Source organism: Streptomyces catenulae, assembly GCF_000718015.1.
Lineage (GTDB): Bacteria > Actinomycetota > Actinomycetes > Streptomycetales > Streptomycetaceae > Streptomyces > Streptomyces catenulae.
The window spans coordinates 1-115343 of sequence record NZ_JODY01000007.1; the positions used below are offsets into that span (position 1 = coordinate 1).

At 73.0% G+C, this 115343-nt stretch carries 94 protein-coding genes, 1 tRNA gene and 1 pseudogene (1 of these 96 running past the window's edge); 23 read left to right on the top strand and 73 right to left on the bottom strand.

Features of this window, described 5'->3' with window-relative positions:
- Nucleotides 1–41 precede the first annotated feature (41 nt).
- Nucleotides 42–632 carry a dephospho-CoA kinase gene (gene coaE / locus IF23_RS0108670; protein WP_030281576.1) on the bottom strand — a complete coding sequence of 197 codons (591 nt, stop codon included), beginning with the start codon at nucleotides 630–632 and terminating at the stop codon, nucleotides 42–44.
- Nucleotides 633–749: 117 nt separating this feature from the next.
- Nucleotides 750–1697: a proteasome assembly chaperone family protein gene (locus IF23_RS0108675; protein ID WP_078653873.1), complete on the bottom strand. Its 948-nt coding sequence runs from the start codon at nucleotides 1695–1697 to the stop codon at nucleotides 750–752.
- Nucleotides 1698–2137: 440 nt separating this feature from the next.
- On the opposite strand from IF23_RS0108675, the gene IF23_RS0108680 reads away from it, so the two are divergent.
- Nucleotides 2138–3127, top strand: a complete 990-nt coding sequence (locus tag IF23_RS0108680; RefSeq protein WP_030281580.1) for a right-handed parallel beta-helix repeat-containing protein — start codon at nucleotides 2138–2140, stop codon at nucleotides 3125–3127.
- Nucleotides 3128–3287: 160 nt separating this feature from the next.
- On the opposite strand, the gene rpsA is transcribed toward IF23_RS0108680, so the two are convergent.
- Nucleotides 3288–4802 (bottom strand): 30S ribosomal protein S1, encoded by a 1515-nt coding sequence (gene rpsA / locus IF23_RS0108685; protein ID WP_030281582.1) that lies wholly within the window; start codon nucleotides 4800–4802, stop codon nucleotides 3288–3290.
- A gap of 371 nt (nucleotides 4803–5173) precedes the next feature.
- Here rpsA and IF23_RS0108690 point away from each other — a divergent pair, with 371 nt between their 5' ends.
- Both IF23_RS0108690 and hrpB read left to right on the top strand, forming a co-directional pair.
- Nucleotides 5174–6001 (top strand): class I SAM-dependent methyltransferase, encoded by an 828-nt coding sequence (locus tag IF23_RS0108690; RefSeq protein WP_030281584.1) that lies wholly within the window; start codon nucleotides 5174–5176, stop codon nucleotides 5999–6001.
- 57 nt (nucleotides 6002–6058) lie between these two features.
- Nucleotides 6059–8623: an ATP-dependent helicase HrpB gene (hrpB, locus tag IF23_RS0108695; RefSeq protein ID WP_030281586.1), complete on the top strand. Its 2565-nt coding sequence runs from the start codon at nucleotides 6059–6061 to the stop codon at nucleotides 8621–8623.
- Between the two features lie 129 nt (nucleotides 8624–8752).
- Here hrpB and pgfA read toward each other — a convergent pair whose 3' ends face one another.
- The 4 genes from pgfA to polA all read right to left on the bottom strand — a co-directional run bounded on the left by pgfA (nucleotide 8753) and on the right by polA (nucleotide 15255).
- Nucleotides 8753–9748, bottom strand: a complete 996-nt coding sequence (gene pgfA / locus IF23_RS0108700; protein ID WP_030281588.1) for a cell envelope lipid trafficking protein PgfA — start codon at nucleotides 9746–9748, stop codon at nucleotides 8753–8755.
- A gap of 44 nt (nucleotides 9749–9792) precedes the next feature.
- On the bottom strand, nucleotides 9793–9927 hold the full coding sequence (locus IF23_RS33445; RefSeq protein WP_107126897.1) for an SPW_0924 family protein: 135 nt from the start codon (nucleotides 9925–9927) through the stop codon (nucleotides 9793–9795).
- Nucleotides 9928–10056: 129 nt separating this feature from the next.
- On the bottom strand, nucleotides 10057–11964 hold the full coding sequence (locus IF23_RS33925) for a lytic transglycosylase (RefSeq protein WP_030281590.1): 1908 nt from the start codon (nucleotides 11962–11964) through the stop codon (nucleotides 10057–10059).
- A gap of 552 nt (nucleotides 11965–12516) precedes the next feature.
- Nucleotides 12517–15255 (bottom strand): DNA polymerase I, encoded by a 2739-nt coding sequence (gene polA, locus IF23_RS0108715; protein ID WP_030281592.1) that lies wholly within the window; start codon nucleotides 15253–15255, stop codon nucleotides 12517–12519.
- Nucleotides 15256–15549: 294 nt separating this feature from the next.
- On the opposite strand from polA, the gene IF23_RS0108720 reads away from it, so the two are divergent.
- Both IF23_RS0108720 and IF23_RS0108725 read left to right on the top strand, forming a co-directional pair.
- Entirely contained in the window at nucleotides 15550–17865 is a 2316-nt protein-coding gene (locus IF23_RS0108720; protein WP_051739434.1) for an FdhF/YdeP family oxidoreductase, read from the top strand.
- 83 nt (nucleotides 17866–17948) lie between these two features.
- Entirely contained in the window at nucleotides 17949–18422 is a 474-nt protein-coding gene (locus IF23_RS0108725; protein WP_030281594.1) for a PaaI family thioesterase, read from the top strand.
- 103 nt (nucleotides 18423–18525) lie between these two features.
- On the opposite strand, the gene IF23_RS0108730 is transcribed toward IF23_RS0108725, so the two are convergent.
- Nucleotides 18526–19194, bottom strand: a complete 669-nt coding sequence (locus IF23_RS0108730) for an ANTAR domain-containing response regulator (RefSeq protein ID WP_030281595.1) — start codon at nucleotides 19192–19194, stop codon at nucleotides 18526–18528.
- Between the two features lie 95 nt (nucleotides 19195–19289).
- On the opposite strand from IF23_RS0108730, the gene IF23_RS0108735 reads away from it, so the two are divergent.
- Nucleotides 19290–19364 (top strand) — tRNA-Leu (locus tag IF23_RS0108735).
- Between the two features lie 255 nt (nucleotides 19365–19619).
- Here IF23_RS0108735 and pyk read toward each other — a convergent pair.
- The 4 genes from pyk to pepN form a co-directional block, all read right to left on the bottom strand.
- Nucleotides 19620–21056, bottom strand: coding sequence for a pyruvate kinase (pyk, locus tag IF23_RS0108740; protein WP_030281596.1), 1437 nt, complete (start codon nucleotides 21054–21056; stop codon nucleotides 19620–19622).
- A gap of 154 nt (nucleotides 21057–21210) precedes the next feature.
- Nucleotides 21211–22623 (bottom strand): lysine N(6)-hydroxylase/L-ornithine N(5)-oxygenase family protein, encoded by a 1413-nt coding sequence (locus IF23_RS0108745; protein ID WP_051739435.1) that lies wholly within the window; start codon nucleotides 22621–22623, stop codon nucleotides 21211–21213.
- Nucleotides 22623–24233, bottom strand: coding sequence for a pyridoxal phosphate-dependent decarboxylase family protein (locus tag IF23_RS0108750; RefSeq protein ID WP_030281598.1), 1611 nt, complete (start codon nucleotides 24231–24233; stop codon nucleotides 22623–22625). Before IF23_RS0108750 ends, IF23_RS0108745 begins: the two co-directional genes overlap by 1 nt.
- Before the next feature lie 270 nt (nucleotides 24234–24503).
- The gene (gene pepN, locus IF23_RS0108755) at nucleotides 24504–27089 is read right to left on the bottom strand and encodes an aminopeptidase N (RefSeq protein ID WP_030281600.1); all 2586 of its coding nucleotides are present in this window, start codon (nucleotides 27087–27089) and stop codon (nucleotides 24504–24506) included.
- Between the two features lie 184 nt (nucleotides 27090–27273).
- On the opposite strand from pepN, the gene IF23_RS0108760 reads away from it, so the two are divergent.
- Nucleotides 27274–27822, top strand: a complete 549-nt coding sequence (locus IF23_RS0108760; protein ID WP_030281602.1) for a MarR family winged helix-turn-helix transcriptional regulator — start codon at nucleotides 27274–27276, stop codon at nucleotides 27820–27822.
- A gap of 76 nt (nucleotides 27823–27898) precedes the next feature.
- Here IF23_RS0108760 and IF23_RS0108765 read toward each other — a convergent pair whose 3' ends face one another.
- From IF23_RS0108765 to IF23_RS0108820, 12 genes are all read right to left on the bottom strand, one after another.
- Complete coding sequence (locus IF23_RS0108765) at nucleotides 27899–29086, bottom strand: serine hydrolase domain-containing protein (protein ID WP_030281604.1); 1188 nt, start codon at nucleotides 29084–29086, stop codon at nucleotides 27899–27901.
- A 111-nt stretch (nucleotides 29087–29197) separates the two neighbouring features.
- A complete protein-coding gene (locus tag IF23_RS0108770; RefSeq protein ID WP_030281606.1) occupies nucleotides 29198–30241 on the bottom strand; it encodes an aromatic ring-hydroxylating oxygenase subunit alpha in 1044 nt (347 codons plus the stop codon).
- Nucleotides 30242–30244: 3 nt separating this feature from the next.
- Nucleotides 30245–30466: a recombinase-like helix-turn-helix domain-containing protein gene (locus IF23_RS0108775; protein WP_030281608.1), complete on the bottom strand. Its 222-nt coding sequence runs from the start codon at nucleotides 30464–30466 to the stop codon at nucleotides 30245–30247.
- A 23-nt stretch (nucleotides 30467–30489) separates the two neighbouring features.
- On the bottom strand, nucleotides 30490–31425 hold the full coding sequence (locus IF23_RS0108780; RefSeq protein WP_051739449.1) for a PDR/VanB family oxidoreductase: 936 nt from the start codon (nucleotides 31423–31425) through the stop codon (nucleotides 30490–30492).
- 47 nt (nucleotides 31426–31472) lie between these two features.
- Entirely contained in the window at nucleotides 31473–33119 is a 1647-nt protein-coding gene (locus IF23_RS0108785; RefSeq protein ID WP_030281611.1) for a thiamine pyrophosphate-binding protein, read from the bottom strand.
- Nucleotides 33120–33145: 26 nt separating this feature from the next.
- Nucleotides 33146–33934 carry an SDR family oxidoreductase gene (locus IF23_RS0108790; protein WP_030281612.1) on the bottom strand — a complete coding sequence of 263 codons (789 nt, stop codon included), beginning with the start codon at nucleotides 33932–33934 and terminating at the stop codon, nucleotides 33146–33148.
- Between the two features lie 65 nt (nucleotides 33935–33999).
- Nucleotides 34000–34752: an SDR family oxidoreductase gene (locus IF23_RS0108795; protein WP_030281614.1), complete on the bottom strand. Its 753-nt coding sequence runs from the start codon at nucleotides 34750–34752 to the stop codon at nucleotides 34000–34002.
- Nucleotides 34752–35273, bottom strand: a complete 522-nt coding sequence (locus tag IF23_RS0108800) for a cupin domain-containing protein (protein ID WP_030281616.1) — start codon at nucleotides 35271–35273, stop codon at nucleotides 34752–34754. Before IF23_RS0108800 ends, IF23_RS0108795 begins: the two co-directional genes overlap by 1 nt.
- Before the next feature lie 34 nt (nucleotides 35274–35307).
- Nucleotides 35308–36102, bottom strand: coding sequence for an alpha/beta fold hydrolase (locus tag IF23_RS0108805; RefSeq protein WP_030281617.1), 795 nt, complete (start codon nucleotides 36100–36102; stop codon nucleotides 35308–35310).
- Nucleotides 36099–36935, bottom strand: coding sequence for an aspartate dehydrogenase domain-containing protein (locus tag IF23_RS0108810; protein ID WP_030281619.1), 837 nt, complete (start codon nucleotides 36933–36935; stop codon nucleotides 36099–36101). Before IF23_RS0108810 ends, IF23_RS0108805 begins: the two co-directional genes overlap by 4 nt.
- Complete coding sequence (locus IF23_RS0108815; RefSeq protein WP_030281621.1) at nucleotides 36932–37858, bottom strand: VOC family protein; 927 nt, start codon at nucleotides 37856–37858, stop codon at nucleotides 36932–36934. Before IF23_RS0108815 ends, IF23_RS0108810 begins: the two co-directional genes overlap by 4 nt.
- Nucleotides 37859–37920: 62 nt before the next feature.
- The gene (locus tag IF23_RS0108820; RefSeq protein WP_051739436.1) at nucleotides 37921–39444 is read right to left on the bottom strand and encodes an aldehyde dehydrogenase family protein; all 1524 of its coding nucleotides are present in this window, start codon (nucleotides 39442–39444) and stop codon (nucleotides 37921–37923) included.
- A gap of 289 nt (nucleotides 39445–39733) precedes the next feature.
- On the opposite strand from IF23_RS0108820, the gene IF23_RS0108825 reads away from it, so the two are divergent.
- The gene (locus IF23_RS0108825) at nucleotides 39734–41152 is read left to right on the top strand and encodes an MFS transporter (protein WP_030281624.1); all 1419 of its coding nucleotides are present in this window, start codon (nucleotides 39734–39736) and stop codon (nucleotides 41150–41152) included.
- Between the two features lie 3 nt (nucleotides 41153–41155).
- Here the strand turns inward: IF23_RS0108825 and IF23_RS0108830 are convergent.
- A pseudogene (locus IF23_RS0108830) lies at nucleotides 41156–42025 on the bottom strand (helix-turn-helix domain-containing protein); the annotation flags it as partial.
- A gap of 124 nt (nucleotides 42026–42149) precedes the next feature.
- Here IF23_RS0108830 and IF23_RS0108835 point away from each other — a divergent pair.
- Entirely contained in the window at nucleotides 42150–43916 is a 1767-nt protein-coding gene (locus tag IF23_RS0108835; RefSeq protein ID WP_245654934.1) for a beta-galactosidase, read from the top strand.
- A gap of 55 nt (nucleotides 43917–43971) precedes the next feature.
- On the opposite strand, the gene IF23_RS0108840 is transcribed toward IF23_RS0108835, so the two are convergent.
- The gene (locus IF23_RS0108840; RefSeq protein WP_030281629.1) at nucleotides 43972–44706 is read right to left on the bottom strand and encodes an SDR family oxidoreductase; all 735 of its coding nucleotides are present in this window, start codon (nucleotides 44704–44706) and stop codon (nucleotides 43972–43974) included.
- A 208-nt stretch (nucleotides 44707–44914) separates the two neighbouring features.
- Here IF23_RS0108840 and IF23_RS0108845 point away from each other — a divergent pair, with 208 nt between their 5' ends.
- Entirely contained in the window at nucleotides 44915–45748 is an 834-nt protein-coding gene (locus IF23_RS0108845; RefSeq protein WP_030281631.1) for a helix-turn-helix transcriptional regulator, read from the top strand.
- 39 nt (nucleotides 45749–45787) lie between these two features.
- On the opposite strand, the gene IF23_RS0108850 is transcribed toward IF23_RS0108845, so the two are convergent.
- Both IF23_RS0108850 and IF23_RS0108855 read right to left on the bottom strand, forming a co-directional pair.
- A complete protein-coding gene (locus IF23_RS0108850; RefSeq protein ID WP_030281633.1) occupies nucleotides 45788–48871 on the bottom strand; it encodes an endo-alpha-N-acetylgalactosaminidase family protein in 3084 nt (1027 codons plus the stop codon).
- A 274-nt stretch (nucleotides 48872–49145) separates the two neighbouring features.
- Nucleotides 49146–49955 carry a S1 family peptidase gene (locus IF23_RS0108855; protein WP_030281635.1) on the bottom strand — a complete coding sequence of 270 codons (810 nt, stop codon included), beginning with the start codon at nucleotides 49953–49955 and terminating at the stop codon, nucleotides 49146–49148.
- A 338-nt stretch (nucleotides 49956–50293) separates the two neighbouring features.
- Here IF23_RS0108855 and IF23_RS0108860 point away from each other — a divergent pair, with 338 nt between their 5' ends.
- Together IF23_RS0108860 and IF23_RS0108865 are read left to right on the top strand one after the other, a co-directional pair.
- Complete coding sequence (locus IF23_RS0108860) at nucleotides 50294–50812, top strand: hypothetical protein (RefSeq protein ID WP_245654935.1); 519 nt, start codon at nucleotides 50294–50296, stop codon at nucleotides 50810–50812.
- A gap of 252 nt (nucleotides 50813–51064) precedes the next feature.
- Nucleotides 51065–51550: a PPOX class F420-dependent oxidoreductase gene (locus IF23_RS0108865; protein WP_030281638.1), complete on the top strand. Its 486-nt coding sequence runs from the start codon at nucleotides 51065–51067 to the stop codon at nucleotides 51548–51550.
- Nucleotides 51551–51715: 165 nt separating this feature from the next.
- Here the strand turns inward: IF23_RS0108865 and IF23_RS0108870 are convergent, their stop codons facing one another.
- From IF23_RS0108870 to hisI, 14 genes are all read right to left on the bottom strand, one after another.
- Nucleotides 51716–53176, bottom strand: coding sequence for a glutamate synthase subunit beta (locus tag IF23_RS0108870; protein ID WP_030281641.1), 1461 nt, complete (start codon nucleotides 53174–53176; stop codon nucleotides 51716–51718).
- Nucleotides 53169–57776, bottom strand: a complete 4608-nt coding sequence (gene gltB, locus IF23_RS0108875) for a glutamate synthase large subunit (protein ID WP_051739437.1) — start codon at nucleotides 57774–57776, stop codon at nucleotides 53169–53171. The genes IF23_RS0108870 and gltB overlap by 8 nt, the downstream gene beginning before the upstream one ends.
- Nucleotides 57777–58067: 291 nt before the next feature.
- Nucleotides 58068–58808, bottom strand: coding sequence for a VIT1/CCC1 transporter family protein (locus tag IF23_RS0108880; protein WP_030281646.1), 741 nt, complete (start codon nucleotides 58806–58808; stop codon nucleotides 58068–58070).
- 354 nt (nucleotides 58809–59162) lie between these two features.
- Complete coding sequence (gene lgt / locus IF23_RS0108885) at nucleotides 59163–60176, bottom strand: prolipoprotein diacylglyceryl transferase (RefSeq protein WP_030281648.1); 1014 nt, start codon at nucleotides 60174–60176, stop codon at nucleotides 59163–59165.
- A gap of 113 nt (nucleotides 60177–60289) precedes the next feature.
- Nucleotides 60290–61099 (bottom strand): DsbA family protein, encoded by an 810-nt coding sequence (locus tag IF23_RS0108890; RefSeq protein ID WP_030281650.1) that lies wholly within the window; start codon nucleotides 61097–61099, stop codon nucleotides 60290–60292.
- A 122-nt stretch (nucleotides 61100–61221) separates the two neighbouring features.
- Entirely contained in the window at nucleotides 61222–62049 is an 828-nt protein-coding gene (gene trpA / locus IF23_RS0108895; protein ID WP_030281651.1) for a tryptophan synthase subunit alpha, read from the bottom strand.
- The gene (trpB, locus tag IF23_RS0108900; protein ID WP_030281653.1) at nucleotides 62049–63311 is read right to left on the bottom strand and encodes a tryptophan synthase subunit beta; all 1263 of its coding nucleotides are present in this window, start codon (nucleotides 63309–63311) and stop codon (nucleotides 62049–62051) included. Before trpB ends, trpA begins: the two co-directional genes overlap by 1 nt.
- Nucleotides 63312–63660: 349 nt before the next feature.
- Nucleotides 63661–63957 carry a tryptophan biosynthesis modulator TrpM gene (gene trpM / locus IF23_RS32500; protein ID WP_078653875.1) on the bottom strand — a complete coding sequence of 99 codons (297 nt, stop codon included), beginning with the start codon at nucleotides 63955–63957 and terminating at the stop codon, nucleotides 63661–63663.
- Between the two features lie 16 nt (nucleotides 63958–63973).
- A complete protein-coding gene (gene trpC / locus IF23_RS0108910) occupies nucleotides 63974–64783 on the bottom strand; it encodes an indole-3-glycerol phosphate synthase TrpC (RefSeq protein ID WP_030281655.1) in 810 nt (269 codons plus the stop codon).
- Nucleotides 64784–64933: 150 nt separating this feature from the next.
- Nucleotides 64934–65404 carry a DUF2752 domain-containing protein gene (locus tag IF23_RS0108915; protein WP_211266138.1) on the bottom strand — a complete coding sequence of 157 codons (471 nt, stop codon included), beginning with the start codon at nucleotides 65402–65404 and terminating at the stop codon, nucleotides 64934–64936.
- Between the two features lie 125 nt (nucleotides 65405–65529).
- Nucleotides 65530–65769 carry an HGxxPAAW family protein gene (locus tag IF23_RS0108920; RefSeq protein ID WP_030281659.1) on the bottom strand — a complete coding sequence of 80 codons (240 nt, stop codon included), beginning with the start codon at nucleotides 65767–65769 and terminating at the stop codon, nucleotides 65530–65532.
- An 85-nt stretch (nucleotides 65770–65854) separates the two neighbouring features.
- Nucleotides 65855–66502: a TIGR02234 family membrane protein gene (locus IF23_RS0108925; protein ID WP_030281661.1), complete on the bottom strand. Its 648-nt coding sequence runs from the start codon at nucleotides 66500–66502 to the stop codon at nucleotides 65855–65857.
- A 76-nt stretch (nucleotides 66503–66578) separates the two neighbouring features.
- Entirely contained in the window at nucleotides 66579–68117 is a 1539-nt protein-coding gene (locus IF23_RS0108930; protein ID WP_030281662.1) for an anthranilate synthase component I, read from the bottom strand.
- Nucleotides 68118–68128: 11 nt separating this feature from the next.
- The gene (gene hisI / locus IF23_RS0108935) at nucleotides 68129–68527 is read right to left on the bottom strand and encodes a phosphoribosyl-AMP cyclohydrolase (protein ID WP_030281664.1); all 399 of its coding nucleotides are present in this window, start codon (nucleotides 68525–68527) and stop codon (nucleotides 68129–68131) included.
- A gap of 122 nt (nucleotides 68528–68649) precedes the next feature.
- On the opposite strand from hisI, the gene IF23_RS0108940 reads away from it, so the two are divergent.
- A complete protein-coding gene (locus IF23_RS0108940; RefSeq protein WP_030281666.1) occupies nucleotides 68650–69282 on the top strand; it encodes a TIGR03085 family metal-binding protein in 633 nt (210 codons plus the stop codon).
- 50 nt (nucleotides 69283–69332) lie between these two features.
- On the opposite strand, the gene hisF is transcribed toward IF23_RS0108940, so the two are convergent.
- The 8 genes from hisF to hisD are packed head-to-tail and all read right to left on the bottom strand — an operon-like array spanning nucleotide 69333 to nucleotide 75111.
- Nucleotides 69333–70100: an imidazole glycerol phosphate synthase subunit HisF gene (gene hisF, locus IF23_RS0108945; protein WP_030281668.1), complete on the bottom strand. Its 768-nt coding sequence runs from the start codon at nucleotides 70098–70100 to the stop codon at nucleotides 69333–69335.
- Nucleotides 70101–70104: 4 nt separating this feature from the next.
- The gene (locus IF23_RS0108950) at nucleotides 70105–70506 is read right to left on the bottom strand and encodes a RidA family protein (RefSeq protein ID WP_030281670.1); all 402 of its coding nucleotides are present in this window, start codon (nucleotides 70504–70506) and stop codon (nucleotides 70105–70107) included.
- Between the two features lie 23 nt (nucleotides 70507–70529).
- Nucleotides 70530–71258, bottom strand: a complete 729-nt coding sequence (gene priA / locus IF23_RS0108955; protein WP_030281672.1) for a bifunctional 1-(5-phosphoribosyl)-5-((5-phosphoribosylamino)methylideneamino)imidazole-4-carboxamide isomerase/phosphoribosylanthranilate isomerase PriA — start codon at nucleotides 71256–71258, stop codon at nucleotides 70530–70532.
- Entirely contained in the window at nucleotides 71258–71905 is a 648-nt protein-coding gene (gene hisH, locus IF23_RS0108960) for an imidazole glycerol phosphate synthase subunit HisH (protein ID WP_030281673.1), read from the bottom strand. Before hisH ends, priA begins: the two co-directional genes overlap by 1 nt.
- On the bottom strand, nucleotides 71896–72060 hold the full coding sequence (locus IF23_RS34360) for a hypothetical protein (protein ID WP_030281674.1): 165 nt from the start codon (nucleotides 72058–72060) through the stop codon (nucleotides 71896–71898). Before IF23_RS34360 ends, hisH begins: the two co-directional genes overlap by 10 nt.
- Nucleotides 72057–72650 (bottom strand): imidazoleglycerol-phosphate dehydratase HisB, encoded by a 594-nt coding sequence (hisB, locus tag IF23_RS0108970; RefSeq protein WP_030281675.1) that lies wholly within the window; start codon nucleotides 72648–72650, stop codon nucleotides 72057–72059. The genes IF23_RS34360 and hisB overlap by 4 nt, the downstream gene beginning before the upstream one ends.
- Nucleotides 72647–73792: a histidinol-phosphate transaminase gene (locus IF23_RS0108975; protein WP_030281676.1), complete on the bottom strand. Its 1146-nt coding sequence runs from the start codon at nucleotides 73790–73792 to the stop codon at nucleotides 72647–72649. The genes hisB and IF23_RS0108975 overlap by 4 nt, the downstream gene beginning before the upstream one ends.
- The gene (gene hisD, locus IF23_RS0108980) at nucleotides 73789–75111 is read right to left on the bottom strand and encodes a histidinol dehydrogenase (RefSeq protein ID WP_030281677.1); all 1323 of its coding nucleotides are present in this window, start codon (nucleotides 75109–75111) and stop codon (nucleotides 73789–73791) included. The genes IF23_RS0108975 and hisD overlap by 4 nt, the downstream gene beginning before the upstream one ends.
- 271 nt (nucleotides 75112–75382) lie before the next feature.
- On the opposite strand from hisD, the gene IF23_RS0108985 reads away from it, so the two are divergent.
- From IF23_RS0108985 to ybaK, 3 genes are all read left to right on the top strand, one after another.
- Complete coding sequence (locus IF23_RS0108985; RefSeq protein ID WP_030281678.1) at nucleotides 75383–77008, top strand: hypothetical protein; 1626 nt, start codon at nucleotides 75383–75385, stop codon at nucleotides 77006–77008.
- A 167-nt stretch (nucleotides 77009–77175) separates the two neighbouring features.
- Nucleotides 77176–77922 (top strand): LON peptidase substrate-binding domain-containing protein, encoded by a 747-nt coding sequence (locus tag IF23_RS0108990; protein WP_030281680.1) that lies wholly within the window; start codon nucleotides 77176–77178, stop codon nucleotides 77920–77922.
- 72 nt (nucleotides 77923–77994) lie between these two features.
- A complete protein-coding gene (ybaK, locus tag IF23_RS0108995) occupies nucleotides 77995–78510 on the top strand; it encodes a Cys-tRNA(Pro) deacylase (protein ID WP_030281682.1) in 516 nt (171 codons plus the stop codon).
- 165 nt (nucleotides 78511–78675) lie between these two features.
- Here ybaK and IF23_RS0109000 read toward each other — a convergent pair whose 3' ends face one another.
- From IF23_RS0109000 to IF23_RS0109015, 4 genes are all read right to left on the bottom strand, one after another.
- Nucleotides 78676–79362, bottom strand: a complete 687-nt coding sequence (locus IF23_RS0109000) for an ABC transporter permease (RefSeq protein ID WP_051739438.1) — start codon at nucleotides 79360–79362, stop codon at nucleotides 78676–78678.
- A 69-nt stretch (nucleotides 79363–79431) separates the two neighbouring features.
- On the bottom strand, nucleotides 79432–80286 hold the full coding sequence (locus tag IF23_RS0109005; RefSeq protein ID WP_030281686.1) for an ABC transporter permease: 855 nt from the start codon (nucleotides 80284–80286) through the stop codon (nucleotides 79432–79434).
- A 34-nt stretch (nucleotides 80287–80320) separates the two neighbouring features.
- Complete coding sequence (locus tag IF23_RS0109010; protein WP_051739440.1) at nucleotides 80321–81331, bottom strand: ABC transporter ATP-binding protein; 1011 nt, start codon at nucleotides 81329–81331, stop codon at nucleotides 80321–80323.
- Nucleotides 81332–81392: 61 nt separating this feature from the next.
- Nucleotides 81393–82667, bottom strand: a complete 1275-nt coding sequence (locus IF23_RS0109015; RefSeq protein WP_030281689.1) for an NYN domain-containing protein — start codon at nucleotides 82665–82667, stop codon at nucleotides 81393–81395.
- Nucleotides 82668–82939: 272 nt separating this feature from the next.
- Here IF23_RS0109015 and IF23_RS34365 point away from each other — a divergent pair, with 272 nt between their 5' ends.
- Nucleotides 82940–83113 carry a hypothetical protein gene (locus IF23_RS34365; RefSeq protein ID WP_169749990.1) on the top strand — a complete coding sequence of 58 codons (174 nt, stop codon included), beginning with the start codon at nucleotides 82940–82942 and terminating at the stop codon, nucleotides 83111–83113.
- A 95-nt stretch (nucleotides 83114–83208) separates the two neighbouring features.
- Here the strand turns inward: IF23_RS34365 and dnaE are convergent, their stop codons facing one another.
- Nucleotides 83209–86751 carry a DNA polymerase III subunit alpha gene (dnaE, locus tag IF23_RS0109025; RefSeq protein ID WP_030281691.1) on the bottom strand — a complete coding sequence of 1181 codons (3543 nt, stop codon included), beginning with the start codon at nucleotides 86749–86751 and terminating at the stop codon, nucleotides 83209–83211.
- Between the two features lie 246 nt (nucleotides 86752–86997).
- Between dnaE and IF23_RS0109030 the strand changes: the two genes are divergently transcribed.
- The 4 genes from IF23_RS0109030 to IF23_RS0109045 all read left to right on the top strand — a co-directional run bounded on the left by IF23_RS0109030 (nucleotide 86998) and on the right by IF23_RS0109045 (nucleotide 91598).
- A complete protein-coding gene (locus IF23_RS0109030) occupies nucleotides 86998–87672 on the top strand; it encodes a hypothetical protein (protein ID WP_030281693.1) in 675 nt (224 codons plus the stop codon).
- A 93-nt stretch (nucleotides 87673–87765) separates the two neighbouring features.
- Nucleotides 87766–88635, top strand: a complete 870-nt coding sequence (locus tag IF23_RS0109035; RefSeq protein WP_030281695.1) for a thioredoxin domain-containing protein — start codon at nucleotides 87766–87768, stop codon at nucleotides 88633–88635.
- 196 nt (nucleotides 88636–88831) lie between these two features.
- Nucleotides 88832–89821: a thioredoxin domain-containing protein gene (locus IF23_RS31035; protein WP_051739441.1), complete on the top strand. Its 990-nt coding sequence runs from the start codon at nucleotides 88832–88834 to the stop codon at nucleotides 89819–89821.
- A 103-nt stretch (nucleotides 89822–89924) separates the two neighbouring features.
- A complete protein-coding gene (locus IF23_RS0109045) occupies nucleotides 89925–91598 on the top strand; it encodes an alkaline phosphatase D family protein (RefSeq protein WP_030281699.1) in 1674 nt (557 codons plus the stop codon).
- Nucleotides 91599–91692: 94 nt separating this feature from the next.
- Here IF23_RS0109045 and IF23_RS0109050 read toward each other — a convergent pair whose 3' ends face one another.
- A complete protein-coding gene (locus IF23_RS0109050; protein ID WP_211266139.1) occupies nucleotides 91693–92304 on the bottom strand; it encodes a dienelactone hydrolase family protein in 612 nt (203 codons plus the stop codon).
- Nucleotides 92305–92469: 165 nt separating this feature from the next.
- Between IF23_RS0109050 and IF23_RS0109055 the strand changes: the two genes are divergently transcribed.
- A complete protein-coding gene (locus IF23_RS0109055; protein WP_078653886.1) occupies nucleotides 92470–93555 on the top strand; it encodes a mechanosensitive ion channel family protein in 1086 nt (361 codons plus the stop codon).
- A 43-nt stretch (nucleotides 93556–93598) separates the two neighbouring features.
- On the opposite strand, the gene IF23_RS0109060 is transcribed toward IF23_RS0109055, so the two are convergent.
- From IF23_RS0109060 to IF23_RS0109075, 4 genes are all read right to left on the bottom strand, one after another.
- Nucleotides 93599–95206, bottom strand: a complete 1608-nt coding sequence (locus IF23_RS0109060; protein ID WP_030281705.1) for a Na+/H+ antiporter — start codon at nucleotides 95204–95206, stop codon at nucleotides 93599–93601.
- Nucleotides 95207–95321: 115 nt separating this feature from the next.
- A complete protein-coding gene (locus IF23_RS0109065) occupies nucleotides 95322–96263 on the bottom strand; it encodes an RluA family pseudouridine synthase (RefSeq protein WP_030281707.1) in 942 nt (313 codons plus the stop codon).
- 79 nt (nucleotides 96264–96342) lie between these two features.
- Complete coding sequence (lspA, locus tag IF23_RS0109070) at nucleotides 96343–96945, bottom strand: signal peptidase II (protein WP_030281709.1); 603 nt, start codon at nucleotides 96943–96945, stop codon at nucleotides 96343–96345.
- A 251-nt stretch (nucleotides 96946–97196) separates the two neighbouring features.
- Nucleotides 97197–98015 carry a TraR/DksA family transcriptional regulator gene (locus tag IF23_RS0109075; RefSeq protein ID WP_030281711.1) on the bottom strand — a complete coding sequence of 273 codons (819 nt, stop codon included), beginning with the start codon at nucleotides 98013–98015 and terminating at the stop codon, nucleotides 97197–97199.
- 514 nt (nucleotides 98016–98529) lie between these two features.
- Here IF23_RS0109075 and ileS point away from each other — a divergent pair.
- On the top strand, nucleotides 98530–101685 hold the full coding sequence (gene ileS, locus IF23_RS0109080; protein ID WP_030281713.1) for an isoleucine--tRNA ligase: 3156 nt from the start codon (nucleotides 98530–98532) through the stop codon (nucleotides 101683–101685).
- 446 nt (nucleotides 101686–102131) lie between these two features.
- Here ileS and IF23_RS0109085 read toward each other — a convergent pair whose 3' ends face one another.
- The 13 genes from IF23_RS0109085 to IF23_RS0109145 all read right to left on the bottom strand — a co-directional run.
- On the bottom strand, nucleotides 102132–103238 hold the full coding sequence (locus IF23_RS0109085) for a DivIVA domain-containing protein (protein ID WP_030281714.1): 1107 nt from the start codon (nucleotides 103236–103238) through the stop codon (nucleotides 102132–102134).
- A gap of 49 nt (nucleotides 103239–103287) precedes the next feature.
- Nucleotides 103288–103581, bottom strand: coding sequence for a YggT family protein (locus tag IF23_RS0109090; protein ID WP_030281716.1), 294 nt, complete (start codon nucleotides 103579–103581; stop codon nucleotides 103288–103290).
- Between the two features lie 68 nt (nucleotides 103582–103649).
- Complete coding sequence (locus tag IF23_RS0109095) at nucleotides 103650–104270, bottom strand: cell division protein SepF (RefSeq protein WP_030281718.1); 621 nt, start codon at nucleotides 104268–104270, stop codon at nucleotides 103650–103652.
- Nucleotides 104271–104394: 124 nt separating this feature from the next.
- Entirely contained in the window at nucleotides 104395–105114 is a 720-nt protein-coding gene (locus IF23_RS0109100) for a YggS family pyridoxal phosphate-dependent enzyme (protein WP_030281719.1), read from the bottom strand.
- Entirely contained in the window at nucleotides 105111–105848 is a 738-nt protein-coding gene (gene pgeF / locus IF23_RS0109105; protein ID WP_030281721.1) for a peptidoglycan editing factor PgeF, read from the bottom strand. Before pgeF ends, IF23_RS0109100 begins: the two co-directional genes overlap by 4 nt.
- 13 nt (nucleotides 105849–105861) lie before the next feature.
- The gene (ftsZ, locus tag IF23_RS0109110) at nucleotides 105862–107088 is read right to left on the bottom strand and encodes a cell division protein FtsZ (RefSeq protein ID WP_030281722.1); all 1227 of its coding nucleotides are present in this window, start codon (nucleotides 107086–107088) and stop codon (nucleotides 105862–105864) included.
- A 283-nt stretch (nucleotides 107089–107371) separates the two neighbouring features.
- Nucleotides 107372–108190, bottom strand: coding sequence for a cell division protein FtsQ/DivIB (locus tag IF23_RS0109115; RefSeq protein WP_030281724.1), 819 nt, complete (start codon nucleotides 108188–108190; stop codon nucleotides 107372–107374).
- Nucleotides 108191–108211: 21 nt separating this feature from the next.
- Nucleotides 108212–109303, bottom strand: a complete 1092-nt coding sequence (gene murG / locus IF23_RS0109120) for an undecaprenyldiphospho-muramoylpentapeptide beta-N-acetylglucosaminyltransferase (protein WP_030281726.1) — start codon at nucleotides 109301–109303, stop codon at nucleotides 108212–108214.
- Between the two features lie 6 nt (nucleotides 109304–109309).
- Nucleotides 109310–110671, bottom strand: coding sequence for a putative lipid II flippase FtsW (gene ftsW / locus IF23_RS0109125; RefSeq protein ID WP_030281728.1), 1362 nt, complete (start codon nucleotides 110669–110671; stop codon nucleotides 109310–109312).
- 54 nt (nucleotides 110672–110725) lie between these two features.
- The gene (murD, locus tag IF23_RS0109130) at nucleotides 110726–112171 is read right to left on the bottom strand and encodes a UDP-N-acetylmuramoyl-L-alanine--D-glutamate ligase (RefSeq protein WP_030281731.1); all 1446 of its coding nucleotides are present in this window, start codon (nucleotides 112169–112171) and stop codon (nucleotides 110726–110728) included.
- Entirely contained in the window at nucleotides 112168–113232 is a 1065-nt protein-coding gene (gene mraY / locus IF23_RS0109135; protein ID WP_030281734.1) for a phospho-N-acetylmuramoyl-pentapeptide-transferase, read from the bottom strand. Before mraY ends, murD begins: the two co-directional genes overlap by 4 nt.
- A gap of 5 nt (nucleotides 113233–113237) precedes the next feature.
- Complete coding sequence (locus tag IF23_RS0109140; protein WP_030281735.1) at nucleotides 113238–114677, bottom strand: UDP-N-acetylmuramoyl-tripeptide--D-alanyl-D-alanine ligase; 1440 nt, start codon at nucleotides 114675–114677, stop codon at nucleotides 113238–113240.
- 62 nt (nucleotides 114678–114739) lie between these two features.
- Nucleotides 114740–115343: the 3' portion of a Mur ligase family protein gene (locus IF23_RS0109145; RefSeq protein WP_030281738.1), read on the bottom strand. The gene runs 1166 nt beyond the window's last position; 604 of the gene's 1770 nt are visible here — the last part of the coding sequence; its start codon lies beyond the right edge, outside the window — the gene reads right to left on this strand; its stop codon occupies nucleotides 114740–114742.

Genomic DNA, 115343 nt, shown 5'->3' on the forward strand with positions numbered 1-115343 from the left:
GGCGGGGGGAGGGGGACGCCCCCGGGAAGCGCCCCCACCCCTCACCCCTCACCCAACCTCTCCCAAACCCCCCGGACCTGCCGCTCCAAAGCGTCCAGCGGCCCGTCGTTGTCGATCACGACATCGGCGACGGCGAGCCGTTGTTCGCGGGTGGCCTGGGCGGACATTCGGGCCTTCGCCTCGTCCTCGGACATGCCCCGCAGGCGTACCAGCCGGTCCAACTGGGTTGCGGGGGTCGCGTCGACGACGACGACCAGGTCGTAGAGGGGGGCCAGGCCGTTCTCGGTGAGCAGCGGTACGTCGTGGATGACGACGGCGTCGGGCCCGGCCGAGGCTTCCAGTTCGGCGGAGCGGGCTCCGACGAGGGGGTGAACGATGGCGTTGAGGGCTTGCAGTTTTGCGGGGTCGGAGAAGACGATGCCGCCGAGCTTGGGGCGGTCGAGGGACCCGTCCGCCGCGAGTACGCCGTCGCCGAACTCCGCCACGACCGCCGCCAGTCCGGGCGTGCCCGGTGCGACGACTTCTCGCGCGATCTTGTCGGCGTCCACGATCACCGCACCGTAGGAGGCCAGCAGCCGCGAGACTTCGCTTTTGCCGGCGCCGATTCCGCCTGTCAGTCCGACCTTCACCATGGGCCCACGCTATACGCAGGCCCTGCCAACCCGCCCGGGACCACCCAGCTCCTCCAACCCCAGGAGCGGGGCCCGAGGCACGCAGACCAGCGCGCCCCGCCCCGTACACCCGCGGTGTCAGGCAGCCCCGCCGTCCGCCTCGCGTTCCGCCAGGAAGCGTTCGAGTTCGTTGCCGATCTCCTCGGCGGACGGCAGGTCGACCGCTTCCGCCACGAGGTTGCCGCGGGTCTCCGCGCCCGCCACCGCGTCGTACTGGTGCTCCAACCCGCTGACCAGGGCGACCAGTTCCTCGTCTCCCTCGGAGATCTGCCGTTCGATCTCTTCCTGGGTGCGGAGCGCCTCGGTGCGCAGGGAGTGCGCGGCACCGGGCAGGACCAGGCCGGTGGCGGCGGTCACGGCTTCCAGCGCCGTGAGCGCGGCGTCCGGGTAGGGCGACCGGGCGATGTAGTGCGGTACGTGCGCGGCCACACCGAGCACGTCGTGGCCCGCTTCGGCGAGCCGGAACTCGACCAGGGCTTCGGCGCTGCCGGGGACCTTCGCCTCCTCGAAGACGTCGGCGTGGCCGGGCATGAGGTCGGTGCGGTTGCCGTGCGGGGTGATGCCGACGGGGCGGGTGTGCGGGACGCCCATCGGGATGCCGTGGAAGTTGACGGAGAGTCGTACGCCGAGGCGTTCGACCATCTGCCGGACCGCGGCGGCGAACCGCTCCCATTCGACGTCGGGTTCGGGCCCGGACAGCAGCAGGAACGGCGCGCCGGTGGTGTCCTCGACGAGCCGCAGTTCGATGCGGGGCGTCTCGTAGTCCGTCCAGCGGTGGCGGTCGAAGGTCAACAGGGGGCGCCGGGCGCGGTAGTCGACGAGCCGGTCGTGGTCGAAGCGGGCGACGACGCGGTGCGGCAGGTCGTCCAGCAGCCGTTCGACGATCTGGTCGCCGGTTTCACCTGCATCGATGTAGCCGTCGAAGTGGTACAGCAGCACCAGTCCGGCGGAGTCGTCGGCGACGATGCCCTCCACCTCGGCGAGCCCGCTCGGCTCCCATTCGTACAACCCCTGGGGATCCAACACAGTGTCCGCTCCTTCGTGTGTCCGTCCGGGACAACATCCGGCCGGGGTGCCACATTCCCGGTTGTGATCGCGGGCCCGACGGCATCCGGCCAGGATTGCCCCTCCGGCTCGCCACGGCGGGCCCGCCCTTCGGAACCATCGGGCCGCAGCGCTCCGGTGCGCGGGCTTCCGGGCCCCCGGCCAGGGAAGCTACACGGTCGGCCGTGTCATGGGCGGCCCTGAGTCTCCCCTCCCCCGCGGAGACGGCGCGCCGCTCGGCCATGAGGGGCGGCGGGATGCGGCGTGTGCACCCGCACATCACCGGCTGTTCACTCTTCTGAACCGTGTCCTCGTTTATGCCCGGCAGGACCCTTGACGCTCGAACTGCGGCGCCCCTAGCTTCTCGACCACCCTCGCGATTCACATTTCCGCCCCACGTTCATATACGGAAAGGCAGATGAATGCGCACCGGACCTCTTCTCGCCGCTTCGGCCGCTCTCGCGCTGGCCGTCGGCACAGCCCTGACCGGCACCGCGGACGCCTCCCCCGCGGGTCCGCCCACCGCCTCCCCCACCCGCACGATCGACGTCTCGAACGCCTCGCAGCTCAAGTCCGCCCTGACCGAAGCGAAGCCCGGCGACACCATCCAGCTCGCCGACGGTACGTACAAAGGCAACTTCAAGACGTCGGCTGCGGGCAGTTCGGGTGCACGGATCACGCTCACCGGTTCGTCCAAGGCGATCCTCACCGCCGGTGGCGGCTACGGCCTGCATCTGAACGGGGCCTCGTACTGGACGATCAAGGGCATCACGGTCACCGGCGGGCAGAAGGGCATCATGATGGACGGCGCGGACGGCGTCGTGATCGACTCGGTGACCGTGCACGATCTGGACATGGAGGGCGTCCACTTCCGCAAGTCCAGCAAGAACGGGGTCATCAAGAACTCGACGATCCGCGACACCGGCAAGGGCGGCAGCGGAATGGGCGAGGGTGTGTACGTCGGCAGCGCGGGCGGCACGGACGACCACAGCGACCATGTGCAGATCCTCGACAACACCATCGGTCCGGGCGTCGGCGGCGAGAACGTCGACGTGAAGGAAGGTACGACGGGGACGAAGATCGTCGGCAACACCTTCGACGGCAGCGGGCTGACCGGCGCGAACTACGACGACTCCTGGGTCGACGTGAAGGGCAACGACGTCCTGGTCGAGAAGAACACCGGTCGGCACACCAGCAACAACGGCTACGAGACGCATTCGCAGGAGTCCGGCTGGGGGTGCGGCACGGTCTTCAAGGGCAACAAGTCCGACCTGAGCGGCGCCTCCGGGGAGGGCCGCTACGGCTTCAACATCACCAACTACGACGCGAAGAAGTGCCCGGTGACGATCGCGGGCGACAACACCGTGACCGGTGGGCGCGGCATCGCCAATCCGGGCATCCCGGTGGGCTGACCTGCTAGAACGATCCGCTGGCCACGGCGGCCGACCCTGACCACGACGGGGGCGGCGCAAGGCCCGGGCAACACCACCGGCCGGTCCCGGGAACGACGAAGGCCCGCCCCCGAGTGGGGGCGGGCCTTCGCCTATCGGCTAGTGCCTAGCGGGGAGCTTTTCAGCTCTGGCCGCCGGCCAGCTTCTCGCGGAGCGCGGCCAGGGCCTCGTCCGACGCCAGGGCGCCGGAGTTGTCCGCCGACTCCGAGGAGTACGAGCCGCCGCCGGCGTTGCCGCCACCGGTGTTGCCGCCACCGGCCGCCGGGGCCGCAGCGCCCTCGGCCGCAGCCTGCTCGTCGGCCTCGCGGGACTTGACGACCTGCGCCTGGTGCTGCTCGAAGCGCTGCTGGGCCTCGGCGTACTGGTTCTCCCAGGCCTCGCGCTGGGCCTCGTAGCCCTCCAGCCAGTCGTTGGTCTCGGGGTCGAAGCCCTCGGGGTAGATGTAGTTGCCCTGGTCGTCGTAGGACGCGGCCATGCCGTACAGGGTCGGGTCGAACTCGACCGCCATCGGGTCGGCGCCGAAGGACTCGTTGGCCTGCTTCAGCGACAGCGAGATCCGGCGACGCTCCAGGTCGATGTCGATGACCTTGACGAAGATCTCGTCGTTGACCTGGACGACCTGCTCCGGGATCTCCACGTGGCGCTCGGCCAGCTCGGAGATGTGGACCAGGCCCTCGATGCCCTCGTCGACGCGGACGAACGCACCGAACGGAACGAGCTTGGTGACCTTACCCGGGACGACCTGACCGATCTGGTGGGTCCGGGCGAACTGCTGCCACGGGTCTTCCTGGGTCGCCTTGAGCGACAGGGAGACGCGCTCGCGGTCCATGTCGACGTCGAGGACCTCGACCGTGACCTCCTGGCCGACCTCGACGACCTCGGAGGGGTGGTCGATGTGCTTCCAGGACAGCTCGGAGACGTGGACGAGACCGTCGACGCCGCCCAGGTCCACGAAGGCACCGAAGTTGACGATGGAGGAGACGACGCCGGAGCGCACCTGACCCTTCTGGAGGGTGGTGAGGAAGGTCTGGCGGACCTCGCTCTGGGTCTGCTCCAGCCAGGCACGGCGGGACAGGACCACGTTGTTGCGGTTCTTGTCCAGCTCGATGATCTTGGCCTCGAGCTCCTTGCCCACGTAGGGCTGGAGGTCGCGGACGCGGCGCATCTCGACCAGGGAGGCCGGGAGGAAGCCACGGAGGCCGATGTCGAGGATGAGACCACCCTTGACGACCTCGATGACGGTACCGGTGACGATCCCGTCCTCTTCCTTGATCTTCTCGATCGTGCCCCAGGCACGCTCGTACTGAGCGCGCTTCTTGGACAGGATGAGGCGGCCTTCCTTGTCCTCCTTCTGGAGAACCAGGGCCTCGATCTCGTCACCGACGGCGACGACCTCGTTGGGGTCGACGTCGTGCTTGATCGACAGCTCGCGGCTGGGGATCACGCCTTCGGTCTTGTAACCGATGTCGAGCAGGACCTCGTCCCGGTCGACCTTCACGATGACGCCGTCGACGATGTCGCCGTCGTTGAAGTACTTGATCGTCTCGTCGATCGCGGCGAGGAAGGCTTCCTCGTTACCGATGTCGTTGACCGCAACCTGCGGGGTGGTGGCGGTGGTCTCGGTGCTGCTCGTCATGTGGGAAAGGGCTCCGGTACGGACATTGAAGTCGTAGGTACTGCTACGCCGAGAGCCGTTATCGCTTCTGCACAAGCCGGACAGCGTCAAAGGCATTTCCCTGGAAGCCCCGCACAGACCGGAGCCAACCGAAACGCCTCGAAAACCGAGGGGACATACATACAGATGCGAGCGCGACCTGCTCCGTCTGAGGCGCACAAGCCCGCAGCGCAACTTGTAGCATACGGGGGCAGCCGGGCAGGGTCAATGCGCGAAGCCGCACACCCAGGGCAGAACGCCCGATTACCGGCACGCGTGATGTTCCGCGGGGCCCGGAGGGCCTCGCCGTCCCTACTGCTGCAAGTTCAGCGAAGACTACGACGACGGGCGCGATGAACCAAGAGTACGAGCCGGAGGCGACCCGACGTCATGCCTCGGCAACGGAAAGCAGCCAGGCCAGCCGCGGCTGGTGGGACCGGAACGCCGACGAGTACCAGAGCGAGCACGGCGCGTTCCTCGGGGACGACCGGTTCGTCTGGGGACCGGAGGGGCTGGACGAGGAGCGGGCCGGGCTGCTCGGTCCGGCCGAGGGGCTGAAGGGCCGGCGGATCCTGGAGATCGGGGCGGGCGCGGCGCAGTGTGCGCGCTGGCTGGCGGCGCAGGGTGCGCACCCGGTCGCCCTGGATCTCTCGCACCGGCAGTTGCAGCACGCGCTGCGCATCGGGGACGCGGCGGACGGTACGGCCGCGGGCGGTGTGGAGCTGGTGGAGGCGGACGCGGGGGCGTTGCCGTTCCGGGACGGCGCGTTCGACATGGCGTGTTCCGCGTATGGCGCGATTCCGTTCGTCGCCGATCCGGTGCGGGTGTTGCGCGAGGTGCGGCGGGTGCTGCGGCCGGGCGGGCGGTTCGTCTTCTCGGTGACGCATCCGATCCGCTGGGCGTTCCCGGACGAGCCGGGGCCCGAGGGGTTGTCGGTGGCGGCGTCGTACTTCGACCGGACGCCGTACGTGGAGCAGGACGAGAGCGGGCGCGCGGTCTACGTCGAGCACCACCGGACGGTGGGTGACCGGGTGCGGGACGTGGTCGCGGCCGGGTTCCGGCTGGTGGATCTGGTGGAGCCGGAGTGGCCGGACGAGAACACGCAGGAGTGGGGCGGCTGGTCGCCGTTGCGGGGGTACCTGATCCCGGGGACGGCGATCTTCGTGTGTGTCGCGGAGTGAGTCCGCGGCGCTGACGGGGGCGGGCCCGTCCGGGTGGCGGGGCGGCAGACTGGGCGGGTGATCCGCGATGACGTACTGAGTCTGCTGCCCGCCCGTTCCGCGCTGCCCGCGCTGCGTGAGGCCCTGGACGGGCCGGGGAGCGCGGTGCTGTGCGCGCCGCCCGGTACGGGCAAGACGACGCTGGTGCCGTTGGAGCTGGCGGGGCTCGTGGGGCATGGCCCGGAGCGGCGGGTGCTGGTGGCGGAGCCGCGGCGGATCGCGGCGCGGGCGGCGGCGCGGCGGATGGCGTGGCTGCTGGGGGAACGCGTCGGCGAGCGGGTGGGGTTCACGGTGCGCGGGGAGCGGCGGGTGGGGCCGCGTACGGCCGTGGAGGTGGTGACGACCGGGGTGCTGTTGCAGCGGTTGCAGCGGGATCCGGAGTTGGCGGGCGTCGATGTGGTGATGCTCGACGAGTGCCATGAGCGGCATCTGGACGCGGACACGGCGGCGGCGTTCCTGCTGGATGTGCGGGCGGCGCTGCGGCCGGAGCTGCGGTTGGTGGCGGCGTCGGCGACGACGGACGCGGCGGGGTGGGCGGCGCTGCTGGGTGGTGCGGAAGGGCCCGCTCCGGTGGTGACGGCGGAGGGCACCTCCCACGGGGTGGAGGTCGTGTGGGCGCCCCCGGAGCGTCCGGTGCGGCCCGCGCACGGGATGCGGGTGGATCCGGCGCTGCTGACGCATGTGGCGGGGGTGGTGCGGCGGGCGCTGCGGGAGCGGTCCGGCGATGTGCTGTGTTTTCTGCCGGGTGCCGGGGAGATCGGGCGGGTCGCGGGGCTGCTGGCCGGGGTGGACGCGGAGGTGTTGCAGGTCCACGGGCGGGCTCCGGCGGAGGTACAGGACGCGGTGCTGGCCGGTGGGGACGGGGTGCGCCGGGTGGTGCTGGCGACGTCGGTGGCGGAGTCCAGTCTGACGGTGCCGGGGGTCCGGGTGGTGGTGGACTGCGGGCTGGCGCGGGTGCCGCGGACGGATCATGCGCGGGGGCTCGGGGCGCTGGCGACGGTGCGGGCGTCGCGGGCGGCGGCCCGGCAGCGGGCCGGGCGGGCCGGGCGTGAGGCGCCGGGGGCGGTGTACCGCTGCTGGTCGGAGGGGGAGGACGGGCGGTTGCCGCGGTTCCCCGACCCGGAGATCAAGGTGGCGGAGCTGTCGGCGTTCGCGTTGCAGGTGGCGTGCTGGGGTGATCCGTCGGCGGCGGGGCTGGCGTTGCTGGACGCGCCGCCCGCGGGGGCGATGGCGGCGGCGCGGGAGGTGCTGGGCGCGGTCGGTGCGGTGGATGCGGACGGCCGGGTGACGGAGCGGGGGCGGCGGCTGGCGCGGCTGGGGGTGCCTCCGCGGTTGGCGCGGGCGTTGCTGGACGGTGCGCGGGAGGTGGGGGTGCGACCGGCGGCCGAGGTGGTGGCGTTGTTGAGCGAGGAGCCGCCGCGGTCGTACGGGGACGATCTGGCGGCCGCGTGGCGGCAGGCGCGGCGGGGCGGTGACGCGTATGCGGGGCGGTGGCGGCAGGAGGCCCGGCGGCTGGCGTCGGCGGTGACGGGGCTCGAGCCGGAGGGCGCCGGGAAGGCGGGGGCTTCCGGGCGTTCCGGTGGTGGCGGGGACGACGATGCGGTGGCCGGGTTGGTGGCGGCGTTGGCGTTTCCGGAGCGGGTGGCGCGGGCGCGGGGTGCGGGGAGTTTTCTGATGGCGTCGGGGACGCGCGCGGAGACGGCGGAGGCCGGTTCGCGGTTGCGGGAGGCGCGGTGGTTGGCGGTCGCGGTGGCGGACCGTCCGGTGGCGGCGGCGTCCGCGCGGGTGCGGTTGGCGGCGGTGATCGACGAGGCGACGGCGGTCGCGGCGGCGGGGGCGCTGTCCTCACGGGGTGAGGAGGTCCGGTGGGCGGACGGCGATGTCGTGGCGCGGGAGGTGGCGCGGCTGGGGGCGATCGAGTTGGTGGCGCGGCCGCTCAAGGCGCCGGACGCGGGGGCGGTGCGCGCGGCGGTGGCGGAGGGGCTGCGGCAGGAGGGCGTCGGGCTGTTGCGCTGGTCGGCGGGGGCGGTGGCGCTGCGGCAGCGGATGGCTTTTCTCCACGGGGAGTTGGGGGAGCAGTGGCCGGATGTGTCGGATGCGGCGTTGCTGGAGCGGGCCGGGGAGTGGCTGGGGGTGGAGCTGGGCCGGGCGCGGCGGCGGGCGGATCTGGAGCGGGTCGATGCGGGGGCGGCGCTGGGGCGGCTGCTGCCGTGGGCCTCCGGTGCCGCGGTGCGTTTCGACGAGTTGGCGCCGGAGCGGATCGAGGTGCCGAGCGGTTCGCGGGTGCGGGTCGACTACAGCGGTGCGCAGCCGGTGTTGGCGGTGAAGGTGCAGGAGATGTTCGGGCAGCAGGAGTCGCCGCGGGTGGCGGACGGGCGGGTGCCGGTCCTGGTCCATCTGCTCTCCCCCGCCGGGCGTCCGGCGGCGGTGACGGCGGATCTGGCCTCCTTCTGGCGGGACGGGTACCGGTCGGTGCGGGCGGAGCTGCGGGGCCGTTATCCGAAGCATCCGTGGCCCGAGGATCCTTCGGCGGCCGAGGCGACGCGGTACACGACGGCGCGGCTGAAGAGGGAACGGGGCTGAGGGCCAGGGGTTGTCGGAGCGGAGACGTGTGGTGGGGCGGGGCCGGGTGGTCGGTCCCGAGGTGGCACGGGTCGTCGCGGTCGGGGTCAATGCGTAGGAACTGGCGGTTCGTTCAGCTCTGTTGTCACCTTACGGTCCGCCACTGACAACGGGCCGTGCCGCGGGCGCCGGGTCGGTCGGGCGGGGGCGGCGGGCGCGGGCCTCCAGGGTGAGGCTGAGGGCGAGGAGTACGGCGCCGAGGGTGAGGAAGCCCCAGGGGAGATAGCTGGTGAGGAGCAGGACCAGGGTGCGCTGGGAGGAGACGAGGGCGACGACGGCGTCGACGTAGTCGGGGCGCATCTTGACGTGTCCGGCGAAGGCGGTGACCTTGCCGCCGCCGGGGAGGAGGTCGCCGCCGCGCAGTTCCTCCTTGTGGATCTCCTCGCCGTTGACGGGGGCGCCGGTGACGGGGTCGACCCAGAACATGCGCTTGGTGGTGTACCAGCGGGTGGTGCCCATCTTGCGGACGGAGTCCGCGGTGATGCCCTTGACCGGCAGTTTCTTGGGCAGCGGGACCTTGGTCCAGGGGATGGTCTGCTCGAAGTAGTAGACCTCCAGACCGTGGAAGGTGCGGGTGCCCCGGTAGTGGATGGGGGCGGCGGTGCGGGTCTGCGGGTCGTAGTAGGAGTAGTCGCGCTTCTCGACGAGGAACGGCCACTTGTACTCGATGCCGTCGCGGCGCACGGCGTCGCCGTCGACGCTCTCGCCGGTGGCGTGGACCGGTTCCTGGCTGTGGGCGTCGAAGATGTAGCGCTCGGGGATCTGGGAGACCATTTTGCCGTCGGGTCCGGCGACGTAGGTGAGCGCGTCCCAGACGACGACGTCGCGGTCCGCGGTCCGTTCGATGCGGTCGGCGGCGGCGACATCGCCCTTGAGGGTCTGGACGACGGTGAGCCGGGGGACCTTCTTGGCCTTCATGGTGCCGTAGTCGACGAGGGTGGCGGGCTCGGCGACGAGGACGGTGTCCTGGTACTGGCTGGGCGGGACCTTCGCGAGGCGCGGGAAGGCGTACCAGCGCAGCAGCGGGGAGAGTGCGGTGCAGAAGACCGCGGCGGCGAGGAGTATCAGGCTGGCTTTGCGGCGCATGGCGGTGCGTCCCTTCCCTTGCGGGGTGTGCGGCGTCCTCGCCGTCAGGGGTGCGCGGGGACGGTGGTCCGCAGCGGCTTGGGCGAGGTGGTGCCGTCGGGGGCGCCGATCGCCGTGACGGTGAGGACGAGGAGGAGCGCGGCGGCGAGACCGGCGGCGGCTGCGGTGAGGGCGCGCATGGGCGGCTCCCGGAGAGCTGATGCTTCGTCAGGGAGGGGGCACCGTAGCAACGGGCGGCCGAGATGAGAACACGTGGCACCGCCGCCCTGCCCGGGGCGGGCGGGACGGCGGTGGTGGCGCGGTGACGGTCAGGCGGCGGGCGCGGTGACCTTCAGTTCCAGGGTGAGGGCGGCGCCGTCGGCGGTGGTGAGGCGGAGCCGGTAGGTGCCGGGGTGGTCGGCGTCGGTGAAGATCTCCGGCAGTTTCAGCAGACCGTCGGCGTCGGTGGTGAGGTCGGTGAGGGTGCGCTCCGGGGTGTCGGTGGCCGCGCCGGTGGCCCGGGGGTCGGTGAAGGAGGGGCCGACGGTGTTCGGGACCGGGTGGTCGGCGTCGTCGGTGACCATGGTGGCGGTGACCGGGACGCCCGCGGCGGCCTTGCCCCGGAAGCCCGCCTTGATCTCGATGCGGTCGGCGGCGTAGCTGTCGCCCGCGGTGACGGTCAGTTCCTCGTCCGAGGTGCGGGTGAGGGTGTCCGCCTTGGGGGCGGGCGGCGCCTGGACGGTGGTGGTGAGGTCGACGGGCGGGACGGTGCGGCCGACGGCGGTGGCGCGGACGGTGAAGGTGCCGGTGGTCTTGCCCGCGCGCAGCGCCGGGGCGGTGGCCAGGCCGTTCTTGTCGGTGGTGACGGTGACGGTGGTGGCGTCGTCCGGGAAGCGCGTGTCGGTGGTGCCGGTGATCGCGAAGCGTACGGGGGCACCGGCGACGGGCTTGCCCGCGCCGTCCTTGGCGCGCACCTGGGGCGGGGTGGTGAAGGTGGTGCCCGTGGTGGCGGTGAGGTCCTTGTCGCCGGTCCGTTCGAGGGCGGTGAGGGGCGCGGGAGTGGTGGGCTCGGTGGGTTCGGTCGGGTCGGTGGGGGGCGGGGTGCCGCCGCCTCCGGTGCCGGTGTCGCCCTTGCCTCCGGTGCCGCCGGTGGAGCCTGTGCCACCGGTTCCGCCGGTTCCGCCGGTCGAGCCCGAGCCGCCGGTGCCGCCCGCCGTGCCGCCCGAGGAGGAGCCGCCGGTGTCCGCTCCCCCGCCCGGGCGGGTCTCCTCGTGTTCCTTGCCGGTGTTCTTGCCGGGGCTCTTCGCGCCGTCCTTCGCGGCGTCGTCCGGTGTGCGGCCGGGCTTCGCCGGTGCGCTCCCGCCGCGGGTGACGGTGCCGCCGGAGGTGCCGCCGCGGCGCTGGACGGGCAGGACGCCCGTACCGTCCGGGACCTCGTGGGTGCCCTTGCGGTAGAAGGCGTACCAGGACAGGACGGTGCGCAGATAGTCCTCGGAGTGGTTGTAGCTGAGGACGGCGCGGTCCAGATCGCGGGCGAGGGAGAGGTCGCGGTCGGCGCCGCAGAGGTAGTGACCGGCGGCGAGCGCGGCGTCGAAGATGTTGTGCGGGTCCTTCTTGCCGTCGCCGTTGCCGTCGGCGCCCCAACCGGTACCGTCCGGGCCGCCCCGGGACCAGGTCGAGGGGATGAACTGCATCGGGCCCACGGCGCGGTCGTGGGTGCGGTCGCCGTCGTAACGCCCCTGGTCCGTGTCGGTGATGAGGGCGAAGCCCTTGCCGTTGAGCTGGGGACCGAGGATGGGCCGCAGGGTGGTGCCCTCGGCGTCGACGGCGCCGCCGCGCGCCTGGCCGGATTCGACCTTGCCGATCGCGGCGAGCAGTTGCCACGGCAACCGGCAGCCGGGGTCGTCGGCGGCGACGCTCGCCTCCGCCTTCCGGTATGCGGCGAGCACGGTGGCCGGGATTCCGGCCTCGGCGGGCCCGACGGCGACCGGGGCGCCGGGCTTCTTCCGCGAACCGGCGGGCGGTACGGGGCTGTTGAGGGGCGGCAGGTCCGTGTAGTAGGGCGAGTCGCCGTCGACGGTGGAGTCGGCGGGCGGCTGCGGGGCGCGGTGTGGTGCCGCCTGTGCGCGGTCGACGGCGCCCGGCGCCTGAGAGGCCGTCAGGGCGGCCACCACCAGGGCTGCGACAGCGGCCGACCCGGCCCCTCGGCGGAGCCGTCGCCCGAACGTGGCTGCCATGCGTGCCTCCTCCTCCGCGGTGAACCGCCGCGCCGGAGCCGCCGTTGCATGCTCCGCTGCGCGCCGACGCACGCGACACTACGACACCTGGAGACGCACATCTACCGCCATCATCGGCCGAGATGGTGAACCGTATCGGTCGGGAAAGAGCACTTGTCGTTCACTTTCGGGCATGCCGCAGGCGGCCCCACCGATGCCCGAACGGGCCGGTGGCCATGCCCTGTGCCCCTCCGCGCGGTCCGGATGAATCCCCCTGCTGACACCGCGCTTAGGTGTCGCGCCTATAGAACACGACGGCGTTCACGGGCGGAGGTTCCAGATGTTCTCCGACCGTCGCCTATTTCCGCGAGAATTCACGGCTTGTCCATCGGAGTGCCCGGCAGGAGTGGACAGCGGTCGGGCGGCGGTGAACTGCCCACGGCGGAAGGGCAGATGCCACCGCGTACGGGGTCCGGCACTCTCAGGGGGGAGGCGGAACCCGAGGGGCGACGCCGCCCCGGAGGCTTCACGGAGCCGTCGGCCGCGGGAACGGTGCCCGCGGCCGACGGGCCGTCAGTGTGCGGCCGACTCCCAGTCCGCGCCGACGCCGATGGAGACGTCCAGCGGGGCGCGGAGGTCGACCGCGGCGGCCATCTCGCGGCGGAGCAGCTCCTCGACCTGCTTGCGCTCGCCGGGGGCCAACTCGACGACGATTTCGTCGTGCACCTGGAGCAGCATCCGGGACGTCAGCCCGGCCGCCCGCATCGCCTCGTCGACCTTCAGCATCGCGATCTTGACGATGTCGGCGGCGGTGCCCTGGATCGGGGCGTTGAGCGCCATCCGCTCGGCCATCTCGCGGCGCTGGCGGTTGTCGCTGTTGAGGTCGGGGAGGTAGCGGCGGCGGCCGAGGATCGTCTCGGTGTAGCCCGTGGCGCGGGCCTCCTCCACCACGCGCTGGAGGTAGTCCCGCACGCCGCCGAAGCGCTCGAAGAAGTTGTCCATCAGCTTGCGCGCCTCGTCCGGCTGGATGCCCAGCTGCTGCGAGAGGCCGAAGGCCGACAGACCGTACGCCAGCCCGTAGGACATCGCCTTGATCTTGCGGCGCATCTCCGGGTCGACCTCGCTCTTGGCGACGGAGAAGACGTGCGAGGCGACCGTGGTGTGCAGGTCCTCGCCGGAGGTGAACGCCTCGATCAGGCCCTCGTCCTCGGAGAGGTGGGCCATCACCCGCAGCTCGATCTGGCTGTAGTCGGCGGTCAGCAGGGTGTCGTACCCCTCGCCGACGACGAAGCTGCGGCGGATGGCGCGGCCCTCGTCGGTACGGACCGGGATGTTCTGGAGGTTGGGGTCGGTCGAGGAGAGACGGCCGGTGGCCGCGACGGTCTGGTTGAAGGTGGTGTGGATGCGGCCGTCCGCGGCGATGGTCTTGATCAGGCCCTCGACCGTGGCGCGCAGCTTGGACTGCTCACGGTGGCGCAGCATGATCACCGGGAGCTCGTTCTCGGTCTGGGCGGCCAGCCAGGCGAGGGCGTCGGCGTCGGTGGTGTAGCCGGTCTTGGTCTTCTTCGTCTTCGGCAGGCCCAGCTCACCGAAGAGGACCTCCTGGAGCTGCTTGGGCGAGCCGAGGTTGAACTCGTGGCCCGCCGCGGCGTGCGCCTCCTGGACGGCCTGCTGCACCGCCCCGGCGAACTGCTGCTCCATCCGCTCCAGCCAGCCGCGGTCGGCGGCGATGCCGTCGCGCTCCATACGGGCCAGCAGGGCGCTGGTGGGCAGTTCGACGTCGCGCAGCAGCTCGGCGGCGCCGACCTCCGCGAGCCGGGTCTCGAAGGCGGCGCCGAGATCCAGCACCGTACGGGCCTTGGCCATCAGCGCATCGGCCTCGGCCTCCTCGTCGGCGCCGAAGGCCAGCTGGCCGCCCGCCTCGGCGGCGGGGGCGAGATCGCGGCCGAGGTATTCGACCGAGAGGGCGTCGAGGGCGAAGGAGCGGCGGCCGGGCTTGACGAGATAGGCGGCGAGCGCGGTGTCCATGGTGACGCCGTCGATCTGCCAGCCGTGCTCGCCGAAGACCCGCATCAGGCCCTTGGCGTTGTGCATGACCTTGGGGCGGTCGGCGTCCGCGCTCCAGGCGGCGAAGGCCCGCTCGTCGGCCTCGTCGAGCTGCGTCGGGTCGAACCAGATCGCCGGGCCCTCGGCCGTGGCCAGCGCGATCTCGGCGACGCTGCCGCTGCCCAGGGACCAGACGTCGACGGTGGAGACGCCCAGCGGGCCGGTGCCGTGCTCGGCGAGCCAGGGGGCCAGCTCACCGGCGGCGGCGACGGTGCCGTCGACCTCGACACCGGCTGCCGCGGCGGCCTCCTCGACGCCCTGGTCGGCGCCAGGGTCGACGGCGTGCAGCCGGTCGCGCAGGCCCTGGTTACGGATCTCCAGGCCGTTGAGGAACACGGTCAGCTTCTCGCGGTCGTACGCCTCGCGGGCCAGCGCGCCGGGGCCGCAGGGCAGCTCCACGTCGCGGACCATCTCCGTCAGCCGACGGTTGAGCTTGACGGACTCCAGGTGGTCGCGGAAATTCTGCCCCGCCTTGCCCTTGACCTCCTCGGCCCGCTCCACCAACTCGGCGAAGGAGCCGAACTGGTTGATCCACTTCGCGGCGGTCTTCTCGCCGACGCCGGGGATGCCGGGGAGGTTGTCCGACGGGTCGCCGCGCAACGCCGCGAAGTCCGGGTACTGGGCCGGGGTGAGGCCGTACTTCTCGAACACCTTCTCCGGGGTGAAGCGCGTCAGCTCGGAGACGCCCTTGGTCGGGTAGAGGACCGTGACGTCGTCGGAGACGAGCTGGAAGGCGTCGCGGTCGCCGGTGACGATGGAGACGGCGAAGCCCTCGGCGGTGGCCTGCCGGGTGAGCGTGGCGATGACGTCGTCGGCCTCGAAGCCCTCGACGGCGAAGCGCTTGACGTGCATCGCGTCCAGCAGCTCGCCGATCAGCTCGACCTGGCCCTTGAACTCGTCGGGCGTCTTGGAGCGGTTCGCCTTGTAGTCGGGGAACTCCTCGGAGCGCCAGGTCTTGCGGGAGACGTCGAAGGCCACCGCGAAATGGGTGGGCGCCTCGTCACGCAGGGTGTTCGCGAGCATGGACGCGAAGCCGTAGATCGCGTTGGTCGGTTGCCCCGTGGCGGTGGTGAAATTCTCCACGGGCAGGGCGAAGAACGCCCGGTAGGCCATGGAGTGCCCGTCCATCAGGAGCAGGCGGGGGCGGTCGTCCCCCGCCGCTGCGGTGCCGGTCTTTTCGCTCTTCTTCGCTGCCTTTGCTGCCACGCCCCCGATCCTGCCACGCCCCACCGACAATCCCCGCCGCGACGGGTGGCGGCGGGCCGGGACCGGGCTCGCGCACGCCGTCGCGGCGCCGGGCCGGGGTGCGGCCGACGGCGACCGTCCGTAGCAGGTGACGGCCGCGGCGCGGGAGTTTTCCACAGGGCCGGGCCCCGCTCCCGCGGCCCCCGTCCACAGGCCCCTGCCCGCCCGCCGCGGTCCATGACAGGATCGGATGTGCACGGCAACGATCCGGCCCGGCCCGTGCGCCGGGTGGCACACGGCTCAAGGGAGAGCGCCATGGCAGGCAAGCCGCCCGCATCCGATCCGGTACAGGACGCGCCCGAGGTCGGCGCGCCGGAGCACTCCGCCGTCGGCATCCCGGCGATCACCAACGCGCTGCGCATCTCGCAGCAGCAGATGGGGGTGCGCCGGACGGCGCTGACGCTGCTGCGCGTCAACCAGAAGAGCGGCTTCGACTGTCCCGGCTGCGCCTGGCCCGAGGGCGAGAAGCGGCACACCGCGGAGTTCTGCGAGAACGGCGCCAAGGCGGTCGCGGAGGAGGCGACGCTGCGCCGCGTCACCCCGGAGTTCTTCGCCGCGCACCCCGTCGCGGACCTCGCCGACCGCAGCGGCTACTGGCTCGGCCAGCAGGGTCGGCTGACCCACCCCATGTATCTCGCCGAGGGCGCCGAGCACTACGAGCCGGTCTCCTGGGAGCGCGCCTTCGACATCCTGGGCGAGGAGCTGACGGCCCTCGAATCGCCCGACGAGGCGGTCTTCTACACCTCCGGCCGCACCAGCAACGAAGCCGCCTTCCTCTTCCAGCTGTTCGCCCGCGAGTTCGGCACGAACAACCTCCCCGACTGCTCCAACATGTGCCACGAGTCGTCCGGGTCGGCGCTGACCGAGACGCTGGGCGTCGGCAAGGGCAGCGTGCTGCTGGAGGACCTCTACAAGGCCGATCTGATCATCGTCGCCGGGCAGAACCCGGGGACCAACCACCCGCGGATGCTGACCGCGCTGGAGAAGGCGAAGGCCGAGGGCGCGCGGATCATCTCCGTCAACCCGCTGCCCGAGGCCGGTCTGGAGCGGTTCAAGAACCCGCAGACGCCGCGCGGTCTGGCGGGCGGCGGCACCGCGCTGACCGACCTCTTCCTCCAGGTGCGCATCGGCGGCGACCAGGCACTCTTCCGCGCCCTGTGCCGCGGCGTCCTGGAGGCCGAGGGCGCGCTGGACCAGGAGTTCATCGACGCGCACACCCACGGCTTCGAGGAGTTCGCCGCCGCCGCGCGCGCATGCGACCCGGAGGAGACGCTGCGCGCCACCGGTCTGCGCCAGGAGGAGATCGACGCGGCGCTGGAGATGGTGCTCGCCTCGCGGCGCACCATCGTGTGCTGGGCGATGGGCCTGACGCAGCACAAGCACTCGGTGCCCACCATCCGTGAGGTCGTCAACCTCCTGCTGCTCCAGGGCAACGTCGGTCGCCCCGGCGCCGGGGTGTGCCCGGTGCGCGGGCACAGCAACGTCCAGGGCGACCGCACCATGGGCATCTTCGAGCGGCCCGCGCCCGAGTTCCTCGACGCCCTGGAGAAGGAGTTCGGGTTCGCCCCGCCCCGGGAGCACGGCTACGACGTCGTCCGGGCGATCCGGGCGCTGCGCGACGGCGACGCCAAGGTGTTCTTCGCGATGGGCGGCAACTTCGTCTCCGCCACCCCCGACACCGACGTCACCGAGGCGGCGGTGCGCCGCGCCCGGCTGACGGTGCACGTCTCCACCAAGCTCAACCGCTCGCACGCGGTGACCGGCGCGCGGGCGCTGATCCTGCCGACGCTGGGCCGTACGGAGCGCGATGTGCAGGGCGGCGCCGAGCAGTTCGTGACGGTCGAGGACTCCATGGGGATGGTGCACGCCTCCCGCGGGCGGCTGGCGCCGGCCGGTCCGGAGCTGCTGTCGGAGACCGCGATCGTGGCCCGGATGGCCCGCCGGGTCCTGGGCGGGCGGAGCGGTACGCCGTGGGAGGAGTTCGCCCGCGACTACGGGACGATCCGGGACCGCATCGCCCGGGTCATCCCCGGCTTCGAGGACTTCAACGCCAAGGTCGCCCGCCCCGGCGGCTTCACGCTGCCGCACGCCCCCCGGGACAGCCGCACCTTCCCCACCACCACCGGGAAGGCCAACTTCACCGCGGCGCCCGTGGAGTATCCGCACGTCCCCGAGGGCCGGTTGCTGCTCCAGACGCTGCGCTCGCACGACCAGTACAACACCACGATCTACGGCCTCGACGACCGCTACCGCGGCATCAAGAACGGCCGCCGGGTCGTGCTGCTCCACCCCGACGACGCCCGGGAACACGGCTTCGCCGACGGCTCGTACACCGATCTGGTCGGGGAGTGGACGGACGGCACGGAGCGGCGCGCGCCCGGGTTCCGGGTGGTGTACTACCCGACCGCGCGGGGCTGCGCCGCCGCGTACTACCCCGAGACCAATGTGCTCGTCCCGCTCGACCACACCGCCGACACCAGCAACACCCCGGCGTCGAAGTCCGTGGTGATCCGGCTGGAGCGGCCGCAGGAGGGCGAGGGCGACAGCGTCGACGGGGTCGACCAGGGGTGACCCCGTGCCCGGCGGCGCCGGGGGGGGCGGGCCGGGCGGGAACATCCGGATCACCGACGAGCACGAACGAACGGAGCGAACACTTGGGCACGGAGCAGACCACCACGTTTCCGCAGGAGGTCCTCGACCGGTGGGCGGGGCTCGGCCTCGACCTCCCGGCGCTCTTCTCCGCCGGGCACCTCGGCAGCCGGATGGGCGTGCAGGTCCTGGAGGCGGGTCCGGAGCGGGTCGTCGGCACCATGCCGGTCGAGGGCAACACCCAGCCGTACGGGCTGCTGCACGGCGGCGCGTCCGCGGTGCTGACGGAGACGCTGGGCTCGGTCGGGGCGATGCTGCACGGCGGCCCGTCGAAGCTGGCCGTCGGCGTGGACCTGAACTGCACCCACCACCGCGGTGTCCGCGCGGGGCTGGTCACCGGCGTCGCCACCCCGGTGCACCGGGGCCGCTCCACCGCCACGTACGAGGTCGTGATCAGCGACGAGGCGGGCAAGCGGGTCTGCACCGCGCGGCTGACCTGCATGCTCCGGGACGCGCCCGCGGACGCCTACCGCGGCTGAGCCCGCGGGCGGCGCCGGTCCGCCGTCCGCGCCCCGGCGCCGGATACGCGGGTGGCCCCGTACCGGCGCGCGGTACGGGGCCACCCGGGGCGGACCGGCCGGGCTACTGCCCCGGCTGGTCCTTCTGGTCCTTCTGCTTCTTCTCCTCGGCGTCCTCGATGACCGCCTCGGCGACCTGCTGCATCGAGAGCCTGCGATCCATCGACGTCTTCTGGATCCAGCGGAACGCGGCCGGTTCGGTCAGCCCGTACTGCGTCTGCAGGATGCTCTTCGCGCGGTCGACCAGCTTGCGGGTCTCCAGCCGCTGGGTGAGGTCGGCGACCTCCTTCTCCAGCGTCTTCAGCTCGGTGAAGCGGCTGACGGCCATCTCGATGGCCGGGACGACGTCGCTCTTGGAGAACGGCTTGACGAGGTACGCCATCGCGCCCGCGTCCCGGGCGCGCTCCACCAGCTCGCGCTGGGAGAAGGCGGTCAGCATCAGGACGGGGGCGATGCTCTCCCCGGCGATGCGCTCGGCGGCGGAGATACCGTCCAGGATCGGCATCTTCACATCGAGGATGACCAGATCGGGGCGGTGCTCACGGGCCAGTTCGACGGCTTTCTGCCCGTCACCGGCCTCGCCGACGACGGTGTAGCCCTCCTCCTCCAGCATCTCTTTGAGGTCGAGACGGATGAGGGCCTCGTCCTCGGCGATCACGACGCGCGTGGTCAGCGGGGGGACGTGCGACCGGTCGTCATCGGCGGCGGGCTGCTCGGGCTCGGCGGCGCTCACGGGTCTCCTCGTTCAGGCAGGTGGTGCCCCTTTAGCCTACCCAGCTCCTGTATGGTGGGAGCACGACGGGGGCTCCTCAGCCTTCGATTCCCAAGGCCCTGGTACCCCAACCGGTTAGAGGGACGGTGCTCAAACCACCGACAGTGTGGGTTCGAATCCCACCCAGGGCACTTCGCCTCATTTTCGAAGGCCGGACCTCGCTCGGCCGATCGGTGATCTTCACCCGTCATGGTGATCGCACCCTCTCGCCCTCTTCTCCGGGCCCCGGCGCTCCCCGCTCCGTATGACCTCCGCGTACGGGCCCCGTCGCGCGTGACGGCACGCAGAGGGCCGAAGCGCTGACAGGAACGGCAGTCAGAACCTCGGCCCGGCATCAACGCCCGCGCACGGGCGGCTCTTTCCTCCGGTGGAACTGCGGACTCCCCCTATTTCCCGCCGTCGTCCTCGCCGATGCGGTGGACGCGGACGAGGTTGGTGGAGCCGGGGACCCCGGGCGGTGAACCGGCGGTGATGATCACCAGGTCACCCCGCTCACAGCGGCCGATCTTCAGCAGCTGCTCGTCGACCTGCGCGACCATCTCGTCGGTGGAGTCGACCGTCGGACCGAGGAAGGTCTCCACGCCCCAGGTGAGGTTGAGCTGCGAGCGGGTCGCCGGGTCGGGGGTGAAGGCGAGCAGCGGGATGGGCGAGCGGTAGCGGGAGAGACGGCGGACGGTGTCGCCGGACTGTGTGAAGGCGACGAGGAACTTCGCGCCGAGGAAGTCACCCATCTCGGCGGCGGCGCGGGCGACGGCGCCGCCCTGGGTGCGGGGCTTGCTGCGGTCGGTCAGCGGCGGCAGGCCCTTGGCGAGGATGTCCTCCTCGGCCGCCTCCACGATGCGGCTCATGGTGCGGACCGTCTCGGTCGGGTACTTCCCCACGCTCGTCTCGCCGGAGAGCATCACCGCGTCCGTGCCGTCGATGACGGCGTTGGCGACGTCGGACGCCTCGGCGCGGGTGGGCCGGGAGTTGTCGATCATCGAGTCGAGCATCTGGGTGGCGACGATGACCGGCTTGGCGTTGCGCCGGGCCAGCTTGACGGCGCGCTTCTGGACCACCGGCACCGCCTCCAGCGGCATCTCGACGCCGAGGTCGCCGCGCGCCACCATGATGCCGTCGAAGGCGGCGACGATGTCGTCGATGCTCTCGACCGCCTGCGGCTTCTCGACCTTGGCGATGACGGGGAGGAAGCGGCCCTCCTCGCGCATGATGCGGTGGACGTCCTCGATGTCGCGACCGCTGCGGACGAAGGAGAGGGCGATGAGGTCGGCGCCGGTGCGCAGCGCCCAGCGGAGATCCTCCTCGTCCTTGTCGGAGAGGGCGGGGACGGAGACGGCGACACCGGGGAGGTTGAGGCCCTTGTGGTCGGAGACCATGCCGCCCTCGACGACCCGGGTGTGGACGCGGGGTCCGTCGACGCCGGTGACCTCCAGGGTGACCTTGCCGTCGTCGACGAGGATGCGTTCGCCGGTGGTGACGTCGGCGGCGAGCCCGTCGTAGGTGGTGGAGCAGAGGTGGCGGTCGCCCTCCACGGAGGGGTCGACGGTGATGGTGAACGCGTCGCCGCGTTCGAGAAGTACGGGCCCTTCGCGGAAGCGGCCCAGGCGGATCTTCGGGCCTTGAAGGTCGGCGAGGACGCCGACGCTGCGGTGGGTCGCCTCGGATGCCTCGCGGACCCGTGTGTAGCGCGCCTCGTGATCGGCGTAGGTGCCGTGGCTGAGGTTGAGGCGTGCGATGTCCATGCCGGCGTCGACGAGGGCTTTGATCTGCTCGTACGTGTCGGTGGCCGGTCCCAGTGTGCAAACGATTTTCGCTCGGCGCATGGGGCGACCCTATGCCGTACCCACTGGTAGAGAAGGGTGGTGCGATGGCTGCTCAACGACCGCTGGTTTAAAGGTTGTTGACGAGTACGGAAATGGGCGGCCCGCCGCTCCGATGAGCGGCGGGCCGGGTGTTCGGGCTCTGCAGGACGGGCCGTCAGCCCTGCTGGGCGGGGGCCGCGTGGGGCGCGGTGGCCGCCGCGGGGGCGGTGGGGTGCGGGAGGCCGAAGGTGGTGAAGGCGGTGCGGTCGGGGAGCGGGTACGGGGTGGTGCCGGTCAGGGAGTTGAGGATGGTGGCGCTGCGCCAGGCGGCGAGACCGAGGTCGGGGGTGCCGACGCCGTGGCTGTGGCGTTCGGCGTTCTGGACGTGGACGGAGCCGGTGACCGCGGGGTCGAGGACGAGCCGGTGCTCGGCGTCGACGCGGGGGCGACCGGCGTCGTCACGGCACAGGTACGGGTCGAGGGCGGCGAGGAGGGTGTCGAGACGGCGTTCGCGGTAGCCGGTGGCGAGGACGACGGCGTCGGTGGTCAGCCGGGTGCGGGTGTGCTGCTCGGCGTGGGCGAGATGGAGCGTGACGCCGCCGCCGGGGGCGCGGTCGGCGGCCTCCACCCGGACGCCGGGGGTGAGGACCGCGTCCGGCCAACCGCCGTGCAGGGTACGGCGGTACAGCTCGTCGTGGACGGCGGCGAGGGTGTCGTGGTCGATGCCCTTGTAGAGCTGCCACTGGCCGGGGACGAGGGCGTCGCGGACCGGTTCGGCCAGGGCGTGGAAGTAGCGGGTGTAGTCCGGGGTGAAGTGTTCGAGGCCGAGCTTGCTGTACTCCATGGGCGCGAAGGCGGGGGTACGGGCGAGCCAGTGGAGGCGTTCGCGGCCCTCGGGGCGGGCGCGCAGCAGATCGAGGAAGATCTCCGCGCCGGACTGGCCCGCGCCGACGACGGTGACATGGTCGGCGGCGAGCAGCCGCTCCCGGTGGTCGAGGTAGTCGGACGAGTGCAGGACGGGCGCGGCGGGCGTCTCGGCGAGGGGACGCAGGGCCTCGGGGACGTGCGGGGCGGTGCCGATGCCGAGGACGAGGTTACGGGCGTAGCTGCGGCCGAGCGCCTCGGCTTCGCCGTCGGCGTCGAGGTGGGTGGAGTCGATCTCGAAGACGGCGTGGGAGCTGTTCCAGCGGACGGCGTCGATCTGGTGGCCGAAGTGGAGGGCGGGGAGGTTCTCGCTGACCCAGCGGCAGTACGCGTCGTACTCGGCGCGGTGGATGTGGAACCGCTCGGCGAAGTAGAAGGGGTAGAGGCGGTCGCGGCTGCGGAGGTAGCTGAGGAAGCTCCAGGGGTTGGTGGGGTCGGCGAGGGTGACGAGGTCGGCGAGGAACGGGACCTGGAGGGTGGCGCCGTCGATGAGGAGACCGGGGTGCCAGTGGAAGGCCGGGCGCTGGTCGTAGAAGGCGGTGCGCAGACCGGTCAGCGGCTGGGCGAGCGCGGCGAGGGAGAGGTTGAAGGGGCCGATGCCGATGCCCGCCAGGTCGAGGGGGTCGGTGGGGGCGGCGGTGCCGGTGGGGTGCTCGGTGCTCATCAGGGGATGTGGCCTTCCACGAGTTTCAGGAGGTGGGCGAGGTCACCGGCGTCGGCGTGCGGGTTGAGGAGGGTGGCCTTGAGCCAGAGTCCGGTGGGGGTGGCGGCGCGGCCCAGGACGGCGTGGCCGTCGGCGAGGAGGGTGCGGCGGATCGCGGCGACGGTGGCGTCGTCCACGCCGGTGGGGCGGAAGAGGACGGTGGTGAGGGTGGGGCGGGAGTGGAGTTCGAGGTGGGGGTGGTCCTCGACGAGGTCGGCGAGGGTGGCGGCGGCGGCCAGGGTGCGGTCGACGAGATCACCGATGCCGCGGCGGCCGAGGGCCTTGAGGGTGACGGCCGCCTTGAGGATGTCGGGGCGGCGGGTGGTGCGCAGCGAGCGGCCGAGGAGGTCGGGCAGTCCGGCTTCGGTGTCGTCGTCGGCGTTGAGGTAGTCGGCGCGGTGGTCGAGCGGGGCGAGGTCGGCGGTGCCGGGGACGGCGAGCAGTCCGGCGGCGACCGGCTGCCAGCCGAGTTTGTGCAGGTCGAGGGTGACGGTGTGGGCGCGGTCCAGGCCCGCGAGGAGGGCGCGGTGGGCGTCGCTGAAGAGGAGCGCGCCGCCGTACGCCGCGTCGACGTGGAAGCGCGCGCCGTGCCGGGCGGCGAGGTCGGCGAGGGCCGGGAGCGGGTCGAGGGCGCCGGAGTCGGTGGTCCCGGCGGTGGCGGTGAGCAGGACGGGGCCGTGGAGGCGGGTGAGGGCGGCGTCGACGGCGGCGGGGTCGAGCACCCCGCCGGGTGTGGGCACGGTGACCGGCGCGGGGAGTCCGAGGAGCCAGGCGGCGCGGTGGATGCTGTGGTGGGCGTTGGCGCCGCAGACGATCCGCAGCGCGGGCGCCTCCGGCGCGGGGGCGGGCGGCGGTTCGTCGACGGGGCCGCGCGGGGCGCCGATGAGCGGCGCGAGGGTGGCGACCGGTGCGGCGCCCGCGCCACCGGCGACCCGTCCGGCGCGGGCCCGGGCGGCCGCCGCCGGGCGCGCTCCCCCGGCGTACCGCTCCCCCGTGGTGTGCCGGGCGGTGCGGGCGGCCTCGCGGGCGAGGAGGACGGCGAGCTGGTTGGACTCGGTGCCGCCGGTGGTGAGCAGGGCGTCCGGGCCGTCGGCGGGGGCGTAGGTGTCGTCCGGGGTCCGGGCGCGCCGGGGGGCGTGCGGGAAGACGAGGGCGGCGAGTTCGCGGGTGGCGAGGGCTTCGAGGGCGGAGGCGGCGGGGGCCTGGTCCCAGGAGTCCATGGAGGGGTTGAGGGCGGAGGCGGCGAGGTCGGCCGCGGCGGCGACGGCCAGCGGGGGGCAGTGCAGATGGGCGGCGCAGTGCGGGTCGGCCGGGTCGGCGGCACCGGCGGCCAGGGTGCGGACGAGGGTGGCGAGCGCCGCGTGCGCACCGTCGCCGTCGTCGGGGAGGAGGGGGGCGCAGGTGGCGCGGACGGTGCGGGCGACGGCGTCCGGGCCACCGGCGGGGAGGGGGCCCGCGCGGTCCTCGGCGCCGGTGGTGAGGGCGTCGAGGACGGTGGAGAGGAGGGGGCGGAGCGCGCGGGGGCCTTCGATACCGCCCGCGAGGGCGGCGTCGGCGGCGGGCACAGGCATGAACGTGCCCTTCCATGTGGAGAGTTGGGGAGGGGGCGGCTGTTCCGTTGCCATGACGGGCAGCCATGAGGCGGCCCTAAGTTACTTTCCCCGTACGGTGCGTAGCCACCGGGGGCGAACGTTCCACCCATTCGTGGGAGGCGGCAGCCGCAGGTGTGTTCGGGCGGGCGGGGCGGGAGCCGCCCGGCGGTCCCCGGAAAGGCCGGGGCGGGCCGCCGGGTGCCCGGCGGCCCGCCCCTGACGTACCGATCATGCGTCGGACGTCATCTGTCAGGCGTCACCCGCCTTGCCGCCGGTGGCGGCCGTTCCCTTGCCGGAGCGGATGCGCAACGCGCGGGCGAGGTCGTCGAGTTGATCGGTGAGGCCGCGGCGGAGGGCGGGGGTCGGGGCGTCCGTGGCGAGGCAGGCGTGGCCCAGGCGGAGGGTCTCCTCGTCGACGAAGGCGGCGGGGAAGGCGTACCGGGCGGCGGCCTCGGCCAGCGCGGGGCCGCGGTGGGTGGCGAGGGGGACCACGTCGGTGAAGAAGCGGGCGACGTAGGGGCGGAGGAGGTCGTGCTGCTCGGGGGCCCAGAAGCCGGTGGCGGCGGCGGTGAAGAGGTAGTTGGAGGGGGCGGCCTCGGGGTCGGTGGTGAACAGCGACCGCCAGGCGGCCTCCTTGGCGGCCGGGTCGGGCAGGGCGGCGCGGCAGCGGGCGGCGCCCTGGGCGCCGGTGGCGCTGGGGTCGCGGGAGAGTTCGTCGTCGATGCGCGCGGGGGTGAGGGCGCCGAGGGCGGCGAGGCGGGCGAGGATGCGCCAGCGCAGCTCGGGGTCGAGGGCGGGGCCGCCGGGGACGCTGCCGTCGTCGAGCCAGTCCTGGATGCCCTCGGGTGAGGTGGCGCTGTCGATGAAGGCGCGGACCGCGGTCAGCCGCAGGCTCGCGGCGGTGGGGTCGGTGGCGCCCTCGGTGTGGCGGAGGATGTCGCGGCTGAGGGCGGTGAGCGTGCCCAGGGCGGTGTGGCGCTCCGCGGCGGGGAGGAAGTGGTCGGCGACGGGCGTCCGGGCGAACCGCAGCACCCCGGCGACGACGGCCGGATCCGCCTCGGCGGGCAGATGGCGCCGGACGAGGTCGAGGTAGGCGGCGGGCGGGAGGTCGCCGTCGCGGACCATGTCGCGGGCGGCGTTCCACAGCACGGCCCGGGTGAGCGCGCCGCCGTCGGCGGCGGGGATGCCGGAGAGGGAGCGGGCGACGGTCTCCCAGGAGTCCGGATCCAGACGGACCTTGGTGTAGCTGAGGTCGCCGTCGTTGAGGACGACGAGGGCGGGGACCGGTCCGGGCAGGGGGTGGCGGGTGGTGCCCGCCTCCTGGGGGATGTCGGTCTCGAAGCGGCGGCGGAGGGTGAGGCGGGCCGGGTCGGTGGCGTCCTCGTCGTAGAGACCGACGGCGATGCGGTGCGGGCGGCTGCCGTGGTGGCCGACGGCGAGCTGCCAGGTGTCGCCCTGCGGTTCGACGGTGGCGGTGAGGGTGTCGGGGCCGCTGGTGCGCAGCCAGCGGGCGGCCCAGCCGGGGACGTCACGGTCGGTGTGGCGGGCGAGGGAGTCGAGGAAGTCGGCGAGGGTGGCGTTGCCGAAGCGGTGGCGGGTGAGGTGGTCGTTGATGCCCGCGAGGAAGTCCTTCTCGCCGATCCAGGCGACGAGTTGGCGCAGTGCGGAGGCGCCCTTGGCGTAGGAGATGCCGTCGAAGTTGAGGAGGGCGGAGGCGGTGTCCGGGACGTCCTCGGGGGTGGGGGCCACCGGGTGGCTGGAGGGGCGCTGGTCGGCCTCGTAGCCCCAGCTCTTGCGGACGGTGCCGAAGTCGACCCAGGTGTCGGTGAAGCGGGTGGCCTCGGAGAGGACCTGGTAGCCCATGTACTCGGCGAAGGACTCGTTGAGCCAGATGTCGTCCCACCAGCGGAGGGTGACGAGGTCGCCGAACCACATGTGGGCCATCTCGTGGGCGATGACCATGCCGCGGGTCTGGCGCTCGGTGTCGGTGACGGCGGAGCGGTAGACGAATTCGTCGCGGAAGGTGACCAGGCCCGGATTCTCCATCGCACCGGCGTTGAACTCGGGGACGAACGCCTGGTCGTAGGAGTCGAAGGGGTACGGCTCGTCGAAGAGGTCGCGGTAGCGGTCGTAACAGCGGCGGGTGAGGTCGAGGATCTCCTCGGCGTCGGCGTCGAGGTACGGCGCGAGGGAGCGGCGGCAGTGGATGCCGAAGGGCAACCCGGCGTGCTCGGTGCGGACGGAGTGCCAGGGACCGGCGGCGACGGCGACGAGGTAGGTGGAGATCGGCGGCGTCGAGGCGGCGCGCCAGACGCCGCCGCCCTCGTGGGTGGTGACACCGTTGGCGAGGACGGACCACTCCTCGGGGGCGGTGACGGTGAGGGCGAAGACCGACTTGAGGTCCGGCTGGTCGAAGGTGGCGAAGACGCGCTGGACGTCCTCCATGAACAGCTGGGTGTAGACGTACGCCTCGCCGTCGGCGGGGTCGGTGAAGCGGTGCATGCCCTCGCCGGTGCGGGAGTAGGCCATGCGCGCCTCGACCTGGAGCTCGTGGTCGCCGGGGGCGAGGTCGGTGAGCGGGAAGCGGTTGTCGTCGAGGAGGGCGGGGTCGAGCGGGGTGCCGTCGAGGGTGACGGCGAGCAGCGCGGCGGGCTTGACCTCGAAGAAGGTGGTGACGGGGGCTCCGTCGGCGACGCCGTCGCGGACGGTGAAGCGGATGTCGGCGTGGGAGCCGAAGTGCTTCTCGCCCTGGGTGAGGTCGAGGTGGATGGTGTGGTGGCGGACGTCGAGGAGTCCGGCTCGGGTCTGCGCCTCGTCGCGCTGGAGTGCGGGCATGGGGTCATGCTGCCGTACCGGCCGGTTTCCCCGCACGGGGTTTCGCCGGGAGGGTTCCGGGTGCCGTGCGGGGCGCGGCTCCCGGGGGCTCGCGGGGTGTCCCGGGGAAGCTTCAGCGGTGCGGATTCTCAGTACTAAAGTAATCCCGGTGAGCAGGGCGGATCGGGGCCCGGGAGGGGCGGAGATGGCGCGCAGGTCGGCGGAGCGGTCGGACGCGGTGGCGGGGATCGTGGAGGACTGGCGGCGGGAGCGGCCGGAGCTGGACACCTCGCCGCTGGAGGTGCTGGCACGGCTGCACCGGACCTTTCTGCGCTACAGCGCGCGGCTGACGGCGTCGGTGGAGTCGCACGGGCTGTCGGTGGCCGGGTTCGACGTGCTGACCGCGCTGCGGCGGGCGGGCCGTCCCTACCGGCGGACGGCCGGGCAGTTGGCGGACTCCGGGCTGATCTCGTCGGCGGGGGTGACGCTCCGCATCGACCGGCTGGAGAAGGACGGGCTGATCGTCCGGGAGCGGGACGCCGAGGACCGGCGGGTGGTGCGGTCGCGGCTGACGGAGGAGGGGCTGGCGCGGATCGACACGCTCTTCGCCGAGCATCTGGAGAACGAGCGGCGGATGCTGGCCGGGCTCTCCCCCGCCGAGTGCCGTCAGCTGGCGCGGTTGCTGTCGAAGCTGGAGCGGTCGATCACGGAGGCGGACGGGCCCGGGGGCGCGGAGCGGGGCCCGTCCGCCTGAACCGCCGGGCGGGCCACGGCCGTCAGGGGCGGCTGCCGCGGAGGCGGGCCGCCCCTGGGGGTGCCGGGGAGCGTGGTCAGCCGGGGCGGTGGGCGGGCGGGACCTTGCCGCAGAACTCCGCCTCGATGACGTCGGTGTAGCGGGAGCTGTCCCGGAGCCAGTCGCCGTTGACGTTGAACGTCAGTCGGTGGCGTCCGTCCCGGGTGGCGAGCATCCCGGAGAGGGAGCCGTTGGTGCTGCCGGACTTGCCGACGACCTGCACCCCGCAGGAGAGCCGCGCGAACTCGACGCCGAGACCGTAGCCGATGCCGCCTCCCGCCGGGACCTCGTCGAGCATCTCCGTCAGCTGCGCCCGGGGCAGCAGCCGGCCCGTCAGCAGGGCGTGCTGGAAGCGGTTGAGGTCACCGGCGGTGGAGATGAGGTCGCCGGACGCGCCGAGCCAGGTCATGTTCTGTTCGGTGGCGTCGTGGCTCTCCGCGTCGGGGCCCTCCTGGTCGAGGCGGGAGTAGCCGACGGGGTGCGGGTCCGGCATCCGGGGCGAGGTGCCGGGGAACGACGTCCCGGTCAGCTTCAGGGGCCGCAGGACGCGGCGGGTGACCTCCTCGGCGTACGGGCGGCCGGTCGCCTTCTCGATGACCATCCCGGCGATCACATAGGCGGTGTTCGAGTAGTACGGGTGCTTCGCCGGGTCGGGCCGGGGCGGGTACTTCAGCGCCGTCGCCACCAACTCCTCGGGGGTGTGGGTGTCGTAGCGGTGCTCGGGGAAGCCGGGGCCGGTGGTGTCGTGGGCGAAGGCGGGGTCCTCGGTGTGGTTGGCGAGGCCGCTGGTGTGGTTGAGGAGGCTGCGGAGGGTGATGGTGGCGCCGTCGTAGCCGTTGCCCCGCACCAGCCCGGGCAGCCAGGTCTCGACGGAGTCGTCCAGGCTCAGCTTCCCCTCCGCCTCCAGTTGCAGCAGGACGGTGGCGATGAACGTCTTGGTGATGCTGGCGCCACGGAAGTGCTCACTGCCGGGGGCGCGTTCCCGGCCGGTCGCGGTGTCGGCGTACCCCGCCGCGGCCGACCAGTCCTGTGTGCCGTCGCGGACGGTGGCGGCCGCCCCGGGGAGCCCGCTCCGCTCGACGAGGGCGCGCAGGGCGGCGCGGGTCGCGCCGTGGTCGCCGGACGCGGCCGGGGCGGCGCTCGCCGCCGGGGCGAACGCCACCGCCCCGGCGGCGAGTGCCCAGGCCAGGGCGGCGGAGACGGTGCGGGCGGTCGGTCTCTTCATGGGTGGGCCTCCCCGGTCGCCGAGGGGCGGAGCTGCCCCTCGGTGATCAGGACGCCGAACGGAGGCCGCACGGTTGAGGGTTGGGGTCGGCGCGCCCGGTCCTCGGGCGCGTCAGGCGTGCCCGGCGGCGGTCAGCGCGGCCGCCTGCTTCTCGGCCTCGGCGCGGTAGAGGCGGCGGAGCCGGACGACGCCGAGGTCGTGCTGGTAGAGGTTCTCGGCGGTGTCGGCGTCGTACGGCATCGCCTCCAGCATCACGCGGTCCTGTTCGAGGACGTGCCAGTGGCGTTCCTCGATGAGGGTGCGGTAGAGGAAGCGCCAGCTGTCGCGCCGCCAGTCGGTGACGTGGCGGTAGCGCCAGAAGAAGACGCCGGTGCGCCGTTCGTCGACGGGGCAGACCATGCCGACGATGCCGAAGGGGCCGCCGGGACCGGCGGACGGCGGGTAGGGGATGGAGAGGTCGACCCAGTCGACGCCGGTGCGGCACAGTTCGACCCAGTCGAAGTTGACGCCGCGCTGGTCGGTCTTCTCGAAGAAGTAGCCGCGGTCGGTCTCCCGGATGCGGAACTTCGCGGTGGTGTCGCCCTCCCCCATCGTGTGCGACTCGTGGTGCAGGAACTGGCCGTGCATCGGGTCGAGGAGGTTCTCCACCGCGTAGCGCCAGGGGGTCTCCCACTCGGCGTAGCAGAGGAACGCGTCGGTGCCGGGGTCGGTGAGCGGCTCGGGCAGGGTCAGTTCGCAGGGTTCGGGGTGGAGCGCGTCGCCGAAGTAGGCGAGGACGGCGCCGCCCACCTCGCGGACCGGGGGGCTGGTGACGAGCTGTTTGCCTTCGAGGGCGCAGCCGGGCAGCCCGGGGACGGAGGTGACGGTGCCGGTGCCGTCGACCTCGACGCCGTGGTACCAGCAGGCGACGCGGTCGCCGAGGTGGCGGCCGAGGGAGAGCCGGGCGCCGCGGTGCGGGCAGCGGTCGGCGAGCATGTGGAGGCGGCCGTCGGCGCGGCGGAAGAGGAGCCAGTCCTCGCCGAGGGCCCGGACCCGGCGCATCCCGCCGGGGGCGACGAAGTGGGACGGGACGACGGGGTGCCACTGGTTGCGCAGCCCGGTGGCGTAGAACCGGTCGGCGAGGGTGCCGGTGGTCGGGGTGGTCGCTGCGGTCACGGGTCACGCTCCCAGTCGGTGCATCTCGGCGCGGAAGGACCGCTCGGTCCAGGGTTCGCCGTCGGGGGTGTGGACCTGGCGGTCGTTCAGCCCGGCGACGACGTCGGTCAGTTCGTGGCCGACCTCGGTGAAGATCTCTTCGAGGGTGCGGGCGAGCTTGATCTCGTAGGGGGTCGGTTCGTGGGTACGGGACTGGTGGATGTCCAGGTACGGGCCGGGGTTCACGGTGCCTCCGGGGGTTCGGGGTGTCACAGGTCGAGGACGAGGCGGTCGCCCGCGCAGCGCGAGACGCAGATCATCAGGGAGGTCCCGGCGGCCCGTTCGGCGTCGCTGAGCAGGAAGTCGCGGTGGTCGGGGGTGCCGTCCAGGACGCGGGTCTCGCAGGTGCCGCAGATGCCGTCGCGGCAGGAGCTGGGGACGTCGATGCCCGCGCCCTCGACGGCGTCGAGGATGGAGGTGCCGTCCGCGACCCGGACGGTGCGGCCGCTGCGGCGGCACTCGACGTCGAAGCCGTGGCCGTCGGCGGGTGCCGGGGCGCCGTCGGGCGGGGCGGGGGCGGCGAACCGTTCGGTGTGCAGCCGGTCGGTGAGGCCGAGGGCGGCGCAGCGTTCCTCGACGGCGGCGAGGAGCGGTTCGGGGCCGCAGCAGTAGACGAGGGTGCCGTCCGGCAGTCCGGTCAGGGCGGCGTCGAGGTCGAGGTGGCCGTGGACGTCCTGGGGGCGCAGGTCGCAGTGGCCGGTGACGCCGTCGGCGAGGGCGGTGAGCGCGTCGGTGAAGGCGAGGCTGGTGCGGCGGCGCCCGCCGTAGAGCAGCTGCCAGGGGGTGCCGGTGCGGTGGGCGTGGCGGACCATCGGGAGCAGCGGGGTGATGCCGATGCCACCGGCGACGAAGAGGTAGCGGGCGGCCGGTTCGAGGGCGAAGTGGTTGCGGGGGCCCTGGACGCGGACGGCTGAGCCGGGGCGCAGCACGGTGTGGACGTGGGCGGAGCCGCCGCGGGAGTCGGGGGTGTGCAGGACGGCGACGCGGTAGCGGGTGGTGTCGTCCGGGTCGCCGCAGAGCGAGTACTGGCGGATCCGGCCGCCGGTGTGCAGATCGAGGTGGGCGCCGGGCTCCCAGGGCGGCAGCGGCTTGCCGTCGGGGTGGACGAGGTCCAGCGAGAGGACGTCGTCGGCCTCCCGGGTCATCCGGTGGACGAGCAGGTCGAAGGGGGTGTCGGACACGGTCGTCCTCCTTACCGGGCGGGCAGTGCGACGGGCGGGGTGAACGGGGTCTTCATCGGGCCGAGTGCGGTGAGATCGACCTCGACGAGGGTGGGGCCGTCGCTCGCGGTGGCGGCGGTCAGGACGGGCGCGGCGTCGTCCTCGGCGGCTATCCGGGCGTAGGGCAGGCCGGTGGCGTGGGCGAGGGCGGCGAAGTCGGGGGTGGCGAGGTCGACGCCGGAGCGGCGGTCGAAGTAGCGGTCCTGCATGTTGCGGAGCACGCCGTAGCCGCCGTCGTTGAAGACGACGAGGGTCAGGCGGGGGCGTTCCTGGGCGAGGGTGAGGAGTTCGCCGAGGTGGACGGCGAGGCCGCCGTCGCCCGCCATGACGAGGGTGGGGGTGTCGGGGGTGGCGAGGGCGGCGCCGATGCCCATGCCGAGGCCCTGGCCGATGCCGCCGCCGCGCGGGAAGACGTTGGTGTGCGGGTGGTGGATCGTAAGGAGGCGGTTGCCCCAGCTGCTGGCGGGGACGGTGACGTCGCGGGCGAGGACGGCTTCGGGCGGCAGGGCGGCGCGGATCGCGTCGCAGAGCGCGGCCTGCGGGCCGATGCGGTCGCGGAGTTCGGCGCGGACGGCCTCGCGGGCCTCGCGGATGCGGGCGGCCCAGGCGGGGTCGGGGCCTGCGGCGGGCCGGGCGGTGAGGCGGTCGTGGAGGGCGGTGAGGGCGGTGGCGGCGTCGCCGTGCAGCGGGTGGGTGGCCGGGTAGGAGCGGCCGAGGGCGGCCGGGTCGTGGTCGATCTGGAGATGGACGGCGGGGAGTTCCAGGCTCCAATCGGCGGTCTCGTTGGAGCGGAAGTGGCTGCCGACGGTGAGCAGCAGATCGGCTTCGGCGAGGAGGGCGCGGCCGGTGGGGGTGGTGGCGAAGTTGCCGACGCAGCGGTCGTCGGTCTCGGGGACGGCGCCGCGGCCGGAGTTGGAGGTGAGCAGTCCGGCGCCGGTCTTGTCGAGGAGGGCGGTGAGTTCCGGTCCGGCGGTGGTGGCGCCGCCGCCCGCCCAGACGAGGGGGCGGCGGGCGGCGGCCAGGGCGCCTGCGGCGGCGTCGAGCGCGTCGGCGGCGGGCCGGACGGGCTCCGGTGCCGGGCGGGCGGCGGGCAGGTCGGCCGGGTCCTGGGGCGCGTACTGGAGGTCGATGGGCCACTCGACGCTGGCGGGGCCGCCGGTCGGGCCGCAGAGGTGGTCGGCGGCGTCGCGCAGGACCCGACCGGCGCCCGCGGCGTCGGGGACGGTCGCGGCATGGGCGCTGACGGCGCGGAGCATGCCGAGTTGGTCGCGGGTCTCGTGGATGTAGCCGCGTCCGGCGCCGAGGTGGTGGCTGTCGATCTGGCCGGTGACGTGGAGCACGCGGCTGCCGGTGGCCAGCGATTCGATCAGGGAACCCGCGGCGTTGCCCGCGCCGGTGCCCGTGCTGGTGAGGGCGCAGCCGACGCCGCCGCGGGCGCGGCCGTGGCCGTCGGCGGCGTTGACGGCGGTGGCCTCGTGGCGGACGGGCACGAAGCGCAGATCGCGGTCGACGGCCTCGACGAGCGGCAGGTTGTGCACGCTGACGACGCCGAAGACGGTGTCGACGCCGAGGTCGCGCAGGAGGGCGACGAGCAGATCGCCGCCGTGGGGCTGGGACATGGTGCGGTCTCCCGGAGGGGTGCGGGTCAGGCGGCGGAGCGGGCGACGCCGCCGCAGACGTCGAGGGCGGTGCCGGTGATGTACGAGGCGCGGGGCGCGAGGAGGGTGAGGACGGCGTAGGCGACCTCGTCGGCGCGGCCGAGGCGGCCGAGGGCGACGCCGCGGTCGGCGGCCAGTTCGGCCTGCCAGGTGTCGTAGCTCTGCGGGGTGCCGGAGGCGGCGTGGCGGCGGGTCCACTGGCCGGTGTCGATGAGACCGAGGCAGACGGAGTTGACGCGGATGCCGTCGGGGGCCAGTTCGCGGGCGAGGGAGGCGGAGAGGTTGAGGATTCCGGCGCGGGCGGCGCTGGTGGTGATCAGCCGGGGTGAGGGTTCCTTGGCGAGGACGGCGTTGACGTTGACGACGGCCGCGGCGTCGGAGGCGCAAAGGTGCGGGAGGGCGGGGCGCAGGGTGTGCAGCACGCCCGCGAACTTCAGCTCCAGCTCGTCGCGCCAGTCCTCGGCGGTGGTCTCGGCGAAGCGCTTCATCCGGGACTGTCCGGCGTTGTTGACGAGGCCGTCGAGGCCGCCGAAGTGGTCGGCGGCGCGGTGGACGAAGGCGGCGGTGGCGTCGGCGTCGCGGATGTCGGCGGCGCCGGTGAGCAGCCGGTCCGGTCCGGCGCCGAGGGCGTCGGCGAGGGCGGTCAGCGGTTCCGGGGTGCGGGCGCAGGTGGCGACGCGGGCGCCCTCGTCGAGCAGGGCGCGGACCGTGGCCAGGCCGACGCCGGAGGTGCCGCCGGTGACGAGTACGGTGCGGTCGGCGAGGCCGAGGTCCATGGGGGTCCTTTCGGGGTCACGGATACCGCAACCCCCTTGTTACGCAAGGGAGTTGGACGGGTTCGTCAGTGCATGGTGAAGCCGCCGTTGACGGCGATGACCTGGCCGGTGAGGTAGCGGGACTCCTCGCCGAGGAGGAAGGCCACCAGGCCGATGAGGTCGTCGGGGCGTTGCGGGCGGGAGACGGCGCGGCCCAGCCGGTAGAGCTCATGGCGTTCGGCGGGGACGTTCTCGGTCGCCTCGCAGGCGGTGAGGCCGGGGGCGACGGCGTTCACGGTGACGCCCCGGTCGCCCAGTTCGCGGGCCATCGCCCGGGTGAGGGCGATGACGGCGCCCTTGGAGGCGATGTAGTGGGCGAGGCGCGGGGAGCCGTAGAGGGCGGCGTCGGAGGCGAGGTTGACGATGCGTCCGGTGCCGTGCGCCAGGAGCTGCGGGAGCAGCGCGCGGGCGACGAGCCAGGGGCCGCGGGCGTTGACCGTCATCAGCCGGTCCCACTCCTCGACGGTGAGCTCCCAGAACTCCTTGCCGCCGACGCCGTTGGCCAGCCCGGCGTTGTTGACCAGGCCGTACAGCGGGCCGAGGGCGGCGGTGGCGGCGGCGAGGGCGGCGACCGAGGCGGGGTCGGCGACGTCGCAGCGGACGAAGTGGGCGTCGAGACCGTCGGCGCGGAGGGCGGCGGCGGTGGCGGTGCCGCGCTCGGCGTCGAGTTCGGCGACGACGACGCGGTGGCCGTCCTCGGCCGCCCGGCGGGCCATGGCCTCCCCCAGGCCACGGCCGGCGCCGGTGACGACGACGGTGCCGGTTGCGGGGGCGGCCATCAGTCGCGGGTGACGCCGTGCATCGGCGAGTGCGCGGGGTAGGTGGGGACCTGCGGCTTCCGCGTGCCGATGACGACGCAGAACAGTGCGTCGGTGGCGCCCTCGTTCTTGAGGCTGCGGGCCACCCCGGCGGGCACGACGATCATGTCGCGGTAGCCGAGGGTGCGGTACTCGGCCTCGCCGTCGCCGCGGTGGATGCCGACGCGGACCTCGCCCTCCAGGACGAAGAACGCCTCCTCGACGTCGTGGTGGGTGTGCTCGGGGCCCTCGGCGCCGGGCGGCAGCAGCATGTTGGAGAAGGTGAAGCCGCCGGACGGCAGGATGCGGTTGTCGCCGTCGTGGTCGCCGGTGGCGCCGGAGCCGACGTAGCGGATCTGGGCGCGGCGGTACTGGTCACCGGCCTTGGTCTGGAAGGCGAGGGTGTCCCAGTCGGGCTCGCGGGAGTCCTTGGTGGCGATCAGGGAGTCGGTGTACGCGGCGAGGTCGCCGCCGTTGTCGTAGGCGTCGGTGGTGAGGGGCATGGTGCAACTGCCTTCCGTGGTGCGGGTGGGGTGATCAGTCGCCGAGACCGGCGGTGATACGGAGGTGGGAGAGGAGCCAGGCGTCGAACGCCTCGGGCCGCTCCTGGTTGGCGAGGTGACCGGCGTCCTTGACGATCACGTACGCGGACCGGGGCAGCGCACCGGCCAGGAGCTGGCTCGCCCCGGGGCCGGTGACGCGGTCGAGGTCGCCGCTCAGGACGAGGGCGGGCGCGGTGATGCCGGGCAGTTCGCCGCGCAGGTCGGTGGCGGCCATCGCCTCGGCGGCGTATCCGTAGCCCGGCAGCCGGACGGCGCGGGCCATGGTGTCGGTGACCCGGCGGACGAGGGCCTCGGGCGCCGCGTCGGAGACCAGGCGGGGGCCGCGGCGGGCGGCGAAGGCGCGCGGGCCGAGGTCGGCGAGTTCGGCGGCGCGGGCGCGCATCCCGGCGGCCTTCGCCGGGTCGGTGCCGGAGCCCGCGCTGGACGAGGCGACGATCAGCGAGGCGACGAGGGCGGGGTGGCGGGCGGCGAGGCGGAGGGCGATGACGCCGCCCCAGGAGACGCCGAGGACGTGGACCGGGCCGCCGTGCTCCCGGATCAGGGCGGCGGCGGTGTCGGCGTAGCCGTCCAGGTCGAGCGGGGCTTCGGGGTCGGTGGAGGCGCCGTAGCCGGGGGCGTCCCAGGCGAGCAGGTGGAGCCGGTCGCCGAGGGTCGCGAACTGCGGGGCGAAGGCGGCGGAGGAGGAGCCGATGCCGTGCAGGCAGAGCACCGTCGGCCCGGTGCCGCCGCTCTCCGTCACCTGGAGTCCGGCGAGGTCGTGGGCGGTCACAGGATCATTCCGGGGCGTCCGGCGAGGGCGGCGAGGGAGCGCAGTACCGCGTAGGGCACGACCTGGCTGGTGGCCGGGGTGTCCGCGTCGGGCAGATGGCGGACCTCGAAGCGGTAGCTGCCGTGACCGCCGGACGCCTCGACGACATGGCGGGTGTGGCGGGCCGCGGGGTCGGCGACGACGCTGACCCGTACCGCGTCCGGGTCGCCGACGGCGAGGGCGACGGAGGCGGCGACGTTGGTGGAGCGGGGGAACTTCGCGGGGATCTCGCGGGCGGAGCCGCGCAGCACCTCGACGGGCCCGGTGGCGGTCCGCATCCGGTGCAGCAACTCCTCGTCCATCCAGGGCTGTTCGAGGGTGGCGGGGAGCTTGGTGGTGGTGAGGGTGACCTCGGTGAGCGGGCCGAGGGCGCGGGCCGCCTGGAGGAGGTCGAGGCCGCCGACGGCGCCGCCGGTGAAGTAGACGCGGCCGGGTCCGGCGGCGCGCAGCCGGGCGGTGAGGGCGTCGTCGGTGAGCGCGCCGGTGGAGGCGATCAGCAGGTCGGCCCCGGCGGTGAGGATCTCCTCGCCGTGGGCGCGGACCACGCCCTGGCCCGCGGCCTCGACGATCAGATCGCAGGAGGTCAGCGCGGATTCCAGGGGGAGTTGCGGGGCGGGGGCGGCGTCGCCGAGCGGACGGTTGTCGACGACGCAGGTCAGCTCGGCGCCGGGGACCTCACCGGCGGCCAGCGCGGTGCCGACGACGCGTCCGATGGCGCCCCAGCCGATGAGGCCGACCCGGCGCGGGGCGCGGGTGGCGGGCGGCGTGGCGGGGGCGGCGGATACGGCGGTCATGCGGTTCCTTCCGGGGCGGCGAGCGGGCCGGGGTCGGGGGTACCGGCCATGTGGCGGCGGATGGCGGGGGACGGCGGCCCGGCGGTGCCCCACAGGTCGGAGAGTTCGGGGGTGCGGCGCCAGACCCGGGCGATCCAGGCGTCCTCGACGATCTGCGCGACCTCGGAGGTGTACTCGCAGACCAGTCCGGACGGGTCGGTGAAGTAGGCGAAGGTGTTGTCGCCCGGCCCGTGCCGCCCGGGTCCCCACTGCGGGGTGATGCCGTGGTGGCGCAGCCGTCCGAGGCCGCGCATGAAGTGGTCGACCGAGGTCATCTCGTACGCGACGTGGTTGAGGGAGGCCCAGTCGGCCTGGTTGAAGGCGAGGCAGTGGTGGTCGGCGTTGCAGCGCAGGAAGGCCATCTGGTGCTCGGACCAGTCGGAGACCCGCAGGCCGAGGACGTCGGTGTAGAAGGCGACGGCGGCGTCGATGTCGGTGGTGTTGAGGACGGTGTGGGTGACGCCGACGGGGACGGCGGCGTCCCGTCCGCGCGGGGCGACGGCCTCGACGTGGGCGCTCAGCTCCAGCAGCCGCCCCTCGGGGTCGGTGAAGCGCAGACCGTAGCCGCCGCCGAACTGGTCGAGCGGGCCGGGTCCGTGGACGGGGACGATGCCGCGGGCGGCGAGGCGGCGGGCGGCGGTGTCGACCTCGGCGGGGCCGGCGAGGGCGAAGCTGATCTTTCCGAGGGCGGGCCGGTCGGCGTGGGTGAGGGAGAGGACGTGGTGCTCGGGGCCGGTGCCGCGCAGCCAGGCGGCGCCGGTCTCGGCCCCGACGGTCTCCAGGCCCCACACCTCGCGGTAGAAGTCGGTGGCCTCGGTGACGGCGGGGGTGCGGAGTTCGACGGCGCGCAGGGCGCGGAGCCGGGCTACGGGCTCGTGGGGCATCGGTTCGGCATCCTTCGGACGGGGGCGGGGGGACGGACGGCGCGCGGCGGGTACGGCGGGGGTCAGGAGGCGGCCCAGGGCAGCGGGCCGCCGGTGCCCCAGTAGAGGCTCTGCTGCCGCTGGTAGGCGCGGATGCCGTCGCGGCCCTTCTCCCGGCCCAGCCCGCTCTCCTTCATCCCGCCGAACGGGGTGGCCGCGCTGAACTGCTTGTAGGTGTTGATCCACACGGTGGCGGCGTCGATCCGGTCGGCGACCCGCCAGGCGGTGGCCGCGTCGCGGGTCCACAGTCCGCAGGCGAGGCCGTAGACCGTGTCGTTGGCCTGGGCGACGAGGTCGTCCTCGTCGTCGAAGGGCAGCGCGACGAGGACCGGTCCGAAGATCTCCTCCCGGCAGACCCGGGCGGTGGGCGGCAGCCCGTCGAGGATCGTGGGGAGGTAGTAGGCGCCGTCGCGGAAGCGCGCGCCCTCGGGTGCGGCGCCGCCGCAGCGGACCCGGGCGCCCTCCTCGCGAGCCAGATCGACGTAGGCGGCGACGTGGTCGCGGTGGCGGTGGTGGACGAGCGGGCCGACCTGGGTCGCGGGGTCGGTGCCGGGGCCGACGCGCAGGGCGCGGGTCCGGGCGGTCAGTTCGTCGAGGAAGGCGTCGTAGCGGGCGCGGTGGACGAAGAGGCGGGATCCGGCGATGCAGCTCTGGCCGCTGGAGGAGAAGATCCCGAACAAGACCCCGGCCAGGGCGGTTTCGGTGTCCGCGTCGTCGAGGACGACCGTCGGTGACTTGCCGCCCAGTTCCAGCGAGACCGGCATGATCTTGTCGGCGGCGATCCGGCCGATGGCGCGTCCGGTGTGGGTGCCGCCGGTGAACGCGACCTTCCCGACGGCCGGGTGGCGCACGAGCGCGTCGCCGGTGACGGTGCCGGGCCCGGGCAGCACCGCGAGCAGCGCGGGCGGCAGCCCCTCCGCGGCCAGGGCGTGGTGCACGATCCGGCCGAGGGCCAGGGCGACGAGCGGGGTCCACTCGGCGGGCTTGAGCAGCACGGCGTTCCCGGCGGCGAGGGCGGGCGCGAGTTTCTGGGCGTCGCTGGCTATCGGGGAGTTCCAGGGGGTGATGGCGGCGACGACGCCGATCGGGGTGTGGCGGCTGAGGGTGACGTAGTCGCCGCGGGAGGGGGTGACGGCGTCCTCGGCGGTCTCCACGGCGGCGGCGACGTACCGGAAGGTGGCGGCGGCGCTGCGTACCAGGGCGAGGGTCTCGGCGCGGGTCTTGCCGGTGTCGGCGGTCTGGAGTGCGGAGAGCGCGTCGGCGTGGGTGTCGACGAGCGCGGCGACGCGGTGCAGCAGCCGGGCGCGCAGATGCGGCGGCAGGCGGCGCCAGGCCGGGTCGGCGGCGGCGCGGGCGGCGGCGGTGGCCGCGGCGTCGACGTCGGCGGTGCCCGCGCCGGTCACGGTGGTCAGGGTGCGGCCGGTCGCCGGGTCGACGGTGGTGATCGGGGCGCCGGTGCCGCGCCGCCACTCCCCCGCGACCAGGATCTCGTCGGGGGTGGCGCCCGGCGCGGGCACCAGGTCGTCCACCGGTGCGTCGACGGTCATCCGGGGCCTCCTGGGCGGGAGTTGGGCGGGGGTGTGCCGAGCGGATTGCTTCAGCGCCAGAAATCTAAGCACTTAACTATTTCCTGGCAACCCCCGTCGGCCGGAAAACTTTCCCGGTCCAACCCCTTGACGACCCCGCCCCTGCGGTCGGTAGAACTTAAGCGCTTAGAAGCTTTGCGCTTACGGACGGGACATCTCGCGGACTCCCCAACCGCCGCCCCGCCGCGCCTCGCCCTCCCCCCTGCCCTGCCCCTCTCCCGCCCCGCCGCGGGCCTGGAGGAATCCCCGGATGAGCCTTGCCGCCTCCCCGGACCGCGAGACCGGCGCCGCCCGCGCCGCGCTCGCCGCCCGGTTCGAACGACTCCCGCTGTCCCGCTGGCACGTCACCGTCCGCGTCGTCATCGGCGTCGTGACCTTCTTCGAAGCCTTCGACCAACTGCTGATCGCCTACGCGATGCCCGAACTCCGCCAGGAATGGGCGCTGTCCACCGGCGGCGCCACCCTGGTGATGACCGTCGGCTCGGTCGGCATGCTCCTCGGCGCGCTGCTCTCCGGCCGCCTCGCCGACCGGCACGGCCGGGTCACCGTCATCGCCGCCTGCATCGGCCTGTCGGGACTGGCCTCCGCCGCCCTCGCGGCCACGAACGGCCCCGGCTCCTTCATGGCGCTCCGCTTCGTCCAGGGCCTGGCCATCGGCGGGGAGGTGCCGGTCGCCGCCACCTTCATCAGCGAGATCACCCGCAGCCTGGGCCGCGGCCGCTTCGTCCTCCTCTACGAACTGGTCTTCCCCGCCGGGCTCACCGTCGGCGCGCTGGCCGCCGCCTGGATCGTCCCGGCTCTCGGCTGGCGCTGGATGTATCTGCTCGCCGCGCTCCCCGGACTGCTGGCGCTGCTGGTGCGCCGCACCGTCCCCGAGTCCCCGCGCTGGCTCGCCGACCGCGGGCGGCTGCCGGAGGCGGAGGCGACCATGGCGCTGATCGAGCGGAAGGTCGAGGCGGCGACGGGCCGCCCGCTGCCCCCGGTCACCGGCCCCGCCCCGGCGCCCGCGGGCGACGGCCCGGTCGTGCCCGCCACCCCCGCCGAACGCGCCGCCACCGGCGTCCGGGGCCTGTTCACCGGCCGCTACCGCCGCCGCACCCTCGTCCTCGCCGCCCTCTGGTTCACCGGGTACTTCGTCAACTACGGCATCACGTCCTGGCTGCCGAGCATCTACGGCAGCCGCTTCCACCTCTCGCTCGGCGACGCGCTGCTCGCCTCGACAGTCACCTCCGTCGCCGGACTGATCGGCTGTCTGGTCGCCGCGCTCACCGTGGACCGGATCGGCCGCCGCCGGATCTTCCCGCTCTTCCTCGGCGGCACCGCGGCCACCCTGCTCGTCCTCGCCCTGACCGGCGCCGGATCCACCGGCGGCGTCCTGCTGTGGACCTCACTCGCCGCGGTCTGCTTCTTCGGCTCCAACATCTGCCTGTACCTCTACACCCCGGAGCTGTACCCGACCCGGATGCGGGCGCTGGGCTGCGCCGCGGGCGGTGCGGTCAACCGGCTGGGGGTGATCGGCGGGCCCGTCGTCGTCGGCGCGGTGTACGCCGCGTCCGGACTGCCCGCGGTGTTCGCGGTGCTCGCCGCGGTCGCCGCCGCCGGTGCGCTGGCCGCCGCCCTCTTCGCCGAGGAGACCCGCGACCGGCCGCTGGAGGAGGTCTCCCCCTGACCGCAGCACCGGCGGATCGTCCGGGTCGGGCACCGTGTCGGACCAGCCGCCCGGCACACTGCGCCCCTGCCGTTCGCGGAAGCGGACCGGGGGCGTGCCGACCCGGCGGGTGAACAGGCGGCTGAAGTACGCCGGATCGTCGTAGCCGACCCGGCGGGCCACGGCGGCGACGGGCAGCTCCGTCGCCGCCAGCAGCTCCTTGGCCCGGCCCAGCCGGATGCCGAGCAGATAGTCCTTGGGGGTGCACCCGGCGGCCCGGCGCACCGCGGCGCGCAGCGCGGCGGGCGTCATACCGTTCCGCGCCGCGTGCCCGGCCACCGTCAGCGGGGCGAACGCGTCCCGGGCCAGCGCCCGCAGCACCGGGTCGCCGTCCGCCCCGGTCCCGGCGCGGGCCCGGCGCAGCGCGACGAGGAGTTCGTGGACGGCGGCGGAGGTCTCCACCTCCAGGAGCGGGTTGTCGCGGCGCGCGGCGCGGGCGATCCGGCCGACGGCGGCGCGCGGCGCGACGGTGTCGGTGAGCGGCACCGGGCAGCGGTCCGCCTCGATGTACCCCAGCTCCCGGTAGGTGGCGGTGGCCGGTCCGGTGAAGTCGACGAAGCTCTCGTCCCAGCCGCTGTCCGGGTCCGCGCCGTAGTGGTGGACGACGCCCGGCAGCAGCCACAGCAGCGCGGGCGCAGTGATCTCCCGGATCCGGCCGTCGGTCCCCGCGTACCAGCCGCGCCCGGCGCTGATCACCAGCGCGACATGGTGGTCGAGGGTGCGCGGCCCGACCGGCGGCAGCCTGCCGTGCTGGAGACCGACGCCCAGACAGACCAGTCCCAGGCGGTGGTGGACCGGTGTGGGCGTGAAGTAGCGCATCCAGGTGTGGTACATCGCCGCCTCCCCGCCGCCGTCCGCCGCTCCGTCCAATCAGCGCCGATCTTTGTCCATGGACCGCCGCCCCGCCAGGGGGCGAGGGTGGGCGGCACGACGGCGGCGACGGAGGGCGGGCTCCACGGTGACAGGCGAGGCGGCCGCGTTCGCGGTGGGTGAGCGGGAGTTCCTCCAAGGCGGGCGGCCGGTGCGGCTGCTCTCCGGGGCGCTGCACCACTTCCGCGTCCACGAGGAACAGTGGGACCACCGGCTGGCGCTGCTGCGCGCCCTGGGCCTCAACTGCGTGGAGACATACGTCCCGTGGAACCTCCACGAACCCCGCCCCGGCGAGCCGCGGGACGTCGCCGCGGTGGGCCGGTTCCTGGACGCGGTCGGGCGCGCCGGGCTGCGGGCGATCGTCCGGCCCGGCCCGTACATCTGCGCCGAGTGGGAGAACGGCGGGCTGCCGCACTGGCTGACCGGGCCGCTCGGCCGCCGGGTGCGCACCACCGATCCGGCGTATCTGGCGGCGGTGGAGCGGTGGTTCACGGCGCTGCTGCCGCAGATCACCGCCCGCCAGTGCACCACCGGCGGCCCGGTGGTCCTCGTCCAGGTGGAGAACGAGTACGGCTCCTACGGATCGGACACCGCCTATCTGGCGTGGCTGGCGGAGCTGCTGCGCGACCGGGGTGTGACGGTGCCGCTGTTCACCTCCGACGGGCCCGAGGACCACATGCTGACCGGCGGCTCGCTGCCGGGTGTGCTCGCCGCGGTGAACTTCGGCTCGGGCGCCCCGGAGGCGTTCGCCGCGCTCCGCCGCCACCGGCCGTCCGGCCCGCTGTTCTGCGCGGAGCTGTGGTGCGGCTGGTTCGCGCACTGGGGCGAGGAGCCCGCGCCGGACGGTGCGGAGCGGGCGGCACGGGAGCTGCGCGCGGCCCTGGAGTGCGGGGCGTCCGTCAACCTCTACATGGCGCACGGCGGCACCAGCTTCGGCGGCCACGCGGGCGCCAACCGCGCGGGGGAGCTGCACGACGGCCCGCTCCGGCCGACCGTCACCTCCTACGACTACGCCGCCCCGATCGACGAACGCGGCCGCCCCACCGCCAAGTTCACCCTCTTCCGCGAGGCGCTCGCCCCGTACACCGACGCCCCGCCGCCCCCGCCGCCCGCGCCCTGGCCGGTGCTGGCCGCGCCGGTGGACGTCCGCCTCGACCGGTGGGCGGCGCCCGACACGGTCCTGGAGACACTGGGCGGCCCGGAGGTGACCACGCCCGTCCCCGCCACCTTCGAGGAGGTGGACGTGGACCGCGGTCTGGTCCGCTACCGGCTGCGGATCCCGGGCCCCCGGCAGCCGTACCCGCTGCGGCTGCGGGGGCTGCGGGACCGCGCGGTGACGTTCGTGGACGGCGTGCCGGGCCCGGAGCTGGCGGCCGAGGACGCACTGCTCGGCGACGTGGCGGGCCCGGCGGAGGTGGAGCTGTGGGTGGAGTCCCTGGGCCGGGTCAACTACGGTCCCCGCCTCGGCGAGTCCAAGGGCCTCACGGGCGGGGTACTGCACGAGCGCCAGTATCTGCACGGCGTACGGGCGCGGGGCCTGCGGCTGGACGCGCTGGAGGACGCCGCGGCGGTGGCCCGGCTGCCGTTCGGCCCGCCCCGCCCCGGGGCGCGCGGGCTGCACCGCGGCACGGTCACCGTCCCGCCCGGCGCCACCGGCGACGCCCGCCTCGAACTCCCCGGCTGGACCAGGGGCTTCGCCTGGCTCAACGGCTTCCCCCTCGGCCGCTACTGGTCACAGGGTCCCCAACTCGACCTGTACACTCCGGGCCCGGTACTGCACGAGGGCCCCAACGAACTGCTGCTGCTGGAACTGGCCGGAGCGGCGGAGGCGGGCGTACCGCGGCTGGTGCCGTGAGGGGCGGACGGGACCCCGGCGAGACCGTCCGGTCGGCCGTGCCGCGCCACCACGGTCACCCGGCGCTCACCACCGGCCGGACGACGATCTCGTTGACGTCGACGTGCGGGGGCTGGGCGAGGGCGTAGGAAATGGCCTCCGCGACGGCGGTGGCGGGGAGGGCCACGGCGCGGTAGCTCTTCATGGCCTCGCGGGCGGTGGGGTCGCAGATGCCGTCGGCGAGTTCGGACTCGGTCACGCCCGGGGAGACGAGGGTGACCCGGACGGTTCCGGCGGACTCCTGGCGCAACCCCTCGGAGATCGCGCGGACGGCGAACTTGGTGGCGCAGTAGACGGCGGCGGTGGGCGAGACCTCGTACGCGCCGACGGAGGCGAGGGTGACGAGGTGTCCGCCGCCCTGGGCGCGCATCAGGGGCAGGGCGGCGGCGATACCGTGCAGGACACCGCGCACATTGACGTCGATCATGCGGTCCCACTCGTCGGTCCGCAGCGCGTCCAGCGGCGAGAGCGGCATCACCCCGGCGTTGTTGACCAGCACGTCCACCCGGCCGTGACGCTCGTGGGCGGCGGACACGAAGGCGCGGACGTCGTCGGCGTCCGTGACGTCCAGCCGCCGGTACGCCGCGGTGCCGCCCGCGGCGGTGATCTCCTCGGTCAGCGTGGCGAGCCGGTCGGTGCGCCGGGCTCCGAGGAACAGCCGGTGGCCGTCGGCGGCGAGGCGGCGGGCGGTCGCCGCACCGATCCCGCTGCTCGCCCCGGTGACCGCCACGACCTTCGCTGTGTCCGTCATCTCTGCTCTTCCTCTCGGCGGGGCCCGGGGTGCTCGCGGTGGGGCGCGCCCCGCGGGGCCGCCCGTCGGCACCGACCCCGTCGCCCCGGGTGCGGGTCCGTCCTGCCCGGCCGAGTCTGGGCGGACCTGCGGCCACCGGCCAGGACGGGTGCCGCCTGGGTGCAGCACACCCAGGCGGCGCCCCCGCCCCGCGCCCTAGCCTGGGTCCATGACCGCCAATCACCTGGGAGAGTTCCTCCGCGCGCGCCGGGCGGGCCTGCGGCCGCAGGACGTCGGCGCGGTGGGCCACGGCGTGCGCCGGGTCGCCGGACTGCGCCGGGAGGAGGTCGCGGTCCTGGCCGGGGTGAGCATGGACTACTACACCCGCCTGGAACAGGGTCGCGAACGCCGCCCGTCGGCCCAGGTGCTCGACGCGCTCGGCCGCGCCCTGCGCCTGGCCCCCGACGCCCGCGCCCACCTGTACCGGCTGGCCGGGACCGCGCCGGACGGCCCGCCCGCCGCCACCACGGACCGCGTCTCCCCGGCGCTGCGCCGGTTGCTGGACGGCTACCCGGACGCCCCGGCGTTCGTCCTCAACCCGACCCTGGACCTCCTGGCGGGCAACGCCCTGGCCGAGGCCCTGCACTCGCCCTTCGCGCGGGCGGACAACCTGGCCCGGATGGTCTTCCTCGACCCGGTGGGCCGGGAGTTCTACACCCGGTGGAACCGCACCGCGGAGGCCACCGTGGGCCATCTGCGCCAGGCGTCCGGCCTCGCCCCCGGCCACCCCCGGCTGCGGGAGCTGGTCCGTGAACTCACCGCCCACAGCCCGGACTTCACCCGCCTGTGGGACGCCCACACCGTGTGGGGCAAGACCCGGGACGCCAAGCAGCTGCGCCACCCGGACGTCGGGCCCCTGACGCTCGGCTACCAGTCCTTCGACGTGCGCGACGCCCCGGGCCAGCACCTGGTGGTCTACCAGGCCGAACCCGGCAGCCCGAGCGCCCGGGCCCTGGCACTGCTCGGCTCGCTCCACGCCTCCGCGGAGCGGGCCACCCGGTAGCCGGGGGCGGGCCGCCCGGTGGCCGGGCCCGGGGCCGTCTCACACCTCCCGCACCTCGAACCGGTCCAGCACGCACTCCGCCCTGTCGTCGTCACCGGTCTTCCGCAGCCCCACCCAGGTCTCACCGCCGTCGGGCGCGGTGAACTCGTGGGTGAAGGTGGCCGGTGCGGTCGCCACCGGCAGCGGGTGGCGGTCGAGTTCGCGGGGCGCGGGCTCGTCGACGGCGGTGAGCCAGGCGTACTGCCCGGCCTTCTCGTTGACGTAGGAGAAGGAGACCCGGTAGCGGCGTCCGGGGCGGAAGCGGACGGTGTGCGCCACGGTGCGGTACACCACGCCCGGGTTCTCGCCGCGGGACTTCAGCGAGGCGGCGCCGTCGAGGACGTCGTCGACCGCCTTCCCGTTCCAGCCGCGGCGGGTGTACGGCGCATGGCGTGCGCTGAGGTGGGTGCGCGGGTCGGTGGCGCCGCCCGCGTCGCCCTTGACGAAGACGCCCCAGCCCTGCGGGACGTGCGCGAAGTCCTCGTACACCAGCGTCCCGGGCCGGACGCTGTGTCCGGCGCGCACCACCCGGACGTTGTCGAACCGCACCCGCGGCGTCCCGGCCACCGCGGTGAGCGCGAGGGTGACCGGGCCGCCGCCCTCCGGCACGGTGAAGCGGGTGGTCAGCCGCTGGAAGCGGGTGCCGTGCTTCCGGTCGGCGGCGACGTGGTTGACGGCGGTGGAGGTGTCGGTCCAGTTGGCGGCGCGGGTGCCGTCGGCGGTCCGTACCTCCAGCGCGGCGCGGCGCCGCTGCCCGGCCCGCTCCCCCACCTCGATCTGCACGGACGCCGCGTAGTCGCCGGGCGGCAGCCGGTCCAGGCGCTGGGAGACGGTGGCCGCCGCGCCCGCCGCGACGACGAGTTCCGGGTCGCCGAGCGCGCTGGTGACCACGGAGACCGGGCCCTCGGTGCGCCAGTGGGCGGTGCCGCCGTGGAAGCCGGGGTCGGCGACGGCGGTGCCCTCGCCCCAGTGCGGCTCACGGAGGGCGGGCGCCCTGCGCCGGTACACCACGTACGCGGTCCCCGGCTCCGCGTCGAGGGTGATCCGGCCGCCGCGCACCGGCAGCCGCCGCTCCGCCGCGCGGCCCCGGTCGGTGAGGCGGTAGACGTACACCGCGGTGGCGTCCGCCCAGCCGCGCGGCAGCTGCCAGCTGGAGGCGCCGCCGTCCGGGTTGTAGTGGTAGAGCTTCGCCGGGTCGGTGGCGCGGCGCGGCTCCCAGGGCAGCAGATAGCGGTCGCCGTCGAGGACCGTCCGCCCGTCGGTGGTGATCCGGCGGACGCCGTCCGCGTCGGAGACGGCGGTGCGGCCCGGCCCCTCGAAGGTGATCTCGTGCGCGCCCCAGGTGCGGATCGGATACGCCTGGAGGTACTTGGCGGGCAGCGCGTCGCGCCAGACGATCGCGAGGAACGCGTACCAGTCGGTCTTGCCGGTCCAGCCCGCGAAGTTGCCCATCCGGGGCGCGCCCAGCAGCGTCGGCCACTTGTCGGCGAAGACGTCCTTGTGGTGGTTGCGGACGAAGCGGATCAGCCGGGAGTTGATACCGCGGGAGGTGTCGGGCCCGTAGTCGGTCTCGTTGGCCCAGTGCGACCAGAGCGAGGAGCGCTCCAGACCGTGGCCCCATTCGGAGGCGACCTGCCAGCCCTGGTCGCGCAGATGGCGCTGGAGGCGGTCGGAGTTCCAGCCCGATTCGCGGAAGACGTCGAAGTAGAGGGTGGTCAGGCCCGGGTCGGTCTCGGCGCGCAGCCGCGCCAGCCGGGCGGCGATGTTCCCGGAGAGCAGATCGCGGCGGGCGTCGATCCGGTACGACTGGTCGAGCCAGTCCCACTGCTCGTCGGCGGTGTCCACCAGCTCCTCGGAGAAGGCGTGCGCCTCCGGGTACGACTCGGTGGCGTTGACGTGCACCGCGAAGTCGCTGCCCCAGGTCTTCCCGGCGCGCAGCAGCGCGTTGAGGTCGCCGAGGCCACCGGCGCGGACGTTGTAGTTCCCGGCGTAGTCGGGGTGCGCGGAGTCGTGGCCCTCGGACTGGTACCCCTTGAGCAGGGTGAACTGCCGCAGCCCGTCGGTGGCCAGCGCGATCCGCTTGACGTCGTCGAGGGTGGCGAGGAACGGGTTGGTGGCCTGGCTGGCGAAGTTGAACGGGATGTGCGGGACGACCCGCAGATGCTGGGTGTCGGCCCCGGCAGGGGTGACCGCGATGTCGCGGAGCGCGGCGGCCCCGTCCTGCCAGTCGGCGACGCCGTCGCCGTTGCGGTCGCCGGTGACGACGACGGTCGCGTACGGCAGCGGCTCGGTGGCGTCGCGGGGCGCGCCCTTCGCCCGGTGGGTCCACTGACCGGGGCCCACCCACGCCGCGAGGTGGCCGTCGGCGCGGACGGTCTGCCGCCACAGCCGCCCGTTCTCCCAGCTCGTCGCGGCCGTCGGGGTGTCCTGGACGGTGTTGGTCTCGACGGCGGCGGCCAACTGCCCGGTGGCGACGACCGCGTAGGCGCAGCCGGTCGGCTCCGCCTCCGGCACGCCGTCCGGCCGGGGGGTGACCAGGGTGTCGCCGCTGCGGGACTTGTCGAGGTCGATCCGGGCGGCGAGCAGCTGCGCGCCCGGCTGGTCGCTGCGCACGCCCAGCAGCGCGAGACCCGGTATCTCCAGCGTGCCGACGGGCAGCGCCGCGGACTCCTCGATGCCGGTGACCCGCCAGGTGACGGTCGGTCCGGTCACCGCGATCTCCACCCCGATCCGGGTGCCGGAGCCGAGGTCGAGGGTGTAGGTGGCGCGGTCGGCGGCGAGGCGGTGGGTGACCTCGGGGGTGTGCGCCCGCCCGTCGATCAGCACCTCGCGCACCGGGTCCCGCCGCCCGTGCAGCACGGCGCCACCCGCCCGGTCGGTGTACGCGACGATCTGCGGGAACCCGGTGGCGACCCGGACCTCCAGCGCCGCCGAACGCAGCACCGCCTCGCCGCCGCGGGCGCCGGGCGCGGCCAGGGCGGTGCCCGCGCCGAGGGGCAGCGCGGCGGCTGCCGAGGCGAGGGCGGTGGCGGCGACCACCGTCCGCCTGCTGGGGCCGCCCGGATCCGTTCTCTCTTCGTTCACGCGCGCTGTCCTCCCTGATCGCGGCCGCGGGGCTGTCGCCGGACAGCGTGCGGCCGGTGGGGCGGACGCGCCTATGGACAAAGGAGGGAGAGCAGTTGGACTAACGCGGGCGGGGCGTACGCGGGCGGGCCGACCGCCACGCGGCCCGTCCCCGCGGGCACCCACGCGCACCGCCCCGGTACCGGCGGGGCGGGCCGGTACCGGGGCGGTCGGGGTGCGGCGGCGGACCCGGGGGAAGTCCGCCGCCGCGCTGTGGGGAGCGCGTCCCCGCGGGTCAGGCGCCCAGCTGGCCCGCGGCCTTCGCGATGTCCGCGGCGAAGGTGCTCACCTCGGAGTAGACACCGGGCTTGCCGGGACGGGCGCAGCCCTCGCCCCAGGAGACGATGCCGACCTGGATGAACTCGCCCGCGTCGTCCTTGCGGAACATCGGGCCGCCGGAGTCGCCCTGGCAGGTGTCGACGCCGCCGGTGTCGAGCTTGCCGGCGCATATCTCGTCGCCCGGCGTCAGGTCGTCGCCGTACGCCTTCTGGCAGGTGGCGTCGTCGATGAACGGCACCGTCGCCTTCAGGAGGTAGCGCTGCTGGTCGCCGCCCTCCTTGTCGGCGCCCCAACCGGCGATGGTGAAGTCACCGTTGTTGAACTTGTCGTCCTGGGCGATCTTCAGGGTGGGCTGGTCGATCGGCTTCGCCAGCTTGATCAGCGCCCAGTCCTTGCCCTTGCCGTTGTAGCCGGGGGCCTGGAGGACCTCGGTGGACTTGACCGTGACGGCGGCCGAGTCCTCCAGGTCGACGACGCCACCGGTGGCGGTGATGTCGGTGTTCGCGCCGCTGCCGTCGACGCAGTGCGCCGCGGTCAGCACGATGTCCTTGGCGTACAGCGCGCCGCCGCAGCCCATCGACAGCCGGACCATGAAGGGGAATTCACCCTGGTCGGCCTTGGTGCCGCCGACGACCTTGGTGCTCACCGAGCCGGACGCGTCGGGGGCGGGCGCCGCGAAGGCGGTGCCGGGCAGAAGGCTGAAGGCGGCCAGGGCGACGGCACCGGCGGCGGTGGTTCTCTTGAGGTGCTTCAGGGAGCTGCGCAACGGGCTTCCTTTCGTGGGGGGTTGCACGTCGACGACGGACGCGTGCCCCACCGGAGCCGGTGCGCGACACGGCTGCGAAAAGGGCAGCCTGCCGTGCGGCCTGCGGACCCAGTGGGGGATGAGTCCGTAAAGCGCTCTGTGATTATGTGAGCGGACGCTCAGCGTGACAAGGGTGCCCGTCCCGCCAACTCCCCCGGCCCCACTCACCCCAGAGGTCATTCCACGGCCCCGCGGCCCCCGGGAAGCCCCTTCCGCGGCGGACGGATCGCAGGGACCGCGCGGCAAGCGGAACCCGATCGGCCCCGGCTCCGTCCCATGCGTGACCCGAGGAGGCAGACATGTGGACCACCACAGCACAGCGGACCACCCGCACCCCCGCCGGGAAGAGCCGTACCGCGCGGCGCACCCTGGCCGCCCTGATCGCCCTGACCGCCGCCGGTACGGCGCTGGCCGGGTGCGGTGGGGCCGAGCAGACGGTCGGAGCCGCACCGCCCGGCAGGCAGGACGCGTTCGAGCAGCGCGCCGACACCATCGTGCGGGACTGGCCGAAGGTCGAGCCGCTCTCCGGACACAAGGAGGCGCTGCTGCCGCTGGCCGGGGCGGACCGGCCGGACGTCTCGGCGCGGAAGGTGACGGTGACCGTCGGCCACGGCGCCTGCGACGCGAAGTACGGCGCGCACGTACGGGAGTCGGAGAAGCTGGTCGTGGTCTCCGGCTGGAGCCGTAAGAAGGACGACAAGAAGATGTGCACCGCCCAACTGGCCACCGACAAGGTCACGTTGGACCTCAAGCAGCCGCTCGGCCACCGCACCCTCGTCGACGCGGCCACCGGCAAACCGCTGGCCTCGCACCGCTGAGGCCACCCCGAACCGTCCGCACGGCGGCGCGCCACTCCCCGCGGCGCCGCGGCGGACGCCGGGCCGGGGCGGGGCGGAAGAGGCACCGCGGCGTGTGGGGCGCCGCGGTACCTCTCCCTCCCCGCCCCGGTCCGCTTCTCCGTGACGACGGGCCCCGGCCACGGGGCGCGCCGGACGGCGCCGCTCCCCCACCACCCGGGCGCCGCGCCCGCCACGGGCCCGGGAGCGCACGCCACCCCCTAGGCTCACGCCATGAGCCCCTCCATCGCCCGTAACACCCGAGTCGAGCTGCCCGAGCTGCTGGAGTTCGTCCGCCCCCGGCACCGCGCGATCCTGCTGACCCGCCGCTCCGACGGCACCCCGCAGGGCTCGCCGCTGACCTGCGGGGTGGACGACGACGGACGGCTGGTCATGTCGACGTACCCCGAACGCGCCAAGGTCCGCAACGCCCGCCGGGCGCCGTCGGTCAGCGTGATCGTGCTGTCCGACGAGTGGAACGGCCCGTGGGTGCAGATCGACGGCGAGGCCGAGGTGCTCGACGTACCGGAGTCCATCGAGCCGCTGGTCGAGTACTACCGCAACATCGCCGGTACCCACCCGGACTGGGACGAGTACCGGCAGGCCATGCGGGACCAGGGGAAATCCCTGATCCGGGTGATCCCGCGGCGCTGGGGCCCGATCGCCACCGGCGGCTTCCCCGCCCGGTTGGCGGCCGAGGACGGCGGTTCCGGGGAGTGAGGACGGGCCGCCCCGCCCCGGCGTGGGGCGGGTGGCCCGCCAAGAGACGCGCGACGCCCGCCTGCCGGTCGGGGAATCAGGCAGGCGTCGCGGTATGGGCCCCGGTATCGCTCCCGGGACCCATGCCGCCGTACGCCGTTGTACGGGACAGCGGGGGACGTACCGTCACACGGCGAGTGCGCGGTCCGTCGGCTTGATCGGCGCCGGCAGGGCGCTGGCACCGGTGAGGAAGCGGTCCACCCCGCGGGCGGCGGAGCGCCCCTCGGCGATGGCCCACACGATGAGCGACTGGCCGCGCCCCGCGTCACCGGCGACGAACACGCCGGGGACGTTGGTGGCGAACTCCGCGTCACGGGCGATGTTCCCCCGGGCGTCCAGCTCCAGGCCGAACTGCTCGACCAGCCCGTTCTCCCGGTCGGTGCCGGTGAAGCCCATCGCGAGGGTGACCAGCTGCGCGGGGATCTTCCGCTCGGTGCCGGGCTTCTGCACCAACTTACCGTCCGTGAACTCCACCTCCGTCAGGTGCAGCCACTGGACGTTGCCGTCCTCGTCGCCCTCGAAGTGGGTGGTGGAGACGGAGTAGATCCGCTCGCCGCCCTCCTCGTGCGCGGAGGTGACCTTGTAGAGCATCGGGAAGGTCGGCCACGGCTGGCCCGCGGTGCGCTCCTCGCCCGGCCGCGGCATGATCTCCAGCTGGGTGACGGACGCCGCGCCCTGCCGGTGGGCGGTGCCGACACAGTCCGCGCCGGTGTCACCGCCGCCGATGACGACGACGTGCTTACCCTCGGCGGTGATCGGGGCGACGGTCAGATCGCCCTCCTGCACCTTGTTGGCGAGCGGCAGGTACTCCATCGCGAAGTGGATGCCGTTCAGCTCCCGGCCGGGCACCGGCAGATCCCGGGAGGTGGTGGCGCCCGCCGCGATGACGACGGCGTCGTACCGCTTGCGCAGCTTCTTCGCGTCGATGTCGCGGCCGATCTCCGTCTCGGTCCGGAACTTGGTGCCCTCCGCCCGCATCTGCTCGATCCGGCGGTTGATGTGCCGCTTCTCCATCTTGAACTCGGGGATGCCGTACCGCAGCAACCCGCCGATCCGGTCGGCCCGCTCGTAGACCGCGACGGTGTGCCCGGCGCGGGTCAGCTGCTGGGCGGCGGCGAGCCCCGCCGGTCCGGAGCCGATGACGGCGACGGTCTTGCCGGAGAGCCGCTCGGGCGGCTGCGGGGTGACGTCGCCGCTGTCCCACGCCTTGTCGATGATGGTGACCTCGACGTTCTTGATGGTCACCGGCTGCTGGTTGATGCCGAGGACGCACGCCGCCTCACAGGGCGCCGGGCACAGCCGCCCGGTGAACTCCGGGAAGTTGTTGGTGGCGTGCAGCCGCTCGGACGCGGCGCTCCAGTCGTCGCGCCAGGCGTAGTCGTTCCACTCGGGGATGAGGTTCCCCAGCGGGCAGCCGTTGTGGCAGAACGGGATGCCGCAGTCCATACAGCGCGACGCCTGCTCGCTGATGATCGGCAGCAGGGCGCCGGGCCGGTAGACCTCGTTCCAGTCCTGGACGCGCTCGGGCACGGGACGGGCCGTGGCGACCTCACGGTCGTGGTTGAGGAAGCCCTTCGGGTCAGCCATGGGTCGCCGCCTCCATCATCTTCTCGTGGGTCTCGGACTCGGAGAGCCCGGCCTGCTCGGCGGCTTCCTTGGCGGCGAGCACTGCCTGGTAGGTGGGCGGGACGACCTTGCTGAAGCGGGCAGCGGCGGCGTCCCAGTCGGCGAGGAGCTTGGCGGCGACGGTCGAGCCGGTCTCCTCCTGATGGCGGCGCACCACCGTGCGCAGCCACTCCTTGTCGGTGTCGTCCAGCGGACGCACCGCCCCGGCCAGCTCCTTGTTGACGTGCGCGGGGTCGAGGTCGACGACGTACGCGGAGCCGCCCGACATCCCGGCGGCGAAGTTGCGGCCGGTCTCGCCGAGGACGACGGCGCTGCCGCCGGTCATGTACTCGCAGCCGTGGTCGCCGACGCCCTCGGAGACCACCGTGGCGCCGGAGTTACGGACGCAGAACCGCTCCCCGACCCGGCCCCGCAGGTACAGCTCGCCGCCGGTGGCGCCGTAGGCGAGGGTGTTGCCCGCGATGGTGGAGTACTCCGCGAGATGGTCGGCGCCGCGGTCCGGGCGGACCACGATGCGGCCGCCGGAGAGCCCCTTGCCGACGTAGTCGTTGGCGTCGCCCTCCAGGCGCAGCGTGACGCCGCGCGGCAGGAACGCGCCGAAGGACTGTCCGGCGGAGCCGGTGAAGGTGAGGTCGACGGTGTCGTCGGGGAGCCCGGCGCCGCCGAACTTCTTGGTGACCTCGTGGCCGAGCATGGTGCCGACGGTGCGGTTGATGTTGCGGATCGCGAGCTGGGCCCGGACCGGCTGCGCCTCCTCGGCGGTCTCCGCGGACAGCGCGTCGGCGGCGAGCCGGATCAGCTCGTTGTCCAGCGCCTTCGCCAGCCCGTGGTCCTGGCCGGTGGCCTGGTGGCGGACGGCGCCCTCGGGCAGCTCGGGGACGTGCAGCAGCGGCGCGAGGTCGAGGCCCTGGGCCTTCCAGTGGTCCACCGCCCGTGTGGTGTCGAGGAGTTCGGCGTGGCCGATCGCCTCGTCGAGGGTGTAAAAGCCCAGCTCGGCGAGGAGTTCGCGGACCTCCTCGGCGATGAACTCGAAGAAGTTGACGACGTACTCGGCCTTGCCGCTGAACCGCTCGCGCAGCACCGGGTTCTGGGTGGCGATACCGACCGGGCAGGTGTCGAGGTGGCAGACGCGCATCATCACGCAGCCGGAGACGACCAGCGGCGCGGTCGCGAAACCGAACTCCTCGGCGCCCAGCAGCGCCGCGATGACCACGTCCCGGCCGGTCTTCAGCTGACCGTCGGTCTGCACCACGATCCGGTCGCGCAACCCGTTGAGCAGCAGCGTCTGCTGTGCCTCGGCCAGCCCCAGCTCCCAGGGGCCGCCCGCGTGCTTGAGGGAGGTGAGCGGGGAGGCGCCCGTACCGCCGTCGTGGCCGGAGATGAGGACGACGTCCGCGTGCGCCTTGGAGACACCGGCGGCGACGGTGCCGACGCCGACCTCGGAGACCAGCTTGACGTGGATCCGCGCCGCCGGGTTGGCGTTCTTCAGGTCGTGGATCAGCTGCGCGAGATCCTCGATGGAGTAGATGTCGTGGTGCGGCGGCGGGGAGATCAGGCCGACGCCGGGCGTCGAGTGCCGGGTCTTCGCCACCCACGGGTAGACCTTGTGGCCGGGCAGCTGACCGCCCTCGCCGGGCTTGGCGCCCTGGGCCATCTTGATCTGGATGTCGTCGGCGTTGACGAGGTACTCGCTGGTCACCCCGAAGCGGCCGGAGGCGACCTGCTTGATGGACGAGCGGCGCGCCGGGTCGTACAGCCGCTCCGGGTCCTCGCCGCCCTCACCGGTGTTGGACTTGCCGCCCAGCCGGTTCATGGCGATCGCCAGCGTCTCGTGCGCCTCCTGCGAGATGGAGCCGTACGACATGGCGCCGGTGGAGAACCGCTTGACCAGCTCGGAGGCGGGTTCGACCTCGTCGATCGGCACCGCCGGGCGGTCCGCCTTGAGGCCGAAGAGGCCGCGCAGCGTCATCAGCCGCTCGGACTGCTCGTTCACCCGGTCCGTGTACTGCTTGAAGATGTCGTAGCGGCGGGCGCGGGTGGAGTGCTGGAGCCGGAAGACGGTGTCCGGGTCGAAGAGGTGCGGTTCGCCCTCGCGGCGCCACTGGTACTCGCCGCCGATCTCCAGCGCGCGGTGGCTGGCGGCGATGCCGGACGCCGGGTACGCCTTGGCGTGCCTCGCCGCGACCTCCTCGGCGACGATGTCCAGGCCCGCGCCGCCGATCTTGGTGGCGGTGCCGTGGAAGTAGGTGTCGACGAACGCGTCGTCCAGCCCGACCGCCTCGAAGACCTGCGCGCCGCGGTAGGAGGCGACGGTCGAGATGCCCATCTTGGACATGACCTTCAGGACGCCCTTGCCGAGCGCCTTGATGAGGTTGCGGATGGCGGCCTCGGGGTCGGTGCCCGCGGGCAGGAAGGTCCCGGCGCGGACCAGGTCCTCGACGGACTCCATCGCCAGGTACGGGTTGACCGCGGCGGCGCCGTAGCCGATCAGCAGCGCGACATGGTGCACCTCGCGGACGTCCCCCGCCTCGACCAGCAGCCCCACCTGGGTGCGCTGCTTGGTACGGATGAGGTGGTGGTGGACGGCCGAGGTGAGCAGCAGCGACGGGATCGGGGCGTGCTCGGCGTCGGAGTGCCGGTCGGAGAGGACGATCAGCCGGGCACCGGCCTCGATGGCGGTGGCGGCCTCCGCGCAGATCTCCGCCAGCCGCGCCGCGAGCGCCTCGCCCCCGCCGCCGACCCGGTAGAGACCGGAGAGCGTCACGGCCTTCATCCCGGGCATGTCGCCGTCGGCGTTGATGTGGATGAGCTTGGCCAGCTCGTCGTTGTCGATCACCGGGAACGGCAGGGTGACACTGCGGCAGGAGTCCGCGGTCGGCTCCAGCAGGTTGCCGGACGGACCGAGCGAGGAGATCAGCGAGGTGACCAGCTCCTCCCGGATGGCGTCCAGCGGCGGGTTGGTGACCTGCGCGAACAGCTGGGTGAAGTAGTCGAAGAGCAGCCGCGGCCGGGCCGAGAGCGCGGCGATCGGCGAGTCGGTGCCCATCGAACCGATCGGCTCGGCGCCGGAGTTCGCCATCGGCGCGAGCAGGACCCGCAGCTCCTCCTCGGTGTAGCCGAAGGTCTGCTGGCGGCGGGTGACCGAGGCGTGGGTGTGCACGATGTGCTCGCGCTCGGGCAGGTCGGCGAGGTCGATCAGCCCCTCGTCCAGCCACTCCTGGTACGGGTGGGCACCGGCCAGCTCCGCCTTGATCTCGTCGTCCTCGATGATGCGGTGCTCGGCGGTGTCGACGAGGAACATCCGGCCCGGCTGGAGGCGGCCCTTGCGGACGACCTTGGCGGGGTCGATGTCGAGGACGCCGACCTCGGAGGAGAGCACGACCAGCCCGTCGTCGGTGACCCAGTAGCGGCCGGGGCGCAGCCCGTTGCGGTCGAGGACCGCGCCGACCTGCGTACCGTCGGTGAAGGTGACGCACGCCGGGCCGTCCCAGGGCTCCATCATCGTGGAGTGGTAGCGGTAGAACGCGCGCCGGGCCGGGTCCATCGACGGGGAGTTCTCCCACGCCTCGGGGACCATCATGAGCACCGCGTGCGGCAGCGACCGGCCGCCGAGGTGCAGCAGCTCCAGGACCTCGTCGAAGGAGGCGGAGTCGGAGGCGTCCGGCGTACAGACCGGGAAGAGCCGGTCGACATCCAGATCGCCGAAGAGCCGCGAGGCGAGCTGCGATTCGCGGGCCCGCATCCAGTTGCGGTTCCCCTTGACGGTGTTGATCTCACCGTTGTGCGCGACGAAGCGGTACGGGTGGGCCAGCGGCCAGCTCGGGAAGGTGTTGGTGGAGAACCGCGAGTGGACCAGGGCGATGGCCGAGGCGAAGCGGCGGTCGGAGAGGTCCGGGAAGAACGGCTCCAGCTGCCCGGTGGTGAGCATGCCCTTGTAGACCAGGGTGCGGGCGGAGAGCGACGGGAAGTAGACGCCCGTCTCACGCTCGGCGCGCTTGCGCAGCGCGAACGCCTTGCGGTCCAGCGCCAGCCCGGTGCTCTCCCCATCCGAGACGAACAGCTGGGAGAAGGCCGGCATGGTGGCGCGGGCGCCGTTGCCGAGGAGCGCCGGGGCGACGGGGACGACGCGCCAGCCGAGGACCGTCAGGCCCTCCTCGGCGGCGATCGTCTCGATCTGCGAGACGGCGGCAGCCGCCTGCTGGGCCTCGGCGGGCAGGAAGGCGATGCCGACGGCGTATCCGCCGGCCTCGGGGAGGTCGAAGGTGACCTCCTCGCGCAGGAACGCGTCCGGCACCTGGAGGAGGATGCCCGCGCCGTCGCCCGAATCGGGCTCGGAGCCGGTGGCACCGCGGTGCTCCAGGTTGGTCAGCACCGTGAGCGCCTGCTCGACCAGCGCGTGACCGGGCTCGCCGGTGAGGGTGGCCACGAAGCCGACACCGCAGGCGTCGTGCTCGTTGCGCGGGTCGTACATCCCCTGCGGGGCGGGGCGCCCGTCCATGGGCGACCAGGCGGCGCGGGTGGCGCCGGCGGTGGCCGCGGAGTGCGTGGACGCGGAACGCATCGGCTCTCCCAACGTCGTCGTGGCATAGGCACTGCCGAGGGACGACGTTGGCCCTCCGCGAAATTTCGTGCAGGTTACAGGATGGCTCGCTTCTCGGGAAGCGGGATAGAGCCTTCCAACATGCGGACACCGTGACTGCGGTGCGCGAGGTCGCGGACGGACAACCCGGTCCGGAAACGGGGCGCCCACCGGGCGACATTGCCCGTGTGGCGCCCCGGCCTTATGCCCGGCGGTCAGCTACATGAAACCGTCGGGTAACTCAATAATTATGCGAGCCCCCGCATGGGAGCGTCACCCTACGACTGTTCCGAACACCGTTCCCAGGATGTACGTCACACCCGCGGCGGCGCCACCGAGGAGCAGCTGCCGCACCCCGCTGAACCACCACGAGCGGGCCGTCACCCGCGCCACGACCGCCCCGCACGCGAAGAGTCCGATCAGCGCCAGCACCACCGCGGGCCACAGCGCGGAAGCGCCCAACAGGTAAGGAAGTACGGGCAGCAACGCGCCCAGCGCAAAGGATCCGAAGGAGGACACCGCGGCGACGGTGGGCGACGGAAGGTCGGACGGATCGACGCCCAGCTCCTCGCGGGCGTGGATCTCCAGCGCCTGCTCGGGGTCGCGGGAGAGCTGTTCGGCGACCTTCCGGGCCAGCTCCGGCTCCACCCCGCGCGAGACGTAGAGGGCGGCGAGTTCGTCCCGCTCGTCCTTCGGGTGCTTCCGCAGCTCGGCGCGTTCGATGTCCAGCTCGGCGAGGACCAGCTCCCGCTGGGAGGCGACCGAGGTGTACTCACCGGCGGCCATCGAGAAGGCACCGGCGGCGAGCCCCGCCAGCCCGGTGATGATGAGCGTCTGCTGGGAGACCGCGCCACCGGCGACGCCGGTCATCAGCGCGAGGTTCGAGACCAGCCCGTCCATGGCGCCGAAGACGGCGGGGCGCAGCCAGCCGCCGTTGACGTCGCGGTGGGTGTGGTTGTCGCGGTGGGCGACGTGGGTCGGCGCCGAGGCATCCATGACATCGGTGACGGACATAGGGACCTGCTCCCTTCGACGAGGTGTGGGCCGCTGTTCGGCACTTTCCCCTCCAACACCTCGAAACTAGGCGTGACGCCCCCTCCACCGCTAGCAAGGAAGGCCGAACTTACCTCTCTGACCTGCGGTTTTGTCCGGGCGTCGGGGGTGAGATCCCGATCACAGGCCGCTGCGGGGCACCGTGACGACGGTCTGCGCGACGCCGTTCGGGTGAACGGCAGCACCGGTCCGGCCGGGCGCCGGGCGCGGGCGGCGCGCACCGCCGTGGGCGCACACGACACCGCGCCGGGCGGAACCCCTGGGTTCCGCCCGGCGCGGTGGTGGGATACGGCCGCCGCCCGGGGCGACGGCGGCTCAGCTCTTCTTGCCGCCGCTCCCGGCGGTCTTCGCCCCGCCGTCGGCACCGGCGTCGGACGTGGCCTCCTCGGACCCGGCGTCGGCGTCCTCGTCGGTCGCGGGGTCGGGCTCCTTCTCCGCGGACCCGTCCGCCGCCGCCTTCGCCGCCTCCGGGGCACCGTCCGCGTCCGCACCGGCCAGGGCTTCCTCCTGCGCGCCCGGCTCGACGATCTCCTCGCGGCCCGGCACCCGCCGGGACGAGATGACCATGTAGAGAACGGCGAGGACCAGGCCGATCAGCGCGGTCCAGACGTTGAGCCGCAGCCCGAGGATGTGGTGCGCCTCGTCGACCCGCATCTCCTCGATCCAGGCGCGGCCCGCGCAGTACGCCGCGACATACAGCGCGAAGGCGCGGCCGTGGCCGAGGCGGAAGCGCTTGTCGGCCCAGATCACCAGCGCGGCGACGCCCAGGCACCACAGGCACTCGTAGAGGAACGTCGGGTGGTAGGTGCCGCCGATCCGGCCGATCGCCGGGTCGTCGCTGATCTTCAGCGCCCACGGCACATCGGTCGGACGGCCGTACAGCTCCTGGTTGAACCAGTTGCCCCAGCGGCCGATGGCCTGGCCGATGGCGAGACCGGGGGCGAGCGCGTCGCAGTAGGCGGGGAGCGGGATACCGCGGCGGCGGCAGCCGATCCAGGCGCCGACCGCGCCGAGCGCCACCGCGCCCCAGATCCCGAGACCGCCCTCCCACACCTTGAAGGCGTCGAGCGGATGGCCGTCCTTGCCGAAGTACGGCTCGTACGTCGTGATGACGTGGTAGAGCCGCCCACCGACGAGGCCGAAGGGCACCGCCCAGACGGCGATGTCCGCCACCGTGCCGGACCGGCCGCCGCGCTGCACCCAGCGCTTGTTGCCGAGCCAGACGCCCAGGAAGACACCGATGATGATGCAGAACGCGTAGCCCCGGAGCGGGATCGGGCCGAGATGTACGACGCCGACCGACGGGCTGGGAATGAATGCGAGGTCCATGGCAGTCACGACGCTACCCCGCCGGACGGGGTCGGCGGCAACCCGCCCGGCAACGGCTGCGTAACGACCGTCACACCTTGGCGACCGGACCGGGCGGGCCCCGCACCGCGTGGTCAGCGCACCGGCGTGGCGGGCTTCGCGGGCTGCTTGCCCTTGTTGGCGTCGAGCACCATCTTCTTGAAGTCCGCGGGCGTGAACTGCCCGTTCTTCTCCTTTGCCAGATCCTTGCCGTTGAGCAGCACGGTCGGGGTGCCGCGGAACCCGGTCTTGGTGAACGCGTCGTTGGACCGCCGCACGAAGTCGTTGTACGTACCGGACCGGACGCACTGCGTGAACGCGTCCCCGGCCAGCCCCGGGACCTTGTCGGCGAGCTGGATCAGCTTCTTCTTGTCGGCGAACGCGTCCTGCTGCTCCGGCGGCTGGTTGCTGTAGAGGACGTCGTGGTAGGCGCGGAAGTGACCGGCGTGCTGGGCGCAGAGCGCGGCGTTGGCGGCGTTGAGGGAGCCGGTGCCGCCTCCGTTGCCGTCGATGATCGTGACGAGGTGGTACTCGCTCTTCAGCTGTCCGGCGTCCTCCAGCTCGTGGATGACCGGGCGGAAGCCGGTCTCGAACTGCTGGCAGGCGGGGCAGCGGAAGTCCTCCCAGACCGTCAGGGTGGAGGGGGCACCGGCCGAGCCGACCGGCACCGCGGGCCGGTCGCCGCCGCGGGCGCCCTTCGGCACCGCCAGCGGCTTGGCGCTCTCCTCGCCCCCGCCGGAGTGGGTCGCCCAGACGGCGATGCCGCCGGCCACCGCGAGGATCAGGACCACCGCTCCGCCGACGATCGCCTGGCGGTTGCGCCGGGCCTTGGCCTTCTCCTTCTCACGCTGTGCCTTCAGCCGCTCGCGGGCGTTGCTCTTACCGTCATCGTTCTTCTGGCTCACCCCAGGAAAACGAAGCGGAGGGGCGCTGCCGCACCCCTCCGCACCGATGTTCGCCCTATCGGGGGACGGAACCCGCCGCGCCGCACACACGTGCCCGCGGCCCGCCCCGGCCGACGGCGGCGTCAGGACCGCTTGCGCACCCCGGCGGCCAGCTCCCCGGCCAGCGTCCGGACCCCGGCGAGCCCGGCCTCCAGATCGTGCTCGTCGGCCAGCATCCGCTGCACGAACGCCGAGCCGACGATGACACCGTCGGCGAACTGCGCGACCTCCGCGGCCTGTTCGGGGTTGGAGACGCCGAGGCCGACGCAGACCGGCAGGTCGGTGGTGGCGCGGGTGCGGCGGACCAGCTCCTGCGCCTCGTGGCCGACCGACTCGCGGGTGCCGGTGACGCCCATCAGCGACGCCGCGTAGACGAAGCCGCTGCCCGCCGCGGTGATCTCGGCGAGGCGGGCGTCGCGGGTGCTGGGCGCGACGACGAAGACGGTCGCCAGACCGTGCTTCTCCGCCGCCGCACACCACTCCGCGGCCTCCTGCACCGGCAGGTCCGGCAGGATGCACCCGGCGCCGCCCGCGGCGGCCATCTCGGCGGCGAACCGCTCGACGCCGTAGCGGTAGACCGGGTTCCAGTACGTCATGCAGAGCACCGGCGCACCGGTGGCGGCGTGCGCCTCGCCGACCGTGCGGATCACGTCGGGGATCCGCACGCCGCCGCGGAGCGCGATGTCGTCCGCGGTCTGGATGACCGGCCCGTCGAGGACCGGGTCGCTGTGCGGCAGCCCGATCTCGACGATGTCGCAGCCGCCCTCCAGCATCGCCCTCGCCGCCCGGATGCCGCCGTCCACGGTCGGGAACCCGGCGGGAAGGTAGCCGACCAGCGCGGCGCGGTTCTCCTCGCGCGCCGTCGCCAGCACCGAGTCCAGCAGGGCGATGTTGCCCGTCGTGCCCGTCATCACTTCTCCCCCTCGCCGCTGCCGGCGTGGTCGCCCGCGTTGTCGTACAGCCCGAAGTAGCGGGCCGCGGTGTCCATGTCCTTGTCGCCCCGGCCCGAGAGGTTCACCAGCAGCAGGCCGTCGGGGCCCAGCTCACGGCCCAGCTCCAGGGCACCGGCCAGCGCGTGCGCGCTCTCGATGGCCGGGATGATGCCCTCGGTGCGCGACAGCAGCCGCAGCGCCTGCATCGCCGCGTCGTCGGTGACCGCGCGGTACTCGGCCCGCCCGCTGTCCTTGAGGTACGAGTGCTCCGGGCCGATGCCCGGGTAGTCGAGACCGGCGGAGATCGAGTACGGCTCGGTGATCTGCCCGTCCTCGTCCTGGAGGACGTACGAGCGCGAACCGTGCAGGATGCCGGGGCTGCCCTCGGTGAGGGTCGCGGCGTGCTCGCCGGTGGCGATGCCGTGGCCGCCGGGCTCGCAGCCGACCAGCCGCACACTCTCGTCGGGCAGGAAGGCGTGGAAGAGGCCGATGGCGTTGGAGCCGCCGCCGACGCAGGCGACCGCGGCGTCGGGCAGCCGCCCGGCGCGCTCGACGATCTGCCGCCGCGCCTCGACGCCGATGACGCGGTGGAAGTCGCGGACGAGCGCCGGGAAGGGGTGCGGGCCCGCGACCGTGCCGAAGAGGTAGTGGGTGCGGTCGACGTTGGCGACCCAGTCGCGGAACGCCTCGTTGATGGCGTCCTTCAGGGTGCGGCTGCCGGAGGTCACGGCGATGACCTCGGCGCCGAGCATCCGCATCCGGGCGACGTTCAGCGCCTGCCGCTCGGTGTCGATCTCGCCCATGTAGATGGTGCAGTCGAGGCCGAAGAGGGCGCAGGCGGTGGCGGTGGCGACGCCGTGCTGACCGGCGCCGGTCTCCGCGATGACGCGGGTCTTGCCCATCCGCTTGGTGAGCAGCGCCTGCCCCAGCACGTTGTTGATCTTGTGCGAGCCGGTGTGGTTGAGGTCCTCGCGCTTGAGGAACACCCGGGCGCCACCGGCGTGTTCGGCGAACCGCGACACCTCGGTCAGGGCGCTGGGACGGCCCGTGTAGTTGACCATCAGCTCGTCCAGCTCGGCGGCGAACGCCGGGTCGGCCTTGGCCTTCTCGTACTCGGCGGCCACCTCGTCGACCGCGGCGACCAGCGCCTCGGGGATGAACTTGCCGCCGAAGGCACCGAAGTAGCCCGAGGGGCCGGGAACCAGCCCCTCCGGGTCGGGCACGAAGAAATCGGAGGACATCTGACGCACTCCTCTGCCGGGGCCCTCGCCCCGGACTGGGTCTGTCGGAAAGGTGAGAAAGGGATGGGAAGGGTGTGGAGAAGCAAGGGGGGCGTGCGCCGCCCGCGCGATCGGTGCGCGGGGCGCGCGGTACGCCGACGGAACCGGCCGCCGGTGACTCCCGGTCGCCGTACGGCCGTTGGACATCCGCCGGGCCGTGGGAGCGCCGCGCCCTGCCTAACGAGCAACCGGCCCGCGAGGGTACCGGTGCGACGCCGCCGACCTGATGATCGTTACGGCTGCCCGCCGGAAGGTGTCCCGGCAGCACGGAGCGGCACACCCGCCACACCGTCACCGGGGCGCGCACGCGTCAGCGCACGGGCCCCCGGCGCCATCGCATGCCGTTGGTCTGGCCGGGCTCGGAGCCGATGTGGTACCGGACCCGGCGGCCGTGGACACGGCGGGCGGGGGCCCGGCAGCCGCGGTGCCAGGGCGGCAGCGCGCAGCGGACCGCCGCCCGGGGTCGGGCCCGGCGGGCCCGGCGGGTCAGGGCGGGGGAAGGGCCGTGGCCGGGCAGGTCGTCCGGCCCGGCGGGCGCACCGGCGGGCACGCCGCACAGGCCCGGGAACGGGTCCCGGGCGGTGCGGTGGCTGCCGGTGGCGGTCATGGGGTCGGGTCCGCCTTCAGGCCCGGCCGTGCCGGATGGCGGGGTGCGATCCGGCGGCGACCAGATCGGCGACGGCGGTGCGCGGGTCCTTGCCGGTGACCAGCGACTCGCCGACGAGGACGGCATCCGCGCCGTCGTTGGCGTACGCGATCAGGTCGTGCGGGCCACGGACGCCGGACTCGGCGATCTTGACGATGTGGTCGGGGATCTCGGGGGCGATCCGGGCGAAGTTGCCGCGGTCGACCTCCAGGGTCTTGAGGTTGCGCGCGTTCACCCCGATGATCTTGGCCCCGGCGTCGACCGCGCGGGCGACCTCCTCCTCGTCGTGCGCCTCGACCAGCGGCGTCAGGCCGATCGACTCGGCCCGCTCGATGAGCGAGACCAGCGCCTCCTGCTCCAGCGCGGCGACGATCAGCAGCGCGAGGTCGGCGCCGTACGCCCGGGCCTCCCACAGCTGGTAGGCGGTGACGATGAAGTCCTTGCGCAGCACCGGGATGTCGACCCGGGCACGGACCGCTTCGAGGTCGGCGAGCGAGCCGCCGAACTTGCGCTGCTCGGTGAGGACGGAGATGACCGCGGCGCCACCGGCCTCGTAGTCGGCGGCGAGACCCGCCGGGTCGGCGATGGCGGCGAGTGCGCCCTTGGAGGGGCTGGAGCGCTTGACCTCGCAGATGACCGTCACGCTCTCGCCCTTGAGGGCGGCGACGCCGTCCTTGGCCGGGCGGGCGGCGCGGGCGCGCTCCTTCAGCTCGTCGAGGCCGACGCGCGCCTGCCGCTCGGCGAGGTCGGCGCGGACTCCGTCGATGATCTCGTCGAGCACACTCACGCGAGCGGCCTCCTTCGGAAGCGGTGGCGGGGACGGGCGCCGGGCGGTGAGCGCCGCTCACCGTAGGCACTCCCGATGGTATCCGGCCGGGACCCGAGGTCCCGCACCCGGCCGCCGCCGGTCCCATCAGCTGGACAGCCGCCGCCCGGGTCAGGGGTGCAGGAAGGCGCCGAAGGGGAGGTTGCGGACGAGGGTGAAGACGGCGAGGAGGGCGGTCAGCGCCCACCGGTGGACCCGGCGCGGGCGCGGCCCGGCCGTCGGCAGCCCGCGCGCCGCGCGGACCGTCCAGACCAGCCAGAACACCGCACAGGCGGCGTACCCGAGGACCGCCACGGCGTTGGCGCCGAGCGCGGCGGGCAGCTCGCCGTGGGCCACCGCGTGGGCGCTGCGCAGGCCGCCGCAGGCCGGGCAGAAGATGCCGGTCAGATGCAGCAGCGGGCAGACCGGGTAGTGGCCGGGGTGGTTCGGGTCGACCGCGCCGACGTAGCCGAAGGCGGCGACCGCGGCGGCGGCCGCGCCCAGCGGGGCGGCGAGGCGGCGCAGCGGCCCCCGGCCGGGGCGGACGGGCGGTGCGGCGGGGTGCGGGGCGTCGGACCGGGGCGGGGCCGCGGGTGCGTTCACCCCGCCGATTGTCCCGGGGGACGCGCGAAGGCGCCGCTTCCCGGCATCCGTACGGGGTACGGACGGCGACCGGGAAGCGGCGCCTTCAAAGCTTCGGGTGTGGCGCCGGGAGCGGCGCCACGGGGTCAGCCCTCCTGGGGCTGGGCCACGGCGACCGGGGCGGCCGAGCGCTTGGGCTCCGAGCCGAGACCGGCGAGGCGCATCACACCGCCGACGACCGCACCGAGACCGATGAGGACGATGCCGGCCCAGAAACCGGGCACGTTCGCCAGCACCATGAAGGCCCCCGCGACGCAGAAGCCGATGAACGAGATGATGACGCCGGTCCAGGCGGCGGGGGTGTGTCCGTGGCCACTGCTCGACATGATGCTCTGCTCCTCGTAGCTCTGTCGCGCCGGGTCGGGCGCGGTGCCTCGCCGTCCATTGTCACCGATGCCGGAGGAAACTCCGTTACCGGGTGGGGTCCTCACCGCGGTCCAGCGACTTCCACAGCTCCTCGGGGCGGTCCGGGTCGACCGGCGCGGCGGCCCGGCGCGGGGCGCGGGCGCCACCCGGCACGCGCTCGTAACGGCCCGACATCGCGGGCCAGTGGCGGCCGAAGAGGAGCGCGAGGAGACCGGCGATCAGCAGCAGCACCCCGCCCGCGACGGAGACCCACGGCCAGACGCTGTGCGTGACGTGATGCACATCGGTGCCGCTCAGCCCGACGGCGGTGGCGGCCTGCTCCCGCAGCGCGGAGGTGTCGCCGTAACCGGCCGCCGCGGCGAGCGCGATGCCCGCGCCGCTGAGGGCGAGCAGGGCGGCGACGGCGTACCGGCCGACGCGCCGCACCGCGAAGACCGCGACCAGCGCGGCGAGGCCGACGACGGCGAGCGCGGTGGGGACGCCCGTGACGTCGGAGCCGGTCACCGTGCGCGGCAGATCGCCCTGGGCGAGGGCGGCGGTGCCCCGGGACCAGACGCGGCCGGACGCCAGCAGGGCGAGGGCGGATCCGGCGGCGCCCAGCAGCAGTGCGGCGGCGAGGCTGCGCCGGGCGCTGCGGGGCCGGGCGGACGGCGCGGGCGCGGTGGCGGCGGGGGGCTGGGTTGCGGCACTCACTCCCCCACTATCGCGCACCGCCCGCGGTGCCGGGCCACGGGGTGGCCGGTCGCCGCGGGCGGTCGGGGCGCCGGGGTCAGCCGCCGAGGCGGTTGGCGGTGTGCACCGCGCGCAGCACCGCGGCGGCCTTGTTGCGGCACTCGGTGTCCTCGGCGACCGGATCGGAGTCGGCGACGACGCCCGCGCCTGCCTGGACGTACGCGGTGCCGTCGCGCAGCAGGGCGGTGCGGATGGCGATGGCGGTGTCGGAGTCACCGGCGAAGTCCAGATAGCCGACGCAGCCGCCGTACAGCCCGCGGCGGGTCGGCTCCAGCTCCTCGATGATCTGCAGCGCGCGCGGCTTGGGCGCGCCGGAGAGGGTGCCCGCGGGGAAGCAGGCGGTGAGGACGTCGAAGGCGGTACGGCCCTCGGCGACGGTGCCGGTGACGGTGGAGACCAGGTGCATGACGTGGCTGTAGCGCTCGACCGACATGAAGTCGACGACCTCGACGCTGCCCGGCTCGCAGACCCGGCCCAGATCGTTGCGGCCCAGGTCGACGAGCATCAGGTGCTCGGCGCGCTCCTTGGGGTCGGCCAGCAGCTCGTCGGCGAGGGCCTGGTCCTCCTGGACCCCGGCGCCGCGCGGCCGGGTCCCGGCGATGGGGTGCACCATGGCCCGGCCGTCCTCGACCTTGACCAGCGCCTCGGGGCTGGAGCCGACCACGTCGAAGCCGCTGCGCTCCCCGTCACCCGCGAAGCGGAAGAGGTACATGTACGGGCTGGGGTTGGTGGCCCGCAGCACCCGGTAGACGTCCAGGGCGCTCGCCGTGCACGCCGTCTCGAAGCGCTGCGAGGGCACCACCTGGAACGCCTCACCGGCGCGGATGCGCTCCTTGATGTCCTCGACGGCGTCCTGGTACGCGGCGCCGCCCCACTCGGCGGTGAACGGCGGCAGCTCCGACGGCGGCAGCGCGGCGGCGCTCGCGGGCGCCGGGCGGGCGAGGTCGTCGGCCATCGCGTCGAGCCGGGCGACGGCGTCCGCGTACGCCTCGTCGACGCCGGTGTCCAGGTCGTTGTGGTTGATCGCGTTGGCGATCAGCAGGACGGTGCCGTTCCAGTGGTCGAGGACGGCGAGGTCGGAGGTGAGGAGCATGGTCAGCTCCGGCAGCCCGAGATCGTCCGCGGTCCGCTCGGTGATCTTCTCCAGGCGGCGGACGACGTCGTAGCCGAGGTAGCCGACCATGCCGCCGGTGAACGGCGGCAGACCGGCGTCCTCCAGCAGGTCACGCGGGGTGTGCAGGGCCTCGACGGTGGCGCGGAGCGCGGCCAGCGGGTCGCCGCCGGTGGGCATCCCGACCGGCGGGGTGCCCAGCCAGTGCGCCCGCCCGTCGCGGGCCGTCAGCGTGGCGGCGCTGCGGACGCCGACGAACGAGTACCGCGACCACGTACGGCCGTTCTCGGCGGACTCCAGGAGGAAGGTGCCGGGCCGTTCACCGGCGAGTTTGCGGTAGAGCCCGACCGGGGTGTCGCCGTCGGCCAGCAGACGCCGGGTGACGGGGACGACCCGGCGGTCCTTGGCGAGGGTGCGGAAGGTGTCGAGGTCCGGTGTGGCGGTGCCGGTGGTTCCCGTGGTCATGGCAGCGGAGCCTACTGGTCGCCGTCCGTGAGCAGGACGTCGGCGTCGAAGCAGGTACGGGCCCCGGTGTGGCAGGCGGCGCCGGTCTGTTCCACGGTGACCAGCACGGTGTCGGCGTCGCAGTCCAGGGCCACCGAACGGACGCGCTGGACGTGTCCCGAGGTGTCGCCCTTGACCCAGTACTCCCGGCGGCTGCGCGACCAGTACGTGCAGCGGCCGGTGGTGAGGGTGCGGTGCAGCGCCTCGTCGTCCATCCAGCCCAGCATGAGGACCTCGCCGGTGCCGTACTGCTGGGCGATGGCCGGGACGAGGCCGTCGGCGTCCCGCTTGAGGCGGGCGGCGACGGCGGGGTCGAGGGCGGTGCTGCCGGGGGCGGCGGGGGCTGCGGTGTCGGTGGCGCGGCTGCTCATGGGGCCATTGTGCCGTGCGGGCGACGCGGGACGGGCGCCGCGGACCCGCGGCGGGCGGGCGGCGCCCCGGCGGGACGGGCCGCGGCGTGGCAGGGCGGCGGGGCCGGTCGTAGGCTGGCCGTATGTCGACCCATGCGAAGCGTGAACGGCTCCTCCTCGCCGACCTGTTGGAGAGCGTCGGCCCCGATGCGCCGACACTCTGCGAGGGCTGGCGCACCCGCGATCTCGCCGCCCATGTGGTGGTGCGCGAACGCCGGGCGGACGCGGCGGGCGGTCTGCTGTTCAAGCCGCTGGCGGCCCGCCTGGAGCGGGTCCAGGCGGAATTCACCGCCAAGCCCTACGAGGAGCTGCTGGGGCTGATCCGCAGCGGTCCGCCGCGGATGTCGCCGTTCTCCCTGAAGCAGATCGACGAGGCGTCGAACACCGTCGAGTTCTACGTCCACACCGAGGACGTGCGGCGGGCGCAGCCGGACTGGTCGGCGCGGGAGCTGGACCCGGTCTTCGCGGACGCGCTCTGGTCCCGGCTGGAGAAGGCGGCGAAGCTGCTGGGCCGGAAGTCGCCGGTGGGCCTGGTGCTGCGGCGCCCGGACGGCCGCACCGCGGTGGCCCGGCGCGGCGCCCCGGTGGTGACGGTCGTCGGCGAGCCCGGTGAGCTGACCCTCTTCGCCTACGGGCGTCAGCAGCAGGCGAACGTGGAGCTGGCGGGCGACCCGGAGGCGGTGGCCGGGGCCCGGCAGGCGGCACTGGGGATCTGAGAGCGACCGGGGGCGGGACCGCGCGTGCGGCCCCGCCCCCGCGCCCGTCGTCAGCGGACCGGGTGCCCGGCCTCCCGCAGCGCGCCCTTGACCTCGCCGATGCGCAGGTCACCGAAGTGGAAGACGGAGGCGGCCAGCACCGCGTCGGCGCCCGCGGCGACCGCCGGGGCGAAGTCGGCGAGCCGTCCGGCGCCGCCGGAGGCGATCACCGGCACGGAGACATGCCGACGGACCGCCTCGATCATCTCCGTGTCGTAGCCGTCCTTGGTGCCGTCGGCGTCCATGGAGTTCAGCAGGATCTCCCCGGCGCCCAGCTCCGCGGCGCGGTGCGCCCACTCGACGGCGTCGACCCCGGCGGAGCGGCGCCCGCCGTGCGTGGTCACCTCGAAGGAGGTGGTGCCGTCGGCGGCGGTCACCCGGCGGGCGTCGACGGAGAGCACCAGCACCTGGCTGCCGAACCGCTCGGCGATCTCCCGGATCAGCTCGGGCCGGGCCAGCGCCGCGGTGTTCACACCGACCTTGTCCGCACCGGCGCGCAGCAGCTTGTCGACGTCCTCGGCGCTGCGCACGCCGCCGCCGACGGTCAGCGGGATGAAGACCTGCTCGGCGGTGCGGCGGACCACGTCGTAGGTGGTCTCGCGGTTGCCGGAGGAGGCGGTGATGTCGAGGAAGGTCAGCTCGTCGGCGCCCTCCTCGCCGTAGATCCGGGCCATCTCGACCGGGTCCCCCGCATCGCGCAGGTTCTGGAAGTTCACGCCCTTGACGACCCGGCCGTTGTCGACGTCCAGGCAGGGGATGACACGGACCGCCAGGGTCATGGCGTCAGGCTCCTTCGGAGGGTTGCTTGAAGGCTTCGAGTTCCACTTCGACCAGTACGCGGGGGTCGACGAAACCGGAGACCACGACGAGGGTCGCGACCGGCGGGGCGGCGCCGAAGATCTCCCGGTGGGCGCGGGCCACCGCGTCCACGTCCCGTACATGGGTCAGATACATCCGGGTGCGCAGGACGGCGGCGGCGTCCAGGCCGAACGGCTCCAGGGCCGCCAGGGCGTTCCCGAAGGCCGCCGTGGCCTGTTCGTAGGGGTCGCCCTCGCCCTGGAGCACACCGTCGTCGGTGAAGGGCAGCGTCCCGGCGACCAGCACCCGGTCACCGGCGGCCACCGCGCGGGCGAAGCCGATCGTCTCTTCCCAGGGACTGCTGGTCCGTACCCGCTCGATGGTCATCACGCCGCCTTTCGGTCATCCGGTCAGGCCACTGCTGCCAGCGCCTCTTCCAGGGTGAACGCCTTCGCGTAGAGCGCCTTGCCGACGATCGCACCTTCCACACCCTCGGGCACCAGCGACGCGAGCGTGCGCAGGTCGTCGAGGGAGGAGACGCCGCCGGAGGCGACGACGGGGCGGTCGGTGGCCGCGCAGACGTTCTTGAGCAGCTCGACGTTGGGGCCCTGGAGCGTGCCGTCCTTGTTGATGTCGGTGACGACGTAACGGGCGCAGCCCTCGGAGTCGAGGCGGGCCAGCGTCTCGTAGAGGTCGCCGCCGTCGCGGGTCCAGCCGCGGCCGCGGAGCGTGGTGCCGCGGACGTCCAGACCCACCGCGATCTTGTCACCGTGCTCGGCGATGACCTTGGCGACCCACTCGGGGGACTCCAGCGCGGCGGTGCCGAGGTTGACGCGGCGGCAGCCGGTGGCGAGCGCCGCGGCGAGCGAGGCGTCGTCGCGGATGCCGCCGGACAGCTCGACCTTGATGTCCATGGCGCGGGCGACCTCGGCGATCTGCGCGCGGTTGTCGCCGGTGCCGAACGCCGCGTCGAGGTCGACGAGGTGCAGCCACTCGGCGCCCGCCTGCTGCCAGGCCAGCGCCGCCTGGAGCGGGTCGCCGTAGGCGGTCTCGGAGCCGGACTCGCCGTGCACCAGCCGGACGGCCTGGCCGTCACGGACGTCGACGGCGGGGAGGAGTTCGAGCTTCGGGTGGGCCATCACAGGGTCTCGATCCAATTGCTCAGCAGCTGGGCTCCGGCATCGCCGGACTTCTCGGGGTGGAACTGTGTGGCCCACAGCGGGCCGTTCTCGACCGCGGCCACGAAGGGCGCACCGTGGGTGGCCCAGCTGACCTTGGGGGCGGCGATGTGCGGGTTGCCGGTCTCCAGCTCCCAGTCGTGCGCCGCGTAGGAGTGGACGAAGTAGTAGCGGGCGTCCGCGTCCAGACCGGCGAAGAGGCGGGAGCCCTCGGCCGCCGCGACGGTGTTCCAGCCCATGTGCGGGACGACGTCGGCCTTCAGCGGGCCGACCGTGCCGGGCCACTCGTCCAGCCCCTCGGTCTCCACACCGTGCTCGATACCGCGGGCGAAGAGGATCTGCATCCCGACGCAGATGCCCATCACCGGGCGGCCGCCGGAGAGCCGACGTCCCACGATCCAGTCGCCGCGGGCCTCGCGCAGCCCCCGCATACAGGCGGCGAACGCGCCGACGCCGGGGACCAGCAGCCCGTCGGCGCGCATCGCGCGGTCGTAGTCGCCGGTGATCTCCACCTCCGCCCCGGCACGCGCCAGGGCACGCTCGGCGGAGCGGACGTTACCGAAGCCGTAGTCGAAGACCACGACCTTCTTCGCGGCCGTCAATTCCACACCTCCAGCCGCATCACCCCGGCGACGAGGCACATCGCCGCGCCGATGGACAGCAGCGTGATCAGGCTGCGGGGCATCTTCTGCTTCCAGAAGGAGTAGATGCCGCCGACGAGGAAGAGACCGACCAGGATGAAGGCGGTCGACAGGCCGTTCACAGGGCACCCTTCGTGGACGGGAGGATTCCGGCGGCGCGCGGATCGCGTTCGCTGGCGTACCGCAGCGCCCGCGCCAGCGCCTTGAACTGGCACTCCACGATGTGGTGGGCGTTGCGGCCGTACGGGACGTGGATGTGCAGGGCGATCTGCGCCTGGGCGACGAACGAGTCGAAGATGTGGCGGGTCATCGTCGTGTCGTAGCTGCCGATCATCGGCGCCATGTTCTCCGGCTCGGTGTGCACGAGGTACGGGCGGCCGGAGAGATCGACGGTGACCTGCGCCAGGGACTCGTCGAGCGGGACGGTGCAGTTGCCGAAGCGGTAGATGCCCACCTTGTCGCCGAGCGCCTGCTTGAAGGCGGCGCCGAGCGCGAGGGCGGTGTCCTCGATGGTGTGGTGGGTGTCGATGTGCAGATCGCCGTCGGTCTTGACGGTGAGGTCGAAGAGGCCGTGGCGACCGAGCTGGTCGAGCATGTGGTCGTAGAAGCCCACGCCCGTCGACACGTCGACCTGGCCGGTGCCGTCGAGGTTGATCTCGACGAGCACCGAGGTTTCCTTGGTGGTGCGCTCGACGCGTCCGACGCGGCTCATGCGCTCTGCTCCTTCATCAGTTCGCGTACCGCTTCGAGGAACGCGTCGTTCTCGTCCGGGGTGCCCGCGGAGACCCGCAGCCAGCCCGGCACGCCGTTGTCCCGGACCAGGACGCCCCGGTCGAGGAGGGCCTGCCACGCGGCGTGCGCGCCGCCCGGGCCGTCGAACCGGCCGAACTGCACGAAGTTGGCGTCGGAGTCGACGACCTCGCAGCCCGCCGCGCGCAGCTCCGTCACCAGCCGGTCGCGTTCGGCCTTGAGCTGCTCGACGTACTTCAGCAGGGTGTCGGTGTGCTCCAGGGCGGCCAGCGCCGTCGCCTGGGTCACCGCGGAGAGGTGGTACGGCAGCCGCACCAGCTGGACGGCGCCGACCACGGCCGGATCGGCGGCGAGGTAGCCCAGGCGGAGCCCGGCGGCGCCGAACGCCTTCGACATCGTCCGCGAGACGACCAGGTTGGGCCGTCCCTCGATCAGCGGCAGCAGCGAGGGGTGGTGGCTGAACTCGCCGTACGCCTCGTCGACCACCACCAGCGCCCCACCGCTCGCCGCCCGCGCGGCCTGCGCGGCGTCGTAGAGCGCGAGGACCGTCGCGGCGGCGACGGCGGTGCCGGTCGGGTTGTTCGGCGAGCAGACGAAGACCACATGCGGACGGCGCTCGGCGATCAGTGCCTGCGCCGCCGCGACGTCGACGGTGAAGTCGTCGTTCCGGGGGCCGGAGATCCACTCGGTGCCGGTGCCGCGGGAGATCAGCCCGTGCATGGAGTACGAGGGCTCGAAGCCGAGGGCCGCGCGGCCGGGGCCGCCGAAGGTCTGCAGCAGCTGCTGGAGGACCTCGTTGGAGCCGTTGGCCGCCCAGACCTGCGCCGCGGTGACCGGGTGGCCGCCGGTGCGGGTGAGGTAGCGGGCCAGCTCCGTGCGGAGCTCTACGGCGTCACGGTCCGGGTAGCGGTTGAGGTCGCGGGCGGCGTCGGCGACCCGCTCGGCGATCCGCCGGACCAGCTCCTCGGGGAGCGGGTAGGGGTTCTCGTTGGTGTTCAGCCGGACCGGTACGTCCAGCTGCGGGGCGCCGTACGGGGTCTTGCCGCGCAGTTCGTCCCGGATGGGGAGCGCGTCCCAGGGGAACGCGTCGGAGCTGTTCGTCACTTGCTCTGCGGGACCTTCCAGTCGAACCGGGCCTTCAGCGCGGCGCCGTGGGCCGGGAGATCCTCGGCCTCGGCGAGGGTCACCACATGGTGGGCGACCTCGGCCAGCGCGTCGCGGGAGTAGTCCACGACATGGATACCGCGCAGGAACGACTGCACGGACAGGCCCGAGGAGTGGCAGGCGCAGCCGCCCGTCGGCAGGACGTGGTTGGAACCGGCGCAGTAGTCGCCCAGGGAGACCGGGGCGTAGGGGCCGACGAAGACCGCTCCGGCGTTACGGACCCGGGCGGCGACGGCGGTGGCGTCGGCGGTCTGGATCTCCAGGTGCTCGGCGCCGTACGCGTCGACGACCGTCAGGCCCTCGTCGAGACCGTCGACCAGGACGATCGCGGACTGCTGCCCGGCGAGCGCCTCGGTGATCCGCTCCAGGTGCTTCGTGGCGGCGACCTGCGTCTTCAGCTCCGCCTCGACGGCGTCGGCCAGCTCGGCGGAGTCGGTGACGAGGACGGCGGCGGCCAGCGTGTCGTGCTCGGCCTGGCTGATCAGGTCGGCGGCGACATGGCGGGCGTCGGCGGTGGCGTCGGCGAGCACCGCGATCTCGGTGGGCCCGGCCTCGGCGTCGATCCCGATCCGGCCCTTGAGCAGGCGCTTGGCGGAGGCCACGAAGATGTTGCCGGGGCCGGTGACGAGGTTGACCGGGCGGCACTCGTCGGTGCCGTACGCGAACATCGCGACGGCCTGGGCGCCACCGGCGGCGTAGACCTCGTCGACGCCGAGCAGGGCGCAGGCGGCGAGGATCGTGGGGTGCGGCAGGCCGCCGAACTCTTTCTGCGGCGGCGAGCTGATCGCGATGCCCTCGACCCCGGCCTCCTGCGCGGGGACGACGTTCATCACGACGGACGACGGGTAGACCGCGCGGCCACCGGGGACGTACAGCCCGACCCGCTCGACCGGCACCCAGCGCTCGGTGACCGTGCCGCCGGGGACGACCTTGGTGGTGGTGTCGGTGCGGCGCTGCTCGCGGTGGACGAGGCGGGCGCGCCGGATGGACTCCTCCAGGGCGGCGCGGACCGCCGGGTCCAGCTCGGCCAGGGCGCGCTCCAGCGCCTCGGCGGGGACCCGGACCCGCTCGATCTCGACACCGTCGAACCGCCGCGCGCAGTCGATCAGCGCGGCGGTGCCGCGATGGCGTACGTCCTCGCAGATCGGCCGCACCTTCTCCAGGGCGGCTTCCACGTCGAACTCGGCACGGGGCAGCAGGTCGCGCAGGGCGCCGCCCTCGGGAAGGGCGTCACCGCGCAGATCGATTCGGGAGATCACCCTCCCAGTGTCTCAGACCCGCCCTCGGGCCCGGCCCGCCGTATCACCCAGTGATACACCGCACAATGCGCTCCGGACGGGCCCGTGAAGTTGACCGGAGTTGGCCCTGACCACGCGTGTTCAACGGGTCACGGGGCGGGCAAAGGCCCGGTGACGGCTTCGGCGTGTCCCGCCGCCCGCCCCCGGATCCCGCTCCGCGGACCGGTGTGGCGCGCGAACGGCGGCCGACACGCGGACGCATCCGGACAGCGACGGAAGGGGGGACACGACAGTGATCGAGCCCGGGGACGGGGACGCACCGGCGGATCTGCAGCTGACTTCGGCGGAATGGAGCATGTGGCAGGCGTTCCGCAACGGCAGCACCTGCGATCTGCACATCGGGGATCCGGCCCGGGACGATCCGCACGGGCGGTACCTGTGGGGCCCGGAGCGCCGGATACGCGCGCGGGTGCTGGCGCTGCTGCTGCTCGAAGGGCCACCGGCGCAGCCCGGACGGGTCTCGGCGCTGAAGGTCACCGGCGCCTACATCACCGACATCCTCGACGTCGCCGGGGGCTCGATCAAGCCATTCGTCGAGCTGCGGGACTGCCGGTTCGAGGGCGAGGTGGTCCTGCCCGAGGCGCACTTCACGACGGTGCGGCTGGTGAACTGCGCACTGCCGCGGCTGGAGGCGGCGCGGCTGACCACCGAGGGCGATCTCCATCTGCCGCGGTGCGTGGTGCTCTCCGGCGTCCGGCTGACCGACGCGCACATCGGCACGGACCTGCTGCTGAGCCAGGCGGTGGTGCACAAGGACCGGCAGGGCCGCTCGATCGTGGCGGACGGGCTGACCGTCACCCAGGACCTCCAGGCGGAGATGCTGGAGTCGTACGGCGAGCTGTCGCTGCGCGGGGCGACCGTCGGCGGGTCGCTGAGCCTGCGCGGCAGCCGGTTGAGCAACCCCTTCGGCCGCCGCGCGCTGAACGCCCCGCAGCTGACCGTCGAGCGCACCCTGCACCTGACCGCCGCGGGCCTGGCCAACTCCCCGTTCGCCTCCGGCGCCACTCCCCCGTTCGGCACCGTCCACACCCCGGCGTTCGGCACGCTCACCACCCCGCCGCGCGGTACGCGGATGCAGCGCTTCGAGTGCGAGGGCGGGATGCGGCTGGACGACGGGCGGTTCGGCGACGCGGTCGACCTGGAGCACGCCCGGTTCGTGATGGAGTCCGACCAGGAGCTGTCACTGCGCCGGATCCAGACGCCCGAGCTGCGTTTCCTCGGGGAGCGGCCGCAGCGCGGGCGGGTGATCGTCTCGGGCGCCCGGGTCGTCAACCTCGTCGACCGCTCCGCCAGCTGGCCCGGCGCGGGCGGCCTCCAGATGGCCGGGTTCACCTACGAGACGCTGATCCCCCGGGGCCACTTCCCGCTGTCGGCGCGGCTCCAGTGGGTGGCCGCGGCGACACCGGAGTACGCGCCGGAGCCGTACGAGATGCTGGCGGCGGCGCTGCGCTCCAGCGGTGAGGACGCGGACGCGCGGGTGGTGCTGCTGGCCAAGCAGCGGCGGCGCCGCGAGACGCTCCCGGTGGCCGGGAAGGCGTGGGGCTACCTCCAGGACTGGACGGTGGCGTACGGCTACCGCCCGGGGCGGGCCACGCTGTGGATGGCGATCCTGTGGGCGCTGGGCACGGTCTTCTTCACCTCCTCGCCGCCCCCGCCGCTCAAGGCGGACGAGGCGCCGCCGTGGAATCCGTATCTGTACGTCCTGGATCTGCTGGTGCCGGTGATCGATCTGAACCAGCGCGGGGCGTGGAATCCGCGGGGCGGGGCGCAGTGGGTGGCGGCGGTGCTGGTCATCGCGGGTTGGATCCTGGCGACGACGGTGGCGACGGGCGCCTCACGGTTGCTGCGGCGGCAGTAGCGGGACGGGCGGCGGCGCGGCGCCCGGGCCGGTGGTCCGGGGTGCCTGCTCCCGCGCCGTGCCGGGCCCGGTGCCACCGGGGGATGCGCGCCCGCGTACGCGTCCGGGACTTCGCGGACGCGCCCCAGCCTCCGGGCGGCGCGGCCCAGCCTCTAGGCTTACCGGCTGTGACCTCCGTACGCCTGCCGCTGTTCCCGCTCAACTCGGTGCTCTTCCCCGGACTCGTTCTCCCGCTGAACGTCTTCGAGGCGCGCTACCGGGCGCTGATGCGCGACCTCGGCGAGCGGCCCGAGGACGAGCGCCGGTTCGGGGTGATCGCGATCCGCGACGGCCGTGAGGTGGCGCCGACCGCCCAGGGCATGCCGGACGCCACGCTCCCGGCCGCGGACGGGCCCGCCGCCGGGTTCGGCGACGACCCGATGGCCGCCTTCCACACCATCGGCTGTGTCGCCGACGCGACGACGATCCGGGCCAGGTCCGACGAGGCGGACTCCGGCTACGAGGTGCTGGCCACCGGCACCAGCCGCTTCCGGCTGCTGTCGGTCGACGCCTCCGGGGAGTACCTGACCGCCGAGGTCGAGGAGCTGACGGAGGAGGGCGGCGAGGGCGCCGGGGCGCTTGCGTCCGGGGTGGTCCGGGCGTTCCGCACCTATCAGAAGCGGCTGGCCTGGGCGAACGAGCGGACGCTGGCGGGCGGGCAGGATCTGCCGGGCGATCCGTCGGTGCTGTCGTACCTGGTCGCCGCGGCGGCGGTGCTGGACGTCCCGGCCAAGCAGCGGCTGCTGGCGGCGCCGGACACCGCGGACCGGCTCGGTCAGGAGCTGAAAATCCTGCGCCACGAGTCGGCGGTGCTCGGTAAGCTCCCGTCGCTGCCGGCCGTGGAGCTGACCCGTGGGCCGACCAGCCCCAACTGACACCGGGCGGCGCGGCCCCGACACCGGTCCGCCGGCCCGGCCCCCGTTCCCGAGACACAAGGCGCCGACGAGTTGTCCAAGAAGTCGAAGAAGGCCCAGGGCGCGCAGTCCGCGGCGGGCGGTACCCCGGCGACGGTCGCGCTGACCGCCGCGGGTGTGCCCTTCACCGTGCACGCCTACACCCACGATCCGGCCGCCGCCTCGTACGGCGAGGAGGCCGCCGAGGCGCTCGGCGTCGCGCCGGAACAGGTGTTCAAGACGCTGCTGGCGGACGTCGACGGTGCGCTGACCGTCGCGGTGGTGCCGGTCTCCGGCTCCCTCGACCTCAAGGCGCTGGCCGCGGCGGTGGGCGGCAAGCGGGCGGCGATGGCCGATCCGGCCGCCGCCGAGCGCAGCACCGGCTACGTCCGCGGCGGTATCTCCCCGCTGGGCCAGCGCAAGCGGCTGCGGACGGTCGTGGACGCCTCCGCCGAGGGCCGCCCCACGATCTGCGTCTCGGCCGGGCGCCGCGGCCTGGAGGTCGAACTGGCCCCGGCGGATCTCGTCGCCCTCACCGGGGCCGTGGTCGCCCCGATCGGGCGGGACTGACCGGAAGCCGGGGCGAGACCCCACGAGGCCGCGCCGCCGCCGGGGCTTCGCGTCCGGCCGCACGGACCGGGGCACCGCGTCCGGCCGCTCCCGGTCGTGCGGCGCCCGGCCCGTGAAACGGCGGTTTCCGGCCGGTGGGCGCCGGTGGCCGCGGGCGGCGGACCGTCAGGCCGTCGGATCGTCCTTCATCAGGTCCGGCGCGCCCGGCACCGGTGTCCCCGGCAGCTGCGGTTCCTCGTCGCGCGGGCCGAAGAGGCCGGTCAGCGCCAGTTGGGTCGCCATCGCGGCGACCGGCCAGGCCAGCAGGACGCCCATCGCCTGGAGGCGCAGCGGTCCGTCGAAGACGACGCCGGGGCCGACCTGCGTGGCGTGGGCGGCGAGGTCGTCGGTGGGGCCCAGCACCATGCCGAGCTGCCAGCCCAGGACGGAGCCGAGCAGTCCGCCGACGGCCAGCGAGACCACCAGCGGGATGCCGCCGCGGCGGCGCAGCCAGAAGAGCGCGGCCGTGGTGACGATGCCGAAACCGGCCCCGAGCAGCAGGAAGACGCCGTCGGCGCCGATCGCCTCCTCGCCCTCGGTGTCCTTGAGGTAGACGCTGTGGGTGTCGGCGACCAGCGGGATCCGCGGGGCCAGCCAGAGCCAGAGCAGGCCGAGCAGCGCGCCGACGAGCGCGAGCACGAGCACGGTCAGCGCGGCCTCGCGCAGCTCCTGGCCGAGCGGCGGTTCGTCCGGTGCCTCGTCGGTCGGCGGATGCGCGGGCGGCTCGGCCGACGAACCGGCGCCGGAGGCGGTCGGCGGGGTGTGCGGCTCTTCGGGCGGTTGGTTGTCGCGTGGCGTCAGCGGTGCGGTCACCCCGTCATCGTGCCAGGTGGGCGGGGTGACTCCGGCGGCAGGACGGCGCACGGGTGCGCCGACGGCCGGTCAGCGGGTCGCCGCGCGGCGGAACGCCCAGGTCGCGGCGGTCAGCGAGAGCAACCCCACCCCGGCGCAGACCCCCAGGTCGGCGGCGACCGCGAGCCAGTCCGGGTCCGCGTCGAAGGTGCGGATCAGCGCCTCCACGCCGTACGTCGACGGCAGCAGGTCGCGGGCGAGGTCCAGGACGGCGGGCAGCCGCTCGGCCGGGAGCACGCCGAGCAGCAGCGCCGCCGACATGCCGAGCTGTCCGCAGAGCGTCGCCAGCTCCTGGCGCGGCGCGAGCAGCCCGAGGAACGCGCCGAGCCCGGCGAGCGCCGCCCCGGCCAGCGGCAGCACCGCGGCGAGCACCCACAGATGCGCCATCGGCAGCTGGAAGAGGAGACAGCCGATGACCGCGGTGACGACCGTGCCGGGGACGGTGAACGACGCGTACGCGGCGGCCGCGCCGAGCACCACGGCGGCGGGCGGCACCGGCAGCGTCGCGTAGTGGTCGAGCCCGCCACCGGCCCGTAGCTGGCCGAAGTACTGGGCGAGGAGGTTGAGGGCGACGAACGCGACGACCAGCACGCTGGACCCGGCGACCACGGCGCGCGCCTCGGCGGGCCCGTCGGCCACCCCGCGCATCAGGACCATGATCCCGACGGACTGGAAGGTGGCGACGAAGAGCAGTGGGATGCGGGCGACCCGGGCGCGGGAGAGCTGGGCGCGGTAGACGGCGCCGAGCGCGGGCAGCAGCCGGGCGCGCGGCGCCAGCGGGGCGGGCCACACCTCCCGGTCGGGCGCGTCCGGGGCGGCGCCGGGCCGGGCCCGTCCGTCCGCCGCTGCCGCCCCGGCCACGGCCTGCGCCGAAACCCCACTCACGCGTTCACTCTGCCTTTCGGTGCGGCGCGGCCCTTCACGCCTTGACCAGTCCCTCGGCACGGCCGCCGAGCGCGAGGTAGACATCCTCCAGGCTCGGGGTGGCGAGGGTGAAATCGTCCAGTGCCGCGAAGGCGGCGCCGGAGGTGACGTCGGCGACGGCGGCGCGGGCCCGGTCGGCGGGGAGCCGCAGCGTCCAGCGGCGGCCCGCGACGTGGGCGGCGGACTCCAGCGCCGCGACCTCGGGGACGTCGAGCGGCGGCCGGTCGCGCCAGACCAGATCGAGGCGGACCTCGTCGCTGACCCGCTCCTTCAGCCCGCCGGGCGTGTCGCAGGCGATGACCTTGCCGCGGTCGATCACCGCGACGCGGTCCAGGACGGTCTCGGCCTCCAGGACGTTGTGGGTCACCAGCAGCACGGTGGCGCCGCGTTCGGCGCGGCGGCGGTCGACGGCGGCCCAGACGGCGCGGCGGGCGACCGGGTCCATGCCGGTGGTCGGCTCGTCCAGGACGAGGAGCGGGCGGTCGCCGGTGAGGACGGTGGCGAAGCAGGCGAGGCGGCGCTGGCCGCCGGAGAGCTTCTTCAGCGGCCGGTCGGCGAGGGCGTCGAGGGCGAGTTCGGCGAGGACGGCGTCGCGCTCGGCGCGGGCCTCACCGGGGCCCAGACCGCGCAGTCGGCCGGTGGTCTCCACGGCCAGCGCGACGGTCATCTCGTCGAGCGCGGTCGACTCCTGGCCGAGGTAGCCGAGGAGGCGGGCGGCGCGCTCGGGGTGGCGGGCCACGTCGTGGCCGAGGACGTGGACGCTGCCGGAGTCGGGGCGCAGCAGCCCGGTGAGCTGGCGGACCAGGGTGGACTTCCCGGCGCCGTTGGGGCCGAGCAGCCCGAAGATCTCGCCGCGGTGGACGTCGAGGGTGATGCCGTCGTTGGCGCGTACCGCGGGGGTGCGTGCCGCGCCGCGGCGCCCGCGCGTCGCGGGGTACGTCTTGATCAGGTCCCGCACGGCGCAGACCGTTCCGCCGTGCTCCGCCTGTTTCGTGCCCGTGCTCACGAGCTACGAGGGTACGCGCCCGCGGGCCGCGTCCGGCCCGCGGGGCGGCGGGCGGGCGGTGTCAGTCGGTGGCGGCGGTGTGTCCGGCGGCGGTGCGCAGGTCCACCTCGCGCCAGAACCCGGCCCGGATCGCGTACCGGTCGTGCTCGTCGATCTGGTCGTCCTTGTGGGCGAGGAGGCCGAAGCGGGCGGCGTAGCGCAGCAGTTCGCCGTCGATGCGGTGCGGGATGCGCGGGTACTCGGTGGAGAGTTGCTGGAGGTGGACGGTGTCGGAGAGGCGGTCGGTCCAGCGGCGGGCGAAGACCTGGCCGACCTCGAACGGGTCGCCGCTGACGGCGGTGATGTCCTCCTCGCGGTCGGCCCAGCGCTGTTCGGCGCTGGTGAGCTGGGCGAGGGTGGGCAGCGAGGCGGTCTCGGAAGGCTCGCCCGCGGGGCCGCCGCGCTCGACCCAGCCGCGGTCGGAGGACCAGCGGAGGGTGGCGCTCGCGGCGGGCGGCTGCGGGGCGGCGGTGGTGCCGTGGGTGCGGCCGAGACCGGCGAGGTCCTTGGGCGTGGGGACGACCTTGGCGGTGCCCGAGCCGTTGGTGTCGGCGGGCGCGGACTCGCGGCCCGCGGGCCGGGCGGGTGCCGGAGCCGTCCGCCCGTCGGCTTCGTGCGGCCGGTCGGTGGTGTCGGAGGTGGACGCGGCGGCGGCAGCGGCGGCCACCGCGGACTCGGGCAGCGGGGCGGAGAGGATCGCGGCGATCTCCGGGCGGGGCACCGGCGGCGGGGCACAGGGGCCGCCCAGCTCCTTGGGGCGGACCGCGCGGGTGATCCAGGCACGGTCCAGGACCCGGCGCTCGTCGGCCTCGGCGACCAGGTCCTCGGACTGGTTGTAGTCGCCGTCGGCCGCCTGCACGGCCCAGAGGTGGACGGCGACGCCGTGCTCCTTGGCGGACATCAGACCGGGCAGCAGATCACCGTCGCCGGTGACCAGCACGATGTCCGAGCAGGCGCGGTTCCGGGCGAGTTCGGTCAGCTCGGCGTGCATGGCGGCGTCCACGCCCTTCTGCGCCCAGCGGCCGTCGCTGCGGGTCAGGGCGCCCAGCCGGACGGTGACGCGGGGCATGACGCGCAGCCGCCGGTGTTCGGGCTGCGGGACGCGGTCGGGGGCGCCGTCGAACCAGTAGATCCGCAGCAGCGGCCGTTCGGTGTCGGCCTCGGCGCGGCGGCGCAGCCCCTGGATGAGGGCCGCGTGGTCCACGGTGATCCGGGACCGGGCGGGTTCTCCGGCAAGCAGGCTGGCGGCGGCGCCGAGCAAGTAACCGGCGTCCACCAGGACGACGCAGCGATCCACGATCCACCCTCTTCCCTGGAGGTGCTGAAGTCCGATCGCCCCCCGGTGCGAGTTTCCTTCGGCTTTCCATCGAGTCTGCCCGACCGTACGGGGGTTAACTGCCGGAACTCGATCTTCGGCGTGGCGGATGGCGCGGAAGCGCGGGCCGAGGGCGCGGGCGCGGCGCGCGGATCCCCTTCTCACTCATGGTAATTGCCGGACATGCACGCTTTCGTCCCGCGTGTAAGTCTGGTCACGGCCCGATCACAGGATCCCCTTCAGGAGGCACGGTCATGGCCAAGCACAAGAAGGACCGAAGTAAGCAGCAGCGGGGCGGCCCGGCCCAGCAGGGTCGCGAGGACGCGCAGAAGTCGACGATCGAGGCGATCCAGCAGCGGCCGCAGGCCGCGCAGGGCAGCCCGGCGGACGTCGCGCGCAAGCACCAGCGGCGGTTCGGGCACAACTGACCCGGCCGTCACCGGCGGCGTCGTAACGGACGCCCGCCGCACAGAAGTTGAGGGGCGCGCCCGTGGCGGGCGCGCCCCTCGGGGGTTCGGTCGGCTCAGCCGGCCAGGCAGGACGGGCCGAGCAGCACCTTCAGATCGCCGAAGAGCGAGGGATCGGGCGTGACGCGGTGCCGGTCGAGGCGGAGGACCGTGGTCTTGCGGGTGCCCTGGAGCTTGATCCGCACCTCGGTGGAGCCGCGGTGGCTGGTCAGCACCTCGCCGAGCTTCTCGACCAGCGGCGGGGTGACCTTCAGCGTCGGGATGGTGATCGTCACCGGGGCGTTGGCGCCCGCCTCCGAGAGGTCGGGGACCATCATCTCCATGGCGACCAGCCGCGGCACGTCCTCGCGCTTGTCGAGGCGTCCCTTGACGAAGACCACCGCGTCCTCGACGAGCTGGGTGGAGACCAGTTGGTAGGTGGCGGGGAAGAACATGCAGTCCAGCGAGCCCGCGAGGTCCTCGACGGTGGCGATGGCCCAGGCGTTGCCCTGCTTGGTCATCTTCCGCTGGAGGCCGGAGATGATGCCGCCGATGGTGACGATCGAGCCGTCGGAGTAGTCGCCGCCGGTCAGCTGGGCGATGGCGGCGTCCGCCTTGTCCGACAGGACGTGCTCCAGACCGAACAGCGGGTGGTCGGAGACGTAGAGGCCCAGCATCTCCCGCTCCTGGGCGAGGAGGTACGTCTTGTCCCACTCGACGTCGGAGAACTCGACGTCGAGGCCGAAACCGGGGCCGTCGTCGGCGCTGTCGTCGCCCATGCCGCCGAAGAGGTCGAACTGCCCCTCGGCCTCCTTCCGCTTGACCTGGACGACGTTGTCGATCATCGGCTCGTACTGTGCGGTGAGGCCCTTGCGGGTGTGCCCCATCTCGTCGAACGCGCCCGCCTTGATCAGCGATTCGGTGGTGCGCTTGTTGCAGACGACCGCGTCGACCTTGTCGAGGTAGTCGGGGAAGGAGCTGTACTTCCCCTTGGCCTTGCGGCAGCGGATGATCGAATCGACGACGTTCTGGCCGACGTTACGGACCGCGGTGAGGCCGAAGAGGATCACGTCGTCGCCCTGGGCGGCGAAGTTGGCCAGCGATTCGTTGACGTTCGGCGGGAGCACCTTGATGCCCATGCGGCGGCACTCGTTCAGATAGACCGCCGACTTGTCCTTGTCGTCGCGGACCGAGGTGAGCAGCGCGGACATGTACTCGGCCGGGTAGTTGGCCTTGAGATAGGCGGTCCAGTAGGTGACCAGGCCGTACGCGGAGGAGTGTGCCTTGTTGAAGGCGTAACCGGCGAACGGGACCAGGACGTCCCACAGCGCCTGGATCGCCTGGTCGCTGAAGCCGTTCTTCTTCGCGCCCGCCTGGAAGAGGACGAAGTTCTTCTCCAGCTCCTCGGGCTTCTTCTTGCCCATGACGCGGCGGAGGATGTCGGCCTCGCCGAGCGAGTACCCGGCGACGATCTGGGCGGCCTTCTGGACCTGCTCCTGGTAGACGATGAGGCCGTAGGTGAGGCCCAGGACCTCCTTGAGCGGCTCCTCCAGCTCCGGGTGGATCGGGGTGATCTCCTGGCGGCCGTTCTTGCGCTCGGCGTAGTTGGTGTGGGAGTTCATGCCCATCGGGCCCGGGCGGTACAGGGCCGAGACGGCGGAAATGTCCTCGAAGTTGTCGGGCTGCATCTGGCGCAGCAGCGACCGCATCGGACCGCCGTCGAACTGGAAGACGCCGAGCGTGTCACCGCGGCAGAGGAGTTCGTACGTCTTGGGGTCGTCCAGCGGGATCTCCAGGAGGTCCAGCTTGATGCCCTTGTTGGCCTCCACCATCTTGACGGCGTCGTCCATGATGGTGAGGTTGCGCAGGCCCAGGAAGTCCATCTTCAGCAGGCCCAGCGACTCGCACTGGGGGTAGTCCCACTGTGTGATGGTCACGCCGTCGGTGTGCCGCGTCCACAGCGGGGCGTGGTCGACGATCGGCTCGCTGGACATGATCACGCCCGCCGCGTGCACACCCATCTGCCGGACCAGCCCCTCGACGCCCTTGGCGGTGTCGATGACCTTCTTGACGTCCGGCTCGTTCTCGTACATCCCCCGGATCTCGCCCGCCTCGCTGTAGCGGGGGTGCTGGGGGTCGGTGATGCCGGAGAGGTCGATGCCCTTGCCGAGGACGTCGGCGGGCATCGCCTTGGTGAGGCGGTCGCCCATCGCGTACGGGTAGCCGAGGACGCGGGCGGAGTCCTTGATGGCGTTCTTCGCCTTGATCTTGCCGTAGGTGCCGATCATGGCGACCTTGTCGGCGCCGTACTTCTCGGTGACGTACCGGATCACCTCGACGCGCCTGCGCTCGTCGAAGTCGATGTCGACGTCGGGCATGGAGACACGCTCGGGGTTGAGGAACCGCTCGAAGATCAGTCCGTGCTCGATCGGGTCGAGGTCGGTGATGCCCATGGCGTACGCGACGATCGAACCGGCCGCGGAGCCTCGGCCCGGGCCCACCGCGATGCCGTTGTTCTTCGCCCACATGATGAAGTCGGCGACGACGAGGAAGTACCCCGGGAACCCCATCTGGATGATGATGTCCATCTCGTACTCCGCCTGCTTCTGGCGGTCGTCGGGGATGCCGTTGGGGAAGCGGCGGGCCATGCCGCGCCGGACCTCCTCCTGGAACCAGGTGACCTCGGTGAAGCCCTCGGGGATGTCGAACTTCGGCATCAGGTCGCGCTTTTCGAACATGCCCTCGGTGTCGATCTGCTGCGCGACCAGGAGGGTGTTGCGGCACCCCTCCTGCCAGGCGTCCGAGGAGTCGATGGCGTACATCTCGTCGGTCGACTTGAGGTAGTAGCCGGTGCCGTCGAAGCGGAAGCGGTCGGGGTCGGAGAGGTTCTTGCCGGTCTGGATGCACAGCAGCGCGTCGTGGGCGGTGGCCTCGTGCGCGTAGGTGTAGTGCGAGTCGTTGGTGACCAGCGGCGGGATGCCGACCTCCTTGCCGATCTTGAGGAGGTCCTCGCGGACCCGGCGCTCGATGTCGATGCCGTGGTCCATCAGCTCCAGGAAGTACCGGTCCTTGCCGAAGATGTCCTGGTACTCACCGGCGGCCTTCCGCGCCTCGTCGTACTGGCCCAGCCGCAGGCGGGTCTGGAGCTCGCCGGAGGGGCAGCCGGTGGAGGCGATCAGGCCCTCGGACCACTGGGCGATGGTCTCCTTGTCCATCCGCGGCCACTTCTGGAGCCAGCCCTCGGCGTAGGCGTCCGAGGAGAGGCGGAAGAGGTTGTGCAGACCGGTCTTGTTCGCCGCCCAGATCGTCTTGTGGGTGTAACCACCGGAACCGGAGACGTCGTCGCGCTTCTGGTGCGGCTGACCCCACTGGATCTTGCGCTTGTGCTTGCGGGAGGCCGGGGCGACGTACGCCTCGATGCCGATGATCGGGGTGACCCCGGCCTTCTGGGCGGAGTGGAAGAAGTCGTACGCGCCGTGGAGGTTGCCGTGGTCGGACATGGCGATGTGCGTCATGCCCATCTCGTTGCACGCGGCGAACATGTCCTTGAGCCGCGCGGCACCGTCCAGCAGCGAGTACTGGGTGTGGACGTGCAGGTGCGTGAAGGGCGGCTTGGCCACGGCGGGAGACCTCCGGAGACGGGCGGCGGACGGGGGCACGACGAGGGGACGGACGGCGCCGGGGGCGCCGCACCGCGGATCGTGTGGGCAGCTTCGAAGTCTACGGCCCGGCACCGACAACACGGCTCCGCCGCGACCCGGAACCCGGCCCTCCGCGGGCCGCGCCGCTCCCGGGCCGCCGGGGACCGGCGCCGTCCCCGCACCCTCGGGGAACACCTGCGCGGGTTCATGGCACACTCGCTGGCAATGGACATCTCGGCGGCACACCTGCGGGCGGTGCGTGCGGCGCTTTTCACAGCGCTGTGCGTGGCGCTGTCCGCGGCGTCCCATGTGCTGCTGACCCGGATGCCGCTGCCGCTGACCACCGTCGCCGTCGTCTCGGCCGGGGTCTTCGCCCTGGCCTACGCGCTGGCCGGCGGGGAGCGCAGCTTCGGGCGGATCGCCGCGCTGCTGCTGCCGCTGGAGCTGGCCGCCGACGCGGTCTTCAGCTACGGCCAGCACGCCTGCTACGGCCGCTCCGGCGGCCCGGTGACCGGTCCGCTGCACACCCTGGGCATCGATCTGCTCTGCGGCGGCGGTGACGTCGGCACCCCGCTCGCCCAGTTCTCCGGCCACGGCACCGGGCCGCTGCTCGCCTTCCCCGCCGGGTCCGGCTGGCTGCTGCTCGGCGCGCATCTGCTGGTCGGGCTGGTGGCCGCCGCCTGGCTGCGCCGCGGCGAGGCGGCGCTGGCGCAGCTGCTCGGCGCGGTCGCGCACTTCGCGTTCCGCCCGCTGCTGGCCGCCGTCGCGCTGACCGTACGGGTGCCCGTGCCGGAGCGCCCGGCCGCCCGCCGTGCCGCCGACGGCCCGCCTGCGCCCCGGCCACCGCTGCTGGTGCACTCCGTCGTCCGCCGTGGACCGCCCTGCGTGCTCGCTGCCTGAGCCCTACGGGGCCGCAGCACGCGTACCGCCCTCCCCGGGGCGTACGCGCCGGACGCACCGCACCCTTCCCACGGATTTCCACGGAGACACCCCATGAGCAACCGGAACACCCAGGCCAACAAGCAGGCGGCGCGCGAGCGGCTGCGTGCCGAGCGTGAGCGGCAGGCGAAGAAGGACAAGATGCGGCGGCAGCTGACCGTCGGCGGCGCGATCGTCGCGGTGCTGGCGATCGCCGGTGGCATCGGCGTCATGGTCGCCAAGTCGGGCGGCGGCGACGGCGGCTCCGGTGACACCGCCACCGTCAGCGACATGGCCGGGAACGACAAGGCGTGGGCGAAGGCGGCCAAGGCCAAGCTGGTCGAGCCCGCGCACACCTCCGGCGACAAGGGCACCACCGTCGTCATCGGCAAGGCGGACGCCAAGCACACCCTGGACCTCTTCGAGGACCCGCGCTGCCCGGGCTGCGCGGGCTTCGAGCAGAACGTCGGCGAGACCGTCCAGAAGGACATCGCGGACGGCAAGTACAAGGCCCGGTTCCACCTGGCGACCTTCCTGGACGCCAACCTCAAGGGCACCGGCTCCAAGAACGCGCTCAGCGCCCTGGGCTCGGCGCTGAACGTCAGCCCGGAGGCGTTCTTGAAGTACAAGGAAGCCCTGTACTCCAAGGAGTTCCACCCGGACGAGATGGGTCCGGACAAGTTCGCCGACGACGCGTACCTGATCAAGGTCGCCGACACGGTGCCCGCGCTGAAGGGCAACAAGGACTTCGAGAAGGCCGTGACCTCGGGCACGTACGACCGCTGGGCGCTGGAGATGTCCGTCGAGTTCAACTCGCACAACGTCAACAACACCCCGACGATCAAGCTCGACGACAAGGTGATCGGTCTGGACAGCGGCCCGAACAAGGTCGCCCCGACCACCCCGCAGGACTTCAACCGCCTCGTCGACGCGGGTCTGAAGTAACGCGCCGGGCGGCGGGCCCGCGCCCGCCGCCCGATGCCAAATCTTGACTCGGGAGTCTGCCGTGCACATGGCAGACTCCCGGCATGCCCCCCACCCTCCGTCTGATCCGCTGTCTGCCGCACCGCGGCCCACCGCCGTCCGGTGCGTACGCCGTCGACGCAACTGCCAGCCGCAGCACCGAGGGATCGGGACAGAGATGAGCAACGGCACCAGCCAGAAGACCCCGTCGGCCGCCCGTGAGCGGATCCGCGCCGAGCGGGAGCGGCAGAAGAAGAAGGACCGGATACGCCGCCAGCTGACGGTCGGCGCCGTCGTGGCGGGCGTCCTGGTCGTCGCGGGCGGCGCCGGGTACGCCGTGGTGAAGGCGACCGCGCCGACCGGGTGGGAGGCAGCCAAGGAGGCGAAGTCGGTCGCCCCGGCGCACACCCAGGGCAAGAACGGCACCGAGATCCTGATCGGCGACAGGAGCGCCAAGCAGACCCTGGAGGTCTTCGAGGATCTGCGCTGCCCGATGTGCGCCTCGTTCGAGCAGTCCTCCGGCGCCTCCCTGACCAAGGACATCGAGAACGGGCGGTACAAGGTCCGCTTCACGATCCTCACCTTCCTCGACGGCGCCCAGGGCGGCGAGGGCTCCAAGAACGCGCTCAGCGCGCTCGGCGCGGCCCTGAACGTCAGCCCGGAGGCGTTCCTCAAGTACAAGTCGGCGCTCTACTCGCTGAAGAACCACCCCGAGGAGCAGGACGACGCGTTCGCCAAGGACTCCGTCCTCCTCAAGATCGCGTCCGAGGTGCCGGAGCTGGCGCACAACAAGGGCTTCGAGCAGGCGGTCAAGAAGGGCACCTACGACCGCTGGGCGATGGACATGACCGCGCAGTTCGGCCGCAAGGGCGTCAAGGGCACCCCGACGTTCCTGCACGGCGACAAGAAGCTGGTGCTGCCGCAGGTGCCGCAGCAGCGGATGACGCGGGAGCAGTACAACCAGCTCGCGGACGCCAACTTCAAGAAGATGATCGACAAGGAGTTCGGCCCGGCGGAGGGCGGACCCGGCGTCGCCAAGGGCGAGAAGGACCCCAGCGGCAAGGACGGCGGCTCCCCCGGCATCGCGAAGGGCGAGAAGGACCCCAGCGCCGCCGAGGGCGGTGCGCCCGGTATCGCCAAGGGCGAGAAGGACCCGGGCGCGCACTGAGCGGGCGCGGCGGGTGTCCGGCAGGCGGCGGGCGAAAGAATTTCCGATTCCGGCGCGCCGGAAGGCTCCCCGCCGCCCGTACCGGCCAGTAGGGTGAGCGGCCGTGACCGATCATGACCAGCTCTCGCGCCGTACCGCCGTGGCGGCCGCGGCCGCCACCGCCGCCCTGCTGCCGCTCGCCGCGGCCGCCCCCGCCTCCGCCGCGTCCCGGGCCCCGTCCGCCGCACCCGGCGGGGGCGCGGCGGCGGATCCGCCGGAGTTCCGGCACGGTGTCGCCTCCGGTGATCCGCTGCCCGACGGCGTCCTGCTGTGGACCCGGGTCACGCCCGACCCGGACGCGGTCCCCGGCTCGGGCCGGGGCGCGGCCACCGACGTGACCTGGCAGGTGGCCACCGACCGCGGCTTCACGCGGATCGTGGCGGACGGCACGGTACGGACTGCCGCGGCCACCGACCACACCGTCAAGGCCGACGTCCGCGGGCTGCGCCCGGCCACCGCGTACTTCTACCGCTTCACCGCGGGCGGCCGGACCTCCCCGGTCGGCCGCACCCGGACCGCCCCGGCCCACGACACGGCCGCCGGTAACGTCCGCTTCGGGGTGGTCTCCTGCGCCAACTGGGAGTCCGGCTACTTCTCGGCCTACCGCCACCTCGCGGCCCGCACCGACCTGGACGCGGTGCTCCACCTCGGCGACTACCTCTACGAGTACAGGTCCGGCGAGTACCCGGAGTTCAAGGAGGTCGTCCGGCCGCACTCCCCCGCCCACGAACTCCTCACCCTCGCCGACTACCGCGTCCGGCACGGCGTCCACAAGACCGACCCGGACGCCGCGGCGATGCACGCCGCGCACCCGGTGATCGCGATGTGGGACGACCACGAGTTCGCCGACAACGCCTGGAAGGGCGGCGCGGTCAACCACCAGCCGGACTCCGAGGGCCCCTGGGCGCGGCGGATGGCGGCGGCGAAGCAGGCGTACTTCGAGTGGATGCCGGTCCGCCCGTCGACCGCCGGGACCACCTACCGCCGGCTGCGCTTCGGCACCCTCGCCGATCTCCACCTGCTGGACCTGCGGTCGTTCCGCGACGAGCAGGCGAAGCCGGGCAGCGGCGCGGTCGACGACCCGGGCCGCACGATCACCGGGCGGGCCCAGCTGGACTGGCTCAAGGCGGGTCTGGAGCGCTCGGACACCGCCTGGCGGCTGGTCGGCACCTCGGTGATGATCTCGCAGGTGGCGTTCGGCTCCGTGCCCGCGCATCTGCTGGAGCCGCTCGCCGAACTCCTCGGTCTGCCCAAGGAGGGCATCGCCGTCAACACCGACCAGTGGGACGGCTACACCGACGACCGCCGCGAACTGCTGAGCCACCTCAGCGACCGCGGCATCGACAACACCGTCTTCCTCACCGGTGACATCCACATGGCGTGGGCCAACGATGTGCCGATGAAGGCGGCGACGTACCCGGCGACCGCGCCGGTGGCGACGGAGTTCGTGGTCACCTCCGTCACCTCGGACAACCTCGACGACATCCTGCACGTCGCCCCGGGGACGCTCTCGCTGCCCGCGGCGGCCGCGGTCCGCGCCGCCAACCGCCATGTGAAGTGGCTGGACATGGACGCGCACGGCTACGGCGTCGTCGACATCGACGCGGCGCGGACGCAGATGGACTACTTCGCCGTCTCCGACAAGCGGGACCCGGCGGCCACCAGCACGCTGGTCCGCTCCTACCGGACGCTTTCCGGCACCCAGCGGGTGGAGCGGAGCGACACCCCGGTGCGCTGAGCCCGGGGCGTGCGGGGCGTGCCGACGCGCCCCGCGCGCCCGGCCGCGCGCCCGCCCGGAGCGCGGCCTTCCGGCCTCCCCGCTCGGAGCGTCCTCAGAGCGTCTCCAGGAAGCCGAGCGCCGTCCGCCAGGCGGTCTCCGCCGCCTCCTCGTCGTGGTCGGACAGGTCCGGGTCGGTGAAGAGGTGCCCGGCGCCCGGGTAGCGGTAGATCTCGACGTCCGCCCCGGCCCGCTGCATCTGGAGGTACCAGGCGGTCAGCCAGTCGTGCGGCTCGAACGGGTCCGGGTCCGCGACGTGCAGCTGGACCGGCAGATCGTCGGCGGTGGCGTCCTCGGCGATGTCCGAGGTGCCGTGCATCAGCAGCAGCCCGCGGGCCTTCTCGTCGGCGAGCGCCAGATTCTGCGCCACCGCGCCGCCGAAGGAGAAACCGGCGTAGACCAACCCGCGGTCGGAGTACGGCGCCGCCGCCGTGACCGCGCGCCGCAGCAGCGTCTCCTTGCCGATCTCCTCCTTGATCTCCATACCGTCACCGACCGAGTCCGCGGTCCGCCCGTCGAACAGATCCGGGACGATCACCTCATGGCCCGCGGCCCGCAGCCGGTCGGCGGCCGCATGCACCGCGGGGCGCAGTCCGCACACCGAGTGGAACAGCACAATCGTCGAGGAACCGCTGGTGGCGGGCTCGGTGGTGGGCGGCACGTACATCACTTCCCTGTCGTCGGACGGCGGCCTCCCATCCTGCCAGGCCGCGTCGCGGCCCCCGTCACAGCCGCCCCGCGCCGGGTGCCGTACCGTGCCCTGATGCCGTACGCCGACCACCGGGGTACGGCTGACGGGCACCCCGAGCCGAGGAGGAATCGCGACGTGTCCCTGGAGGACGTCCTGCGCCCGCTGAGCGTCATCGGCGGTTCGGTCGTCGTCACGGCCGTCCTGGGCTGGCTCGCCGACCGCGTACTGCGCCGGATCGACGCCGCCCACCCCGAGACCCCGCTGTGGGGCGCGCTACGGCGCTGCCGCATACCGCTACAGGTGGTCTTCTGCGCCGCACTGCTGCGCGGGTCGTACGACGCGACCGGTCTCGACCTGGTACGCGACCACCACGTGGGCATCGGCCGGGGGCTGACCCTGGTGCTGATCGCGGCGTCCGCGTGGCTGACGGTGCGCGCCGCGGCGGCCATCGTCCAGTCGTCGTACTCGCGCTACGCCGCCAATGCGCACGACGCGGCGCGGGTGCGGCGGGTGCGGACGCAGATCACGCTGATCCAGCGGGTGGTCAGCGCGATCGTGATCATCGTGGCGGCCGCGGCGATGCTGCTGACCTTCCCGGCGATGCGGGCGGTCGGCACCTCGGTGCTGGCCTCGGCCGGACTGCTGGGCATCGTCGCCGGTGTCGCCGCCCAGTCGACGCTGGGCAATCTCTTCGCCGGGCTGCAGATCGCCTTCGGCGACATGGTGCGCATCGGCGACACGGTCGTGGTCAACGGCGAGATGGGCACGGTCGAGGAGATCACCCTGACGTATCTGACCGTGCGGACCTGGGACGAGCGGCGGATCACGATGCCGGTGTCGTACTTCACCGGCACCCCGTTCGAGAACTGGTCGCGCGGTGGCGCCCAGCTGACCGGCACGGTCTTCCTCCACCTCGACCACTCGGCGCCGCTGGAGAAGATGCGCGAGCAGCTGCACCAGATCCTCCAGGAGTGCCCGGAGTGGGACGGCCGCGCCTGGAGCCTGCTGGTGACGGACACCACGCCGTCGACGCTGGTGGTCCGTGCGCTGGTCACCGCCCGCGACTCGGACGCGCTGTGGCAGGTGCGCTGCCGGGTCCGCGAACGGCTGGTCACCTGGCTGGCGGCCGAGCACCCGCACGCGCTGCCGCGGATCACCACCACGGCGGCGGCGCCCGCCGACCATCCCCTGGAGCCGGTCCGGCAGCGCACCGGCGAGGAGCACTGACCGCGCGGGGCCCGGCCCGTTCCCGGACCGGGCCCCGCGGCGCTCAGTCGTGGACCTCCGGCGTGCTGCGCAGGCTGCGCATGTCGAGCTGGCGCAGCACCCGGTCGACGATCTCCGGGTCGGCGCCCGGCTCGTTGCGGGCGGCGAGCACCTCGTGGCGCGCGGCGGAGAGCATCTCGTTCTGGATGCGCTGCACCTTCTTCATCCGGGTGATCCGCTTCTCGAAGTGCTCGCGCCGGTCGTCGTCGACGATGTCCGGCGAGATCCGCGCCCCGATGTCGTACGCGCGGCGGGCCAGCTGCTCGTTGATCTCCTCGGGCAGCTCCTCGACCTCCAGGATCTCCTTGAGGCGGTGCTTGGACGCCTTGATGACGCGGAGCGCCAGCGCCCGCTCCTGCTCCTCCTCCGCCTCCGTGTCGGCCTTCACCCGCAGCTTGCGCACCAGCCACGGCAGCGTCAGGCCCTGCACGATGAGGGTGGTGAGCACCACCGCGAAGGCGATGAAGAGGATCTCCTCACGCGCCGGGAAGTCCCCGCCGTCGTCGACGGTGTACGGGATGGCCAGCGCCAGCGCGACCGACGCCACCCCGCGCATCCCCGACCACCACATGATGAGCGTCTCCCGCCACGACATCGGGATGTCCTCGTCGATGTCGCGCCGTTTGTGCATCCGCTTCGCCAGCCAGGCGGCGGGCAGCAGCCACAGCAGCCGGACGACGACGACCACGGCGACGACGGCGGCACCGGCGCGCAGCAGTTCGGTCCAGTGGCCGGAGGCGGCGCCGACGACGTTGTGCAGCTCCAGGCCGATCAGCCCGAAGGCGACGCCGGTGACGAGGGTGTCGACGATCTCCCAGAAGGTGTAACCGGCCAGGCGGCCCATCACGTCGTCGGCGTCGACCGCGTACTCGGCGAGGAAGAGCGCGCAGGTCAGCACGGCGAGGACGCCGGATCCGTGGAACTCCTCGGCGATGACGTAGCCGACGAACGGGACCAGCAGCGTCAGGCCGATCTGGAGCGTGGGGTCGCCGAGTATGCCCATCAGCTTGTTGGCGATCCAGCCGACGACCAGGCCGACGGCGAGGGCGACGACGGCGGAGAGCACCAGGGAGCCGACGGCGCCGGGTGCGGAGAAGGTGCCGCTGACGGCCGCCGCGAGGGCGACGTGGTAGAGGACGATCGCGGTGACGTCGTTGAAGAGGCCCTCGCCCTCCAGGATGGAGACCATGCGGCGGGGCAGCCCCAGCTTGCCGGCGACCGCGGTCGCGGCGACCGGATCGGGCGGGGCGACGAGTGCGCCGAGCACCACGGCGGCGGCCAGCGGCATCCCCGGCACGACGGCTTGGGCGACCGCGGCGACCGCCGCGGTGGTGGCGAAGACCAGCGCGACGGCGAGCAGGAAGATCGGGCGGATGTTCGCCGTGAACTGGCGCCAGGAGGTGCGCTGGACCGCCGCGTAGAGCAGCGGCGGCAGCACCAGCGGAAGGATGTACTCGGGCGGGATGTCGACGTTCGGGACGAACGGCAGGAGCGCGAGGACACCACCGGCCAGGGTCATCAGCACCGGCGAGGGCAGGCCCAGCCGGTCACCGAGGGGGACCGTGACCACCGCCCCCAGGAGAAGCACGAACAGCAGGGCGAGCTGGTCCACGGGGTTACGCTCCGGGGTCGGGATCAATCACTTTTCGCCCCAAGCCTGCCATGCCCGGACAGAAAGCGGACGATCATCTTCCGCTGCCGATCCGGGCCCGGCACCCGACGGACCGTCAGGAACTCTCGTCCCGCACGGTGTCCAGCGCCCGCTGGAGATCTTCGGGATAGGCGCTCTCGAACTCGACCCAGCGGCCGTCCGAAGGGTGCTCGAACCCGAGCCGCACCGCGTGCAGCCACTGCCGGGTCAGCCCCAGCCGCTTCGCCATCGTCGGGTCCGCGCCGTACGTCAGGTCGCCGACACAGGGGTGACGGTGGGCGGACATGTGCACCCGGATCTGGTGGGTGCGGCCGGTCTCCAGCTTGATGTCGAGGAGGCTGGCGGCGCGGAACGCCTCGATGAGGTCGTAGTGGGTGACCGACGGCTTGCCCTCGGCGATCACCGCCCACTTGTAGTCGTGCTGCGGATGACGGCCGATGGGGGCGTCGATGGTGCCGCTCATCGGGTCCGGGTGGCCCTGGACCAGCGCGTTGTACCGCTTCTCCGGGACGCGCTCCTTGAACTGCCGCTTCAGCGAGGTGTAGGCGCGCTCGGACTTGGCGACGACCATCAGGCCGGAGGTGCCGACGTCCAGGCGGTGCACGATGCCCTGGCGCTCGGCGGCGCCGGAGGTGGAGATGCGGTACCCGGCGGCGGCCAGCCCGCCGATGACGGTGGTGCCGGTCCAGCCGGGGCTGGGGTGCGCGGCGACACCGACCGGCTTCATGATCACGACGATGTCGTCGTCGTCATGGACGATCTCCATGCCCTCGACGGGCTCGGCGACGATCTCGACCGGCGCCGCCGCCCGCGGCATCTCGACCTCCAGCCAGGCACCGCCGTGCACCCGCTCGGACTTCATCACCTCCGAGCCGTCCACCCGGACCTTGCCGGCGGCCGCCAGCTCGGCGGCCTTCGTACGGGAGAAGCCGAACATGCGGGCCAGCGCGGCGTCGACGCGCTCGCCCTCCAGGCCGTCCGGTACGGGCAGGGTGCGGATATCGGGAAGCGTGCTCACCCCACGAGTATGGCAGTCCGACCGGGGTGGCCCGCCCGGCGGCCGCGGGCGGGCGCCGGGGCCCCTTTCCCGGGGCGGTTCAGTCCTTGTGGACCGTGCCGTCCGGGTCCAGGCCGCGGAAGGAGAGGATCACGATCAGGATGCCGCCGCAGACGATCGCGGAGTCGGCGAGGTTGAAGACCGCGAAGTGCGCCGGGGCGATGAAGTCGACCACCGCGCCCTCGAAGACGCCCGGCGAGCGGAAGAGCCGGTCGGTGAGGTTGCCGAAGGCGCCGCCGAGCAGCAGGCCCAGCGCGATGGCCCACGGCAGGCTGTAGAGCTTGCGGGCGATCCGGAAGATCACCACGATCACCACCACCGCGATGATGGTGAGGAAGATCGTCAGCGCCTCCCCCATGCTGAACGCCGCCCCGCGGTTACGGATCACCTCGAACTGCAGCAGCGTCCCGATCACCTCGACCGGCGCATGGTGCTCCAGCTCCGCGACCACCAGCAGCTTGCTGCCCAGGTCCAGCAGGTACGCGACGAGGGCGACCAGCAGCAGGGCCGGGATACGCCGCTTGCCGCGGCTCTCGGCCCGCTCCGGCTCCGCCGGACGTCCCCCCTCCGAACCCGCGTCGGACTCCGCCCCGGAACCCGATCCGGATTCCGGCGTACCGGTGATGCGTTCCGCCTCTGCCACTGTGTGCGTCCCTCAGCCCGTAGCGTCCCCGCCAGGCCACGCCTGGCTGAGGAACGAGGGTACGACACACACCTGATCCGGCGCCGGGGCCGGGGGCACCCGGCGACAGCCGTACGCGGGGCGCGGCGGCCGGGCGCCGGACGGCCGCCAGGGGCAGGGGCCCGGCCACGCCCCGGCGCACGGCGGCCCCGCGCACGCCCCGGGCGGGACGCCGCCGGGGCGCCGGGGGCCGCCGCCCGCCCCGCGCCGCGTCAGCCCCGCCGCTCCTGTTTCTGCTTGCACTCCACACAGAGGGTGGCCCGGGGGAACGCCTGCATCCGTGCCTTGCCGATCGGGTTCCCGCAGTTCTCGCAGAGGCCGTACGTGCCCGCGTCCAGGCGGCCCAGCGCGCGTTCGGTCTGGAGCAGCATCTCGCGGGCGTTGGAGGCCAGCGCCAGCTCGTGCTCGCGGGTGATGTTCTTGGTGCCGGTGTCCGCCTCGTCGTCCCCCGCGCCGTCCCCGGAGTCGCGCATCAGCCCGGCGATGGCGTCCTCGGAGGCCACGATCTCGGCCCGCAGCCGTACCGTCTCCCCCAGCAGCCCGGTCCGCGCCTCGTCGACCTCCTCCGGGGTCCAGGGTTCCTCGCCCGGCCGGACGGCCAGGTCGTCGGGGGCGGCGGCCACGAGCGCCGTGGGTACCGCCGGGTCCGTACCGTGCGCCGCGGCCGCGGTCTTCTTCGCCACCACCGTCTTGGCTCCCGTCTTCCTCGCCGTCGCCTTCGCGGCGGTCGCCTTCTTCGCCGGGGCCTTGGCCACGGTCGTCCTGCGCGCCGTACTCTCCGTGGCCGCCGCCTTCTCGGCAGGGGCCTTCCTCGCCGCCGCCTTCTTGGCCGGGGCCTTCTTGACCGCCGCCTTCTTGGCCGGGGCCTTCTTCGCCGCGGTCTTCCGCGCCGCGGCCTGCTTCGCCGGGGCCTGCTTCTCCGGGGTGCCCGAAGTGGGCGCACCGGCCTCCTGGGGAGCGGCCGGACGTGCCGTACCGGGCTCCTCGGCGGGTGCCGTGCTCTTCTTCGCGGCGGACTTCTTCGCCACCATGGCCGCGACCCCTTCACATATGTGATTTAGTTCGCGAATCGTGACGGGAACGATAAATCGCCGCACGGGCCGCGGCAATGGGACGCACCGCCCGTACCCCCGCTCCGCCCCGCTCCCACCCCGCCGCCGCCCGGCACACCACGGCCCCGGCGGCCCGCCCGCCCCGGCCGCGTTCGGGTGGCCCCCCGCGGCCGGGGCCACCGGAAATCCGGTCGGTCACCGTCCCGGCCGCCCCGTACACTGGGCGCAGCGACAGGCGTCGATGGGACGAGTAGCGTCGTAGGCAGCCAGCAGCGATCCGGGGACGGTGGGAGCCCGGAGGCGTGCGCGACGTGAAGATCACCCCGGAGCCGCCGGAAGAAAGCCCGCGCAGCGCCGCGGGCGAGTAGAACCGGCAGCGCGACCCCAATGAGGGGGCGGTGGCAGGGCCACCGCCAAGGAGGGTGGTACCGCGGGAGCAGCGCTCTCGTCCCTCCGGACGGAGAACGCAGCAGGTGTCCGCCGGAGGAACCCGATGAGTGAGCAGCCGCAGTACCGCCAGGTGCCCGCGCAGGTCGACCTACCCGCCCTTGAGCACGCCGTGCTCGATTTCTGGCAGGAACAGAAGGTCTTCGCCCGCACCCTCCAGCAGTCCGAGGGCCGGCCCGAGTGGGTCTTCTACGAGGGCCCGCCGACCGCCAACGGCATGCCCGGCGCCCACCACATCGAGGCCCGCGTCTTCAAGGACGTCTTCCCCCGCTTCCGCACGATGCAGGGCTACCACGTCGACCGCAAGGCCGGTTGGGACTGCCACGGCCTCCCCGTCGAGCTGGCGGTCGAGAAGGAGCTGGGCTTCAACGGCAAGAAGGACATCGAGGCGTACGGCATCGCCGAGTTCAACGCCAGGTGCCGTGAGTCGGTGACCCGGCACACCGACGCCTTCGCCGAGCTGACGACCCGCATGGGGTACTGGACCGACCTCGACGCCCCGTACCGCACCATGGACCCCGACTACATCGAGTCGGTGTGGTGGTCGCTGAAGGAGATCTTCACCAAGGGCCTGCTGGTCGAGGACCACCGCGTCGCCCCCTGGTGCCCCCGCTGCGGCACCGGCCTCTCCGACCACGAGCTGGCGCAGGGCTACGAAACGGTCGTCGACCCGTCCGTCTACGTCCGGCTGCCGCTGACCTCCGGCCCGCTCGCCGGTGAGGCCGCCCTCCTGATCTGGACGACCACGCCCTGGACGCTGGTCTCCAACACCGCGGTCGCCGCCCACCCGGACGTCACCTACGTCGTCGCCACCGACGGCCAGGAGAAGCTGGTCGTCGCCGAGCCGCTGCTGGAGAAGGCGCTCGGCGAGGGCTGGACCGCCACCGGCCGGTCGTTCACCGGCCGCGAGATGGAGCGCTGGGCCTACCGCCGCCCGTTCGACCTCGTCGAGCTGGCGGGCGCCAACTTCGTCGTCAACGCCGAGTACGTCACCACCGAGGACGGCACCGGTCTCGTCCACCAGGCCCCGGCCTTCGGTGAGGACGACCTCAAGGTCTGCAGGAGCTACGGCCTGCCGGTGGTCAACCCGGTCCGCCCCGACGGCACCTTCGCCGAGGAGCTGCCGCTGGTCGGCGGCGAGTTCTTCAAGAAGGCGGACGAGGCGCTCGTCGCCGACCTCGACGCCCGCGGCCTGCTCTTCCGTCACCTCGCCTACGAGCACAGCTATCCGCACTGCTGGCGCTGCCACACCGCGCTGCTCTACTACGCGCAGCCGTCCTGGTACATCCGCACCACCGCTGTCAAGGACGCCCTGCTCCGCGAGAACGAGAACACCAACTGGTTCCCGGACTCCGTCAAGCACGGCCGGTTCGGCGACTGGCTGCAGAACAACATCGACTGGGCGCTGAGCCGCAACCGCTACTGGGGCACCCCGCTGCCCATCTGGCGCTGCGAGGAGGGCCACCTCACCTGCGTCGGCTCGCTCGCCGAGCTGACCGAGCTGACCGGCACCGACCAGTCCGGCCTCGACCCGCACCGCCCGTTCATCGACGCCGTCACCTTCGGCTGCACCCACGAGGGCTGCACGCTCACCGCCACCCGCGTCCCCGAGGTCATCGACGCCTGGTACGACTCGGGCTCGATGCCGTTCGCGCAGTGGGGCTACCCGTACCGCAACAAGGAGCTGTTCGAGAAGCGCTACCCGGCGCAGTTCATCTCCGAGGCCATCGACCAGACCCGCGGCTGGTTCTACACGCTGATGGCCGTCGGCACCCTCGTCTTCGACAAGTCGTCGTACGAGAACGTCGTCTGCCTGGGCCACATCCTCGCCGAGGACGGCCGGAAGATGTCCAAGCACCTGGGCAACATCCTCCAGCCGATCCCGCTGATGGACCAGCACGGCGCCGACGCGGTCCGCTGGTTCATGGCGGCCGGTGGCTCGCCCTGGTCCGCCCGCCGGGTGGGCCACACCACCATCCAGGAAGTCGTCCGCAAGACCCTGCTGACGTACTGGAACACCGTCGCCTTCCAGGCGCTCTACGCCCGCACCTCGAACTGGGCGCCGTCCGCCGCCGACCCGGCCCCCGCCGAGCGCCCGCTGCTCGACCGCTGGCTGCTCGGCGAGCTGAACACCCTCGTCGAGGGCGTCACCGAGGCGCTGGAGGCGTACGACACCCAGCGCGCCGGAAAGCTGCTGTCGTCCTTCGTCGACGACCTCTCCAACTGGTACGTGCGCCGCTCCCGCCGCCGCTTCTGGCAGGGCGACCCGGCCGCGCTGCGCACCCTGCACGAGGTGGTCGAGACGGTGACGCGGCTGATGGCGCCGCTGACGCCGTTCATCACCGAGCGGGTCTGGCAGGACCTCGTCGTACCGGTCACCCCGCAGGCGCCGGACTCGGTGCACCTGGCGTCGTGGCCGCTGGCCGACCCGGGGCTGATCGACCCGGAGCTGTCCACGCAGATGCAGCTGGTGCGCCGCCTGGTCGAGCTGGGCCGGGCCACCCGCGCCGAGTCCGGCGTGAAGACGCGTCAGCCGCTGTCCCGCGCGCTGGTCGCGGCGCACGGCTTCGCCGGTCTCTCCGACGACCTGCGCGCGCAGATCGCCGAGGAGCTGAACGTCACCTCGCTCGCCGCCCTCTCCGACATGGGCGGTTCGCTGGTCGACACCTCCGCCAAGGCCAACTTCCGGGCGCTGGGCAGGCGGTTCGGCAAGGGCGTCCAGGCGGTCGCCAAGGCGGTCGCCGCCGCCGACGCCGCGGCGCTCTCGCTGGCGCTGCGCGACGGTGAGGCCACGGTCGAGGTGGACGGCGAGACCGTCACCCTCACCCCGGACGAGGTGATCATCACCGAGACCCCGCGCGAGGGCTGGTCGGTGGCGTCCGACGCCGGTGCGACCGTCGCCCTGGACCTGGAGATCACCCCGGAGCTGCGCCGCGCCGGTCTGGCCCGTGACGCGATCCGCCTCATCCAGGAGGCGCGCAAGAACAGCGGTCTGGACGTCTCCGACCGGATCGCCCTGCGCTGGGAGACCGCCGACGGGGAGCTGCGCACGGCCCTGGCCGAGCACGCCGCCCTGATCTCCGACGAGGTGCTGGCGACCGCCTTCACCCCCGAGCGGGAAGCGGCCGACGACACCGCCGCCTACGGCGAGCTGTTCACGGACGAGCCCCTGGGCCTCTCCTTCCGCCTCCGCAAGGCGTGACCCCCGGCGGCTCCGGCCGCCGTACGCCACCGGGCCCCCGGCACACCGCGCGTGTGCCGGGGGCCCGGTGCTTTCCCCGTCCGGCGGGGCCGACCCCGCCCGGTGCGATTTCCGGCTCGGCGGGCCCGGGGCCGGTGCGATTTCCCGCCCGGCGTCGCCGCGCCACCCCGGGCCACCGCCCCCCGAAAGAGCGCCGCACGAACGGGGGACGCCGCACACCCACCGGCTGACGGCACCTCGGCTGACCGCCCTTCAGCGGGCCCCCGGAGGCGTCGGGGAGAGACCGTGGCCTTCCCCTGCCCCCCCGGCGACGCCCCCGAGACCGCAGGGCTCCCGCCCGGATCCCTGCCTCCCGCACACACAAAAGGGCCGGGCCCCGGGGGAACATCTCCCTCGGGGCCCGGCCCTGATTGCCGAACGTGTGTGACGCGGTGCGCCGGTCTACGTCAGTTGTCGTCCTCGTCGATGAGGAAGCCGCGCATCGGCGACGGCGCCTGCCCCATCGGCTGCGGGGCCTGCGGCCGGACCGGAGCCATCGGCTGCGTCATCGCGGGCGCCATCTGCTGCTGACCGCCGTACGACGGGCCGCCACCGGAGCTGCCGTTGTGGCTGCCCATCGACTGGGCGCCGCCCATGGTGTGGTTGCCACCGCCCATGGAACCCGCACCGGCCGACGCCATCGAGGGCGACGGCGGCAGCGACGCGGTCGCCGGGGTCCGCGGCGGGGCCAGCGAGTCGTCCGCCTGGTTCTCCAGCTGACGCAGCTGGCTCTCCAGGTACGACTTCAGGCGGGTGCGGTACTCGCGCTCGAAGCCGCGCAGGTCCTCGACCTTGCGCTCCAGCGTGGCGCGGGCGGACTCCAGGGAGCCCATCGCGACGCGGTGCTTCTCCTGCGCGTCCCGCTCCAGCGCGTCGGCCTTGGCGCGGGCGTCCCGCTCCAGACCCTCGGCGCGCGAACGGGCCTCGCCGACAATCTTGTTGGCCTCGGAACGGGCCTCCGCGATCGCCTGGTCGGCGGTCTGCTGCGCCAGCGACAGCACGCGTGCCGCGCTGTCACCACCGGGACCGCCCTGCTGCTGCCCACCCTGGGGCAGCTGCTGCGGACCGCCGGGGCCACCCATGGGGCCGCCACCCATCGGACCGCCGGGGCCCATCGGGCCGGGGCCGTGCGGACCGGCCTGCGGGCCGTGTCCACCGGGACCTGCGGGCAGCTGAGGTGCACCACCGGGAAGCTGGGGAGGGCCACCCATCCCCGGCTGCTGCGGCTGCACCGGCTGCGGACCCGATATGGCGGCGGGCACCGGTGCCCCTCCGCGCTGCTGCTGCTCCTGCTGCTGGTCGGGTCCCTTACGGAGACCCTGCTGCTGGTTCTGGGCAGCGGCTCGCGTGGCGGCGGCCAGCTTCGCGCGCAGATCCTCGTTCTCCCGCAGCAGACGGGTCAGTTCGGCTTCCACCTCGTCGAGGAAGGCATCGACCTCGTCCTCGTCATAGCCTTCTCGGAGGCGGACGGTTGTGAACTGCTTGTTCCGCACGTCCTCGGGGGTCAACGGCATCTCTACTTCACCTCAACGTAGTCGTCGGCAATCGGCAAGACCGTATCGTTCACACCAACAACACCGACCTCACGACGGTGATCAGGATGTATACGATGATCATCAATACGAAGAAGGACAGGTCAAGCGCCACGCCCCCGAGACGCAGCGGCGGGATGACCCGCCGCAGAAGCTTGAGTGGCGGATCGGTGATGGTGTAAGCGGCTTCGAGAATGACGACCATTGCCTTGCCGGGTTGCCAGGAACGGGCGAACTGGAACACGTAGTCCATCACCAGCCGGAAGATCAACACGATCAGGAAGCAGTACAGCGCGATGTAGATCACCTGCCCAAAGACATTCATCTTCGCGCGTCCCTCTCCCCTGATCCCTCGTGTCGGCCTCGCGGCCTCGGTGTGCCCGGTGTTGCGTCTCAGCTCTGGTTGAAGAACCCACCCTCTGCGATACGGGCCTTGTCCTCCGCCGTGACATCGACGTTAGCAGGCGACAACAGGAACACCTTCTGCGTCACGCGCTCGATGCTGCCGTGCAGACCGAAGACTAGCCCGGCGGCAAAGTCGACAAGTCGCTTCGCGTCGGTGTCGTCCATCTCCGTGAGATTCATGATCACCGGAGTGCCCTCACGGAAGTGTTCCCCGATGGTACGGGCTTCGTTGTAGGTCCGGGGGTGCAGTGTGGTGATGCGGTAAGGCTCCCGCTCGGACACAACTTTGGGCATGATCACCGGTGCGTTCTTCTCCAGATTCGGACGGTCGGGTGTGATGGATGCCACGGGGGCGATTCGGGCGGGTCGTCCGCTTTCCGCGGGCAGCGGAGTGGGCTCACGCTGCGCGGGCGGCTGAACGGATCTGACCGGCTCCTCCCGCTCCGGGCGTGTCTCCGGCTGCACTTGCTGCTGCTGCCGCCGTCCGCGGTCGGGCTCCGGATCGAGCTCGGGCTCGAACTCGTCATCGGGGTCGAACCCCCGGCCGTCGTACCCATCGTCCTCCACGAGGCCGAGGTAGACCGCCATCTTGCGCATCGCGCCGGCCATTCTCTGCGTCCTCCGCTCTGTGGTGGATCGGCTCCGTCACCGGGCGCCCTGGATCCACTGGGCCTGTCCCATTTCTTACGGGAATGACCATATTTTGTGCTGTGGTCCGACTTGCTTGGCGACGTTACCCGAGGCGTGGACGGACTCCGAGTACCGCAGTGCCGACGCGCACATGTGTCGCTCCGGCCGCCACGGCGTCCTCCAAGTCCGCACTCATGCCTGCCGACACCATGGTGGCAGCAGGATAAGCGGCGCGCAGGTCGGTTGAGATTTCCATGAGCCGCTCGAACGCGGCCCGTTGCCGCCCGGCGTACGGCCCGGCCAGCGGTGCGACCGTCATCACACCGTCCAGGCGCAGCCCTTGGGCGCCGTCGACCGCCGCGGCCAGCGCCGCGACACCGTCCGGCGCCACCCCGCCGCGGTCGCCCCGCTCCCCCGCCTCCGCGTCCAGGGCCACCTGGATCAGGCACCCCATCTCCCGCTCCGCACGCACCGCTTCCCTGGAGAGCGCGGTGACCAGACGGGCGCGGTCGACGGACTGGACGAGCCCGGCGTACCCGGCGACCGATCGGACCTTGTTGGTCTGCAATTGACCAACAAAATGCCAAGTCAGTGGCAGATCGGTACATTCGGCGGCTTTGGGCGCCGCGTCCTGATCGCGGTTCTCCGCCACCTGACGCACACCCAGCTCGGCGAGGAGCCGGACATCGCTCGCCGGGTAGGTCTTGGTGACCACGATCAGCGTGACCTCGTCCCGCCGACGCCCGGCGGCGTCGCAGGCGGCGGCGATGCGCTCCTCGACCCGCGCCAGATTGGCGGCCAGTTCCGTCTTCCGGTCCGTCACAACGCGCCGTCCAGCCATACGTAGCTCGCGAGCCGCCCGGTGGTGCGGTCGCGCCGATAGGAGAAGTGGTCCGCCGATTCCCTGGTGCAGATGTGGGAATCTTCACGGACCGGTACACCGGCGGCGGCGAGTTGGGCCGCGACTCCGGCGGTGACATCCACCGCCGGGGTGCCCCACGAGGTGGTCGCCCACGCCTCGGGGACCACGGCCGCCACCTCGTCCCGCAGCGCGGCGGGCACTTCGTAGCACCGGCCGCACACGGACGGTCCGGTGTGGGCGACGATCCGGTCGGGGCGAGCGCCCAGTCCGGTCATGGCGCGGACCGTTTCGGGCACCACACCGGCCACCATCCCGGGCCGCCCGGCATGCGCGGCGCCCACGACCCCGGCGACCGGGTCGGCGAGGAGTACGGGGGTGCAGTCGGCGGTGAGCACCGCGAGGGCCAGACCTCGCCGGGTGGTCACCACCGCGTCCACGCACGGGATGTCCCCGTCGCGCCACGCTCCGTCGACCACCGCGACGTCCTTGCCGTGCACCTGATTCATCCAGACCACGGAGTCCGGCGCGAGGCCCAGTTCGCGGGCCGCGCGGGCGCGGTTCTCGTGGACGGCCGCGGGGTCGTCGCCGACCGCGCCGCCGAGATTGAGCTGATCGTACGGAGCGGCGCTCACCCCGCCCCACCTGTCGGTGAAGGCGAAGTGCGCGCCGCTCGCGTACCGCTGTTGCCCTATCACTGCTGTGCTTCGGCTACTTCAGGAAGTCCGGGACGTCCAGCTCCTCGGCCGCGGTGTCCGAGTACGGACGGGCCGGGGGCACCTGCGGGGTGGTGGGCTGGGAGGACAGGACGTCACCCAGCGAGGAGGGCTCGACCGGGGTCGGCTCCTCGTCCCGCACCGGGACCGCACCGAGGCCGCCGAAGGACGACGAACGCGGCTCCGGCGGGGTGACCGGACGGCTCGGGGCCGGGGCCGGCTCCTCGCGCTTGGTCGAGGAGGAGCCGATGACCGTGTCGCGGCGGGCCGGCGGCTGACCGCCGTCGAAGCCCGCGGCGATGACGGTGACGCGCACCTCGTCGCCGAGCGCGTCGTCGATGACCGCGCCGAAGATGATGTTCGCCTCGGGGTGGGCCGCCTCGCTGACCAGCTGCGCGGCCTCGTTGATCTCGAAGAGACCGAGGTCGGAGCCGCCGGAGATGGAGAGCAGCACACCGCGGGCGCCGTCGATGGACGCCTCCAGGAGCGGCGAGGAGATCGCCATCTCCGCGGCGGCCACCGCGCGGTCGTCGCCGCGCGCCGAGCCGATGCCCATGAGCGCCGAACCGGCCTCCGACATCACGGACTTGACGTCGGCGAAGTCGAGGTTGATCAGGCCGGGCGTGGTGATCAGGTCGGTGATGCCCTGGACACCGGAGAGCAGCACCTGGTCGGCCGACTTGAACGCGTCCAACACGCTCACCTGGCGGTCCGAGATGGACAGCAGGCGGTCGTTGGGGATGACGATGAGGGTGTCGACCTCTTCGCGGAGGCTGGCGATGCCGTCCTCGGCCTGGTTGGCCCGCCGACGGCCCTCGAAGGTGAACGGCCGGGTGACCACACCGATCGTCAGGGCGCCCAGCGAACGGGCGATGTTGGCGACGACCGGGGCGCCGCCGGTGCCGGTGCCGCCGCCCTCGCCCGCGGTCACGAAGACCATGTCGGCCCCCTTGAGGACCTCCTCGATCTCCTCGCGGTGGTCCTCGGCCGCCTTGCGGCCGACGTCCGGGTTGGCGCCGGCGCCGAGTCCGCGGGTCATTTCGCGGCCGACGTCGAGCTTGACGTCGGCGTCGCTCATCAGCAACGCCTGCGCATCGGTGTTGATCGCGATGAACTCGACGCCCTTGAGCCCGACCTCGATCATCCGGTTGATGGCGTTCACGCCACCGCCGCCGATGCCGACGACCTTGATGACTGCGAGGTAGTTCTGCGGTGCTGCCACGTCGAAGGCCTCTCGCCTCGAGTTACGTGTCGCCGCCTCACATTCCTTGTGGACGCCGACTGATGCCGATGGGACGGTCCGTTTTGCCGACCCGAACCCTAACGTTGAAGTTTAGGGTTACTTGTATCCGTGTTCCTTGGAAGCAAAGTCCCTTTGGAACGAGACACTAAGTCGACAAGTGGCGCACGTTCAACGAACACGCCGAACCTCCCGTTTTTCTTTTCACCCTATGTGATCACCCGCGGTGATAGCCATCCAGGGTGCTGGCCTGCGACAACGGCAGTCAACTCCCGGACACCGCGGGTGCACTGGGAACGGATACGTCGAAGTGGTGTGCGTCACGCGCGGCTTTGAGAAGGGCGGTCAGTACCGCGGCCTTCCGGCGGCCGTGTTCGCCACTCCCCCACACCACCGTGCGCTTCCCCGTCAGTTCGAGCGTGATCGCATCGTACGACGTCACGCGCACGGTTTTGACCTGGTTGTGAAGGCTTTTGGGAAGATCTGACGCCACCTCGACCGCGGCCCGACGGAGCCGTGCCGGGCCGAAACGGTCCAGGCTCGGGGCGTCGTCGGCCGCCAGCTGAAGTGCGGGGACGCCTTTGGGCGGCGCGGGCACGGTCGCGAAACGGACACCTTCGGCGTCGACTTCGACGTACTTGCCGCCCTCCGGCATGACCAGTTCCGGTTCCCTCTCGGTCACCTTCAGGGCGATCGTGTGCGGCCAGGAACGGACCACGTCCACCGACTTGATCCGGGGCAGCCGGTGGCGGAGCCGGGCGGCGATGGCGTCGGTGCCGACCGACGCGAGGGGGGTGTGCAGCGGGACCTCGGCGGCGTCGACGACCTCACGGGCGGTCAGCACCCGGGTGCCGGACGCCTTGACGCCCGACACCCGCAGCCAGTCCGAGCCGTAGAAGGCCCAGATGCCGAAGCCGCCGAGGAGGAGCACCAGGATCAGAGTGATGATCAGACCGCGGCGTCCGGGACGGCGGAAAGGGAGGCGTGGCCACAAGCGCCGTCCGGCACGGGCCGGTTCGGCGGGGGCCCGGCCGGATGCCGGCGCCCCCTTGGTACCGCTACGGGCGGCGGTCGGTCCGGCCACGCTCCCCCTGCCTTTCGTCGTCTAGCTGTTCCGCTGGGCAATCGCCTCGTACACCATGCCGACGAGGAGTTCATCGGCGTCCCGGCGGCCGAACTCGGCGGCCGCGCGGGACATCTCGAACAGCCGGTGCGGGTCGGCGAGGACCGGCAGGACCGTGGACTGCACCCACTCCGGGGTCAGCTGGGCGTCGTCGACGAGGAGTCCGCCACCGGCGTTGACCACCGGCTGGGCGTTCAGCCGCTGTTCGCCGTTGCCGATCGGCAGCGGGACATAGGCGGCGGGGAGCCCGACGGCGGAGAGTTCGGCGACGGTCATCGCACCCGCGCGGCAGAGCATCATGTCCGCCGCGGCGTAGGCGAGGTCCATCCGGTCCACGTACGGTACCGGGACATAGGGGGGCATGCCCGGCATGTTGTCGACCTGCGGCAGTTCGTTCTTCGGGCCGACCGCGTGCAGGACCTGGATACCGGAGCGCTGGAGCGCCGGGACCGCCGCCTGGATGACCTCGTTGAGGCGGCGCGCGCCCTGGGAACCGCCGGAGACCAGCAGCGTCGGGAGGTTCGGGTCGAGCCCGAACGCCGCGCGTGCCTCGGGCCGGACGGCCGCCCGGTCGAGGGTGGCGATGGTGCGGCGCAGCGGGATGCCGACGTAGCGGGCGCCGCGCAGCTTGCTCTCCGGGGTGGAGACCGCGACATACTTGGCGTACCGGGAACCGATCTTGTTGGCCAGACCGGGGCGGGCGTTGGCCTCGTGGACGACGATCGGCACGCCCAGCCGCTTGGCGGCGAGGTAGCCGGGCAGCGCGACATAGCCGCCGAAGCCGACGACGCAGTCCGCCTTCGTCCGCTCCAGGATCTGCTCGGCCGCCTTGATGGTGCCGCGCAGCCGCCCGGGGACGGTGATGAGTTCGGGGGTGGGCTTACGGGGCAGCGGTACGGCCGGGATCAGTCCCAGTTCGTAGCCGCGCTCCGGGACGAGCCGGGTCTCCAGACCGCGTTCCGTGCCGAGTGCCGTGATCCCCACGGTCGGGTCCTGCCTCCGCAGTGCGTCCGCGAGGGCGAGCGCGGGCTCGATGTGGCCGGCGGTCCCCCCACCGGCGAGTACGACATGCACCGAAATTCACCGCTCTCCGGACGGTCGCCTCGTGACGCGCCGTCTCATCGTCTTCCATCTCACCCCGACCGACTTCCTTCCGGAACCCGGTCGCCGCGTGGCCTGCGCGGCCAGCGCCGCCCGTGCCGCGGGCTCGTCACGCGCGAAGGCGATCAGCAGCCCGACGGCGAACATCGACGGCAGCAGGGCGGAGCCTCCGTAGGAGAACAGCGGGAGCGGGACCCCGGCGATCGGCAACAGGCCGAGCACCGCACCGATGTTGACCATGGTCTGGGCCATGATCCAGGTGGTCACACCTCCCGCGGCGTACCTCACGAAGGGGTCCTCCGTGCGTCCGGCCACGCGGATACCCGCATAGCCTAGAGCCGCGAACAGGGCGAGTACCGACAGCGTCCCCGCCAGTCCCAGTTCCTCCCCGGTGATGGCGAAGATGAAGTCGGTGTGCGGTTCAGGGAGTTCACCCCATTTTTCCATACTCGCGCCGAGCCCGGAACCGAAGAGTCCGCCGGAGGCCAGCGCGTAGATGCCGTGCACCGCCTGCCAGCACTGGTCACTGGGCCCCGGATCGGTCGCACCGAGGCAGGCGAGACGGGACATCCGGTTGGCGCTGGTCTTGATCAGCAGGGCGCCGATGACCGCCGCGACGCCCAGCACCCCGGCGAACAGCCGGGTCGGGGCGCCCGCCAGCCACAGCAGTCCGAAGAGGATCGCCGTGAGAATGATCGCGGTGCCCATGTCGCCGCCGAGCATGATCAGCCCGAGCAGCAGGAAGGCGACCGGGATCAGCGGCACCAGCAGGTGTTTCCACTGCACCAGCAGCTTCTTCTCCTGCTTCCGGGCGAGCAGATCGGCGCCCCACAGGACGAGCGCCAGCTTCCCGAACTCGCTCGGCTGCATCTGGAAGGCGCCGCCGAGGTTGATCCAGTTCTGGTTGCCGTTGACCGCGACGCCGATCCCCGGCACCTGCACCAGACACATCGCGAACACCGAGACCGCCAGCAGCGGATAGGCGCACGCGCGGTGCAGCCGCACCGGCAGCCGGGCGGCGAGGTAGAGCAGCACCCCGCCGATGGCGGCGGCCATCAGCTGTTTACGGAAGAAGAAGCTCGGCGCGAGACCGGACTGCAGCGCCTTGATCTGCGAGGCCGAGTAGACCATCACCAGACCGAGGACGATGAGCAGCATGCTGCCGCCGAGGATCAGGTAGTACGCCGTCAGCGGACGGTCCCACGCCCGCCGCAGACGGGTGTGGAACCGCCGCGGGGCGCTACCGGTCGGGCGGCCGCCGCGCGGTGTGCGCGGGGTCCGCGGCGCACTCACGGTGCGCCGCGGACGCGGTGGCGCCGCCTTCGCCGATCGGGCCGTCATCTCGTCCCCTCCACAGTGCGGGCCGCAGATCCTCGACGGGAGCGGGACGAGCGGCTACCGGCCAGATGCGCTCAGGTCGCGCACCGCGTCGGCGAAGGCGTCGCCGCGCTTGTTGTAGTTCGTGAACATGTCCATCGAGGCGCAGGCCGGGGCCAGGAGCACCGTGTCGCCGGACTCGGCGAGGGCGGCCGCCTCGCGGACCGCCGCGGACATCGCCCCAGTGTCGGTCCGGTCGAGGTCGACCACCGGGACATCGGGGGCGTGTCGCGCCAGAGCTTCGCTGATCAGCGCACGGTCGGCGCCGATCAGCACCGCTCCGCGCAGCCTCCCGGCGGCGCCGCGCACCAGCTCGTCGAAGGTGGCTCCCTTGGCGAGCCCCCCGGCGATCCAGACGATGTGTTCATACGACGCCAACGACGCCTCGGCCGCGTGGGTGTTGGTCGCCTTGGAGTCGTCGACGTACGCCACCCCGGCGACGTCCGCGATGTGCTGGATGCGGTGGGCGTCCGGGTGGAACGCCCGCAGCCCCTCGCGGACCGCCGCGGGCCGCACCCCGTACGCCCGGGCCAGCGCCGCCGCCGCGAGGGCGTTGGCGATGTTGTGCGGGGCAGGCGGCGTGACGTCGGTGACCTCGGCGAGTTCCTGGGCCTGCTTCTGGCGGTTCTCGACGAAGGCGCGGTCGACGAGGATGCCGTCGACGACGCCGAGCTGCGAGGGGCCGGGGGTGCCGAGGGTGAAGCCGATCGCCCGGCAGCCCTCCTCGACGTCGGCCTCGCGGACCAGGTCCTCGGTCGCCTTGTCGGCCACGTTGTAGACGCAGGCGACGGTGTTGCCCTCGTAGATCCGGCCCTTGTCGGCGGCGTACGCCTCCATCGAGCCGTGCCAGTCGAGGTGGTCGGGGGCGAGGTTGAGGACCGCGCCGGAGTGGGCCCGTACGGACGGGGCCCAGTGCAGCTGGTAGCTGGAGAGCTCCACGGCGAGGACGTCGTAGCGCTCGGTGTCCTGGTCGAGGACGAGGTCGATGATCGGGGTGCCGATGTTCCCGGCGACCGTGGTGCGCAGGCCCTCGGCCTCCAGGATCGCGGCGAGCATCCGCACGGTGGTGGTCTTGCCGTTGGTGCCGGTGACCGCCAGCCAGTCGGCGGCGTCCGGCCCGCGCAGCCGCCAGGCGATCTCGACGTCGCCGACGACGTCCACCCCGGCCTCGGCGGCCGCGGTGAACAGCGGGCTGTCCGGCTTCCAGCCGGGCGAGGTGACGACGAGGCCGGTGCCCTCGGGGAGGGTGGCGCCGTCGCCGAGGCGGACGGTCACCGAACCGTCGGCGGCCTCCCGGGCCGCCCACTCCGTCAGCTCCGCGGCGGCGGCCCGCTGCCGCTCGCCGTCGCCGCCGTCCACGACCGTGACATGGGCGCCGCGACCGGCCAGGGCGCGGGCGGCGCTGCTGCCGCTCACGCCCAGACCGGCGACGGTGATGTGCGCGCCTGCGAATTCGGCGGTCACTTGGCGGCCTGCCAGCCGCCGTAGAAGAGGCCCAGGCCGACGATCACGCACATGCCCTGGATGATCCAGAAGCGGACCACGACAAGGACTTCGGACCACCCCTTGAGTTCGAAGTGGTGCTGGAGTGGCGCCATCCGGAAGACCCGCTTGCCGGTCAGGCGGAACGAGCCGACCTGGATGACCACGGACATCGTGATGAGGACGAAGAGGCCGCCCAGGACCGCCAGCAGCAGCTCGGTGCGGGAGCAGATCGCGAGACCGGCGAGGGCGCCGCCGAGCGCCAGCGAACCGGTGTCCCCCATGAAGATCTTGGCGGGCGAGGTGTTCCACCACAGGAAGCCGAAGCAGGCACCCATCAGGGCGGAGGCGACGACCGCGAGGTCGAGCGGGTCACGCACCTCGTAGCAGCCGGGGCCCGCGGTGATCGCGTTGGCGCAGGACTCCTGGTGCTGCCAGATGCCGATGAAGGTGTACGCGCCGAAGACCATCACGGAGGCGCCGGTGGCCAGACCGTCGAGGCCGTCGGTGAGGTTCACGCCGTTGGACATCGCCAGGATCATGAACAGCGCCCAGATGACGAAGAGCACCGGGCCGATCTGCCAGCCGAAGTCCTGGGTGAAGGAGAGCCGGTCGGAGGCCGGGGTCGCGCCGCGCAGGTCGGCGAATTGCAGCGAGAGCACCGCGAAGGCGATACCGACGATCAGCTGACCGGCCATCTTCGCCTTGGCCCGCAGACCCAGCGACCGCTGCTTGACGATCTTGATGTAGTCGTCGAGGAAGCCGACCAGGCCCATGCCCGCGAAGAGGAAGAGGACCAGCACACCGGAGAAGGTCGGGTCGCTGGAGGTGATCACCTTCGTCAGGGCGTACGCGATGATCGTGGCCAGGATGAAGGAGATACCGCCCATGGTGGGCGTGCCCTTTTTGCTGCCGTGGGTACGGGGGCCGTCATCGCGGATGAACTGCCCGTAGCCCTTCTTGGCCAGCAGCTTGATCAGCAGCGGGGTACCGATCAGGGTCAGGAAGAGCCCGATCATTCCGGAGAAGAGGATCTGCTTCATGGAGTTCATCGGGTCGCGGACCCGCTCTCGGCGCCCTGTACGCCCTCGTCCAGCAATGCCGCCGCGACCCGTTCGAGCCCCACCGACCTGGACGCCTTCACCAGCACGACGTCCCCCGGACGCAGCTCGCTGCGCAACAGGTCGACCGCCGCCCGCGTGTCGGACACGTGCACCGACTCCTCACCCCACGAACCCTCGTTGTAAGCGCCCATCTGCAGCCAGGCGGCTTCCCTGCCACCGACCGCCACGAGCTTGCTGACGTTGAGTCGGACGGCCAGGCGTCCGACCGCGTCGTGTTCGGCGAGGGCGTCCTCGCCCAGCTCGGCCATCTCTCCGAGCACCGCCCACGTGCGCCCGCCCCGCTCCTTGCCGGCTTCGCCCATCGCGACCAGCGCTCGCAGCGCCGCTCGCACGGACTCGGGGTTCGCGTTGTAGGCGTCGTTGACGACCGTCACGCCGTCCGCGCGCTCGGTGACCTCCATCCGCCAGCGGGAGAGCGTGCCGGCTTCGGAGAGCGCGGTGGCGATCTCGTCCACGGACATGCCCGACTCGTGGGCGACGGCGGCCGCGGCGAGCGCGTTCGACACGTGGTGCTCACCGTACAGCCGCATGGTCACCTCGCTGCACCCGGAGGGTGTGTGGAGCGTGAAGGCGGGCTGTCCCAGGCCGGTCAGCCGGACGTTCTCGGCACGGATGTCGGCCTCCGGCGCCTCGCCGAAGAGGACCGTACGGGCCTCGGTGCGGTGCACCATCGCGCGGACGTAGGGGTCGTCGGCGTTGAGCACCGCGACACCGCCCTCCGCCGCGGTCGGCAGCGCCTCGACCAGTTCGCCCTTTGCCAGCGCAATCTGCTCGCGACCGCCGAACTCGCCGATGTGCGCGCTGCCGACGTTGAGGACCACCCCGATCCGCGGCGGGGTGAGCGCCGCGAGATAGCGGATGTGGCCGACGCCGCGGGCGCCCATCTCCAGGACGAGGTGACGGGTGCTCTCGTCGGCGCGGAGCGCGGTGAGCGGCAGCCCGATCTCGTTGTTGAGGTTGCCCTCCGGCCAGACCGTCGGGCCGTTGCGCCGCAGCAGCTGGGCGATCAGGTCCTTGGTGCTGGTCTTCCCGGCGGAGCCGGTGAGGGCGACGGCATTGGTGCCCAGACGGCCGACGACGGCGCGGGCGAGGGCGCCGAGCGCGGCGGTGACGTCGTCGACGACGATCGCCGGGACGCCGACCGGGCGGGCGGCGAGCACCGCGGTGGCGCCGTCGGCGACCGCACCGGCGGCGAAGTCGTGGCCGTCGGCCCGTTCACCGGCGAAGGCCACGAAGAGGCTGCCGGGGCGTACCGCACGGGAGTCCTGCACGACCGGGCCGGTGACCCGCAGCTGCAGGTCCGGTATGTCGTGCGGCTGCCCGCCGGTGATGCTCGCGATCTCGGCGAGGGTCAGGGAGATCACAGGTCACCCCCGGCGAGCGGCGGAAGATACCAGCGGAAAGGTTGTGCGCGCATGGCGGTGTGTCATCCCTGGTGGTTCGGCTGTTGCTCGGACTGCGAGGTCTCGATGGCCTCACGCAACACCTGACGGTCGTCGAAGGGGCGGACCACTCCGGCGATGTCCTGGCCCTGTTCGTGGCCCTTACCGGCGACGATCACGGTGTCGCCCGGTTCGGCGCGGGCGACGGCGGCGGCGATGGCCGCGCCGCGCTCTTCCTCGACGAGGACGGTGCCGCGCTCGTGGATCGGGACCTCGGCGGCGCCCGCGAGCATGGTGGCGAGGATCGCCAGCGGATCCTCGGAACGCGGGTTGTCGGAGGTCAGTACGGCGGTGTCGGCGAGGCGGGCCACCGCTGCGCCCATGGGGACGCGCTTGTGCGGGTCACGGTCGCCGCCGCAGCCGAGGACGGCGTGCAGCTTGCCGTCGGTGACCTTGCGCAGCGCCCGCAGAACCGATTCGACGGCGTCGGTCTTGTGCGCGTAGTCGACGACGGCGAGATACGGCTGACCGGCGTCGATGCGCTCCAGACGGCCGGGGACGCCGGGGACGGCCGCGACGCCGTCGGCGGCGGTCTGCGGGTCGAGCCCGGCGACGACCAGCGCGGTGATCGCGGCGAGCGCGTTGGCG

Bases quoted from the DNA above. Each gene is read 5' to 3' on its own strand.
- coaE (WP_030281576.1), bottom strand. From the start codon at position 632: ATGGTGAAGGTCGGACTGACAGGCGGAATCGGCGCCGGCAAAAGCGAA.
- IF23_RS0108680 (WP_030281580.1), top strand. From the start codon at position 2,138: ATGCGCACCGGACCTCTTCTCGCCGCTTCGGCCGCTCTCGCGCTGGCC.
- rpsA (WP_030281582.1), bottom strand. From the start codon at position 4,802: ATGACGAGCAGCACCGAGACCACCGCCACCACCCCGCAGGTTGCGGTC.
- IF23_RS0108690 (WP_030281584.1), top strand. From the start codon at position 5,174: ATGAACCAAGAGTACGAGCCGGAGGCGACCCGACGTCATGCCTCGGCA.
- pgfA (WP_030281588.1), bottom strand. From the start codon at position 9,748: ATGCGCCGCAAAGCCAGCCTGATACTCCTCGCCGCCGCGGTCTTCTGC.
- IF23_RS33445 (WP_107126897.1), bottom strand. From the start codon at position 9,927: ATGCGCGCCCTCACCGCAGCCGCCGCCGGTCTCGCCGCCGCGCTCCTC.
- IF23_RS33925 (WP_030281590.1), bottom strand. From the start codon at position 11,964: ATGGCAGCCACGTTCGGGCGACGGCTCCGCCGAGGGGCCGGGTCGGCC.
- IF23_RS0108720 (WP_051739434.1), top strand. From the start codon at position 15,550: ATGGCAGGCAAGCCGCCCGCATCCGATCCGGTACAGGACGCGCCCGAG.
- pyk (WP_030281596.1), bottom strand. From the start codon at position 21,056: ATGCGCCGAGCGAAAATCGTTTGCACACTGGGACCGGCCACCGACACG.
- IF23_RS0108745 (WP_051739435.1), bottom strand. From the start codon at position 22,623: ATGAGCACCGAGCACCCCACCGGCACCGCCGCCCCCACCGACCCCCTC.
- IF23_RS0108750 (WP_030281598.1), bottom strand. From the start codon at position 24,233: ATGCCTGTGCCCGCCGCCGACGCCGCCCTCGCGGGCGGTATCGAAGGC.
- pepN (WP_030281600.1), bottom strand. From the start codon at position 27,089: ATGCCCGCACTCCAGCGCGACGAGGCGCAGACCCGAGCCGGACTCCTC.
- IF23_RS0108760 (WP_030281602.1), top strand. From the start codon at position 27,274: ATGGCGCGCAGGTCGGCGGAGCGGTCGGACGCGGTGGCGGGGATCGTG.
- IF23_RS0108765 (WP_030281604.1), bottom strand. From the start codon at position 29,086: ATGAAGAGACCGACCGCCCGCACCGTCTCCGCCGCCCTGGCCTGGGCA.
- IF23_RS0108780 (WP_051739449.1), bottom strand. From the start codon at position 31,425: ATGACCCGGGAGGCCGACGACGTCCTCTCGCTGGACCTCGTCCACCCC.
- IF23_RS0108785 (WP_030281611.1), bottom strand. From the start codon at position 33,119: ATGTCCCAGCCCCACGGCGGCGATCTGCTCGTCGCCCTCCTGCGCGAC.
- IF23_RS0108790 (WP_030281612.1), bottom strand. From the start codon at position 33,934: ATGGACCTCGGCCTCGCCGACCGCACCGTACTCGTCACCGGCGGCACC.
- IF23_RS0108795 (WP_030281614.1), bottom strand. From the start codon at position 34,752: ATGGCCGCCCCCGCAACCGGCACCGTCGTCGTCACCGGCGCCGGCCGT.
- IF23_RS0108800 (WP_030281616.1), bottom strand. From the start codon at position 35,273: ATGCCCCTCACCACCGACGCCTACGACAACGGCGGCGACCTCGCCGCG.
- IF23_RS0108810 (WP_030281619.1), bottom strand. From the start codon at position 36,935: ATGACCGCCGTATCCGCCGCCCCCGCCACGCCGCCCGCCACCCGCGCC.
- IF23_RS0108815 (WP_030281621.1), bottom strand. From the start codon at position 37,858: ATGCCCCACGAGCCCGTAGCCCGGCTCCGCGCCCTGCGCGCCGTCGAA.
- IF23_RS0108820 (WP_051739436.1), bottom strand. From the start codon at position 39,444: ATGACCGTCGACGCACCGGTGGACGACCTGGTGCCCGCGCCGGGCGCC.
- IF23_RS0108825 (WP_030281624.1), top strand. From the start codon at position 39,734: ATGAGCCTTGCCGCCTCCCCGGACCGCGAGACCGGCGCCGCCCGCGCC.
- IF23_RS0108840 (WP_030281629.1), bottom strand. From the start codon at position 44,706: ATGACGGACACAGCGAAGGTCGTGGCGGTCACCGGGGCGAGCAGCGGG.
- IF23_RS0108845 (WP_030281631.1), top strand. From the start codon at position 44,915: ATGACCGCCAATCACCTGGGAGAGTTCCTCCGCGCGCGCCGGGCGGGC.
- IF23_RS0108860 (WP_245654935.1), top strand. From the start codon at position 50,294: ATGTGGACCACCACAGCACAGCGGACCACCCGCACCCCCGCCGGGAAG.
- IF23_RS0108865 (WP_030281638.1), top strand. From the start codon at position 51,065: ATGAGCCCCTCCATCGCCCGTAACACCCGAGTCGAGCTGCCCGAGCTG.
- IF23_RS0108870 (WP_030281641.1), bottom strand. From the start codon at position 53,176: ATGGCTGACCCGAAGGGCTTCCTCAACCACGACCGTGAGGTCGCCACG.
- gltB (WP_051739437.1), bottom strand. From the start codon at position 57,776: ATGCGTTCCGCGTCCACGCACTCCGCGGCCACCGCCGGCGCCACCCGC.
- IF23_RS0108880 (WP_030281646.1), bottom strand. From the start codon at position 58,808: ATGTCCGTCACCGATGTCATGGATGCCTCGGCGCCGACCCACGTCGCC.
- lgt (WP_030281648.1), bottom strand. From the start codon at position 60,176: ATGGACCTCGCATTCATTCCCAGCCCGTCGGTCGGCGTCGTACATCTC.
- trpA (WP_030281651.1), bottom strand. From the start codon at position 62,049: ATGACGGGCACGACGGGCAACATCGCCCTGCTGGACTCGGTGCTGGCG.
- trpB (WP_030281653.1), bottom strand. From the start codon at position 63,311: ATGTCCTCCGATTTCTTCGTGCCCGACCCGGAGGGGCTGGTTCCCGGC.
- trpM (WP_078653875.1), bottom strand. From the start codon at position 63,957: ATGACCGCCACCGGCAGCCACCGCACCGCCCGGGACCCGTTCCCGGGC.
- IF23_RS0108920 (WP_030281659.1), bottom strand. From the start codon at position 65,769: ATGTCGAGCAGTGGCCACGGACACACCCCCGCCGCCTGGACCGGCGTC.
- IF23_RS0108930 (WP_030281662.1), bottom strand. From the start codon at position 68,117: ATGACCACGGGAACCACCGGCACCGCCACACCGGACCTCGACACCTTC.
- hisI (WP_030281664.1), bottom strand. From the start codon at position 68,527: ATGAGCAGCCGCGCCACCGACACCGCAGCCCCCGCCGCCCCCGGCAGC.
- IF23_RS0108940 (WP_030281666.1), top strand. From the start codon at position 68,650: ATGTCGACCCATGCGAAGCGTGAACGGCTCCTCCTCGCCGACCTGTTG.
- hisF (WP_030281668.1), bottom strand. From the start codon at position 70,100: ATGACCCTGGCGGTCCGTGTCATCCCCTGCCTGGACGTCGACAACGGC.
- IF23_RS0108950 (WP_030281670.1), bottom strand. From the start codon at position 70,506: ATGACCATCGAGCGGGTACGGACCAGCAGTCCCTGGGAAGAGACGATC.
- priA (WP_030281672.1), bottom strand. From the start codon at position 71,258: ATGGCCCACCCGAAGCTCGAACTCCTCCCCGCCGTCGACGTCCGTGAC.
- hisB (WP_030281675.1), bottom strand. From the start codon at position 72,650: ATGAGCCGCGTCGGACGCGTCGAGCGCACCACCAAGGAAACCTCGGTG.
- IF23_RS34365 (WP_169749990.1), top strand. From the start codon at position 82,940: ATGGCCAAGCACAAGAAGGACCGAAGTAAGCAGCAGCGGGGCGGCCCG.
- IF23_RS0109030 (WP_030281693.1), top strand. From the start codon at position 86,998: ATGGACATCTCGGCGGCACACCTGCGGGCGGTGCGTGCGGCGCTTTTC.
- IF23_RS0109035 (WP_030281695.1), top strand. From the start codon at position 87,766: ATGAGCAACCGGAACACCCAGGCCAACAAGCAGGCGGCGCGCGAGCGG.
- IF23_RS31035 (WP_051739441.1), top strand. From the start codon at position 88,832: ATGAGCAACGGCACCAGCCAGAAGACCCCGTCGGCCGCCCGTGAGCGG.
- IF23_RS0109050 (WP_211266139.1), bottom strand. From the start codon at position 92,304: ATGTACGTGCCGCCCACCACCGAGCCCGCCACCAGCGGTTCCTCGACG.
- IF23_RS0109075 (WP_030281711.1), bottom strand. From the start codon at position 98,015: ATGGTGGCGAAGAAGTCCGCCGCGAAGAAGAGCACGGCACCCGCCGAG.
- ileS (WP_030281713.1), top strand. From the start codon at position 98,530: ATGAGTGAGCAGCCGCAGTACCGCCAGGTGCCCGCGCAGGTCGACCTA.
- IF23_RS0109085 (WP_030281714.1), bottom strand. From the start codon at position 103,238: ATGCCGTTGACCCCCGAGGACGTGCGGAACAAGCAGTTCACAACCGTC.
- IF23_RS0109090 (WP_030281716.1), bottom strand. From the start codon at position 103,581: ATGAATGTCTTTGGGCAGGTGATCTACATCGCGCTGTACTGCTTCCTG.
- IF23_RS0109095 (WP_030281718.1), bottom strand. From the start codon at position 104,270: ATGGCCGGCGCGATGCGCAAGATGGCGGTCTACCTCGGCCTCGTGGAG.
- ftsW (WP_030281728.1), bottom strand. From the start codon at position 110,671: ATGACGGCCCGATCGGCGAAGGCGGCGCCACCGCGTCCGCGGCGCACC.
- mraY (WP_030281734.1), bottom strand. From the start codon at position 113,232: ATGAAGCAGATCCTCTTCTCCGGAATGATCGGGCTCTTCCTGACCCTG.